The organism is Collimonas arenae (genome assembly GCF_001584165.1).
Taxonomy (GTDB): Bacteria; Pseudomonadota; Gammaproteobacteria; order Burkholderiales; family Burkholderiaceae_D; genus Collimonas; species Collimonas arenae.
On sequence record NZ_CP013233.1, the window covers coordinates 2,296,966 to 2,412,308 of the forward strand.

General features: G+C 55.9%; 98 protein-coding genes and 15 pseudogenes (2 of these 113 only partly in view). 35 read left to right on the forward strand and 78 right to left on the reverse strand.

The window, feature by feature from the left end:
- Nucleotides 1-714 carry the 3' end of an AMP-dependent synthetase/ligase gene (locus CAter10_RS10710; protein WP_164840434.1) on the forward strand. It extends 1,047 nt beyond the left edge of the window, so 714 of the gene's 1,761 nt are visible here — the last part of the coding sequence; the start codon falls outside the window, past its left edge; the stop codon is at nucleotides 712-714.
- On the opposite strand, the gene CAter10_RS10715 is transcribed toward CAter10_RS10710, so the two are convergent.
- Nucleotides 707-1,927 carry an acetate/propionate family kinase gene (locus CAter10_RS10715; RefSeq protein ID WP_061533398.1) on the reverse strand — a complete coding sequence of 407 codons (1,221 nt, stop codon included), beginning with the start codon at nucleotides 1,925-1,927 and terminating at the stop codon, nucleotides 707-709. The genes CAter10_RS10710 and CAter10_RS10715 overlap by 8 nt on opposite strands.
- Entirely contained in the window at nucleotides 1,924-3,348 is a 1,425-nt protein-coding gene (locus CAter10_RS10720) for a bifunctional enoyl-CoA hydratase/phosphate acetyltransferase (protein ID WP_061533399.1), read from the reverse strand. Before CAter10_RS10720 ends, CAter10_RS10715 begins: the two co-directional genes overlap by 4 nt.
- A 313-nt stretch (nucleotides 3,349-3,661) precedes the next feature.
- Between CAter10_RS10720 and CAter10_RS10725 the strand changes: the two genes are divergently transcribed.
- The 4 genes from CAter10_RS10725 to CAter10_RS10740 all read left to right on the forward strand — a co-directional run bounded on the left by CAter10_RS10725 (nucleotide 3,662) and on the right by CAter10_RS10740 (nucleotide 9,402).
- Nucleotides 3,662-5,032 (forward strand): oxygen-independent coproporphyrinogen III oxidase, encoded by a 1,371-nt coding sequence (locus tag CAter10_RS10725; RefSeq protein WP_164840435.1) that lies wholly within the window; start codon nucleotides 3,662-3,664, stop codon nucleotides 5,030-5,032.
- Nucleotides 5,033-5,135: 103 nt separating this feature from the next.
- The gene (adhP, locus tag CAter10_RS10730) at nucleotides 5,136-6,170 is read left to right on the forward strand and encodes an alcohol dehydrogenase AdhP (RefSeq protein WP_061533401.1); all 1,035 of its coding nucleotides are present in this window, start codon (nucleotides 5,136-5,138) and stop codon (nucleotides 6,168-6,170) included.
- Between the two features lie 59 nt (nucleotides 6,171-6,229).
- On the forward strand, nucleotides 6,230-7,795 hold the full coding sequence (locus CAter10_RS10735; protein ID WP_231879269.1) for an oleate hydratase: 1,566 nt from the start codon (nucleotides 6,230-6,232) through the stop codon (nucleotides 7,793-7,795).
- On the forward strand, nucleotides 7,792-9,402 hold the full coding sequence (locus CAter10_RS10740; protein WP_082797868.1) for a L,D-transpeptidase family protein: 1,611 nt from the start codon (nucleotides 7,792-7,794) through the stop codon (nucleotides 9,400-9,402). The genes CAter10_RS10735 and CAter10_RS10740 overlap by 4 nt, the downstream gene beginning before the upstream one ends.
- Nucleotides 9,403-9,457: 55 nt before the next feature.
- Here the strand turns inward: CAter10_RS10740 and CAter10_RS10745 are convergent, their stop codons facing one another.
- The 7 genes and pseudogenes from CAter10_RS10745 to phaP form a co-directional block, all read right to left on the reverse strand.
- The gene (locus CAter10_RS10745; protein ID WP_061533403.1) at nucleotides 9,458-10,600 is read right to left on the reverse strand and encodes an ABC transporter permease; all 1,143 of its coding nucleotides are present in this window, start codon (nucleotides 10,598-10,600) and stop codon (nucleotides 9,458-9,460) included.
- Nucleotides 10,597-12,083: pseudogene (locus CAter10_RS10750) on the reverse strand (efflux transporter outer membrane subunit). The gene CAter10_RS10745 and the pseudogene CAter10_RS10750 overlap by 4 nt, the downstream one beginning before the upstream one ends.
- Nucleotides 12,083-13,168 carry an HlyD family secretion protein gene (locus CAter10_RS10755; protein ID WP_061533404.1) on the reverse strand — a complete coding sequence of 362 codons (1,086 nt, stop codon included), beginning with the start codon at nucleotides 13,166-13,168 and terminating at the stop codon, nucleotides 12,083-12,085. Before CAter10_RS10755 ends, CAter10_RS10750 begins: the two are co-directional and overlap by 1 nt.
- On the reverse strand, nucleotides 13,165-13,881 hold the full coding sequence (locus CAter10_RS10760) for an ABC transporter ATP-binding protein (RefSeq protein ID WP_061533405.1): 717 nt from the start codon (nucleotides 13,879-13,881) through the stop codon (nucleotides 13,165-13,167). The genes CAter10_RS10755 and CAter10_RS10760 overlap by 4 nt, the downstream gene beginning before the upstream one ends.
- Before the next feature lie 62 nt (nucleotides 13,882-13,943).
- The gene (locus tag CAter10_RS10765; RefSeq protein ID WP_061533406.1) at nucleotides 13,944-14,381 is read right to left on the reverse strand and encodes a universal stress protein; all 438 of its coding nucleotides are present in this window, start codon (nucleotides 14,379-14,381) and stop codon (nucleotides 13,944-13,946) included.
- Between the two features lie 148 nt (nucleotides 14,382-14,529).
- A complete protein-coding gene (locus tag CAter10_RS10770) occupies nucleotides 14,530-14,862 on the reverse strand; it encodes an SPW repeat protein (RefSeq protein WP_061533407.1) in 333 nt (110 codons plus the stop codon).
- Nucleotides 14,863-15,015: 153 nt separating this feature from the next.
- Nucleotides 15,016-15,390: a TIGR01841 family phasin gene (gene phaP / locus CAter10_RS10775; protein WP_061533408.1), complete on the reverse strand. Its 375-nt coding sequence runs from the start codon at nucleotides 15,388-15,390 to the stop codon at nucleotides 15,016-15,018.
- 349 nt (nucleotides 15,391-15,739) lie between these two features.
- Here phaP and CAter10_RS10780 point away from each other — a divergent pair.
- The 8 genes and pseudogenes from CAter10_RS10780 to CAter10_RS22395 all read left to right on the forward strand — a co-directional run bounded on the left by CAter10_RS10780 (nucleotide 15,740) and on the right by CAter10_RS22395 (nucleotide 24,827).
- Nucleotides 15,740-16,185: pseudogene (locus tag CAter10_RS10780) on the forward strand (universal stress protein).
- 174 nt (nucleotides 16,186-16,359) lie between these two features.
- Entirely contained in the window at nucleotides 16,360-16,575 is a 216-nt protein-coding gene (locus CAter10_RS23120; RefSeq protein WP_205630300.1) for a hypothetical protein, read from the forward strand.
- Nucleotides 16,500-16,718, forward strand: a complete 219-nt coding sequence (locus CAter10_RS23125; protein ID WP_205630301.1) for a hypothetical protein — start codon at nucleotides 16,500-16,502, stop codon at nucleotides 16,716-16,718. The genes CAter10_RS23120 and CAter10_RS23125 overlap by 76 nt, the downstream gene beginning before the upstream one ends.
- Nucleotides 16,719-16,727: 9 nt before the next feature.
- The gene (locus tag CAter10_RS10790; protein ID WP_061535288.1) at nucleotides 16,728-18,038 is read left to right on the forward strand and encodes an NRAMP family divalent metal transporter; all 1,311 of its coding nucleotides are present in this window, start codon (nucleotides 16,728-16,730) and stop codon (nucleotides 18,036-18,038) included.
- A gap of 150 nt (nucleotides 18,039-18,188) precedes the next feature.
- Entirely contained in the window at nucleotides 18,189-20,579 is a 2,391-nt protein-coding gene (locus tag CAter10_RS10795; protein WP_197467219.1) for a phosphoketolase family protein, read from the forward strand.
- Nucleotides 20,580-20,835: 256 nt separating this feature from the next.
- Nucleotides 20,836-22,197: a type II toxin-antitoxin system HipA family toxin YjjJ gene (gene yjjJ, locus CAter10_RS10800; RefSeq protein WP_061533409.1), complete on the forward strand. Its 1,362-nt coding sequence runs from the start codon at nucleotides 20,836-20,838 to the stop codon at nucleotides 22,195-22,197.
- 377 nt (nucleotides 22,198-22,574) lie between these two features.
- Complete coding sequence (locus CAter10_RS10805) at nucleotides 22,575-24,428, forward strand: hypothetical protein (protein WP_061537198.1); 1,854 nt, start codon at nucleotides 22,575-22,577, stop codon at nucleotides 24,426-24,428.
- A gap of 9 nt (nucleotides 24,429-24,437) precedes the next feature.
- Nucleotides 24,438-24,827: a hypothetical protein gene (locus CAter10_RS22395; protein WP_128083037.1), complete on the forward strand. Its 390-nt coding sequence runs from the start codon at nucleotides 24,438-24,440 to the stop codon at nucleotides 24,825-24,827.
- On the opposite strand, the gene CAter10_RS22400 is transcribed toward CAter10_RS22395, so the two are convergent.
- Both CAter10_RS22400 and CAter10_RS23130 read right to left on the reverse strand, forming a co-directional pair.
- Nucleotides 24,824-25,396 (reverse strand): hypothetical protein, encoded by a 573-nt coding sequence (locus CAter10_RS22400; protein WP_128083038.1) that lies wholly within the window; start codon nucleotides 25,394-25,396, stop codon nucleotides 24,824-24,826. The two genes, CAter10_RS22395 and CAter10_RS22400, sit on opposite strands and share 4 nt — an antisense overlap.
- Nucleotides 25,397-25,603: 207 nt before the next feature.
- Nucleotides 25,604-25,819 (reverse strand): helix-turn-helix domain-containing protein, encoded by a 216-nt coding sequence (locus CAter10_RS23130; protein ID WP_061537199.1) that lies wholly within the window; start codon nucleotides 25,817-25,819, stop codon nucleotides 25,604-25,606.
- A gap of 240 nt (nucleotides 25,820-26,059) precedes the next feature.
- Here CAter10_RS23130 and CAter10_RS10810 point away from each other — a divergent pair, with 240 nt between their 5' ends.
- A complete protein-coding gene (locus CAter10_RS10810) occupies nucleotides 26,060-26,404 on the forward strand; it encodes a hypothetical protein (RefSeq protein WP_061533411.1) in 345 nt (114 codons plus the stop codon).
- Here CAter10_RS10810 and CAter10_RS10815 read toward each other — a convergent pair.
- The 24 genes from CAter10_RS10815 to CAter10_RS22410 all read right to left on the reverse strand — a co-directional run bounded on the left by CAter10_RS10815 (nucleotide 26,401) and on the right by CAter10_RS22410 (nucleotide 37,547).
- Nucleotides 26,401-26,769, reverse strand: coding sequence for a DUF6232 family protein (locus CAter10_RS10815; RefSeq protein WP_061533412.1), 369 nt, complete (start codon nucleotides 26,767-26,769; stop codon nucleotides 26,401-26,403). The two genes, CAter10_RS10810 and CAter10_RS10815, sit on opposite strands and share 4 nt — an antisense overlap.
- Before the next feature lie 51 nt (nucleotides 26,770-26,820).
- Nucleotides 26,821-27,345, reverse strand: coding sequence for a hypothetical protein (locus tag CAter10_RS10820; protein ID WP_061533413.1), 525 nt, complete (start codon nucleotides 27,343-27,345; stop codon nucleotides 26,821-26,823).
- A gap of 67 nt (nucleotides 27,346-27,412) precedes the next feature.
- On the reverse strand, nucleotides 27,413-27,547 hold the full coding sequence (locus CAter10_RS24035; protein WP_257722428.1) for a hypothetical protein: 135 nt from the start codon (nucleotides 27,545-27,547) through the stop codon (nucleotides 27,413-27,415).
- On the reverse strand, nucleotides 27,544-27,963 hold the full coding sequence (locus CAter10_RS10825; RefSeq protein WP_061533414.1) for a 3TM-type holin: 420 nt from the start codon (nucleotides 27,961-27,963) through the stop codon (nucleotides 27,544-27,546). Before CAter10_RS10825 ends, CAter10_RS24035 begins: the two co-directional genes overlap by 4 nt.
- Nucleotides 27,963-28,343, reverse strand: a complete 381-nt coding sequence (locus CAter10_RS10830) for a hypothetical protein (RefSeq protein ID WP_061533415.1) — start codon at nucleotides 28,341-28,343, stop codon at nucleotides 27,963-27,965. Before CAter10_RS10830 ends, CAter10_RS10825 begins: the two co-directional genes overlap by 1 nt.
- Nucleotides 28,344-28,346: 3 nt before the next feature.
- A complete protein-coding gene (locus tag CAter10_RS10835; RefSeq protein ID WP_061533416.1) occupies nucleotides 28,347-28,748 on the reverse strand; it encodes a hypothetical protein in 402 nt (133 codons plus the stop codon).
- Nucleotides 28,745-29,401 (reverse strand): glycoside hydrolase family 24 protein, encoded by a 657-nt coding sequence (locus CAter10_RS10840; RefSeq protein ID WP_236905530.1) that lies wholly within the window; start codon nucleotides 29,399-29,401, stop codon nucleotides 28,745-28,747. The genes CAter10_RS10835 and CAter10_RS10840 overlap by 4 nt, the downstream gene beginning before the upstream one ends.
- A 13-nt stretch (nucleotides 29,402-29,414) precedes the next feature.
- Complete coding sequence (locus CAter10_RS10845) at nucleotides 29,415-29,870, reverse strand: hypothetical protein (RefSeq protein ID WP_061533417.1); 456 nt, start codon at nucleotides 29,868-29,870, stop codon at nucleotides 29,415-29,417.
- Between the two features lie 14 nt (nucleotides 29,871-29,884).
- On the reverse strand, nucleotides 29,885-30,163 hold the full coding sequence (locus tag CAter10_RS10850) for a hypothetical protein (protein ID WP_061533418.1): 279 nt from the start codon (nucleotides 30,161-30,163) through the stop codon (nucleotides 29,885-29,887).
- Between the two features lie 3 nt (nucleotides 30,164-30,166).
- Nucleotides 30,167-30,733, reverse strand: a complete 567-nt coding sequence (locus tag CAter10_RS10855) for a hypothetical protein (protein ID WP_061533419.1) — start codon at nucleotides 30,731-30,733, stop codon at nucleotides 30,167-30,169.
- Nucleotides 30,730-31,077 (reverse strand): hypothetical protein, encoded by a 348-nt coding sequence (locus CAter10_RS10860; protein WP_128083039.1) that lies wholly within the window; start codon nucleotides 31,075-31,077, stop codon nucleotides 30,730-30,732. Before CAter10_RS10860 ends, CAter10_RS10855 begins: the two co-directional genes overlap by 4 nt.
- A 38-nt stretch (nucleotides 31,078-31,115) precedes the next feature.
- Nucleotides 31,116-31,412 carry a hypothetical protein gene (locus CAter10_RS10865; RefSeq protein WP_061533421.1) on the reverse strand — a complete coding sequence of 99 codons (297 nt, stop codon included), beginning with the start codon at nucleotides 31,410-31,412 and terminating at the stop codon, nucleotides 31,116-31,118.
- A complete protein-coding gene (locus CAter10_RS10870) occupies nucleotides 31,412-31,666 on the reverse strand; it encodes a hypothetical protein (protein ID WP_061533422.1) in 255 nt (84 codons plus the stop codon). The genes CAter10_RS10865 and CAter10_RS10870 overlap by 1 nt, the downstream gene beginning before the upstream one ends.
- A gap of 9 nt (nucleotides 31,667-31,675) precedes the next feature.
- On the reverse strand, nucleotides 31,676-32,524 hold the full coding sequence (locus CAter10_RS10875) for a major capsid protein P2 (protein WP_061533423.1): 849 nt from the start codon (nucleotides 32,522-32,524) through the stop codon (nucleotides 31,676-31,678).
- A 174-nt stretch (nucleotides 32,525-32,698) separates the two neighbouring features.
- The gene (locus CAter10_RS22805) at nucleotides 32,699-32,839 is read right to left on the reverse strand and encodes a hypothetical protein (RefSeq protein WP_164840436.1); all 141 of its coding nucleotides are present in this window, start codon (nucleotides 32,837-32,839) and stop codon (nucleotides 32,699-32,701) included.
- A gap of 9 nt (nucleotides 32,840-32,848) precedes the next feature.
- Nucleotides 32,849-33,547, reverse strand: a complete 699-nt coding sequence (locus CAter10_RS10880) for a DEAD/DEAH box helicase family protein (protein WP_061533424.1) — start codon at nucleotides 33,545-33,547, stop codon at nucleotides 32,849-32,851.
- Nucleotides 33,534-33,992, reverse strand: coding sequence for a hypothetical protein (locus tag CAter10_RS10885; RefSeq protein ID WP_061533425.1), 459 nt, complete (start codon nucleotides 33,990-33,992; stop codon nucleotides 33,534-33,536). Before CAter10_RS10885 ends, CAter10_RS10880 begins: the two co-directional genes overlap by 14 nt.
- A 390-nt stretch (nucleotides 33,993-34,382) precedes the next feature.
- Nucleotides 34,383-34,685: a hypothetical protein gene (locus CAter10_RS10895; protein WP_061533427.1), complete on the reverse strand. Its 303-nt coding sequence runs from the start codon at nucleotides 34,683-34,685 to the stop codon at nucleotides 34,383-34,385.
- Nucleotides 34,682-34,819 (reverse strand): hypothetical protein, encoded by a 138-nt coding sequence (locus CAter10_RS22810; protein ID WP_164840437.1) that lies wholly within the window; start codon nucleotides 34,817-34,819, stop codon nucleotides 34,682-34,684. Before CAter10_RS22810 ends, CAter10_RS10895 begins: the two co-directional genes overlap by 4 nt.
- Nucleotides 34,819-34,962 (reverse strand): hypothetical protein, encoded by a 144-nt coding sequence (locus CAter10_RS22815; RefSeq protein ID WP_164840438.1) that lies wholly within the window; start codon nucleotides 34,960-34,962, stop codon nucleotides 34,819-34,821. Before CAter10_RS22815 ends, CAter10_RS22810 begins: the two co-directional genes overlap by 1 nt.
- On the reverse strand, nucleotides 34,959-36,740 hold the full coding sequence (locus CAter10_RS10900; protein WP_061533428.1) for a replication endonuclease: 1,782 nt from the start codon (nucleotides 36,738-36,740) through the stop codon (nucleotides 34,959-34,961). Before CAter10_RS10900 ends, CAter10_RS22815 begins: the two co-directional genes overlap by 4 nt.
- Nucleotides 36,722-37,048, reverse strand: coding sequence for a hypothetical protein (locus CAter10_RS10905; RefSeq protein ID WP_061533429.1), 327 nt, complete (start codon nucleotides 37,046-37,048; stop codon nucleotides 36,722-36,724). Before CAter10_RS10905 ends, CAter10_RS10900 begins: the two co-directional genes overlap by 19 nt.
- 98 nt (nucleotides 37,049-37,146) lie before the next feature.
- Entirely contained in the window at nucleotides 37,147-37,371 is a 225-nt protein-coding gene (locus CAter10_RS10910) for a hypothetical protein (protein ID WP_061533430.1), read from the reverse strand.
- Complete coding sequence (locus tag CAter10_RS22410; RefSeq protein WP_128083040.1) at nucleotides 37,368-37,547, reverse strand: hypothetical protein; 180 nt, start codon at nucleotides 37,545-37,547, stop codon at nucleotides 37,368-37,370. Before CAter10_RS22410 ends, CAter10_RS10910 begins: the two co-directional genes overlap by 4 nt.
- A 228-nt stretch (nucleotides 37,548-37,775) precedes the next feature.
- Here CAter10_RS22410 and CAter10_RS10915 point away from each other — a divergent pair, with 228 nt between their 5' ends.
- Both CAter10_RS10915 and mqo read left to right on the forward strand, forming a co-directional pair.
- Nucleotides 37,776-38,093, forward strand: a complete 318-nt coding sequence (locus CAter10_RS10915; RefSeq protein WP_061533431.1) for a transcriptional regulator — start codon at nucleotides 37,776-37,778, stop codon at nucleotides 38,091-38,093.
- 534 nt (nucleotides 38,094-38,627) lie between these two features.
- On the forward strand, nucleotides 38,628-40,346 hold the full coding sequence (gene mqo / locus CAter10_RS10920; RefSeq protein WP_061533432.1) for a malate dehydrogenase (quinone): 1,719 nt from the start codon (nucleotides 38,628-38,630) through the stop codon (nucleotides 40,344-40,346).
- 176 nt (nucleotides 40,347-40,522) lie between these two features.
- Here the strand turns inward: mqo and CAter10_RS10925 are convergent, their stop codons facing one another.
- From CAter10_RS10925 to CAter10_RS10955, 7 genes are all read right to left on the reverse strand, one after another.
- Nucleotides 40,523-41,707 carry a M20 aminoacylase family protein gene (locus CAter10_RS10925; RefSeq protein ID WP_061533433.1) on the reverse strand — a complete coding sequence of 395 codons (1,185 nt, stop codon included), beginning with the start codon at nucleotides 41,705-41,707 and terminating at the stop codon, nucleotides 40,523-40,525.
- 71 nt (nucleotides 41,708-41,778) lie between these two features.
- On the reverse strand, nucleotides 41,779-43,182 hold the full coding sequence (locus tag CAter10_RS10930) for a M20 family metallopeptidase (protein ID WP_061535291.1): 1,404 nt from the start codon (nucleotides 43,180-43,182) through the stop codon (nucleotides 41,779-41,781).
- An 89-nt stretch (nucleotides 43,183-43,271) separates the two neighbouring features.
- Nucleotides 43,272-44,150 carry an ATP-binding cassette domain-containing protein gene (locus CAter10_RS10935; RefSeq protein ID WP_061533434.1) on the reverse strand — a complete coding sequence of 293 codons (879 nt, stop codon included), beginning with the start codon at nucleotides 44,148-44,150 and terminating at the stop codon, nucleotides 43,272-43,274.
- Nucleotides 44,147-45,136, reverse strand: coding sequence for an ABC transporter ATP-binding protein (locus CAter10_RS10940; protein WP_061533435.1), 990 nt, complete (start codon nucleotides 45,134-45,136; stop codon nucleotides 44,147-44,149). Before CAter10_RS10940 ends, CAter10_RS10935 begins: the two co-directional genes overlap by 4 nt.
- A gap of 50 nt (nucleotides 45,137-45,186) precedes the next feature.
- A complete protein-coding gene (locus tag CAter10_RS10945) occupies nucleotides 45,187-46,083 on the reverse strand; it encodes an ABC transporter permease (protein WP_231879271.1) in 897 nt (298 codons plus the stop codon).
- Between the two features lie 48 nt (nucleotides 46,084-46,131).
- Nucleotides 46,132-47,049, reverse strand: a complete 918-nt coding sequence (locus CAter10_RS10950; RefSeq protein WP_061533437.1) for an ABC transporter permease — start codon at nucleotides 47,047-47,049, stop codon at nucleotides 46,132-46,134.
- Between the two features lie 92 nt (nucleotides 47,050-47,141).
- Nucleotides 47,142-48,647, reverse strand: coding sequence for an ABC transporter substrate-binding protein (locus CAter10_RS10955; RefSeq protein ID WP_231879298.1), 1,506 nt, complete (start codon nucleotides 48,645-48,647; stop codon nucleotides 47,142-47,144).
- Between the two features lie 189 nt (nucleotides 48,648-48,836).
- On the opposite strand from CAter10_RS10955, the gene CAter10_RS10960 reads away from it, so the two are divergent.
- Nucleotides 48,837-49,745, forward strand: coding sequence for a LysR family transcriptional regulator (locus tag CAter10_RS10960; protein ID WP_061533439.1), 909 nt, complete (start codon nucleotides 48,837-48,839; stop codon nucleotides 49,743-49,745).
- A 36-nt stretch (nucleotides 49,746-49,781) separates the two neighbouring features.
- On the opposite strand, the gene CAter10_RS10965 is transcribed toward CAter10_RS10960, so the two are convergent.
- Nucleotides 49,782-50,291 (reverse strand): Lrp/AsnC family transcriptional regulator, encoded by a 510-nt coding sequence (locus CAter10_RS10965; RefSeq protein WP_061533440.1) that lies wholly within the window; start codon nucleotides 50,289-50,291, stop codon nucleotides 49,782-49,784.
- Between the two features lie 213 nt (nucleotides 50,292-50,504).
- Here CAter10_RS10965 and CAter10_RS10970 point away from each other — a divergent pair, with 213 nt between their 5' ends.
- Entirely contained in the window at nucleotides 50,505-51,521 is a 1,017-nt protein-coding gene (locus CAter10_RS10970) for a 1-aminocyclopropane-1-carboxylate deaminase (protein WP_061533441.1), read from the forward strand.
- 304 nt (nucleotides 51,522-51,825) lie between these two features.
- A pseudogene (gene mdeB, locus CAter10_RS10975) lies at nucleotides 51,826-54,509 on the forward strand (alpha-ketoglutarate dehydrogenase).
- 149 nt (nucleotides 54,510-54,658) lie between these two features.
- Here mdeB and CAter10_RS10980 read toward each other — a convergent pair.
- The 3 genes from CAter10_RS10980 to CAter10_RS22420 form a co-directional block, all read right to left on the reverse strand.
- A complete protein-coding gene (locus CAter10_RS10980; RefSeq protein WP_231879272.1) occupies nucleotides 54,659-58,099 on the reverse strand; it encodes an autotransporter outer membrane beta-barrel domain-containing protein in 3,441 nt (1,146 codons plus the stop codon).
- Between the two features lie 365 nt (nucleotides 58,100-58,464).
- Complete coding sequence (locus CAter10_RS10985; protein WP_236905531.1) at nucleotides 58,465-60,501, reverse strand: LamG-like jellyroll fold domain-containing protein; 2,037 nt, start codon at nucleotides 60,499-60,501, stop codon at nucleotides 58,465-58,467.
- 329 nt (nucleotides 60,502-60,830) lie between these two features.
- A complete protein-coding gene (locus CAter10_RS22420; RefSeq protein ID WP_128083041.1) occupies nucleotides 60,831-61,370 on the reverse strand; it encodes a hypothetical protein in 540 nt (179 codons plus the stop codon).
- 369 nt (nucleotides 61,371-61,739) lie between these two features.
- Between CAter10_RS22420 and CAter10_RS11000 the strand changes: the two genes are divergently transcribed.
- The 4 genes from CAter10_RS11000 to CAter10_RS11015 all read left to right on the forward strand — a co-directional run bounded on the left by CAter10_RS11000 (nucleotide 61,740) and on the right by CAter10_RS11015 (nucleotide 63,824).
- The gene (locus CAter10_RS11000) at nucleotides 61,740-62,435 is read left to right on the forward strand and encodes a hypothetical protein (protein ID WP_061533446.1); all 696 of its coding nucleotides are present in this window, start codon (nucleotides 61,740-61,742) and stop codon (nucleotides 62,433-62,435) included.
- 79 nt (nucleotides 62,436-62,514) lie between these two features.
- Nucleotides 62,515-62,958: a GTPase gene (locus CAter10_RS11005; RefSeq protein WP_236905532.1), complete on the forward strand. Its 444-nt coding sequence runs from the start codon at nucleotides 62,515-62,517 to the stop codon at nucleotides 62,956-62,958.
- A gap of 15 nt (nucleotides 62,959-62,973) precedes the next feature.
- Nucleotides 62,974-63,375, forward strand: a complete 402-nt coding sequence (locus CAter10_RS11010; RefSeq protein ID WP_061533447.1) for a roadblock/LC7 domain-containing protein — start codon at nucleotides 62,974-62,976, stop codon at nucleotides 63,373-63,375.
- Nucleotides 63,376-63,464: 89 nt separating this feature from the next.
- Nucleotides 63,465-63,824, forward strand: a complete 360-nt coding sequence (locus CAter10_RS11015; RefSeq protein WP_061533448.1) for a hypothetical protein — start codon at nucleotides 63,465-63,467, stop codon at nucleotides 63,822-63,824.
- A 110-nt stretch (nucleotides 63,825-63,934) separates the two neighbouring features.
- Here the strand turns inward: CAter10_RS11015 and CAter10_RS11020 are convergent, their stop codons facing one another.
- Entirely contained in the window at nucleotides 63,935-64,846 is a 912-nt protein-coding gene (locus tag CAter10_RS11020) for an amino acid ABC transporter substrate-binding protein (protein ID WP_061533449.1), read from the reverse strand.
- A gap of 361 nt (nucleotides 64,847-65,207) precedes the next feature.
- Here CAter10_RS11020 and CAter10_RS11025 point away from each other — a divergent pair, with 361 nt between their 5' ends.
- Complete coding sequence (locus tag CAter10_RS11025; RefSeq protein ID WP_061535292.1) at nucleotides 65,208-65,840, forward strand: response regulator; 633 nt, start codon at nucleotides 65,208-65,210, stop codon at nucleotides 65,838-65,840.
- 134 nt (nucleotides 65,841-65,974) lie between these two features.
- Here the strand turns inward: CAter10_RS11025 and CAter10_RS23565 are convergent, their stop codons facing one another.
- From CAter10_RS23565 to CAter10_RS11065, 8 genes and pseudogenes are all read right to left on the reverse strand, one after another.
- Nucleotides 65,975-67,672 (reverse strand): sensor histidine kinase, encoded by a 1,698-nt coding sequence (locus tag CAter10_RS23565; RefSeq protein WP_335340217.1) that lies wholly within the window; start codon nucleotides 67,670-67,672, stop codon nucleotides 65,975-65,977.
- A 278-nt stretch (nucleotides 67,673-67,950) separates the two neighbouring features.
- A complete protein-coding gene (locus tag CAter10_RS23570; protein ID WP_236905302.1) occupies nucleotides 67,951-68,853 on the reverse strand; it encodes a ligand-binding sensor domain-containing protein in 903 nt (300 codons plus the stop codon).
- A 186-nt stretch (nucleotides 68,854-69,039) separates the two neighbouring features.
- Nucleotides 69,040-69,261, reverse strand: a pseudogene (locus CAter10_RS11040) (hypothetical protein); the annotation flags it as partial.
- Between the two features lie 351 nt (nucleotides 69,262-69,612).
- Complete coding sequence (locus CAter10_RS11045; protein WP_236905304.1) at nucleotides 69,613-70,878, reverse strand: hypothetical protein; 1,266 nt, start codon at nucleotides 70,876-70,878, stop codon at nucleotides 69,613-69,615.
- 387 nt (nucleotides 70,879-71,265) lie between these two features.
- Nucleotides 71,266-72,063: a hypothetical protein gene (locus CAter10_RS11050; RefSeq protein ID WP_061533453.1), complete on the reverse strand. Its 798-nt coding sequence runs from the start codon at nucleotides 72,061-72,063 to the stop codon at nucleotides 71,266-71,268.
- A gap of 33 nt (nucleotides 72,064-72,096) precedes the next feature.
- Nucleotides 72,097-74,333: pseudogene (locus CAter10_RS11055) on the reverse strand (LamG-like jellyroll fold domain-containing protein).
- Nucleotides 74,334-74,610: 277 nt separating this feature from the next.
- Nucleotides 74,611-75,423: a WD40/YVTN/BNR-like repeat-containing protein gene (locus tag CAter10_RS11060; protein WP_061533454.1), complete on the reverse strand. Its 813-nt coding sequence runs from the start codon at nucleotides 75,421-75,423 to the stop codon at nucleotides 74,611-74,613.
- Nucleotides 75,387-76,787, reverse strand: a complete 1,401-nt coding sequence (locus CAter10_RS11065; RefSeq protein ID WP_061533455.1) for a beta propeller repeat protein — start codon at nucleotides 76,785-76,787, stop codon at nucleotides 75,387-75,389. The genes CAter10_RS11060 and CAter10_RS11065 overlap by 37 nt, the downstream gene beginning before the upstream one ends.
- 184 nt (nucleotides 76,788-76,971) lie before the next feature.
- On the opposite strand from CAter10_RS11065, the gene CAter10_RS22425 reads away from it, so the two are divergent.
- Entirely contained in the window at nucleotides 76,972-77,244 is a 273-nt protein-coding gene (locus tag CAter10_RS22425; protein WP_128083042.1) for a hypothetical protein, read from the forward strand.
- Between the two features lie 187 nt (nucleotides 77,245-77,431).
- Here the strand turns inward: CAter10_RS22425 and CAter10_RS22820 are convergent, their stop codons facing one another.
- Complete coding sequence (locus CAter10_RS22820; protein WP_156477097.1) at nucleotides 77,432-77,581, reverse strand: hypothetical protein; 150 nt, start codon at nucleotides 77,579-77,581, stop codon at nucleotides 77,432-77,434.
- 353 nt (nucleotides 77,582-77,934) lie between these two features.
- Here CAter10_RS22820 and CAter10_RS11070 point away from each other — a divergent pair, with 353 nt between their 5' ends.
- Complete coding sequence (locus CAter10_RS11070; protein WP_231878936.1) at nucleotides 77,935-80,304, forward strand: discoidin domain-containing protein; 2,370 nt, start codon at nucleotides 77,935-77,937, stop codon at nucleotides 80,302-80,304.
- 312 nt (nucleotides 80,305-80,616) lie between these two features.
- Here CAter10_RS11070 and CAter10_RS11075 read toward each other — a convergent pair whose 3' ends face one another.
- Entirely contained in the window at nucleotides 80,617-81,390 is a 774-nt protein-coding gene (locus tag CAter10_RS11075) for a substrate-binding domain-containing protein (RefSeq protein ID WP_061535294.1), read from the reverse strand.
- A 286-nt stretch (nucleotides 81,391-81,676) separates the two neighbouring features.
- Nucleotides 81,677-82,585 (reverse strand): LysR family transcriptional regulator, encoded by a 909-nt coding sequence (locus CAter10_RS11080; protein ID WP_061533456.1) that lies wholly within the window; start codon nucleotides 82,583-82,585, stop codon nucleotides 81,677-81,679.
- 381 nt (nucleotides 82,586-82,966) lie between these two features.
- Between CAter10_RS11080 and CAter10_RS11085 the strand changes: the two genes are divergently transcribed.
- A complete protein-coding gene (locus tag CAter10_RS11085; RefSeq protein WP_061533457.1) occupies nucleotides 82,967-84,940 on the forward strand; it encodes an acid phosphatase in 1,974 nt (657 codons plus the stop codon).
- A 316-nt stretch (nucleotides 84,941-85,256) separates the two neighbouring features.
- On the opposite strand, the gene CAter10_RS11090 is transcribed toward CAter10_RS11085, so the two are convergent.
- The 3 genes and pseudogenes from CAter10_RS11090 to CAter10_RS11100 all read right to left on the reverse strand — a co-directional run bounded on the left by CAter10_RS11090 (nucleotide 85,257) and on the right by CAter10_RS11100 (nucleotide 89,396).
- On the reverse strand, nucleotides 85,257-87,476 hold the full coding sequence (locus CAter10_RS11090) for an FkbM family methyltransferase (protein ID WP_164840439.1): 2,220 nt from the start codon (nucleotides 87,474-87,476) through the stop codon (nucleotides 85,257-85,259).
- A 61-nt stretch (nucleotides 87,477-87,537) separates the two neighbouring features.
- Nucleotides 87,538-88,677 (reverse strand): DUF2827 domain-containing protein, encoded by a 1,140-nt coding sequence (locus tag CAter10_RS11095; protein WP_061533459.1) that lies wholly within the window; start codon nucleotides 88,675-88,677, stop codon nucleotides 87,538-87,540.
- Nucleotides 88,678-88,716: 39 nt separating this feature from the next.
- Nucleotides 88,717-89,396: pseudogene (locus tag CAter10_RS11100) on the reverse strand (Crp/Fnr family transcriptional regulator).
- Between the two features lie 121 nt (nucleotides 89,397-89,517).
- Between CAter10_RS11100 and CAter10_RS23575 the strand changes: the two are divergent.
- The 3 genes and pseudogenes from CAter10_RS23575 (at nucleotide 89,518) to CAter10_RS23585 (ending at nucleotide 91,154) form a co-directional block, all read left to right on the forward strand.
- The gene (locus CAter10_RS23575; protein WP_236905308.1) at nucleotides 89,518-89,739 is read left to right on the forward strand and encodes a hypothetical protein; all 222 of its coding nucleotides are present in this window, start codon (nucleotides 89,518-89,520) and stop codon (nucleotides 89,737-89,739) included.
- Nucleotides 89,739-90,308, forward strand: coding sequence for an AMP-binding protein (locus CAter10_RS23580; protein WP_236905545.1), 570 nt, complete (start codon nucleotides 89,739-89,741; stop codon nucleotides 90,306-90,308). Before CAter10_RS23575 ends, CAter10_RS23580 begins: the two co-directional genes overlap by 1 nt.
- 196 nt (nucleotides 90,309-90,504) lie before the next feature.
- Nucleotides 90,505-91,154: pseudogene (locus CAter10_RS23585) on the forward strand (AMP-binding enzyme).
- Between the two features lie 103 nt (nucleotides 91,155-91,257).
- Here CAter10_RS23585 and eutC read toward each other — a convergent pair.
- The 3 genes and pseudogenes from eutC to CAter10_RS11120 all read right to left on the reverse strand — a co-directional run bounded on the left by eutC (nucleotide 91,258) and on the right by CAter10_RS11120 (nucleotide 94,714).
- A pseudogene (gene eutC / locus CAter10_RS11110) lies at nucleotides 91,258-92,065 on the reverse strand (ethanolamine ammonia-lyase subunit EutC).
- 13 nt (nucleotides 92,066-92,078) lie between these two features.
- Nucleotides 92,079-93,488 (reverse strand): annotated as a pseudogene (locus CAter10_RS11115) (ethanolamine ammonia-lyase subunit EutB).
- Between the two features lie 257 nt (nucleotides 93,489-93,745).
- Entirely contained in the window at nucleotides 93,746-94,714 is a 969-nt protein-coding gene (locus tag CAter10_RS11120; protein WP_061533460.1) for a LysR family transcriptional regulator, read from the reverse strand.
- A gap of 122 nt (nucleotides 94,715-94,836) precedes the next feature.
- On the opposite strand from CAter10_RS11120, the gene CAter10_RS11125 reads away from it, so the two are divergent.
- Both CAter10_RS11125 and CAter10_RS11130 read left to right on the forward strand, forming a co-directional pair.
- A complete protein-coding gene (locus CAter10_RS11125) occupies nucleotides 94,837-95,433 on the forward strand; it encodes an NADPH-dependent F420 reductase (RefSeq protein WP_061533461.1) in 597 nt (198 codons plus the stop codon).
- A 259-nt stretch (nucleotides 95,434-95,692) separates the two neighbouring features.
- Nucleotides 95,693-96,187, forward strand: a complete 495-nt coding sequence (locus CAter10_RS11130) for a GFA family protein (RefSeq protein ID WP_061533462.1) — start codon at nucleotides 95,693-95,695, stop codon at nucleotides 96,185-96,187.
- A 67-nt stretch (nucleotides 96,188-96,254) separates the two neighbouring features.
- Here the strand turns inward: CAter10_RS11130 and CAter10_RS11135 are convergent, their stop codons facing one another.
- Entirely contained in the window at nucleotides 96,255-97,616 is a 1,362-nt protein-coding gene (locus tag CAter10_RS11135) for an O-linked N-acetylglucosamine transferase, SPINDLY family protein (protein ID WP_061533463.1), read from the reverse strand.
- Nucleotides 97,617-97,804: 188 nt separating this feature from the next.
- On the opposite strand from CAter10_RS11135, the gene CAter10_RS11140 reads away from it, so the two are divergent.
- Entirely contained in the window at nucleotides 97,805-98,149 is a 345-nt protein-coding gene (locus CAter10_RS11140; protein ID WP_231878938.1) for a cation:proton antiporter domain-containing protein, read from the forward strand.
- Between the two features lie 140 nt (nucleotides 98,150-98,289).
- On the opposite strand, the gene scpB is transcribed toward CAter10_RS11140, so the two are convergent.
- The 3 genes and pseudogenes from scpB to CAter10_RS11155 all read right to left on the reverse strand — a co-directional run bounded on the left by scpB (nucleotide 98,290) and on the right by CAter10_RS11155 (nucleotide 101,690).
- Entirely contained in the window at nucleotides 98,290-99,093 is an 804-nt protein-coding gene (gene scpB, locus CAter10_RS11145) for a methylmalonyl-CoA decarboxylase (RefSeq protein ID WP_061533465.1), read from the reverse strand.
- Nucleotides 99,090-100,342, reverse strand: a pseudogene (locus tag CAter10_RS11150) (CaiB/BaiF CoA transferase family protein). Before CAter10_RS11150 ends, scpB begins: the two are co-directional and overlap by 4 nt.
- A 32-nt stretch (nucleotides 100,343-100,374) precedes the next feature.
- A pseudogene (locus tag CAter10_RS11155) lies at nucleotides 100,375-101,690 on the reverse strand (MFS transporter).
- A gap of 174 nt (nucleotides 101,691-101,864) precedes the next feature.
- Here CAter10_RS11155 and CAter10_RS11160 point away from each other — a divergent pair.
- Both CAter10_RS11160 and CAter10_RS11165 read left to right on the forward strand, forming a co-directional pair.
- Nucleotides 101,865-102,803, forward strand: coding sequence for a LysR substrate-binding domain-containing protein (locus CAter10_RS11160; RefSeq protein ID WP_061533466.1), 939 nt, complete (start codon nucleotides 101,865-101,867; stop codon nucleotides 102,801-102,803).
- Between the two features lie 75 nt (nucleotides 102,804-102,878).
- Nucleotides 102,879-105,082: pseudogene (locus CAter10_RS11165) on the forward strand (OsmC domain/YcaO domain-containing protein).
- 166 nt (nucleotides 105,083-105,248) lie between these two features.
- Here the strand turns inward: CAter10_RS11165 and CAter10_RS11170 are convergent.
- The 10 genes and pseudogenes from CAter10_RS11170 to CAter10_RS11215 all read right to left on the reverse strand — a co-directional run.
- Complete coding sequence (locus tag CAter10_RS11170; RefSeq protein ID WP_061533467.1) at nucleotides 105,249-105,851, reverse strand: peroxidase-related enzyme; 603 nt, start codon at nucleotides 105,849-105,851, stop codon at nucleotides 105,249-105,251.
- Nucleotides 105,848-106,396, reverse strand: coding sequence for a CMD domain-containing protein (locus CAter10_RS11175; RefSeq protein WP_061533468.1), 549 nt, complete (start codon nucleotides 106,394-106,396; stop codon nucleotides 105,848-105,850). Before CAter10_RS11175 ends, CAter10_RS11170 begins: the two co-directional genes overlap by 4 nt.
- A complete protein-coding gene (locus CAter10_RS11180) occupies nucleotides 106,393-107,703 on the reverse strand; it encodes an acyl-CoA thioester hydrolase/BAAT C-terminal domain-containing protein (RefSeq protein WP_061533469.1) in 1,311 nt (436 codons plus the stop codon). Before CAter10_RS11180 ends, CAter10_RS11175 begins: the two co-directional genes overlap by 4 nt.
- A 41-nt stretch (nucleotides 107,704-107,744) precedes the next feature.
- A complete protein-coding gene (locus tag CAter10_RS11185; protein WP_061535295.1) occupies nucleotides 107,745-109,325 on the reverse strand; it encodes an ABC transporter substrate-binding protein in 1,581 nt (526 codons plus the stop codon).
- Nucleotides 109,326-109,374: 49 nt separating this feature from the next.
- Nucleotides 109,375-110,378, reverse strand: a pseudogene (locus tag CAter10_RS11190) (ABC transporter ATP-binding protein).
- Nucleotides 110,371-111,389 (reverse strand): annotated as a pseudogene (locus tag CAter10_RS11195) (ABC transporter ATP-binding protein). Before CAter10_RS11195 ends, CAter10_RS11190 begins: the two co-directional pseudogenes overlap by 8 nt.
- A pseudogene (locus CAter10_RS11200) lies at nucleotides 111,386-112,332 on the reverse strand (ABC transporter permease). The pseudogenes CAter10_RS11195 and CAter10_RS11200 overlap by 4 nt, the downstream one beginning before the upstream one ends.
- A complete protein-coding gene (locus tag CAter10_RS11205) occupies nucleotides 112,329-113,303 on the reverse strand; it encodes an ABC transporter permease (protein ID WP_061533470.1) in 975 nt (324 codons plus the stop codon). Before CAter10_RS11205 ends, CAter10_RS11200 begins: the two are co-directional and overlap by 4 nt.
- Complete coding sequence (locus tag CAter10_RS11210) at nucleotides 113,300-114,760, reverse strand: flavin-containing monooxygenase (protein WP_061533471.1); 1,461 nt, start codon at nucleotides 114,758-114,760, stop codon at nucleotides 113,300-113,302. The genes CAter10_RS11205 and CAter10_RS11210 overlap by 4 nt, the downstream gene beginning before the upstream one ends.
- A gap of 118 nt (nucleotides 114,761-114,878) precedes the next feature.
- Nucleotides 114,879-115,343, reverse strand: the 3' end of a protein-coding gene (locus tag CAter10_RS11215; protein WP_061533472.1) for a LysR family transcriptional regulator. The gene runs 465 nt beyond the window's last position; only the last 465 of its 930 coding nucleotides appear in the window; the start codon falls outside the window, past its right edge; the stop codon is at nucleotides 114,879-114,881.

Genomic DNA, 115,343 nt, shown 5'->3' on the forward strand with positions numbered 1-115,343 from the left:
ATGACCGAAACGTCGCCGGTGGTTGCCTGCAACACGCCGACTGACAATTGGCCAGCCACTGTCGGCAGGCCGTTGGCCGGCGTTGCGGTGCGCATCGGCGAGAACCAGGAGTTGCAGGTGCGTGGCAGCAGCGTCATGATTGGTTATTGGAAGCGTCCGGAAGAAAGCGCCAAGGCAATGACGGAGGATGGCTGGCTGCATACCGGAGATCAGGCGGCAATGGAGGGCGGACGCATCCGCATTATCGGCAGGATCAAGGAAATTATCGTTACCTCGACCGGCGAGAAAGTTTCTCCCGCGGACCTGGAATTGTCGATCACAGCAGACCCGCTCTTTGAACAAGCGTTCGTAATCGGGGATAACAGGCCGTTCATCGCTGCCTTTGTCGTCCTGAACCAGGCGGGATTGGCGGAGCTGTCGCGTCAGTTACAGCTTGATGCAAATCAAAGCGCTGCCATCAATTCGCCGTCGCTGCAAGATGCTGTCCTGCGTAAAGTCCAGCAAGCCAGCATGCATTTCCCGGCCTACGCCGTGCCACGTATCGTCCGCATTGCGACTGAGCCGTGGACTTTGCAAAATGGGTTGATGACGCCGACATTGAAACTCAAGCGCAATGCCTTACTGGCGCATTTTCATACTGACATCGAGAATCTCTACGGGCAACGCACTTCCGCTCAGGTGATGGAAGATGCTGTGGAAAGCATTGTCAGCTAGACCGGAGGATAGCTAACGTATGCCGGGCTGCGATCCATTCTTCGTTGGTGGGTTCGACAGCGACTGTGACCCGACTGTCAACAAGGGAGATGAATGGCGCATTGCGTTGATTGCTCTCCTGATCCAGGCCCACCCCCAGGAACGCCAGGTCCCGACATACGCGGCTGCGGATCTCGGCGCTGTGTTCGCCGATGCCAGCGGTAAATACCAGCAAATCGAGGCCGCCCAATACGGCGGCAAGTGCACCGATCTCACGGACGATGCGCCGCACGTACAAATCAAGCGCAGCGCGCACACGATCGCCGACGGCATCCTGTCGCTGCTCCTGTGCAAATAGGACGGGAGGATCCGAGGAGAAGCCGGAAACGCCGAGCAAACCTGATTCGTGGTACAGCAGGTGCGCCACCTGTTCCAGGCTCAATTTCTCGATTTCCATCAGATAGAGCACAGCACCCGGATCGAGTGCGCCACAACGGGTGCCCATCATCAGCCCGTCCAACGCCGAAAATCCCATAGTCGTGCCGACGCTGCGCAACGCTCTCATCGCACACAGACTGGCACCGCTGCCCAAGTGGGCCGCGATCACGCGACCGTGAGATGCCGCGCCAAAGCGCTCCTCCAACACTACCGACATGTATTCATATGAAAGACCATGAAATCCGTAGCGCCGCAAGCCGCGCTCCCATAAGGCATGGGGCAATGGCAACATTTGCTCGACATGGGGAAGGGTGTGATGGAAGGCCGTGTCAAAACAGGCAACCTGCAGCAATCCAGGTTGACTGGACAGCAATACCTCGATGGCTTCCAGCGCAAACGGCTGATGCAGGGGCGCCAGCGGAATGTAATTCTTCAGGTCCGCCAGCACTTCCGCGTCAATCCTGGTCGGCGCGGAATACTTGCTGCCGCCATGCACCACGCGATGGGCAACCGCACACAGGCGACGAGCGCCAAGGTGAAGGGCTACCCGCTCGCGGATATGCATCAGCGCGTCGTGATAAGGCTGCACCGTGCCCAGCGCCAGCGGCGCCGATTCCGTACCGGATTCGATATAGCTTGGCTTGCCGCCTATGCCGTCGACTTTGCCTTTCCAGTCGGCCTGCCGCGCCAGCACCGCTGGGCTAGTGTCGAACAGAGCGAACTTGATGCTGGACGAGCCGCAATTGAGCACCAGGATGAATCCGGAACCGGCCGGTTGGAGTGGTGGCATATTCATTGTGGATGGCTACGGTAATGGTGGGCCAGCATCAAGGCGATGGCACAAGACGCAAGGCGGGTTTCGCGCGAATCGGCGCGACTGGTCAGGATGACCGGCACCTTGGCGCCGAGCACAATGCCGGCGCTGGCGGCATCGCCCAGATATTCGAGTTGCTTGGCCAGCATGTTGCCGCTTTCCAGGTCTGGCACCACCAGAATATCGGCACGACCGGCGACTTCCGAGACAATGCCCTTGATTTTGGCGGCGGCAACAGAGATCGCGTTATCGAAAGCTAAAGGACCGTCCAGCAGGGCGCCGGTAATCTGACCGCGCTCGGCCATCTTGCAGAGTATGGCTGCATCCAGTGTCGCCGGCATGTGCGGATTGACTGTTTCCACCGCCGCCAGGATCGCCACGCGGGGACAAGCTACGCCAATCACATGTGCCAGATCAATGGCGTTGCGCACGATATCCGCTTTTTCATCCAGTGTCGGGGAAATGTTAATGGCGGCGTCCGTGATGATGAACGGCCGCGGGTAAGCGGCCGTTTGCATCAGATAGCAATGGCTGATGCGGCGCTTGGTGCGCAGGCCGGCAGCTGTGGCCACGACGGCTTCCATCATTTCGTCGGTATGCAGGCTGCCTTTCATGATCGCTTCGACTTCGCCTTTACTGGCCATTTCTGCGGCGCGTGCGGCGGCGGCATGGCTGTGCGGCACATCTTCGATGGTGATACCTGCCAAGTCCAGCCCGGCGTCGCTTGCCACCGCTTCAAGCTTTGCCCGCGGCGCTACCAACAGCGGTTCGATCAGACCAGCCTGATGCGCATCCAGCGCCGCCGACAGACTCAGTTCATCGCATGGATGGACTACCGCCACACGAATCGCACTTAAAGGTTTCACATGCTCCAGCAGGCGCTGCACCTTGTCGCCGGAGCTGACGCGGACTTCCGGCAAGGTCATCCTGGTGTAGGTGATTTTTTCGCTCGGTGCAATCACCTCGGCGTTGCCTTCAATGGCGATCTTGCCATCCTGGTTGACGCATGAACACTGGAGACTCAACTGCTTTTTCTCAGGATCACGTGCAGTGACCGTGACACTGATGGTTAGCGTATCTCCCACCCGAACAGGATGGAGGAATCGCAAAGTCTGCCCCAAATACACAGTGCCAGGCCCTGGCAGGCGCGTGCCCAGCACCGCTGAAATCAGCGAGGCTCCCCACATGCCATGGGCGATCACGCCATGGAATCGGCTGGCAGCGGCGAATTCCGGATCAAGATGCTGGGGATTGACGTCCCCGGACATGACAGCGAACAGCTGAATGTCTTCGGTGGTCAGGCGCCGCTCCATGCTGGCGCTGTCGCCGACAGCGATCTCATCGAAGGTCAGATTGTGGAGTACGCGTAATTCGTGGAAAGAGGCGTCAGAGGTATCGGTCATGTTAGTCAAGAGTAGATTGAAGCAGAGTCCGGCCGCTAAAGGTACGTGCCGGACGCCGAGGCATATCCAAAGGATAACAATAGAGATACAAAAAAATTTGATGCAAATCAACTATACAGGACAGCGCAGAAGCAAACCGGAATCCGGCAAGCGCCGGTGTTTTCTGTTTTACATGTCTGTATTTGATGCATGTCAAGGTGAGCGGTAGTCAGGTGGCATACGGTGACTATGCCGAGGTGTCGTCCATCCAGGACAACCGGCCACGAGAACTTAGATGCCACATTTAGATGAATCCAGTATCGCGCCGCTGCAGTTGAACAAATCGATATTGTCGAGCATGGAAGAATATGGCACGGGTTACGTCATGTACCCCGCAATGAAGTGTTTTTCGACACGCTTTGGCGTCGATGATTTTCTTGAAGCAGCTACGCATCGCCGCAATATAGGGCCACGGTATGGGCTCTCGCTGTCTCTGCACATGCCTCCAGCAGCCAGCAATTTTCAGCCCTGTCCCGGCTTTGCCAGTCAGTATCGCGATTGCCTGGATATTTATCTTGCTTATCTGAAGCGCGAGATCGGCATGCTATCGGCATTGTTTAGCGATATGGACCCGATTGAACAACTGTGTGTCACAGTTCCCGCGTCAACCTGCCTAAGCATGGATCAGTGCGAAGGTCTGATGCGGCAGTTGCGCGACTCCTTCAATCTCGCGGCCGGCGTCAGCCGCGAATATGTGTTCAAGATCGGTGTACACGCCGTTTCAGTCGCACACGTTCACGCACTGCATGTGCAGGGTTTCAACCGGCTACACCTGATCGCAGAAGATTGTACGCTAGACACAGCAGCCGAGATGTTGCATGACAAAAAGCGGATTCAACCGGCTGCGAAGACGGTTGAACTGATCAAGGCTGCGCAGGTGGCGGGTTTTCGCTCTGTCGGCGTCGATTTCATTTATGGCTGTCCAGGTCAGAACATCATGTCCGTTGCGCGCAATTTGTCCGCTGTCATCGCTGCCGCGCCAGACAGCGTGGTGCTGCATGGCCATATCTACCTTCCACTCGCTTCAGGCGACATGCAACTGTCCGATATGGACAGCAGGCTGGCCATGTTTCATCGATGTGTTCGGCAACTGAATGCAGCAGGCTATGCGTACATAGGCATGAACCATTTCGCCAAGCCCGAGGATGAAATTGCGGTGGCCCAGCGGCAGGGGCGCTTGTATCGCAATTTACAGGGCTTCTCTATACACCCTGAGTCGGATGCGATTGGCTGCGGCGTGGCGGCCATTGCCGCCATAGGCAATTCCTATAGCCAAAACCAAACGAATCTGAGCGCCTATTACGCGAATATTGACGCCGGCTTGTTGCCCGTTGGGTGCGGCACGCACTTGACGATGGATGATCTGCTGCGCCGCTTCATCATCGAGCGGCTGGCCTGCAATTTCGAGCTGTCGCTCGATTTCATGGAAATCGCCTACCCAATCATTGTATTCAAAGAATATTTTTCCGAAGAACTGGCAATTCTTCGACACATGGAGACTGACGGCCTGATCAGGATTGATTCGGAAAGGATTACCGTCCCTCCCAGAGGCCGTCTATTGATACATGTCATCTGCAAGGTATTTGACCGTTATCAAGGGGCGCTATCAGATTGGCAATCACATCCCAGAAACAGCCTAGCGTGACAGAAATACCCGTATTGCCAGGAAAATTTGATTCACATCAATAACACCATAGACGGGCGCGGTTACGCTGGCGCCAATCATTTACCCAAAAGAAGGATGCGCCATGACTAACAGAATGCAAGCCGCCGTTGTCGAGCAATTCGGCAAGCCATTAGTGATTCAGGAATGCGACATTCCTGTCGCCGGACCCGGCCAGATACTGGTCAAGACCGAAGCCTGCGGCGTATGCCACACCGATCTGCATGCCGCCCATGGCGATTGGCCGCTAAAACCTGGATTGCCGTTCATTCCTGGACATGAAGGCATCGGCCTGGTTGTCGCCGTAGGAGCTGGCGTGACCACCGTAAAGGAGGGTGATCGGGTCGGCGTGCCTTGGCTCTATTCAGCCTGCGGCCATTGCGAGTATTGTCTTTCGGCGCATGAAACGGTATGCCCGGAAGCGCAGTTTGGCGGCTACACGAAGAATGGCGGCTTTGCCGAGTACATCCTGGCAGATGCCAACTATGTTGCCCATATCCCTGCGGGTTTAGCCGCGGTAGATGCGGCGCCGATTATCTGTGCCGGGGTAACTTCATATAAAGGCATCAAGGAAACCGACGTCAAGCCTGGTGACTGGATCGCAATTTCCGGAATCGGCGGTTTGGGAAACCTGGCCATCCAGTACGCGAAAGTGATGGGCTTGCACGTCTGCGCGATCGATATCGACGATGGCAAGCTGGCCTTGGCCAAAGCCCTGGGCGCCGATCTGACCATTAACGCGCGGGCCGGCGACGCAATAGCCGCCATGAGAGAGGCGACGGGTGGCGGCGCGCACGGTGTCCTGATCACGGCGCCCTCGCTTAGCGCGTTCCAGCAAGGAGTGGCCATGACGCGCAAATGCGGGACCTGCGTCCTGGTTGGGTTGCCGCCGGGTGAGTTTCCCTTTCCTTTGTTTGATGTAGTGGCGAATTGCATCACGGTGCGCGGTTCGTTCGTGGGCACGCGCCAGGACATGGCTGAAGCACTCGCCTTTGCAGCCGAAGGAAAAGTCAAGGCGCAAATCGAATTGCTGCCGTTGTCCGCCATCAATCGTGTTTTCGAACGACTGGAGCATGGCGACGTCGCTTCCCGCGTGGTGATTGATTTTCGCAAGCACTGAGGAAAACGGATCGAACAGGATCACGAATACGGCATGAATTCTCAAGGAAAACAATGATAATGAACAAGAAGGCATATCTGGTGGGAGGCGGCATCGGCTCCATGGCAGCGGCAGCATTCATGATCCGCGACGGCAAGATGAACGGAAGCGATATCACCATCCTGGAGGCAGCTAGCGTTCCGGGCGGCAGCCTGGACGGATGCGGCGATCCGGAGCAGGGCTATTCCATGCGCGGCGGCCGCATGCTGACCTTTGACAACTATGAATGCACCTGGGATCTGTTCAAGTCGATTCCGTCGCTGACGGCGAAGAACAAGTCCGTTTTTGAGGAAACAATAGCATTCAACGAATCGCACAAGTCGAACTCGAAAGCGCGGCTGGTTGATCGATGGCGCGCAAAAATTCCGGTGACGTCAATGGGCTTTTCGATAAAGGACCGTGCCGAACTGCTGCAACTCAGCAATGCAGACGAAGGCACGTTGGGCAACAGCACAATCACCGATTGGCTGTCGCCGTCGTTCTTTGAGACCGAATTCTGGTACATGTGGTCAACCACGTTCGCTTTCCAGCCTTGGCACAGCGCGGTCGAATTCAAACGGTATCTGCATCGCTTCATGCTGGAATTCACGCGCATCGAAACGCTGGGCGGTGTCAAACGGACCATCTTCAATCAATACGATTCCCTGGTCCGCCCGCTGCGGAGCTGGCTGGAAACGGAAGGCGTTCATTTCGTCATGGATTGCACGGTGACCGATTTCGAGCACAGAATAGTCGACGACATGTTCGTGGTCAGCGCGATCCATTGTCGACGACAGGGTCTGGACGAGATGATCGAAGTCGGGCAAAACGACCTGGTTTTCTTTCAAAATGGCTCGATGACTGACGCCTCGAGCTTGGGGTCCATGACGACCGCACCGTCTTCGTTATCGAAGCGTGACAGCGGCGGCTGGGCACTGTGGGAAAAACTGGCGCGGGGCAGGCCGGAATTCGGGAATCCGGCGGTCTTCAATAGCTGTATCGCTCAGTCGTCATGGGAATCGTTCACGGTGACCTCAAAAAGCCTGGCGTTCTTCAATAGCATGCAGGAATTTACCGGCAACGAGGCGGGTACCGGCGGCCTGGTGACATTCAAGGATTCCAATTGGCTGATGTCGGTGGTGCTTCCGCATCAGCCGCATTTTCCTGGCCAGCCTGAAGGGGTAGGGGTATTCTGGGGTTATGCCCTGTTTCCGGACCGTGTGGGAAATTTTGTCGCCAAACCAATGGCAGAATGCAACGGCGAGGAAATCCTGCGCGAGCTGTGCGGGCATCTGCGCTTTGATCGCGACTCACTTGCCCAGGCAATCTGCATCCCATGCCGCATGCCATATATCACCAGCATGTTCATGCCGCGCGCGCGTGGCGACCGGCCATTGCCAGTCCCACAGAAATCAAGAAACCTGGCTTTCATCAGCCAGTTCGTTGAAATCGAAGATGATGTCGTTTTCACAGTCGAATATTCGGTACGCGCCGCACAAACGGCGGTCTACCAATTGCTCTGCGTCGATCGCCAGGTTCCCGCAATCAAGCAGCATGACAAATCGCTTGCTGTCCAATTCGAGACGTTGATCAAAGCGCTGCGATGACCTGGTTTGGCAAGAGGACGAGTGCCGCGGATCGTCGTGAATGGCGCCCAAGAATTGGCATCTTATGGATTGTTGTCCTGTTGTCCGGGCATGGCTGGAATGCATTTGCCGATGAGCGCCTGCCCTGGTTTGAGAATGGCCGTCCAACGATCGATGCAATCCAGGCCGTCCAGATACTGCAGTCCGCGGACCAGGACGGACTCGATCCGGACGACTATCAGGCGAGCGCTCTGGCGCGTATCGTCGATGATGCCAGGCGCGGAACGCGCCAGTCCAGTGAAAGCGAGAGCGAACATTCGGCATTAATGACGCAGGCAATGGAGCAATTTATCTCTGACCTGCATTTCGGCCGCTTGGATCCGCGCGACCTCTATCCCTCCTTCAAGGTGCCTCCGAAGCAGCTGGATCCCGCTGCCTATCTGCGCCAAGCCCTGGCCGGCCATGCCTTGGCGCCGGCCATTCGCAACGTTGCGCCACAGCTGCCGCTCTATGCCAATTTGCGGCAAACCCTGGCGAATTATCGCGAGCTGGCCAAACTCCCGGCTATGCAGCAACGATTACCGCAACTCCCCGCAAACAAGCTAGCTCCCGGCCAATCGTATGCGGGTGTCGATCTGCTTGCGCAAAAACTGTTGGCATTGGGGGACATGGCTATTGCAGAGACGGCCGGCGCCGACTATAAGGGGGCCGTGGTCGATGGAGTCAAGGCGTTTCAAATCCGGCATGGCTTAGGTGGGGACGGCATAATCGGCAAGGGCACTTTTACGGAACTGAATACGCCACTTGCGGAGCGCATACACCAAATTGAGTTGACTCTAGAGCGCCTGCGATGGACGCCGCTTCTGATGAGTGATCGCATGATCGTGGTGAACATCCCGGAGTTTGTCTTGCGCGCCTACGGAACCAAGGATGGCGCCCCTGGAATCAGCATGAATGTCATTGTTGGACAGGCCCTGAACCGCCAGACGCCGCTGATCGTCGAAAACCTGCGATATATTGAATTTAGTCCGTACTGGAATATCCCGACGTCAATCGCCAAGGCAGAAGTGCTGCCGCGCCTGCACCGCGATCCTGCCTATTTCAATCAGCAGGGCCTTGAGTTCGTCGGCAAAGAGGGGCAAGTCGTCACCGAGCTGTCGTCGGCAAATCTCGATGCGGTGATGCGAGGAACAATGCGGATTCGTCAACGGCCCGGCCCCGCCAATGCGCTGGGTGATATCAAGTTCATCTTCCCCAACAATGATGACATTTACCTGCATCACACTCCCGCGGTAGCGCTGTTCGCCCGCCAACGGCGTGATTTCAGCCATGGTTGCATTCGTGTGGAAGATCCGGTGGCGCTGGCAAAATTTGTCCTGCAAGACCAGCCGGAATGGACCGAACAGCGCATACGCAGCGCCATGGACCGCGGGAAATCGGCGACCCTGCGCCTGAAAGAGCCGCTGCCGGTAGTCATCGCCTATGCGACCGTGATTGTGAAGAAAGACCACAAGGTCTATTTTTTTAACGATATTTACGGCAACGATAAAATTCTTGATGCAGCGCTCAGGAAACAGGGGTCGTCAAGGCGCAGTGCGCGCCAAAAAGCATTGTCCTTGCCGAATTGAATACCTTGCCAAAACGTGGATTTTCTCAGTCGGCATCGGCATCAATGGCTGGATCCTATCCCCTGAAAATATCGAAGGGCTCGATCCTCAGGACTTTGCGCACACCGAAATAGCTGGAAATACCGGCGATCAGCAGCACCATCCCGAACGCCAGTTCGAGATTCCAGAAAGTGATCATTGCGGCATAGTTCGGAATCCTGCTGCGCGCGATCGAAATCACCACGGTCACCAGGCCAATGCCCAATCCGTAGCCAGTCAATGAGGTAAAAGTGGCCATGAAAAGTATCATGTAGACCAGCTCCCGTCCTTTTGCACCGATCGCCTTCAAGGCACCGAATTTATCGACATTCTCCAGCACGAAGGTATAAAACGTCTGGCCCGAGATCGACAACCCGACAATAAAGCTGATCGCCGTCATCAGCAGGATATTGGTGCCAATACCGGTCTGATAGGTGTAATAGTCGGATATCCGTTTGTTGAACTCGTTCTTGGTCAGGGCGACATAACCCAGTTTCGCCACTTGCTGCTTGATGCCGGGAATCGCCGCATCATTCTTCGCCTGTGCCAGCACGTAGGAGATAGTGAAGCGTGTGGAAGGGATGTATTGTTTGGCGCGATTATAGGTTGTGTACAGTGTCGGTACGCCATTCAAGCCATTCGCATTGACCTTGGCAATCCCGACGATCACACCGCGATAGTCATTCAGTTCAAACGACGTGCCGATTTTCGGATTTTCGAGTTTGGGAAATTCAACATCATCGACAACGATGAAAGAATTATCCGCGTAGATATCCAGGATGTTGCCTTTCTCCAGCGCCGGGCGACCAAACAGGCTCGTGTCGTCCAAGCCGACGATGGTGACCGATTGATTAGTGCCGCTGCCAAGCCTAAGCTGGGCGCCGCCGATAAACAGCGGCACGGCATAGCTCACGCCATTCATGCTACGCACCGCATCCAGCAGATAATCCGGCATGGGGACGGAGCCGGTCGGCGTATTGACGGCCGGGTCCATGATCCAGATATCCGCACCGATATTGGTGACGGTCGAATAGGCGCGGTTCAAAATCCCAGAAAACATCGCGGTCATCTGCACCATCAGGAACACGGCGAAGGTGATGCCGATCAGCAATGCGGAGAATTTGGCCTTGTCGTTGACCAACAACTTGAAGCCGATCCGTAAAATTCCGCTGTGCTTCATGGCGCTTTTCCTTCCACGATGGTGTCGGGCCGGTTGCGCCAGCCGCCGCCAAGGGCGACGAATAACGCCACAGTGTCTTGCTGGCGCAGGGCGATTGCCTGCAGATAGCCGATGGTGGCTTGCTGATATTGGATATCCGCCGCCAACACGTCCAGATAAGCGGCAAGCCCGGTGCGATAGTTGATTTGCAATAGATGCAATGCGTCCCTGCGGCACGCTGCGATTCAGCCTGTGCCTGCAACGCCTCGGCGTCGTGTTGCAACGCTTTGAGGGAATCGGCAACCTGCGCAAATGCCGACAGAACAACTTGGCGATAAGTGGCGAGCGAGGCCTGGTAAGCGTCAATGGCCGCCTTGCGACCGAACCACAGACTGCCGCCTTTAAACAGCGGAATCGACAGCGACGGCCCGATGCTCCAGAAAAGCCCGCTGGCCGCCGACAAATTGCCGAAACTGCTGCCGGCCACACCGTAACTGCCGGTCAGGCTAAAACTCGGAAACATCGCTGCGGTGGCAATGCCAACGTTGGCGCTCGCGACGTGCAATTGCGCTTCCGCCTGCAGGATATCGGGCCGCTGCCTTACCAGGTCAGACGGCAAACTCAACGGTAAGTCAGACGGCAGCGAGAGCTGGCCCAAGTCGATGTCTGGCAAACTGGCCTGGGACGGCATACTGCCTTGCAGCGTCGCCAGCAGATGGTCGGCCTGGTCGATCCTTTGTCTCAAGGGGGCGAGGGTAGCGCGATTGGCCGCAATCAGACTTTGCACGCTCAAGACATTCGAATAGGCAGAAGTGCCGGCGCTAAACTGCGCCTTGGTGGCATCCAGTTGCTCAGTCTCCATGCCGATCAGCTGCTCCATGGCACGCACCTGCGCCGCATAGGCGGCACGGGCGATAGCCGTATTGACGACATTGGCAGACAAGGTCAGGTATGCTGCCTGGCTGGTATAGCGCTGATTATCCGATTGCGCGCGCAAGCCTTCCACCGTGCGGCGCTGGCCGCCAAATAAGTCCAGCGCATAGCTGATGCTGCCGCTCAGGGTGACCACATTGTAGATCGACCCCGATGACGTCATCCCGTCCACCACCGGCGCGTTGCGCTCATGTACACCGCTAAAACCGGCATTGATCTGCGGGAAAAACACGCCATAGCCAGCGCGCAGATTGTCCTGGCTCTGCCGCAAAGTTGCCTGAGATGCTTCCAGGGTCGGATTGTTGGCAATGGCCTGTTTGACCATGGCGTCCAGCTGCGCCGAATTGAACATCCGCCACCAGTCGAACGGGACTTCGGCGCCTGGAATCAAGCGCTGTGCATTGCCGTCGGCCGTCATGACTGCAGGCATCGGATCCTGCGTATAGCGATCTACATCTGGTGGAGCAGGGCGGACAAAGTCCGGACCCACCATGCATCCTCCTAGCATCAGTGCGGCCAGCAGACCGGCGCATGCGCGCAGCCGAGCCTGGGAGTGTAGGTGAGCACACATCATTTTTTTCCAATATAGACATCCACCTGCTGTCCGGGATAGACCATGTCGAGGCCTTTTTTCGGGAAGCGGAAAATGACCGGCAAGACGCGCAGGTCGACTTTTTCCTGGCGCTGATTGGACAGTTCGATTTTCGGCGATACATAAGGCTGGATACGTACGAATTCCAGCGGCACCTTGAGATCAGTGCCACGAATCGACATTTGCGCCTGTATCTGTGCGGGAGCAGGCAAACGCGAAACCAGGATTTCGTCGATGTAGCAGCGTACCGCAAGATAGTCTTGCGGTGTCCCCATGGTGATCAGCGGATCATTGCCCTGGGTATAGCTGTCATAGCTTCCTAGCGCCGAGACATAGCTGCCGGGCGAGGCGTTGACGGTAAGAATGACACCATCGGCCTGTGCCTTGATGACATATTTTTGCAACAGGGCGTTTGCCGCCAGGTACGCCTGGTTCGCCGCCTCATACTGTTTCTGCTGGTTGGCGATGTCATAGATCCAGCTGCCAGCCTTGGTCAACGCGTACTGCCGGTTCGCCACTTCAAGGCTGGTTGCAGCCTGGCTGACTGCATCCATGGCGGTATCGACGACATCCTTGCTAACCGATTTCGCATCGATCTCGTAGGAAGCGTGGCGTTTGTCATATTGGTCGCGTGCTGCTTTGAGGTTGGCCTCGGCCTGGTCTACCTGCGCTTTGGCAATCGCCAGCGTTTCCTTGCGCGGTTGCGCTTTCAATTCTTGCAGCAGGCTCAGAGTCGCTTCCGACTGCAGGCGCAGCTGTTCGGTGGTCGCTTTCTGTACGGTATCGTCAATTGTCACCAGCGGCGTGCCAGCAGAAACCTGTTGCCCTTCGTGCACCAGCACCTTGCTGACCGCTCCAGCAACCTCCGGAAAGATATTGATGTTCTGGCCGGCGATCTGGCTGCTCTCAATGATGCCATTAGAATAGATGGCAGTCTCATAAGGGCTGCTGACCGGCTTGAACACGGGCGTCTGGGCGGGATGCTGAATGCCCAGGATATACGCGCACACAAGGCCGATAATGATGCCGCCTATCGCCAATCCGAAGATGATCTTGTTTCTCATTCCGTCCCCTTGTCCAGGCCGGTGATACGACCGTCTTCCATGTGGATGATGCGGTCGGCGTATTCGTTGATGCGGGCATCGTGCGTAACGATGACGATGCAGCGATTCTGATTAAGGATTTTTTCCTTGATGAAGGAAATGATCATCTTGCCGGTGTCGCCGTCCAGCGAGGCGGTAGGCTCATCCAGGATCAGTATTTCGGGAGCGCCGATGATTGCCCGCGCGATTGCTACGCGTTGCTGCTCCCCACCGGACAGTTTGACTGGAAGTATTTCGCTGCGCCCGGTCAGACCCACAATGTCGACGTACTTCCTTGCCTCGGCAATCGATTCATTCCAGTTGCGCTGTCTCAGGATCAGCGGAATGGCAATATTCTCCGCGGTTGTCAATCGCGGAAACAGGTGATAGTCCTGGAATACGAAACCGACCTTGGTGAGGCGAAAATCCGCCAGACGGTCTTTGTCGAACTCCCAAATATTGGCACCATCAACCGTCACTGTGCCGGCGTTGGGACGCAGGATGCCCGAAATAATGCTCAGCAGCGTGGTCTTGCCGCTGCCAGAAGGTCCCACGATGAACAGAATTTCGCCGAAGTGGGCAACAAAATTCACATTGTTGACCGCTGTCATCTTGGTGTCACCTTCACCAAACCATTTGGTCAGGCCGGTAGCGACGATCGCTTCCTTTTGCGTTCTGAGGCTCTGGGCATCCATTTTTATTCTCTGGCATGTCTGTCGCAAATCTGTCGCTGCAAAATGCGCGACATTCCCGGTGTCTACCGAAGCACCAATACCGGTATACGGGAATGCGTCAACACTTTCTGCGTCTCGCTTCCCAGCATGAGCGCGCGTACCCCAGTTCTGCCGTGCGATGCCATGACGATCAGATCGCACTCCTTGTCTGCGGCCAGCTTGATGATGGCTTCGTGGGGATGCGCGCTGACTACATACTCGGTATCGCATATGACGCCGGCTTGCCTGGCCTCTCGTTCTATCACTGCAAGGAACTCAAGAGTGAGGGCTGTGCTTTCAATGTCGAACTGCTCCTTGGTACAAGCGGCCATTGCGAATTGGTCGGCGATCACGTGGTATTCAGGAATCACATATACGCCAGTCACCCTGGCATTGATTTCCTTTGCAAAGGGCATGGCGAAGTGAATCGCTATTTCGGATGCCAGCGAGCCATCCGTCGGTAATAGAAGATGCTTGAACATGTCGTCCCTGATTTGAGTTGAATTGATCAATACAGCCACGTGCGATCGAATGACCTGTCTGTAGTGTATGGACGCAATTCCTGGATCGGTTGATCCAGATCAAGACCAGCTGTTTCAGCAGAAAAAAGCTGTAAGCTCAGGCCTGAGCTTACTTGACGGCATCGCGTATTTGCCAGATGGCCAGTATGACAACTGCGCTCCCCAATATGAGCGCGTTGAGGGTCACATATTTTTCAGCGCCGAAATTGAGAGCAAAGGGGGAGAGAATCAACCAGAGTCCAATCAGGATGTTGACTATTTCCTGGCCGCTATCGACTATCCGGCGCGCGGAAATCAGGTTGAAGATCACCAACGCCACGCCGATTGCGCAAGCATTGCTGGCGGCGGCGCTGTCTAGCCAGTAGTCCATTTGCCAAGGAGAGATGGCCAGCCAGCATCCAAGGCCAACGCTTAGCCAGTCTTGCCATCGCACAGTGGTCATTGACGTTCTCCCGATTCATTCGCGCATCAGACGTCTGTATCTTTAGCCGGCATTTCACGCATTGCCGATGATGACTTTCAACGCATGTCCCTTTTCCGCATTGGCGAAGACATCGTAAGCATGCAGGAACCTCCACTCTGCCGACATCTCTTGCTATTTGGCGCCAGTCGACAAGGCGTGCATTTTGTCGACGGTCTTTGCCGCATGCGTTGCGGCGCCTCTCAGCATCTCGGCCTGGGTACAAGACACGATGTCGGCCATATGATGGCCATAGTGGCAAGCTTGCTCAGCGGCTGGCCGCATTTGAGCGGATCTCAGCAATAGCCATTCTTGAGGGGTGGTCGCGGACATCATTTGCTGCGAGGCATTCGCCGACGCCGTCATTGATGCCTTCATCGCATCCAGGTTCAGGTTGGTTGCCTTCACCATGCCATCCAGCGCGGCCTCAGTCAGTTCGGCCATTGCCGCAAATTGAGCTTCGCATGCGGTCTTCATCATGGTCGAAATGGGTTCCAAAAGCGGAAACATGGTATCTCCTTGTCAAAATGGAAATGATCTAATGCGCCAGGCCAGCACATGCCATATCTGCCGTTATTGTGTGCTTTAGTCGCCGGACGCAATTGATGCATATCAAATTTGCGGCACAAAACTGCTGGCTTACGGAACCGCGCGATCGGGCGGACCAGGAAATGCCTGTCTCTCACTGGCGAATCGTCTTCGATTTGATGTAGGTCAAGTGATGTATTGGCCGACCCTATAGGATTCAATGCGTCACGCCGCTGCTTGCCATCCAGACAGCTGATGCACTGAAAACAACGGCATCGCAAGGATCAAGCGGCACGGTTGGCCTTTTCATCTGACATTCAGGACACCTACCATGTACACCAAAATATTAGTTCCGATCGACGGCAGCCCGACTTCCGACTGCGCGGTGGCGGAGGCCGCAAAGCTTGCTGCAATTTGCTCTGCGCGCGTGCGCCTGCTTCATGTGATTGATATGGCCATCTACACCAGCGGTTTTGAGCAGGCGGAAGTCTATATCAATCAAATTCGGCCACTCGAGTTGCAAGCATCCAAGGAGTTGCTCGCCCGCGGGCAAGCCGTCCTGGAAGCCGCCAACATCCCGGTCGATACCGAACTCAGGGAAAGCGTTGGCGGGCGCGTCGCCACCATCATCGTTGAACGCGCTGCGGCGTGGGCGCCGACGTCATCGTAATGGGAACGCATGGCCGGCGCGGCATGGGACGCTTGCTAATGGGTAGCGATGCCGAACTGGTGGTGCGGACATCGCCTGTGCCTGTGCTGTTGGTCAAATCCGTATAGTTTTTTCAGTCCACGATCCTTCAGGAGCAGTTCATGAAAACCTCGCATTCGCCAGTCTATGTATTCAGTACCCACGAGGCCGCCGAACAGGCGATCCGTTCTTTGAGCCAGACCGGCTTCGACGTTAGAAAATTGTCTCTCGTTGGCAGGGGATACCATAGTGAGGAGCATCCAGTGGGATTTCGCACCGTGGGAGAAAGAATCCGCTCCTGGGGTGGGGTAGGGGCGTTGTTCGGCGGCGTGTGGGGCTTGCTGCTGGCGCCGACCGTCTTCTTCTTTTTGCCCGGATTGGGGTTGATGGCGACAGCCGGCCTTTGGTATCTGCACTGGTCGGCGCGTTCGAAGGTGCGCTGTTCGTCGGTGGTGCCTCGGCCTTGGGCGCTGCATTGACTGAGGTCGGCGTGGCCGAAGATCAGGTAATCAAGTACGAAACGGCCCTGAAGGTCGACAAATATCTGTTGATCGTCCATGGCAGCGCCGAGGAGCTGCTGAAGGCCGATTCGGTCCTGGCCGACATCGCCGCAACTGCCTGACGCATGAAAATGCCCAACGCGGACTCTGGCGCCCCGGTTCCAGCCAACGGTCTGCGTATCTTGTGGGATCGTCTGAAAGAACATCCTTTGGCCCGCGTCGGGCCCGGATTGATCACCGGCGTTGCCGATGACGATCCCAGCGGCATCGCCACCTATTCGCAGGCAGGCGCCCAATTCGGACTCAATATGCTGTGGACCATGCCGCTGGCGTTTCCATTAATGTCGGCAATCCAGTCCATGTGCGGGTGCATCGGCCGGGTCACCGGTAAAGGATTGGCCGCCAACATCAAGGATTCGTTTCCCCCAGTTGTGTTGCTGACGGTTGTGTCGTTGCTCCTGGTCGCCAATATTCTCAATATCGCAGCAGATGTCGCCGCCATGGGAGAGGTAGCCGAGCTGGTTACAGGATTCAACCGTCATCTGATGACAGCGTTTTTTGTATTTGCCACGTTACTGCTGCAAGTATTCATCCCCTATCATCGCTACGTATCCTTCCTGAAATGGCTGACGCTCTCCCTGCTGGCCTACGCCGCAGTCCTGTTCACAGTTCATGTCCCCTGGGGAGAAGTGGCGCTGCGTACTGTCTGGCCGAAATTCGCATTTAATTCCACGACTGCCGCCGTGATCGTCGGCGTCTTTGGCACCACCATCAGTCCCTATCTTTTTTTCTGGCAGGCGTCGGAAGAAGTTGAAGATATGCAGGCAAAACCCGGCGCTGTCGCGCTGGCTAGTGACGGCAAGGACCCCGATCAGGAACTGCGACGCATCCAATGGGATACATGGAGCGGCATGTTTTATTCCGACATCACCGCGTTCTTCATTATCCTGGCGACGGCGGTCACGCTCCACGTTGCCGGCATCACAGACATCGACACCGCCGCCCAGGCCGCCAGCGCACTCAGGCCTCTTGCTGGAGATTTCGCCTATATCCTGTTCGCCCTTGGCATTCTAGGCGTCGGCATGATCGGGGTGCCTGTACTGGCCGGCTCTGCCGGTTATGCGCTGTCGGAGGCAATGGGTTGGCGGTCCGGGTTGGAACGCAAGGCCAGTGATGCAATCGGGTTTTATAGCGTGATCGCCATCAGCGTGCTGGCGGGGCTCGCCATCCAGTATTCGCCGATCAGCCCGATGAAGGCGTTGTTCTGGAGTGCGGTCATCAATGGCGTCGTCGCTGTGCCTTTAATGATCGTGATCATCCTGTTGGTTTCAAAAAAATCCGTGATGGGAAAGTTTACTGCTGGCCGATTGACAACAGTGCTCGGATGGATTGCTACCGCGGTGATGGGAGCGGCGGCGATACGGATGTTTGTTCCAGGTTAGGTCTGCAGAATCCGATCGGAATCGCAATTCTTCGCCGCGCGCTCAGTCTGTTCGCCAGCGAACTAACAGAACGATGGCTTCGGCCCACAATACATGGCTCGCGTTGCGGCAACATGTGCCTTAAACCAGCAACACTAAAAGGATGCTCCTGTGATAACGGACCAACCCACGCTCTCGGATCGGCCGCTGGTGCCAGAACTGCTGCGCAAGATGCATGCCTATTGGCGGGCGGCCAACTACTTGTCAGTCGGGCAGATTTATCTCTACGACAATCCACTGCTGAAAGAGCCGTTGCAACTCGCGCACATCAAGCCACGCTTGCTGGGCCATTGGGGTACCACGCCAGGGTTGAATTTCGTCTATATACACCTGAACCGTATCATCAAACGGCAGGACCTCAACGTCATCTACATCGCCGGTCCAGGTCATGGTGGTCCTGGCCTGGTCGCGAATACCTATCTGGAAGGCTGTTACAGCGAGACATATCCCGATATTTCACAAGACGAGGAGGGCATGAAAAAACTGTTCAAACAGTTTTCCTTCCCCGGCGGGATCCCCAGCCATGTGGCGCCGGAAACACCGGGTTCAATCCACGAGGGAGGGGAGTTGGGTTATTCGCTGTCGCATGCTTTCGGCGCGGCGTTTGACAACCCCGATTTGCTGGTTGCATGCGTCGTGGGAGACGGCGAAGCGGAAACCGGGCCACTGGCAACCAGCTGGCATTCGAACAAATTTCTCAACCCCGTGTGTGATGGCGCGGTGCTACCGATCCTGCACTTGAACGGCTACAAGATCGCCGGCCCAACCGTACTGGCCCGCATTCCGCACGACGAACTTGAATCATTGTTTCGCGGCTACGGCTATACACCTTATTTTGTAGAGGGCGATGATCCGGTCGAGATGCATCAATTGATGGCAGCGACACTGGATAAGGTGGTTACCCGGATTCACGATATCCAGCGCGATGCCCGCACCAATGGTTTCAAGCAGCGGCCAAGCTGGCCGATGATTATCCTGCGTTCGCCCAAAGGTTGGACAGGCCCCAAGATAGTCGACGACAAACCGGTCGAAGGGACGTTCCGGGCGCATCAAGTACCCATCGCCGATATGCAACGTCCCGGACACGTGGCATTGCTTGAACAATGGATGAAGAGCTACCACGCAGAAGAACTGTTCGACAAGAAAGGACGTTTGAACGCCGAGCTGGCCGAGCTGGCGCCCTTGGGTAGTCGTCGCATGGGGGCAAATCCACATGCAAATGGCGGTGCTCTCCTGCATGATTTGCGACTGCCAGATTTCCGTCACTATGCTGTTGATGTGCCGGCCCCTGGCGCAACGACAGCAGAAGCAACCAGGGTGCAAGGAGAATTCATCCGCGATATCGTCAGGCTGAATCCTCACACCTTCCGCGTCTTCAGTCCCGATGAAACCGCCTCGAACCGTTGGGGCGATGTATTTGAGGTCAGCAACCGCTGTTCAACTGCTGAAATCATCGACATTGACGATCATGTGGCCGCCGATGGCCGGGTGATGGAGATGCTGAGTGAAAATCAATGCGAAGGTTGGCTGGAAGGTTATCTGCTGACCGGCCGCCACGGTTTTTTTTCGTGCTACGAAGCATTCATCCATATTGTCGATTCGATGTTCAATCAGCACGCCAAGTGGCTCAAGGCCGCGAATCATATTCCCTGGCGGCGTCCCATCGCGTCGTTGAACTACCTGCTGTCGTCGCACGTCTGGCGGCAGGATCACAACGGTGCCAGTCATCAGGATCCCGGTTTCATCGATCATGTGATCAACAAGAAAGCCGAGGTCATCCGGGTTTATCTGCCGCCCGACGCCAACACGCTCTTGTCGGTGACCGATCATTGCCTGCGTAGCCGCAACTACATCAACGTCATTGTTGCCGGCAAACAGCCGGAGATGCAATGGCTGGACATGACTGCAGCACTCCAGCATTGCGCTGCCGGCATCGGCATCTGGGAATGGGCCAGCAATGACAAAGGCGGTGAGCCGGACGTGGTCATGGCTTGCGCAGGCGACGTACCCACTCTTGAAACTCTGGCCGCAGTTGCTTTGCTGCGCAAACATTTCCCTGAACTCAAGGTGCGCGTCATTAATGTTGTCGATCTAATGAGATTGCAACCGAAAAGCGCCCATCCGCACGGTTTGGACGACCGCGATTTCGACGAGCTGTTCACCGTCGACAAGCCAGTTATCTTTGCCTACCATGGCTACCCGGCCCTGATCCATCGCCTCACATACCGGCGTACAAACCATAAAAACCTGCATGTTCATGGCTACAAGGAGGAGGGCACGACGACCACGCCGTTCGACATGGTGGTGCTCAACGAACTGGACCGGTTCCATCTTTTTGCCGACGTCGTTGACCGTCTGCCGCAATTGGCGGCGCAAGCGACATATGCCAAACAGTTCGTGCGCGACAGATTGTTTGCACACAGGAACTACATTGAACAATATGGCGAAGATATGCCGGAGATACGAAACTGGAAGTGGGTGAATGATAGTGACAAGGGGTGATCAACGTCGAGCGCGCTCAGTCCGTAACGACCAGACCGGACAGATACTGCCCGTCGCTCACATGCTCCATCCATTCGACGTTCTTGCCGGCATCTCGGTGATGGCACTTTATGATCCCCTTGTCGCACCACCCTTTAATTTCCAAAGAGAAACTCTTGATTCTCAAAAAACGTTACATAAATCGTTACATATATTCCACATTAATTTTCTGTTTTGTGTATCATAGATTCATGAAAAATGAGTAAAAAATCGTTACATGACAATTTCTCAAACAGTTCTCGAAACACTCCGTACGTGGGGGCGGCAGCAAGCTGGAGAGCTTTTGCGGCGCCTTGGGGTAAGTCGTCCGTCTTTGATGCGGGCGATTGCTGAGCTGGATGGGCAGGTTGTCTCGCGTGGTCGCGCGCGTCGGACTGCGTATGCCGCACGTCGATCGATTCGCGGAAGTTTGACACCATTGGTTCTTTACCGTATTGACGAGTCGGGACGGGCGCATGAGGCCGGAATGCTTGAGCCCGTTTATCGGGAAGGATGCGCGATGAGTTTCGCGGAAACTTCCCCTTGGCCGCTCGACGATGAAATGGCGGATGGCTGGTTTCGTGGGCTGCCTTATCCGTTGGGAGACATGCGGCCGCAAGGTTTCCTGGGACGTAACTTTGCACACCAGTTTGCAGCAATCCTTCAAGTAGACGAGGACGTAAAACGCTGGAGTGAAGACGATGTGCTGCATGCCTTAGCCGTGCTTGGCTGGGACCTGCCCGGCAATTACATTGTGGGTGAGCGTGCTCTGCGCCGCTTTCTGGAGGAGCAGCAAAGCGCTAGCTATTTCCTTGCTGATGATGCGATCGACACGGAATATCCGTCGCGCGCACTGCAGGCCCTGAATTTCGGAGTCGCGGATTCCTCGGCAGCCGGTGAGTTTCCTAAATTCACTGCACGTCGATTGTTAAATGAGCAACCGACTCACGTCATCGTCAAGTTTTCGGGGGGCGACGGTTCTCCGCAGGAGCAACGGTGGTCTGACTTACTGGTGTGCGAGCACCTAGCCTTGATCACTATTGCCGATACACTTCAGCTGAGCGCAGCCCAAAGCCGCATTTATCAACTGGCCGGCCGCACCTTCTACGAAGTCGACCGTTTCGACCGGCATGGTAAATTCGGTCGCTCGGGTGTATGTACTTGGCACGAGTTGAATGCCGCCTTATTTGGATTGACCGGCCCATGGTCTGAAGGCGCGGAGGCTTTGCTCAAAGAGGCGTATATTTCGGCGGAGACTGCCCGTCAGATAAACCTCTTGGAACATTTCGGTCGACTGATTGCAAACACGGATATGCACGACGGCAATCTTGCGTTCCTGCCTGGACTTACTCTGACACCTGCGTATGACATGCTACCTATGTTGTATGCTCCGCAGCGAGGCGTCGAGCTGGTCGAGCGCAAATTCGCGCCGGCCTTGCCTGTGCCGAGAGAACGTGGCGCCTGGCTCCAAGCAGCGGAAGCCGCCTTAGTGTTCTGGCGTCGGGCGGAGCGAGATGAGCGCATTAGTGAGGGATTTCGATCTATCTGCAAAGCGAATGCTGACCACATAGAACATCTGCTTGTCGTGCAACGCGACTGATTCAAAGTCACAATCGATTTGAACCGTTTGTCGGTTTACGCCGCTGCCAATGAGTAGAGTAGCTGTTTGAGTGAAATACCTTGTGCGTAGCGATTCATTGCTTGCGGGTTGCTGCACCTCAAATTTGGATACTTCATGTTGTTTTTCCCTCTAGAAAATGAAAAATACCCATGATGCTCACAATCTCATCCATTTTTTCCCAATTTCGTAAGCTTAGCATCTGTAATTACTGGTTAAGTAAGATATCAGAAATTTGAAAGCGTCAACCTAAAATTGAGAAATAGTAAATGTAATATAGTAGGGATATTAGCGCGTGGTTCATTGAGGGAAAGTAACGGTGTTCCGCCACCGCGAACAATAAAAAGAGTGAGAGAACTATGAACTTTCTTGATACAACCCTAGGACAAATGCATGTCAAATGGGCCCAATGGGCGCTAACGACTTTTTTTCTGCGCTTTCCAAAAACAAGACCCGTTCTCTATCTTGACTCATCAGCTCTATATATCTGCATAGATGATGTTGATAGCGACATTCAAAATTTGGCCTCAATTTTTGACAATGAGATACGTCCTCTGACCGCGAATATTCGACTAGTTACAATGGTTCCTTCGGGGGCTACCGAAATTACGAATCACCTGACTTTGGAGGAGGAATCTTGGCTTGCTGGTCAAGCAATAACGACTTTCAATTTGCAAAAAATTATGTCGATGTCGGTCCCCGACTTTCCGATTGGCTCTATCGATTTCGACAATACAAAGGACAAATGGATATTTAGCTCCCCATCAGATCTAAATGCAGAAGAGCGCGACCTAGTTATTAAAGCAAAAGAGAAGTTAGGTCTCCCTGGGGATTTAATCTTTTCCCAGATTGCTATTCCTCCTGAAGGAGTTCCGTTAGGAGCAAAGATTGCCTCCCTACCGCGAGAATCGCCGTTGATTCTTATTTCAGCTAGAGAAATGCGGCAATTTCCCGTTGCCATTAAAAAGATGGTTGAAAAAGATGAGGACGAATGGAGATATAGCGTTAGTAGGCGTATAGATTTAGCAAGCAAGGTGGGCGCTGGGGCAGACACATCGCACTCTTCATGCCTATTTAGTCCAGAATATGGCGGCGAATTAAAATTGTCGGAGCTACTCTCTCTTTACGATGTGATTTACTTGATGCCTTCGAAAGAGGGGAGTGATTGGATACAGGAGAACCATCTAACACTCGCAGACATGCGCATGCTATTGGAGATGGAGCGAATACGGTTAGTCTTTCCATATTCAATCGAACACTACCCATATTTATTTAGCTTGCTAGAAGATATATCTAGTGACTCAATCATCCTATCCCGATGTTTAGCGGGGAAGGTTGTCGAAAAAGTCGCACCGAAAGATCCGGTGCTATATGCGCCGCTAAGTAATTCGCAAAGAAGCCAATTGCTTAGCGCTCTTCACGGAATAGGCGACCCTTTTTCAAATGCACTTGTAAATAGCTATTCCAGGCATTTCCAAGGACAAAATGCGGCGCTTCTTCATATGGGAGCAACCGCAAGTCTTGGCTATGGGGTTGGCGCTCATATAGGTGATTTAATTCATTCACGCACTGGCAAGGATGCGCGGCTTGAGTTGAGCACTGCAGGGGCAGGCGTCGAATGGGCCATAGGGCTAGGTGCAGCATATATTCCGCGAAGCTATGGTCATGGATACGACGAAACGCATAATAGCTTGATCGTAGCAAGCTATATGTCGCGTACCAAAATGGTTCCTGCAGACCCTGTCGCGAGCCGCCTTCATACTGTTGCCGATGGCCTCTTATCTCTATCTGGAATTCCTCCTTTAGAAATAGCCAAAAATTTCAACAGCAGCGCTGCAGCACAGTTCCGACGTTATTCTGCTCGATTAGCCAACGCAACGGCAGATGTTAATGAACTGCGCGCCATTGTGACTGCTATCAACGAAGATACTTTGAAGTTTGAGAGACGATCTGATCGAATTTCACGGCTAAAAATTGACGCTCTTTTAGTGGGGATTGCTGCCAAACCATTGGGCGATCTAATTGATAACCAGATGCTGTTTGGGTCAGTAGCGGCCGCATGGATATATGAGCTTATGAAAGATAAAATTCCAAGTGCCTTCAGTGACAAACTTTCAGAGATTAGCCAAATAATTCTTAGTATTCTAACTTCTAGCTCTCCTGATGCGGTTATTGTTAGTAGAGCTCGGCAGGCGATGCATAAAAAGCTCTAAGCAATATCTATGATGACTACCTCTCAGCTACCAAAACAAGAATTACTTGCTTGGCTCTACTCCAATTCATTCCCTTGGCAAAATACCAAAATCTTGAACTGGTGTGACGTTCTCCCAGGAGGAGAGTCTGTCGAAAGATCTCCGTTTACTCTATCTCGAAAATCCGACTTGGGGCCGATAGACATGCGGTTAATTGTTGGTCAATGGGAGCACTATGCAGGACAAACATGGTTTGATGCACCAACCAATCCTCAGTACAAAGAATACAAAGTGAGGCATACGATCAAACGGTTCGATTCTGAAAGAGAGTACTACTTCAGCCAAGCAAGAAAAGATATTTACGTCGATTCAGTAGATGGGAAGTATTGGAATTCAACTGGATTGATCTGTTGTTTCTAGCAGCCTAAGCGGTACATGCGATTTCTAACGTCTAATCGTCGTGCGCGAAGTTGATCTTGCGACCAGCTAGATTGCTTTATGTTTGATGCGGAATCGATGGATTTTATTTCTTCTGCGAGATAGTAGCATTGTCCTTGGGTATTGCTGGTAAGTGCTGGTGTTGATTCGCCAGCCATTGCAACGAATCCAGGTTGTTTAATTTCGGCTTGAATGCGCGCGCGAGTGTCGGCTATAGTGTTTTTGTCCGGGCTGACGAATCCGCCGCTTGTGTCATGCATCGTCACTTGTTCAGTGTGACTTGATGTTGGGCATGGTGCGTCGGTGTAGATGGTTTTTCCTCCAGATTCGCATTTCACAATTTTCCAGGGCTGCATAGCTGTGCCGGTTGCTCGTTTTTCTGAGGCTGTTGCATAGCTCTCGTCTGAATGCGCGGACGTTTCCGGTTTCATTTCTGCGGGGGCGCGCTTGGTCGGTATCTCGTAGGTCGAGTTTGACATTAGAAAGATTCCGCCTCCTACGATGGCTGTAGCTAATGTTGCTGAGACTGCCATGCTGACTAGGTTCTTCATGATCGATCCTCAATATTGACATTGCCACTTTACAATATTATTAGTGATTATGTTGATAAGTATGCATGGCAGTGCGTAGGGCTATCCGACTCGCGTTTCTAGTAATATTTCTTTCTCGTCATTTTTGTGTGTCGTTGGATTTTCCTGTAGGGGCATCAGGAATATTTGGCCGGTGTCCTGTACCACGCCAAGTTTCTTGCGTAATGGCTAGATTCCCATCTGATGGATGATGTGGTCGTGTTCCATTCGCTGTAGGCGTAAAAGCTCCGGTACCCAAAATGGTACTTTCTTTGTGCCTTTCAGCCAGTCAGATACGGCGCGTTCGCTTCGGCGTAATCTGTGCGCTAGCTGTTTGAGTGGAATGCCTTGTGCGTAGTGGTTCATTGCTTGCGGGTTGCCGTACCTTAAATTTGGATACTTCATGTTGTTTTTCCCTCTAGAAAATGAAAAAGCCTGTTCCTTGGTAGAAACAGGCTTTTCATTATTATCTAGCCAACTAGAATTTCGTATAATTTGTATTATGTCAAATTGATGCTGCCCTGAAAAATCCCTTTATTTACATTCACTTATACAACAGTCTTAAAGAATTACATTAAGACTGCTTGCCTTTCTAGTCGTTCCCTGCATAAATTATCCTCCGAGCAACCAAGGGAGAAAAATAAGATGATTACCGCACCCCGCTATATCGGCGGCGCGCATGACTTCGATGTCATGTGCGGCCAGCTGGGCATGCAATGTGTAACGACTCTGCTTGAAGTATCACCCGCCACGGTCAGACGATGGCGCCAGGAAAACGCCAAGGTGCCACGTGCCGCCGTCCTGGCGCTGTTTTGGGAGACTCACTGGGGCCGCGCTATTGTCGACTCCCACAACGCCTACGAGCGCCAGCTGCTGCACCGACAGATTATCGGTCTCAAAAAGGAAAACGCCCGATTACGGGCGCTTTCTGAAAAACTGATGTATACGGGAGATTTCGGCGCCGCCAACGAGCCGATATTGCGCTTCTAACCTCTGTCGACAATCGCCTGATTGATCGAGTCCACAACCCCACGAACGAACTGCGAATTTTTGCTTTGCAGCGCCCGGTGTTCACCCGAGGCGCTGCTAAGAAGAATCGAATACTGCGTTTTCTGCAGCGCCAACCAAATCAGCCACGGCGCTATAAGCACCAAGTACATCCACAGCGTCGCTGTCGGCTGCGACTTGGCTATAAAAAAACCGACTATTGCCAGTATCACAGGCGCTAGTCGGTTCGGCTTTACAGTCTTCAAATTTACTGATGTTATTCCTGCCATCGCATAGGTTTGAGACTCAATAACGATCCGCGAATTTGTGACGGTCACCTTGCCGTTTGTGTAGTAAGTTTTTTCCATATTTCCCCCTGTCAAGAGATTGCATCTTAACAAAGAAAAATAGCAGTTTCGCTAAGGATTTAAAATTTCTACGCTGAACCGTTCCAGCTGGCAGCTATCCGTGCCCACCGCCAGCTGGCACGTAATCAACAACGGCTGATCTTTCGACGTATCGACCGCCGCCGTCACCACAGCTGACGCTGACACACCAAACGAATTTGCGCCGACCGGCTGCGACACCTGGCTGTTAGTCACGCCACGATTAGCCGTGTACATTTCCAGATTCAACGTTGCCGACGTTGTGTCCACGATCGTATTCAGGATGGCGCCGCCCAGCTTGACCTTGATGGTCTTGTTGTTCGCGTTGTTGGTGTGCGACTCCAACACATGCACCCTGATGGCGCCATGCGGCCCGATCGAGTTACCAGGGATAACTAGATTGGCTTGCGTGGTTTCAGCCGTGGTGCCTGTCACGTTGACCGGCACCGCCGACTGTTCCACCAGTTTGACGGTGTTGTTGCCGTAGATATTTGCCGTCACCGCGTGGGCGCTGAGAGCGGCCAGCGATACGGCAAAAGCGAGAAGCAATTTTTTCATTATTTGCTCTTCTTCCGGCGCCGGAACTGCCCGTTCGCCTTGCGTGGTGGTGTGCGCTTCTTCTTGGTCATGCTGTTTTCTCCTTTGAGGTTACGATGAAATCCATTTTTGTTTCCAGCCTGGTCAGCCGGTTTTCTGTGCGCATGAAATAGCCGAGCAATGCCACCAAATTTGCACCGCCGAGTATCAGTTCGATCGTCATTGCGCGCCCTTCACTTTCTCGATAGTGCGCAGCGTCCCCAGGCCGAGCAGGCCCAGGACCACCGGCATCATTTGCGACAGGTCGGCCAGCGGCAAATGCACCGGGTGACCGGCGGCGGCCAGCGCCCAGGTCAGCGCCGGCCCGGCCACGAAATTCCAGGCGAACGCCCCGCCGCATGTCCATCCCATGAATGGGCGCCATCCGGACTTAAACAGGCTTTCGCTTTGCGCTTCCGTGTTGTCGACGGCGATCTGCGCCAGGCGCGTTTTAAGGTCGGCATCCAGATAGGCCAGGTCGCCGTTTTGCTGCAGCGTCTGGAATGCCAGCTGCGCCTGCGCTTGTTGCGCTGGATCAGGCCAAAGCCGTTTGAACACTTCGCTGATGGCCGGAGCCAGGATTGCGGTAATTGGGTTCATTACATTTGCATGTAGTCAAAGTTGAGGCCGGTAGCGGCGTCTGACTGCGACGCCCCCGCCGGTGCCGGTACAAATTGCGCAGGACTGGCCGCGATCGACGGCGACGGCTGGCTGCTGGTCAGGTAGCTCAGGAAATCGCCAGCCGGACACGAAAACGAGGCATCCCAGGTTTTGCCGGCAGCGATATCCTGCTGGCATTGCGTCTGATTCGTGCGCGGTACGCCGAGCGCGTCACCCACGCCCAGGACGGTGCCGGTAGCCACCTGGCCCGCCGCATTAACAGCCCCCGCAGCCACACTCGCAATTGCGTTTTTTTTTAGCAGCAGGTAAGCCACGGCAGCAGCCGCGATCAGCAGATAGGCTTTGTTGATGCCGTCCATGGGTTAGAAGCCCAAAGATGTCAACGGACCAGCGCCCAGGAAGCCGAGGTCGTTATTGCCGGCGCCGGTCATGGTCAGGTCGCCGGTGCCGAGGAAGCCAGGTGTCGGAATCGCCGGCACTGCGTCGCCTACCGCGCCGGCGTTCATGTAGCCGGTAATGGCCGACGCGATCGGATCGTTTGTCATGCCGCTGGCCGTCTCCGACACGCCGGAACTGCTGCTACCCATGAAGCGCAAGGCGTTGCCGAGCAAGCCGCCCAGGAACTGGTTTGTTCCGGTGCCGGCGCTGCCTGGCATGCTGCCGGTGCCGGCTGGCCGCGCTGCTGCCTGAACCTTGTTGCTGCGCGAGTACATGAACGCGCCGCCCAGGAGCAAAACGACCATCATCAAGGAATCATCTTTCATGCGAGAGCGCCTCCTGCGCTGGTATAAGCATTTTGAAGTGTTGCGAGTGAGTTTTCGCCCTGACCGTAGCCGGCGCCTGGCAGCGATGCCCAAATGCGGCGTACCTTGCTGACGGCATCGGCAAAGCGCCCGGCCTGCACATCCGACAGCGCGCCCTTTTGCCGGATCAGTTCGGCGGCGGCGGCATCCTGCGACGCCGGCGTGAAGTCTGGCAGGCTGATGGATTGCCGCAGCTTGTTCCATGTGGTTTTTGTGATCTGGTAGGCGCCCGCCGCCGTCGACACGCAGCCCGGCCCCATGCCGGCGCCGGCGCACATCGAATCCGACAGCTTGACGCCGCCCCATCCCAGGTTTCCGGGATGGTCTGAAAAATCGGTGATCGTGAAGGCATACGCGTACACGGTCGCGTAAGGGTTGCCGGTCTTGGCGGTGCCCTCGCTGGTCTGGATCGTCTGCAAGAACGCCGCCTGGTTGGCGTCGCCTTGAGACTGGCTTACTGGGTTCATTGCATCGCTTGTCATGTTGCTGATGTCCGTAAAATTGGGTATCTGGTCTAAAACGCTGCCTGTTTGGTCATCTAAATAACTGCTGGTGTCGCCGCTCTTGTTGACGATGACATAGGCGAGAACCGCCGCAGCCAGCACAATAAGCATGTCCCGGTCCATATCAAACCGGCTCTTCGTACCATTCGAACGAGCCGGAAATATCGGTCGCCAACACGGTTTGAATCATGTTCAATCCCCAGCCTGGTGGCAACACAATCGGCTCGTAGGGACGGTAGGTAATCGGCGTGTTGGCGCTCAGATTCACCCCTAAAATCGTTGCCCCGCCAAGAGTTCCGGCATTTGCTTGTACATTGACTACGCCAACAGCAACGGCGCCGCCCCCTTTTTTTGATTGCCCGGGGCCGGCCAGCGTGGTCAACGCGGCGTTGTACAGCTTGAGCAGAATTCCACCATTTGCGCCCGATGAATAGGTCAAGGCGTCAAGGACCAGATTTTTGCCAGAGCCTGCTGGGTTCCATAGTTGCACGTGCGCGTTTTGCCCTGCTACTGGAGGACCGGAACCAAACATCATGAACGTGATGCCGCCTAAGGTACGCGCCTTGCCGCCATCGATCACCGATACGGTGCCTATTACGCGGTGGTCGAAAAACTACCGTCAGCAATTACCAGCTGGCCGACAATGGTTCCGAGGCCCAGGTTGTTCGAAATAGTCAGCCGGTCGTAGTCGATATCGAGCTTGAAGCCCTGGCCGACTTGCAAGATGACCTCGCCGCCCTTGGCGCCCGAAATCACTACCTTGATGCTGGTATCCATGCCGCCGGCGCTGGCCGATTCGTAATACAAAAACGAGCCGCGAGTTTCTACGATCGTAGAGGCATTCGGCGCCAGGTTGATAGGGTATTTTGTCATCGCTTAGCCCTTGTGCATCATCATTGCAACCGCCGCTACGCCGATGACGCCCATGCCGACCAACAGCAACGTTCGGTTTCCGGTGCTTGAGTCGGAGGCGTTTTTATAAGCGTCTGCCGCAAGTTGCGCGGTGCTGGTCGCTAGGCCCATTGTTTGCGCTGCACTGGTCAGCGAATTTGCCCCGGTCTGCTTCGCCAGGTCGAACACATCCTGAATCGTTTGCTGATTGTTTTGCGCCACGGCCTTGACCGTATCGATGGCGCCGCCGACCGAGAACTGGCCCAGGTCAATCGCCTTTGAACCAAGCGTTGTTATGCCGTCCAGCGCAGCCTTGACGCTGCCGCCGTCGGTCATGTTGATGGTGGTTGTATCGTTGCGCACCGCCAGGCTGTTGTTGCCGCTGATCGCTTGCGCGTTCTCGCTGGCGACGTTGCGCCGGTCTTGGCTTGTGACGTTGGTGGTGGTGGTCGTGACCGGGCTGGTCGTCTGCGAACTGCTGGAATCGCCGCCAAGACGCAAAGGCATCCAGGCGAAGCAACACGCGGCCTTCCAGAATTTCAAGATGCTCATAAAGTTTTTCTCATTTGGGTGAACCCGTTGTTCTCGCCAGTCACTCGATATCCGAGCGCCTGGGCTTTTTTTATCAATCCTGGCCGCTGAGTCTGGAAACCAATTTCGTCAAACTCCCGCCCTTGCTGGTCCAGCAGCGCCGCCATGACCTTAGTCAAATCGAGGCTTGCCCTCCCAGCTGCCGCCCTCACCCACAACACCGACCCTTCCGCATGCAGCACATAGGCGCCTACGATCTGGCCGGCATCGTCTTCCATCTTGATGCACACCGCGCCGGCCAGGACGCTATCGATATCGATCTGCCCTGCCCTGTCCGTCTTGGGCGTGAGCGCCGCCAGTAACACGGCCCTCACATCATCAGGCTGGCAAGGCGCGGCGTGTATCACCCGTGATGTCGCAATACCAGCAGCGCAATACCGGCCATCAGCAACAACGGCATCATGTTGCCGCCGGTGCCGAGCAATCCGCTTAACCCGCCGCCGGCGGCGGTAGGTGTTTGCGTGGACTGGTTTGCATCCTTGTTGCCGGTCGCCGATAGCGTCGAATTCGGCGAGTTTTTATTGACGATCCATCCGCTATCGTCAAAGTTGAAAGCGATGTCCAGCGGGTTCGATACCCCGCTGATGCCGTTCGCGCCGGATGGCCCGCCGCCGCCAGCGCTAGCGCTGATCGGCATCATTATTTTTTCTCCAGTACGAAGAACGCCACCAGGCCAGCAATCACCAGAAATACGAACTGGTTATGCTGCTGCACCTGTACTGCTTGCTGCGCCGTGATCGACGCGCCGCTGCCGACATTCAAGGCATTGACGGCAGCGCCGGCAATACCGTTCAGCAGAACGTCTGTGAAATTGCTTGCGCCGGAGTTGAGAGCGTCAGGCGGCAAGGTGCCCGCTGACGTATCCAACCCGAGCGCATCAGTTTGATAGCTCATAGCCCCGCCTTACAGGTTGGTGGCAGAGTCCAGCACCTCAGCAATGACGTTGACGGTCGCGCCGCCTGCATCTGTCAGATAGGCGTTGAATTCGAACGAGTCGTACACCATGCCTTGATTGGTGTTGCGGATCGTCTTGATGTGTGCGTCGTGATTGTTATCGACCAAGAAGTCACCCACGAACAAGCGCGATTGCGGGACTTTTTTGAACTGCGATTGATCGAAACGGTTGTCGATATCGAATTGATCGAAGAACACCAGGCCGTTTTTCTTGCACTCCAGACGCGACAGGTTGCCGTTCGTGGTCGCCGTGAAGTCGGTGCCGGTGTAGAACAGCCAAATACGCTTGAGCAGCGCGCCGCGCAGGGACAGCGGCAGCGTGAATTTGCCCGCGGCTGATTGCGTGAACGAGAACGGCATGTACTTCAACACCCAAGGGTTGTTTTGGGCAGTTTCCATATACACCTGGGCCGAAATCACCGGCGCCACCGCAGCGGCGTTGATGTAGATTTCGATGTATACCTCGCCGACTGGCAGCAGCGCCATCAGGTCCAGGCCACCCACTTCCTTGACTGGAAAAATAGCTTGGTCGCGCTCAGTGAAGTCCAGCAACAGATACTGCGCGTTGTCGGCGCCGTTTTTGTAGTTGTTGACCTGATTGAGCTGGGGTTCGAGCAAATCCCAGATGACACGCGGACCGACCTTGACGCGGATGCGGTCAATTTTGGTCTTGTCGAAGGTAGTACCCGACAATTTCAGCTTGACGCCGACCAGAGTAAATTCCTCTGCCGGAATGCGGAGTGTGGCGATTGCGCCTGGCGCGACGCCGACCACTTGCGATGCTGGTTTATTAAACATGATGCCCTTTTCGTTGTTCAGTTGTGAGTTGTGCGGCCAGCCCGGGGGCTGTTATTTCGGCAGGTAAGCGCCGATAACCGGAACGTTCACAGCGTTGTTGATCACCTTGGCGATGGCATACACGGCCAGGACGAATGCGGCTTGTTTCAGATGTTCTTTCACGATATTTCCTTGTTAGTTGGGTAGGTCGTAATTTTTCACCAGCGCTTTAAGCGTCGGCGAGTGCGCCACGACAAAGGCAAACAGGATCAGCGCTAGCCCGGTGGCGATCGCTTCCTGTGTGACCATTTGCAGTGATGGGAGATATTTGTTCATACGCACTCTTTATAACGACTGCCGCCCAGCTTTTGAAGGCTTGCCGCTGCCGCTAGCACTATCCCTACCCTGCCTAGGGGTAGGGGCGCTTGCGTAGGGGTTTTTTACAACACCCGGCGTTACCGTACGTGCCTTGCGGTCGAAATGCAGGTAAGACAGGTCGGGCAAATCCTCGATCTGCTTTGCCGTGATGTTCATTTTTTCGGCCATGATTTTCCGGTGCCCGAGTTCGCCCAGGTAGCCGCAATGAATCACGGTGGCGTTGCCGAGGAAGGCCTTGTCGATCTGCGCGGGGAACTGGGAGGCGGCGATCAGGTGCAGACCATCATGCCGGCCATCGTTGCAGCAATCAGCCCAGGCCGGCGGCGCGTAGCTGGGCGTGGTGTAGCGGCCCAGTTCCTCGACCACGAAAACGCAGTTCTTGGCCGCCGACACCATCCGGCATATCTCTTCAAATTCTGCCTGCCGCTCTTTTTTGGTCTTTCCCTTGGGGACGTAACGCACCTTGAACGCCGGCTTGAAGGTCGCCAGCGCCAGGTCGCGCAAGGTGTGCACCTGTTGGGCAAAGTCGCCGTTTTCGTCCTTGGTGTCGAGGATGATTAGGCGCTTTGGTTTCAGCTTGCGAAGCTGCTGCTTCATCCACAAGCCCTTGCCGCAGCCGGTCGAGCCAATGACGGCCCAAATGATGGCCTGGTTAGATGTCCCCATGGTGCCCCGGCGCCGCGATGGTTTCAGGGTTCGGCTTGTTGGCGTTTTTCTCGCGTATGGCCGCGATGTATTCGACGCCCAGCAGGTAGGCTTTGATCGTCGGCGGCAGCGCCACCAGCGCCAGCGTCAACTCGGGAGACATGAATTTGCCCACGTCCCAGCCGCGCTTAATTTCTACCGCCGTAAATGCGGCCGCAATTCCTTCCACCACGTCCGGCGTGTAGCACTCTTTGAGGAATGGTGCCGCCGGCGTGAGCATCATCAAGCCCATGTTCAGCATGTCTCGATTGCGCTCAAACGGGCTTACTTCGATGACTTCCGGCTTGTCGGCTATCGGGTTTCCCTGTTCGTCATGCGTGATGACCGGAGCGACGGCGTTGTCGACGGCGGCGGCGCCGGACAGCAAAGCGGCCTGTTCAGGCGTGAGTTTTTCCGTCGTGGTCATACCGGCACTCTTACGCCGAAGCGCATCTTATATTTTTGCTCCGGTGCCGGCACTTTTGCCGGCTCTGTTTTTTCCTCCGGTGCCGGTGCTGGCGCCGGCGTGGGCGCGACTTTTCCGACTTCGGGCGCACCATCGTGCGCAGATTGTCGCCTTGCAGCTTATTGCGTGGGAAATATTGCGCGCCGCATTCCGGGCAATGCCGGTATGGGTTCGCGCCCTCTTTGTCAAGTTTGATTTTGACATGCGCCGATTGAAAACCACATTCTGGGCAGACGCACCGCCCAAGCATTTCGCTTGCCATATGAAACCCCTTTTACGGGAGCCGGTAAGCCCCCGCCAGTTGGAGAGTGACGGCGCCTTGTGAGCGCCGCCCTTCTTTGAAAAACGTTGTTACAGCGCCGGGTTGCTGGCGCCAGGAACAGGCACAGCCGGTGCAAATGGTGCCGGCGCCGTATTCGAAATCAACTTTGCCACCGCATCTTGCAGGCTTGCCACCGATGCCGCAATTGCGTCCAGCTTGCCATCGGCCACTACGGTTTGCACCACAGTTGCCGGCGCCGTATCGGGCGCATCGATCAGCTTTTGCAGTTCCACTTTTTGCATGCGGAAATTGACCAGCCCTTCGTCGCGGACTTGGTAGTTGTCTTCGATGCTGTTCAACGCCAGCAATACGCCGGCAAGAATATCTTTCATTTTTGTTTCTCCTTTAGTTCATCAAGTGTTTTGCACATGTCGAGGATCAACTCGATAAATGCGATGGGTAAAAACGTTTTGACCATGCCGGTCAGGTTTGCTACGACCTTGAGGCCGCGTTCGTGAAAACTCATTATTTCTCTCTATGGAGTTGGCGCAATTTCCCCCAGGTGCCGCCGAGGAAATCTTGCATTGGATTGGTCGGCCAGATCGATTCGATCAGCTGCACGATGATTTTTTTGCGTGGGTACGCCACGCCGTTCTGGTGCCGGATCATTCTTTGCCTTTCAGGTATCGGAGGTGCGCGCCAGGGTCTGGTTTTCTGTGCCGCTGGAATTTTTCGATGTCTTCCGCTGGCATTTTTAGCGGAGTCTCTGCCGTCTTCCACTCTGCCGACCATTCGGCAGAAAAAATTTTTGAATTTTTGAGATTTTCGCGGGCCTCTTTTGACACTGGCTCGAATTCATCCGCACACTTATTTACACGAGTCCAAGGAACGGCAACGGCAACCCCGCCGCCCTCTTTGACGGTCCACTGGTAGCGCACGGACTCATAGACGGCGAACGGCTGCGCCGCGAAGTACACGCCGCACGGCTTTTCCGCGTTTGTGGCTCCATAACGGCCATCAATTGCCGTATCCCTAGTCGCAATCCTGATCGCGGCGCCACGGCCCACCAGCGGCCCGCCCTGCGCTCTCACGTATTCGGCGTAATCTGCCCGCTTCGCTATCATCGGATCGTCCGACTTGATCGTCTGGCAGGCCAGCCACGCGGCCTTGATCGGCGCCGGCGCTTTCCTGATGGTTTCCTCTTGGACGCGGCGCATTTCGCGCCACACGCCGACCGGCGCGCCGCCGATCTGCTGAAATTGCCGGATGTTCCAGACCTGCGACCAGTACGTGACGCGCTGACTGGGCGTCAGCTCGAGATTGCCGAATACATCGGGCACCAGCGTGTAGGTGCGCCCGTTCTCGAATGTCTTGTGATCGCCTACGCCGTGGCCGTCAATGTTTTTGCATACGTACTTGACGATGTAGCCCGCCGCCGTGCCGATGGCCGTATCGATCTGCACCAGCTTGACCCGGTTTTCCTGGGCGCCCTTTTCGTCGCCATCCTCAGCCAGCGCATATTTCGTGATGATGGCCGTCATGCGCGCCTCTTGGCGCGGCTCAACGAATAGCAGCATGTGCCAATGCGGGCAACCGTCGCTATGTGGTTCGGCAATGCGGAAGCCGTAAGGCCGTATGCCGGCCTGCTTGAGCGCGTAGCGGATCAGCGACCACACCCTAACGAGATAGGCTTGCGCGTCGCGTGGCGTGGCGCCGTTGTAGTTTTTGTTCTCGCCGCCGACCGAGTGAAATTTCGAGGGGCAAGTGATCGTCCAGAACAGTGCAACGTGGCCGAGGTCGCCGGCGATTTCTTCATAGCCGCGCATGCGCAACATCAGTTCGCCGCGGCGAATCGCCTTGTTGGCCGGCCCGAGGTCAGCCAACTCAGCAACCGAGTATTCATCGGTGCCATTGGTCAGCGTGATTTTTTCTAGGAGTTTTTGAATCGCCCGGTTGTGCTGGGCCTGGCGTATCGCCGACTCGCGGCTGATGTACGGGTCGCACTTCAAGCCGGTCAGGCCCAGCTGAATCGAGACATGCTCGAAGCGCCGCGCATGCTCAATGCGCAGCTTGCGAATCCACCACGAACGATCTACCGCCCTGGCGATGATTTCCCTCGAGGTCTGCCCACATGGCAGCGGAACGCGCATGCGGTGGCACAGCAAGGCGATTCCGTCCACGATCATCCCGGTGAACTTGTAGCGTTCGACGTAGCCGAAGCATTCACGCGCCGCCCGGTCGCCGGCATTGATGAGCGCCGCTTTCAGCTGTTCGCCCTCGATATCGAGCGGTATGCTGTCGTAGTCGGTTTGCAGCTGATGAATGAGGCGGTGTTTCTTTTCCTCGCCGACGTAGCCGTCGCGGGCGAATCGCGCCGACAGCGCGGCGCCCATGCGATACGGCAAGCCGTTGACGTAAGTCTGCTGAATCACTGCACCGAACCCCATGCTTTCGGCATGTCGCCGCCCTGGGCGCAGCGCATCAGCACTTCCATATCGCGGATCAGGCGCGCCGCCGCCCGGTTGACCTTGCCGCGTTCCAACGCGTCCATGTTGCGCAGTGAGCCGGCGCCCTTGTCGGCGCCGATGCCCGCCATGTGGCAAATCATCTTGCGGGTGCGCTCATCCAACCGATTCCAGTGCGCCGCCCTCACCGCCTCTTTGTCGGTCTTGAGCAGCGCCAGCGCCTGGTCTATCGCCGCGTTGCCGGAAGCCTGCGACAACGCGCCATTTTCGGAATTCGAGACGATAGCCATGGATTACCCCTTGATGACGCCAGCAACGGAGAGGAGCGGCCCCGACATCATCAGGGTGCAGCCGAGTGCCACTACGGCCAGGTCGATGAGGAATTTTTTCATACCGTCACCAGGCCCATTTCTTCTGCCGCTTCCACCAGTGCGACGGAGAGCTGATACGCCTGTTGTGGCGTCATGCTGAATTGAAAAACCATCGAGCCGCACCGCTGGACTATCAGGACTCGCTCAGCGAAATGCTCCCCGCTTCCACCCACAAATGCCTCCATCGGGTGGACCTCTACCGCGTCGTTATTGATGCCTTTGATGGTTTGGGTAGTTTTCACTTGGCACCTCGCACGGCTGACAGCGCGTTGATGGTGTGGAAAAATTCGTCACGCACCTGGCTTGCGGTGCTGCGGCTGCTGATGAGGTCGGAAAGAAACGCAATACGTAAAATCAGCGCCTCTTCAACGCAGGCAACTTGTCCCGGCGTTAGAGATATTGTCTTTCTATCATTCATTGTGTCCCCCTAGGACTTGCGCAACCTAGGCAGAAAATCAACCGGGAGGGCTTGAGGGCCGCAGTGCCTAGGGAGCAATGAGAGAATTCCCGGTTGATGGAACGCAATATAGTCCATGCATTAGGGACTAGTCAAGGAGTTAGGAACGTTGCGAGTCTAGGGACTATGGACTATCCTACGCGTACGGATGCCTATGCCTAGGCATCACTAGCCCTAGGAGAGCTATCAATGAATACCCCTGAATACCTAGACGCGGTAAGGAAAAAACTTGGCCTGCCGTCTGATTACGCACTGCAAAAGCCGCTTGGATTGTCGAAATCTCAGTTGAGCCGCTACCGCAGCGGACTAGACACGCTCAGCGATGTTGTAGCTGTTCAAGTCGCTGAAATTTTAGATATCCCGGTCGGGAAAGTGTTGCTCGATTGCCATATCGAGCGGTCGAAAGTCCCTGCCGTTAAAGCGGCCTGGACCAGCATGATGAACACGCTTAACCATTCTTTTGAATCCCTCATCGCGTATGTTGCCCCGCGCCCTACCGCCTTTTAGGACGTGATGCGATGAGGTAAAGGGCAGCATCAAGAGTGACGGTATTTGTATTATGTAAAATCAATGCCTAAGTTAGAGATGTTCATTTCGGCCGTCGTTGGCTTGCATAAAACTGTTCCCGTTCGTTGTATAAATTTGTTCCTACCTGCCAGCGTTTGATTATTCCTAGTAATGACACGTCGATCACTTCGATCGGAGATATCAGATTTCCTTCATTGATATAGATTTACATCGTATTTGATGAGTTAAGGAGAACACACTGCACATCACTGTCACGATCGACGATGCCCTCTCCGAAACTGCACTGAAAATGGCCGATTCTTGTATGGACAAATCGGACATCTCTCTTCATTGCTGGCACGGCCAAGTTCACATCCGATCAATGTGATTGAAATTGTTTGTTTTGTGATGAGCTCGCAAATCAAGCATAATTGAGCCCCTGTTCCTCGATTGAAAGAGTTTTTTCGACATTCGGCACCGTTTTTGATTGGGGGTGCCTATCTCTTTCAATGTTACTTACGATGAAAAATTTCCATGAGTCAAGAAAATAACAAAAATACAGTAGCAAACGCTAAACGCAAGCGCTTCTCCCGACGTAAATTTATTGGAGCTGCCGTTGGCGCCGCAGCCGTATGGGGCGGCTACTCCGCCCTGTTCGGTGGCCAATTCCGTGCCGCCAAGGCGGATCGCACGGTGGACGTGCTGCTGATCGGCGGCGGCATCATGAGTGCGACGCTCGGTGTCTATCTGTCCGAGCTGGAGCCTGGCTGGACCTATGAAGTGTTCGAGCGCCTGGACAAAGTGGCGGAAGAAAGTTCTAATGGCTGGAACAACGCGGGCACCGGCCACTCGGCGCTCTGCGAACTGAATTACACCCCGATGGACGACAAGGGCGAAGTGCATATTACCCAGGCGATCGGCATCAACGAGAACTTCCAGATCTCGCGCCAATTCTGGTCGCATCAGGTGCGCAAAGGCGTTCTGGGCAATCCGCGCGAATTCATCAATTCGACACCGCACATGAATTTGGTCTTTGGGCCAGAGAACCGTGAATTCATTCGCAAGCGCGTCGCGGCCTTGAAGGCATCGCCGCTGTTCGCTGGCATGGAAATGACGACGGATCCAGCCAAGATTGCTGAATGGATTCCGATCATGATGGAGGGCCGCAAGCCGGACGAAATGGTCACCGCCACCCGTTCGCCGCTCGGCACGGATGTCAACCTAGGCTCGATTACCCGCCAGTTCTACAAGCATCTCAGCGCCAATGCGGGCGGCAAGATTACCACCGGATATGAGGTACGCTCGATCACTCGCAATGAGGATGGCTCCTGGCGTGTATCGGCTTTCGATATCAAGGATAGTTCCAAGGTTCAAACCGTTGATGCGCGCCACATCTTCATCGGCGCCGGTGGCGCCGCATTGCCGCTGCTGCAGTTGTCGGGCGTTCCTGAAGCGAAGCAATATGGCGGTTTCCCGGTAGGCGGCGAATTCCTGGTCACGGATAATCCCGCGATTACCTCGCGCCATCTGGCCAAAGTCTACGGCCTGGCGGACACGGGTTCGCCACCGATGTCGGTGCCGCATCTGGATACCCGCGTGCTGGATGGTAAAACCGTGCTGCTGTTCGGGCCGTTCGCCACCTGGTCCACCAAATTCCTCAAGAATGGATCGTATTTCGATATCGCGAAGGCAACCACGCCCTCCAATATCATCCCGCAACTTCAAGTCGGCGCCCATGAGTTTGCACTCGTCAAATATCTCGCGCAGCAATTGGAGCTGTCCAGGGAAGACAAGATGGCGGCGCTGCGCCGCTACATGCCTGATGCAAAGGACGAGGACTGGCGTTTGTGGCAAGCCGGCCAGCGTGTGCAGATCATCAAGAACATCCCCGACAAGGGCGGCGTATTGAAGCTGGGTACCGAGGTCGTGGTTTCCGAAGATCGTTCCGTGTCTGCATTGCTGGGCGCGTCACCTGGTGGCTCTACCTCGCCAGCGATCATGCTGTCACTGCTGGAGAAGGTTTTCCCCGATCGGATGAAGACACTTGCCTGGCAGAAAAAAATTCGCGAGATTGTTCCCACTTATGGACAAAAGCTCAATGAGAACCCGCAGCTGCTGGCGACGACATGGGCAAGCACCGCTGAAACGTTGCAATTGACTATCGCATCGCCAAGTTTGGAGGGCTTCGTTCAAGGGACCGCTCCCATCGAGCACCCTGGACAAGTGAAAAAAGTGCCAGATATCGCGCTATAGTGCTGCGAAGCTCAGTGTAAGCGACATCCACTTACTCCCTATCTGGTTGGCAATGGAGACGGGCGCGCACGAAGACGCCCATCTTCGGGCGCGCAGTATCAATCGCTTCGAGAGTAGGATATGGGGCGAGATCGATAGCGAAATGCCGAACATTGAAAAATGGCGGCATTTCGCAGCTAAAGGCACAAAAACCGTTCAACCAGTCTGCTCCAGTAAGCTGCGCCGACGGTGACATTTTCGTCGTTGAAATCGTAGCCAGCGTTATGCAGCATCGGTTTACCCAATCCATTCCCTAGCCGGACGAAGCAGCCGGGACGCTGTTGCAGAAAGTACGCAAAATCCTCGCTGCCGGCGATTGCTGGAAACGGCGATATCACATTTTCCGGGCCGACCAGCTCCTCAGCGACTTGCATCGCGAATGCTGTTTCCGCGTCGGAATTGACCAGCACCGGATAGCCGTGAATATACTCAATCTCGGCTTGCGCGCCGTATCCTTCGGCATGGGTCTCGATCAATGCCCGGATTCTCTGCTCTAGCAGGCTGCGTACTTGAGGTGTGAATGAACGCACGCTCATCTCCAGGGTCGCCTGCTCGGGAATCACGTTGGCGGCATGCCCGGCGTGCAACGTCCCTACGGTGACCACGGCCATCTCAGCCGGATCGACGTTGCGCGCAACAATAGTCTGCAAAGCCATCACCAGGCTGCTGGCGACTACCACAGGATCAATCGACAGATGCGGTCGGGCGGCGTGCCCTCCCCGGCCTGTGATGCAAACCTTTACCGTGTCGCAGGCGGCCATGAAAGGGCCTGAGCGAAACATGAAGGTACCGGTTGGAAAGCCGGGATGATTGTGCATGCCGAAAATCGCATCGCAGGGAAATCGTTCGAACAAGCCGTCACGCAGCATTTGCTCGGCGCCGCTGTTCGACCCGGCTTCTTCGGCCGGCTGGAAGATCAAGTTGACGATGCCATGGAAATTGCGTGTGCGGGCCAGATGTCGGGCGGCACCCAGTAGCATCGTGGTGTGCCCGTCGTGTCCGCATGCGTGCATTTTGCCATCGTGGCAACTGGCGTAGGGCAAGCCGGTTTTTTCATGGATAGGCAGGGCATCCATGTCGGCGCGGACGCCGATGCTGCGCTTGCTGTCACCGACGCTGAGCGTACCCACCAGGCCGGTGCCGCCTATGTTGCGCGTGACCGCATACCCCCATGCTTGCAACTTGGCGGCGACCAGGTCCGAGGTGTTGAATTCTTCATACGACAGTTCTGGATGCCGGTGGATATGGCGTCGAATCTCGATCAACTCGTCCTTTGCGTCGTTCAAATCCGCCAATTCACAATATTGAACTTCCTGTTTCATCGCTTGCCTCGATATTCGGTGATAGACGCAAAACCGTAAGAACGCATTGTAAACTTTCGGGCTGTGTGTCCTTATGCCCTTTGCGCATGGACTTGTCCGCCCTCTTCGGCCAGATCCCAGAACATGCCGGCCATGATCTGCAACGATTCGCGCGATACGCTGGCCAGGATATGCTCGTTGGGCGCATGTTGCGAGCATGCCGGATAGGAGTGCGGCACCCAGAGTGTTGGCAAGCCCAACACGTCGGCAAAGACATCGTTTGGCAGCGATCCGCCCAGATTCGGCAGCAATGTCGGCGCCGCACCGGTGGTGCGTTGCATCGAGGCCAGGCCCCAGCGCACCCAGGCATCGTCCGGATCCAGGCGGGTGGCCTCAAATTGGATACCGGATGGCAGCACCTCGACATCATCGTAACCATGCGCATCGAGATGATTGCGGATGTGTGTCAGGAAATTGTTACTGTCGCTGCCAACCACGTAGCGGATCTGGCAATGCGCGAAAGCATGACCGGGAATCGCATTCACTGGCGCTTCCGGATTGCCGGTCTTCATCGCCAGCACCTCCAGCGTATTCCAGCCGAATACACGTTCCGCCGGCGACAGGCCCGGCTCGCCCCAATTGCTGTCGACCTCCGGATCGCCCGCAGAACCGCCGACCTCGACACCGTCGAGCGCATCGCGCACGCTCTGAGGCAAGCTGTCCGGCAGCAGCTGAGGGACGCGGATGCATCCTTTTTCATCGATCAGGCTGGCGATCGCATTGGCCAGCCGCACGCCCGGATTGCGCAACAGGCCACCCCAGTTGCCGGAGTGATGCGCACCATCGCGCAGCTTGACGCGCAGATCGAAATTGCAACCGCCGCGCGAGCCTAGGAACATTGTCGGTTTGGCGGCAGCGACCCGTGGACCGTCAGATGCAATGAACACATCGGCCGCCAGGCGTTCGGCGTGCAGCGCACAGATTTCCTTCAGGCCGGGGGAGCCGATCTCCTCCCCCATCTCCAGGATCACTTTGACGTTGTAGCCGAGTTTTCCGTGGCGGACCGCCAGCACTTGCGCCAGCGCGGCGAAGTTGATCGTGTGCTGTGCCTTGTTGTCGGCGGCGCCGCGACCGTACCAGCGATCACCCTCGACGATGATTTCCCAGGGATTCAGGCCGCTGCGCCACTGACTGTCGTAACCACGCACGACGTCGCCGTGACCGTAGGTAAGAACGGTGAATGCCGCGCCCTGCTCAATCCGCTCGGCCAGCAGGAATGGGCTGCTTTCAGCCAGCGGATTGCCGACAATCTGGCAGCTAAAGCCCAGGGCGGTCAGTTCAGGCACGATCTGTTCTTCCAGATACGCCCGCAGGATGGGCGCGCTACCGGCTTCCTGGCTCTCGGTGCGGACCGCGACGCGGCGCGCCAGGGTTGCCTGGAATCGCCCATCGTCGAAATAGGCACTGGCCTTGGCGATCGCTTCTGTTCTGCTCATATTGTTTTCCTCGAATGACGGCAGCATCGGCGTTCAACCGATGCCGGGGTTAGATGTTTTTTGTATTCCTGTGGCACGTAGTTGTGGGTCTATTGCATCACATACGCCGGCGATTCCTGCAAGACGATGTCCGGAATGCCGAGTCCAGGTTCCGGCGATAATGCCGATGCCAGCAACATTTGCGTATAGGGATGCTGCGCCTGCGAAAATATCTTTTCGCGGGTCTCCAATTCGACGATGCTGCCCTGATGCATCACTGCGACGCGATCCACCAAATGTTCGACCACGCCTAGATCGTGACTGATGAAGAGATAGGTCAGGCCGAATTCCCGCTTCAGATCGAGCAGCAGGTTCAATATCTGCGCTTGCACCGATACATCGAGCGCCGACGTCGGCTCGTCGCAGATAAGAATGTCGGGCCGCAGAATCAACGCGCGAGCGATCGCCACGCGCTGACGCTGTCCGCCAGATAATTGATTCGGGTATTGATGATGGGTACGTTCCGGCATGCCGACCAGATCCAGCATTTCGCGCAGTTTGCTGCGTTGCTCGGCGGCGTTGCCAATGCCATGCAACTTGAGCGGGAGGCCGACGATTTGCGATACAGTTTTGCGTGGATTCAGCGACGAATACGGGTCCTGGAATATCGGCTGGATGTGGCGCGCCGCGGCCATCCGTTGTGTCGGATCGATTTCCTTGCCATTGACCAGCACATTCCCGGAACTCGGTTCCAGCAGACCCAGCAACATTTTAGCCAGCGTACTCTTGCCGCAGCCGGATTCACCAACTAGTCCCAGCGTCTCGCCGCGATACAGGCGCAGCGAGACATTGTTGACGGCTTTGATTTCACCCTCAGCCTGAAAAAAACCGCGCTTGAGTTTGAACGTCCGGCTTAGCGCACACAATTCCAGCGCAATGTCGTTGCTACCTTGTTCTTCAGCGATCCGATCTTCAGCAATCTTATTCATGCCGCCACCTCCGCACCATGCAGATGAACATTGTTGCAACGCGCATAGTGCCCTCCATCGATGACGACATTCGGCGGTATCTCCTCACAGGCATCGTGGGCCTGCGGACAACGATTGCGAAACGCGCATCCCTGCACTTGCCCGACCAGGCTCGGCACCACGCCGGGTATCGCCGCGAGGCGACTACCCGGTGGCGTCTTGCCGCGCACCGGAATACAGTTGAGCAAGCCACGCGTGTAAGGATGGCTGGGATGGGCGAACAATTGCACCACCGGCGCCGTTTCGACTATCTCGCCGGCATACATGACCGCAACCCGATCGGCGATACGCGCCACCACGCCCAGATCATGTGTGATGAAAACCACCGCGCTGCCGAATTCCTGTTGCAATTCTCTTATCATCCGCAGGATCTGCGCCTGTATCGTGACATCCAGCGCGGTAGTCGGTTCGTCGGCAATGATCAGATCCGGTTCGCACATCAGCGCCATCGCAATCATCACCCGTTGGCGTAAGCCGCCTGACAACTGATGCGGATACTGCCGCATACGGTCTTCGGCATTCTTGATTCCGGTGCGATGTAACAGGTAGATCGCCCGATCACGGGCTTCCGTGTAAGAGACGTGACGATGCTGAAGCAAGGCTTCACACAATTGATTGCCCAGCGTATAAGAAGGATTGAGCGAAGTCATCGGATCCTGGAAAATCATGGCCATGCGCTGGCCACGCAGATCCGCCATCTTGCGTTCCGGCAACTGCTGCAAATCAATGCCGTCGAAGCGGATATGAGCGGCGCTGCGTTGCGCCCTGCGCGGCAACAAGCCCATCAACGCCAGCGATGTCATCGATTTACCGCATCCCGACTCGCCGACCAGGCACAGCATCTCGCCGCGCCTGACCTGGAAATCGATACCGCGCACCGCATGCAACAAGCCATGCTCAGTCGGTAAATCCACCCGTAAGTCTTTTACATCAAGCAATATATCCATACCGGACTCCTTGTCGCGATCACGTTCTCATGTTCATTAAGGATGCCGATTCAATTGCGGCCATCGGGCGCGTTCATGTCGCGCAGGCCATCGCCGACCAGGTTGATTGCCAATACCAGCAATATCAGCGCGATGCCCGGGATCAGGATTACCCAGGGCTGGAAAAACATGTAAGCCTTGCCCTCAGCCACCATCAGGCCCCATGAAGGAGTCGGTGGCTGCACGCCAAGGCCGAGAAACGACAGCGTCGCTTCCAGCAGGATCGCGTGCGCCATTTCCAGCGTCGCCACCACGATCAGCGCGCTCATGATGTTGGGCAGTATCTCGCGCAGCAGGATGTAAGGCGTCGATGCGCCCAGCACCTGAGCCGACGCGATAAATTCGGCATTGCGCAATTGCTGGGTGGCGGAACGGGTGACCACCGCGAAGCGGTCCCACAGCAGCAGGCCCAACAGTACGATAACCACTTTGAGCGAACCGCCGACCAGCGACGCCATCGCTAGCGCCACCAGCACCACCGGCATGGCCAGCCGGGTCGTGATGATATAGCTGATCACGGCATCGACCCGGCCGCCAAAATAACCGGCTAGCACGCCTAGCGTGGTTCCTATCAAGCCCGAAATCAGCGCTGCCGAAAAGCCGATCAACAGCGACACCCGGGCGCCGAATATCAAGCGGCTCAGGTAATCGCGCCCTAGCTTGTCAGTCCCGAGCGCATGCGCCCAGCTGCCATTGGCATGCCACACCGGCGGAATCAGGCGTTGCGTGACGTCCTGGCTATAAGGATCGTGCGGCGCTATCCAGGGCGCAAACAGCGCTATCAACACGATCAGGACAAGCACCGTCGCACCCAGCGTCAAGCCATGGTGTCCAAGGATTCTGCGCAATTTACGACGCCACATCAGGGTCGGTGCCCGCGTGGTCTGCAAAGCGACAGAGGATGGCATTGCAGCCGCGGTCAATGAAGACAATAACGGAGACGACATAAGATTCCCTTAGCGAGTGCGGATGCGTGGATCGAGCATGGCGTTGATGACGTCGGCCAGGAAAGTCAGTGCGATATAGAACACCGCGATGATCAGCACCACAGCTTGCACCACGGGATAATCGTTGCGGGAGATCGCATCCCAAGCCAGTTGGCCCAGGCCTTGCAACGAGTACACCGATTCGATCACCACCGAGCCTCCCAACATGAAGCCCATTTCCACCGCCGCCAGGGCCACCACTGGAATCACCGCATTGCGCAGCGCATGCTTGAGAATCACGCGGGTCTTGCTCAGACCTTTGGCCCTGGCGGTGCGTATGTAATCCGACTCCAGCACGTCGAGCATGCCGGCGCGCGTCAGCCGCATCATCGCCGGCGTCGCGTAATACCCCAGCGCGACAGCAGGCAACACGAAATGCTGCCAGGTGGTATTGCCCGCCACCGGCAGCCAATGCAAGCCGACCGCAAAGATCACGATCAAGGTCAGGCCGAACCAGAAACTGGGCATGGCCTGGCCGATCACCGCAATCAGCAACGCCAACCGATCCAGCCAGGTATCGCGAAAAATCGCCGCCAGCACGCCCAACGGGATCGCCACGAATACCGCTAGCAGCAGCGCAATTCCGCCGAGCTTGAGGGTGACCGGCAAACGCTCCGCAACCAGATCCATCACGGAACTCTGGAAATAGTAGGACCGTCCGAAATCCAGCCGCACCGCATTCCACAGCCAGTCGGCAAATTGCCCCGTGAGCGGCCGGTCCAGGCCGTACTGCGTGCGTATCGCCTCCACCTGCGCCGCGCTGGCTTCCGGCCCGGCGATGGCGGTGGCCAGATCACCGGATAGATGCAGCAGCATGAAGCTGACCACCGAAACGGTGATGGCGACACTCAACGCGATCATTAGGCGACGAAGGATGTAGATCAACATGGTGATGGCTGCCCCTGGCTGGTGTGAGATGGCTTGAGTCGACCCCGACGTCGATCTCGATCTCAAATAAATGACTCGTATCGGACGGCGAACTATTTCCAGCTGGCCTCGTAGAAGCGCGGCAATTCATCCGGGTAACCCTGGAATTTCAGCGCCGAAGTGTAGGCATAATTGGTGGAATACGAAAACAGCGGGGCCGCCAGCGCCTGCTGTGAAATGCGTTGTAATGCTTTGCTGTAGTTTTCCTTGCGCACCGCGGCATCGAGCGAGGAATCGGCTGTTTCCAGCCAGGTTTTCACTTGCGCGTCCTTGCTTACATCGTCAGCACCGCCCTTGAACCAGACGCCGGTGAAGGCGGACGTGTCGTTCACTGAAAACGAGCCCCACGCTTGAAAGGTCATCGGCGTTTTTCCGGCGCGATATTCGGTTTGCAACGCGGCAAATTTCATGTAATGCAAGCGAGCATTGATGCCGATCTTGTGCAAATCGCCGATCAGGGCTTCCGCATATTCCCGTTCGCGATAGGCATAGATATCGGTGTCGAATCCTTTCGGATAGCCGGCTTCGGCCAGCAGTGCCTTGGCCTTCGCCGGATTGTATTCATATTTGACGACCGTCTTGGTTTCGCATCCGAATTGAGCACGGAAACAGGCTGCATACACCGGCTGGCTGCCGCCGCGCACCAGACTGCCGGCCAAGCCGTTGCGGTTGACGGCATAATTTACGGCCTGCCGTACACGGACGTCCTTGAACGGTGAGTTGGCTGCTGAGCTGCCGGTGCTGTCCATGGTCAGGAAACCGATGCGCATGGTCTCGCCACTCTGCACCGTGATATTAGGCATGCTACGCATGGCATCCGCCTGGTCGGCCGGAACCCGCCAGATCCAGTCGATGGCACCGGTCATCAGTTGCGCAACCCGGGTTTCCGGATCGGGTATCACAACGAATTTCAGAGTGCCTATCTTCGGCTGGCCGAGCGGACTGTCCTTGAAGTAAGCGCTGTTCCTCACCAGCGTGACCCCCTGCCCTGGCGTGACACTGGTAATGCGGTAAGGACCGGTGCCGATAGGCGCCTTGCTGAATCCTTCTACGCCAACCTTTTTGAAATAAGCCGCAGGATAGATCGGTGTCGGCCCGGACAAGTATTCCAGCGCAGCCGGGAATGGCTGCTTCAGGTTGATTCGCACCTTGTACTCGCCGAGCTTTTCAGCGCTCTTGATCCAGTCGGTATTCTGGCGCGTAACCACCTTGGATTCGGGAGAAGCCACGTAGTTGAAGGTGAACACCACGTCGTCAGCGGTGAATTTGTCGCCGTTATGGAATGTGACGCCCTGGCGCAAATCCAGCACCAGCGCAGTCGGTGACTCCCATTTCCAGGAAGTCGCCAGCTGCGGTTTGTACTCGTTGATTTTTGGATCGCGATATACCAATGTATCCCAGGCCAGGTGCGCAATGATGACTCCCTCGCGCAAGTTGTTGTGATAAGGGCCGATATTCTCAACCTCGCTGTCGGACGCATAGATCAGCGTATCGTTGGCCTTGCTGGCCAGTGCCGATGTAGCAACGGCAGCACCGGCGGCGAACAAGATACAGCGCATCCAGGCAGTGGAAATTTTCATCACAAACGTCCTTTTCGAGAAATTTTCTGGGAAAACCGTGGCTTGGAATTGATACTAGGTCACAATACAGTTTGCAACAACTATCAAATTTCTAACTCTGCGTTGCTGAAAACAGAACGCAGAAAACTGCCACCGAACGTAAGAAAAATTGAAGACGAGGCCATTTCCATGAAATCGCATCAATTGCAGGAAACATCATTGCGTTATTTTCTCGAAGTCGTTCGTTGCGGCTCGATCAGCGAAGCCTCGCAGCGCCTGAACGTCGCCAGCTCGGCGATCAGTCGGCAGATCACCGGCCTGGAACAGATTCTGGATACCGTGTTGTTCGAGCGCCGCCCGCGCGGCATGGTGCTCAGCGCGGGCGGCGAAGTATTGGCCGCGCATGCGCTCAAATCGGCGCTGGAAGCCGACCGGGTGGTGGCCGATCTGTTGTCGCTCAAGGGCTTGAAGAGTGGCAGGATCAGGATCGCCAGCACGGAAGGTTTCGCCATTGATTTCCTGCCGCGCCTGATCTCGGATTTCCAGAAAAAATATCCGGCGATCGTATTCCAGTTGTATGTGGGGCCGCCAGCCAGCGTCTCGCGCCAGGTGCGCGAAGGCAATGCGGATATCGGCCTCACCTTCAGCCGCATCCCCGAGCCGAATATCAAGGTCGTGCACCAGCAGCCCGCGCCGGTCATGGCGATCATGCGCAAAGACCATCCGCTGAGCCAATTCAAACAGGTGTCTTTATCGCAATTGGCTGCCTATCCGATCGCGCTGCCGGAACCAAACACCACCTTGCGCCAGCTGTTCGATCTTGCGTGTAACCGCCAGCAATTGCTGTTCGAGCCGGTGTTGACCAGTAACTATGTTGAGGCCTTGTACAATTTTGTGATGCACAGCGGCGGCGTCTCCATCTCCGGCGAAGTCTCGGTGCGGGACCGGGTCGCAGAGGGAAAAATGCTCATGCTGCCGATTCGCGATCGAGGGCTGGATGGGCGCCAGGTCGAAGTACAAACCTTGATCGGGCGCACCCTGCCGCGCGTTGTGGAAACGTTTCTGGACTATCTGTTGAATCATCTGAGGTCACAGTAAGTCGATAGCAATCGATCTGACGCGCGCAATCGTATGCTAGATCGGCAACTGGGTGGTTGAGAGAACCTGTTTGAGCACCATGAATGTGCGGATTTGCCGCACACCCGGCAAGTACAGCAACTGCTCTGCATGGAGGCGGTTGTAGCTGTCATTATCTTTGGTTCGCAGTAGCATGAAGTAATCAAACTCGCCTGTCACCACATGACATTCGAGGCAGCCAGACACTTTTTGCGCCGCCCGCTCGAAATCGGCAAACGACTCTGGTGTCGACCTGTCCAGCACCACACCGATCATCACCAAGGTGCCGGCATCCAGGGCACGTGGATCAAGCAGCGCCACTATCCCTTTGATCAGCCCCAATTCCTTGAGCCGCTCGACTCTTCGCAGACACGCCGGAGCACTCAGATTCACCTTGGCCGCCAACGCAACATTCGACACCGAGGCGTCGCGCTGCAGCGCCCTGAGAATCGCCCGATCGGTGCGATCCATGGTTTCGCCGGCGGCATCGGCGGGCAACGGCGTTGAGCGCAATTTTATTGCTTTCATGTGTGTTTATTCAAAATAAAACATGGATATATCCGGAATTCTCATATTTTAAAGCCGATTAATTGAAGAAACTTGCAACCATGTTTCTTGCGATTGATTCTAATATGGAATTGATCTCAACATCAATGAAAGCTGGATTTCAGCATGCCTGTTTTCTTCGCCAGCTTTGATGCGTGGATACCTACTCCCACCCCAACCCAAGGAGCTGTTCCCATGAACTTGAAAAAATTTCCACGTCACCAGCTTACTTTCGGACCGACACCAATCCAACCGCTGAAACGGCTAAGCGCCCATCTTGGCGGCAAGGTCGAGCTTTACGCCAAACGCGAAGACTGCAACAGCGGCCTGGCATTCGGCGGCAACAAGACCCGCAAGCTTGAGTACCTGATCCCTGAAGCGCTGGAAGGCGGCTACGACACCCTGGTTTCGATCGGTGGCATACAGTCGAATCAAACGCGTCAGGTTGCTGCAGTGGCTGCGCATCTGGGTCTCAAATGCGTATTGGTGCAGGAAAACTGGGTCAACTATTCGGATGCCGTGTACGACCGGGTCGGCAATATCGAGATGTCGCGCATCATGGGCGCCGATGTGCGGCTGGACAGCGCCGGCTTTGATATCGGCATCCGGCAAAGCTGGGAACAGGCGATGGAAGATGTGCGCAAGGCCGGCGGCAAGCCCTTCCCTATCCCCGCCGGCTGTTCCGAGCATCCACGCGGCGGCCTTGGATTCGTCGGCTTTGCTGAAGAAGTAGGGCAACAGGAAGCCGAGCTGGGCTTCAAATTCGACTACATCGTTACTTGTTCGGTAACCGGCAGCACGCAAGCCGGCATGCTGGTGGGTTTTGCCGCCGACGGCCGCGCCGACCGCGTGATCGGCATCGATGCTTCAGCCAAGCCGCAGCAGACCTTCGAACAGATTCTGCGGATCGCAAAAAACACCGCCGGGCTGGTCGAACTTGGGCGCGACATCACCGCCAAGGATGTGGTGCTCGATACCCGTTTCGGCGGCCCCGAATACGGTTTGCCGAACGACGGCACGCTGGAAGCCATCCGTCTGTGCGCCCGTACGGAAGGCATGCTGACCGATCCTGTCTACGAGGGCAAATCGATGCACGGAATGATCGAAAAAGTGCGGCTGGGTGAGTTTCCCGCAGGTTCCAAGGTACTGTATGCCCACTTGGGCGGAGTGCCCGCGCTGAACGCTTATAGCTTCCTGTTCCGCAACGGTTGATCGGGTTGAATCTTCGGTACGCCGCGCGGGTATCCGCAAAGCGTACCGTAGGCACTGCAAGACATCCTTTCAAATACCGCTCAAACAATTGCCAATTCCGACCTCGATGGTTGTTCTACCGCGCCAGCTGCGCCAAATCCTTGCAGGGCACATACCCGCCCGCATGGGTGTATCGTTACTCTGGCTTTCAGCGCTGCTGCACGAATTCCCTGCAACACCGTTACAACTGCACGGTTCGGCTTGAACGCATCTCCCAAATTAAATATTAGCAGGCCCTAAAGCCCAATCACGAGGAACGAGGACCATGGAAATGTCATCCGTCAACACTCTGAATAATCCATTCGACAGTGATGCGCAGGAAACCGAAGAGTGGCTAGCTGCGCTGCAGGCGACCATCCAGGCCTCCGGTCCTGAACGCGCGCGTTACCTGTTGTCGAGGCTTAGTGCAGCTGCCCAGACGTGGGGAGTCAAATGGCGCGATGCGCGCAATACGCCCTATGCCAACACGATTCGTGTCGAGGATGAACCGCCGTTTCCGGGTGGCGCCGACGCACTGTCGATCGAACAGCGCCTAGCCAGCCTGATGCGCTGGAACGCGCTGGCGATGGTGGTGCGCGCCAACCGCGCCTATGGTGAGCTGGGCGGCCATATCGCCAGTTACGCTTCTGCCGCCGATCTGTTCGAAGTCGGCTTCAACCATTTTTTCCGTGCGCGCACGGACTCTTTTGGCGGCGACCTGGTCTATTTCCAGGCGCATTCGGCACCCGGCATTTATGCACGCGCCTTCCTGGAAGGCACGTTGACGGAAAAGGAACTGTCGTTCTACCGACAGGAAATCGAAGCGAAAAAACATGGCGCGCGGGGCCTGTCTTCGTATCCGCACCCGTGGTTGATGGAAAATTTCTGGCAGTTCCCTACCGGCTCGATGGGACTCGGACCGATCAGCGCCATCTACCAAGCACGCTTCATGCGCTATATGGAACACCGCGGCTTGCTGGCGCCGCAGGAGCGCAAGGTCTGGGGCGTATTCGGCGACGGCGAGATGGACGAACCGGAATCGCTGGCGGCGCTCAGCCTGGCATCGCGCGAAACGCTGGACAACCTGGTGTTCGTGGTCAATTGCAATTTGCAACGGCTCGATGGCCCGGTGCGCGGCAACGGCCATATTGTCGATGAGCTGGAAACCATATTTGCCGGCTGCGGCTGGAATGTCATCAAGCTGCTTTGGGGTTCGGACTGGATCCGCTGTTCGCGCGCGACCAGTCAGGCGACCTGCTCAATGCGCTTAACCAGACGGTAGACGGCCAGTTGCAAACCTTCGCCGCCAACGATGGCGCCTTCAATCGCGCCCGCTTCTTTGGACAAAATCCTGCGTTGCAGGCAATCGGCGCGACGCTGACCGACGACGAGATCGACCGCCTGCATCGCGGCGGACACGACATGAAGAAGATCCATGCTGCATATCTCTCCGCCGCAAATCATCGCGGCCAGCCGACGGTGATACTCGCGCAAACCAAAAAAGGCTTTGGCATGGGCGCTGCCGGACAAGGCAAGATGGCCACCCACCAACAGAAAAAACTCGACGCAGGCACCTTAATTGAGTTCCGTGACCGCTTCCGCCTGCCGATTTCCGATGCGGACTGCGAAGCGCTGGCATTCTACAAGCCGGCAGATGGCAGTCCCGAGATGCGCCATCTGTTGCAACGACGTGCGTCATTGGGTGGTTTTATACCTCGACGCAGCGTATCGCAAACAAGGATTGCGGTGCCGGAGATGGCGTCTTACGCGAAATTTTCACTGGATGCCGATGGCAAGGAAATGTCGACCACGATGGCATTGGTACGCATGCTGGGCACCCTGCTGAAAGACGACGGTATCGGCAAGCACATCGTGCCGATAGTGGCCGACGAAGCCCGCACTTTCGGCATGGCAAATCTGTTCAAACAGGTCGGCATCTATTCGTCGCAAGGCCAGCTGTATGAGCCTGAAGACATAGGCTCTATTCTGTCTTACCGGGAAGCCAAGGATGGCCAGATCCTGGAAGAAGGTATCTCGGAAGCTGGCGCCATTTCTTCCTGGACCGCTGCTGCGACCAGCTATTCGGTACATGGCTTGCCGATGTTGCCTTTCTATATTTACTACTCGATGTTCGGTTTCCAGCGTATCGGCGATCTGATCTGGGCCGCAGCGGACCAGCGGGCGCGTGGCTTCCTCATCGGCGCCACCTCCGGACGCACCACCCTGGCGGGCGAAGGCTTGCAGCATCAGGATGGCTCCAGCCATCTGGTTGCAGCTACGGTGCCGAACTGCGTTTCCTATGACCCGGCCTATGCCTATGAGTTGGCGGTGATCGTACAGGACGGCATGCGCCGCATGCTCGGCAACAATGAAGATATCTTCTATTACATCACTGTAACCAATGAAAATGAGGCGCAACCTAGCATGCCGGCGGGTGTCGAAGACGGCATCAAGCGCGGCATGTACTGTCTGCTTCCACAAGATAATGCCGATGTCCGCTTACTCGCAGCCGGTCCGATCCTGAAGGAAGCGATCGGCGCGGCGGCTTTGTTGCGGGAAAAATTCGGTATCAACGCCGAAGTCTGGAGTGTCACCAGTTATACGGAACTGGCGCGCGACGGCGTCGCGGCCGAACGGCTGCAGCGCCTGTCCAGTTCGTCTCCGGACGCCTACATCACGCAGCAACTCTGGCGCAGCGACGCACCAGTCATCGCCGCCAGCGATTATGTACGCAGCATTCCCGAAAGCATCCGCGCTTACGTGCCCGCTCGCTACGTCACCCTGGGCACGGACGGCTTTGGGCGCAGCGATACGCGCGCGAACCTGCGCGACTTTTTCGAGGTCGACGCGAAATGGATTGCGTTTGCTGCATTACGTGAACTGCCCGCTGGAAAAGATGCAGCGCAATTGCCGAAATTTGCGGAGGCGCTTGGCCTGGATTTGACGAAACCATGGTCAATAAAGGAGTGACGCTACTGCGGGGCGTTCGATTGGGGCACTGCATTCGCCAGACAATGGAAGGAGCCCAAATGGAGTGGGCCAATTCAGCGCGCAAACGCCCACCGACCCCACCGATCCAATTGAGCGCGAGCGATGACTCACAAGGCATTGCCGCCAGCTTACCAACTCCACCGCATGCCTGCATCCGCCATCGCCGTGCGCTGCTGTGCTCCTCCCAGGTTGGTGGTGTAGGTTGCCGTCACGAATACACTGGTCGACTTATTGATTGTTGCGACCAGACCAGCGTTTAGCTGGCCCGCTGTCTGATGCGTACCGTTCGAGATCACTGTGGTGCCATCAAAAGTCGTGGTGTCGTGGGAGCCGGAACTGCGCAGCAGGTTCAGCCGCAGATACGGTTGCCAAACCGTCGTCGACGTTTCAAAACGACTTTGTAATCGTACTCCGAGCCGAGCGAGGAAGGTGTTGCCGTTGTTAAAGCTCACAGTCGAAACACCATCATTCAAGTCATTGAACGCTAGGTTTTGCCAGATTACCTGCGCTTGAGGCTCAATAGTCACACCCGCACCGAGTGAAATTGGCAGGCCGCCCTCGACCGATCCGAGGAGCGCGCTGCCGTGCGTGTGTGCACCTACGCCGTCATGTGAACGCGGGTCCGCAGACAGTGAACTTCCCATCAGGACCGCGTCCGTGTACCAGCCACTTGGGCCGATGTGAGTCCAGTAGCCGCCAAGACTATATGCGTCAATTGCAACATTGCCGACATCAAGATTCTGCACTGCCAACGCAAAGCCGTTGACGTTCCCGGTGGCATGCGCAAAACCGACAAACAGACCGTAATGGTTACGTTGGCCGCTAGCGCTGGTGTCCGCATAGAGGTCATGACCTACCTGCATTCCCGTCATTGACCCGTCAAACTGGGGTGAGACAGTTCCATCTTGACGTTGCTTGGTATGGCTGCCCCAGACACGCCCCCAAGCTGCCGGCAGTTCCCCGTTCTCGATCAACAACGATTGCTCACCCTGCCTATCATGGAAATTATCGAGTTGCTGGATATTAAGTTGTCGGGCGACGCTGGGAACTTCCGCATAGATAGGCACCTCGGGACGATACAACGGTGTTGTTTCGGGGCCAGTCGACGGCGTAGTTGGTGGGACGGCCGGAGGTATCTCAGCCGGAGGCTCAACTATGGGCGGAGTTGACGTTACAGTGTTTCGCAGATACCAGTTTTCAGATGTGCCGCTGGTCACGCCGCCTTTGGCAAGATAGTAGGAATACGCCCCGGCCTTAACCGGTCCTGCCAGTGCAAACGCGCTTGCGGTAGTCGTCGCGCCATTCACGGCCTGCACTACTTCAATGCCGTCGGCGACGATGGCCGCGCCAGGACCGCCGACATTCGTGATACGCAAGCTAGATGATCCGCTGGCGGTACCACCATTGATGACTAACCGGTCAGACGCCGCTCCATCGCCTGCGAGGAAGGTGTTCAGAGAGATGCTGCCATTTTGGCCGACATAGTTGCCGACAACGTTGAGTCGGTTGCCTATCCCTTGGCCGCCGATTTGCACCAGGCCAGCATTGGTCAATGGTCCGTTGATCGTAAAATTGCCCTTACCTGAACCTGCGAACTGTGGCACAGCATTGGCCACTGCAATTGTGCCATTGTTGTTCACGGAACCGGTGACGCTGCCATACCCGCCGAGCATTGCACCTGAGGCGACGATCGTATTTCCACCACCAGACAATGTTGCCGCAGCGTGCGACGCGTCGCCCACCGCAAGTATTCCGGCGGCGACGTTCGTTCCTCCAGTATATGGATTGTTCGTGTTCAGCACTGTCATACCGGCACCAGCTTGCGTAACCGAGCCGGTCCCGGAAATTGCGCCAGCGAACGTCACGTCGTCTGAACGGTTGAAGACCAGTGTACCGTTGTTGACTACATCGCCGACGATGCTGCCCGTTGTGCCAGCATTGCCAAGTTGCAGTGTACCGGCGGAAATACTGGTTCCTCCACCATAGGAGTTATTCCCGGTTAACACCGTGGCGCCGCTGCCGGCCTGATTGACCGATCCTGTGCCTGAGATCGTCCCGGGAAACAGCAACGTGTCGGAACGGTTAAAGACAAGAGAGCCGTTATTGGCAACATCGCCGACGATGCTACCAGTCGAACCACCGTTGCCCAGCTGCAGCGTGCCTGCCGAAATCGTCGTACCACCACTATAAGTATTACTCCCTGCAAGCGTCAGAGTGCCTGTTCCCGCCTTGTTGAAGCTGCCCGAACCAGTCATGCCTTGCGTCAGTGTGGATGTAAATCCTTGCGTGTCGATGGTGCCGCCGGGCGCATTGATGGTTACCGCACGCGTATTGGAGAGATCAAAACTCTGCAAAAGCTGAAGCGTCCCGCCGTTGAATGTCAGCCCACCGGTGTTAGCTCCAAGCGCGTTGTCAACGCCCACAGCAACGGTGCCGCCGGTGAGCGTGGTGCCGCCGGAATAAGTATTGCCGCCGGCAGCTGTCGGCGCTAGCACTAACGTGCCGCCCTGAGTCTTTTCGACCGCGCCGGTGCCTGAGATGAAACCAGTATAAGTCCCGTTGTCAGGCTGCACGAAACGTACCAGTCCGTTATCCACGACACTAGGTGGCAAGCTTTGCGCACGCGCTTCAAGCGTGCCTGCTGCATCGACAAGCACCTGACCTGTATATCCGCTATTGTTGCCGGTTAATGCCAACGTACCTTGCTGAACCTCAGCAAAGGTGACGCCGGTAACGGTGCCAGTCAGCGTCCAGGTCCCTGAGTCGTTCTTGATGAGCGATGAGAAATTGGTCATATTGCCGGGCAGAGAAGAACTGCCGGTACCGCTCAGGAAGATGGTGTTGTTGCCTTTGCCGCCATCAAAATTTCCAGTAATCACTGACCCGGTATAGAGCCGTAAGGTATCATTGCCGCCTGAAAAAACAAGGTTGCCGATGATTTGCCCCTTGTTGGTGAAGTCGACCGCGCCGTTCCCGGACGCACCGATCACATTGCCTGGCGCCTGAATGATCCCCGTTGCATTATTGATGATCGTATTCAGGCCACTTGTATTCTGAAACCAGATGGCAGCGGTGTTATTTGACTTGATCGTGCCATTGTTGACGATGAGATTGCCGCTGCCTTGTGGATTGACTGCTTCTGCACTGCCTTGGAAGCCGGTCGCGAGGACCTGCCCTCCCTGATTAACTGTCAATGTGCCGTTGTTGCGGAATTCGATCGTATTGGCGCCGGTGTTGTATAGCCCATTATTGTTGGCCGCAGCAGAACTCACTGTACCGCCATTCTGGACCGTCACGTTCGCGTTGTCGCGCAGACTGATAGCATTCGCATCGCCCACCGCTAGTTGGCTGCCCGTTCCAACGGTGACGGTTCGACCATCCTCGCTAGCAACATTACCGGTCCCCACTGTCGAGGTCCACGGATTGGGCGCCCCGGTATCGCAGGCTGTAATTTTCCCTGAAGTGTTGCAGGCTGCGTAGGCTGTTCCTGGCACCAGATTTAGCGCAGGTATCAGCGCAAAGGAGGATGCGGCAGAAAGAATTAGGCGGTAGTGAATGGGGTGGGTCATTTTCAATATCATTTGAAAGTTAGGCATTTCATGATTGCGGATTACATTTCAAATTAACAATTTAAGATGTTATTTAACATTTGAATTTCGAAAATCCACGGTATATATGGGCAAATCAAACTTCGAGTTAACGAATTTATTGTCTCAGGATTACATTTAAAAATAACAATACGCGACACCATGTGACAATATTTTACATTTAAGAATTGCAAATAAACAACGTGCGCTGAGATTGCACAAAAAAAAGTACGCTGAAAATGACGATCGGCGTCGGTATTGAATGACGCCGATTCATGCATGAGATTATTGGTGTGTCCTAGATGGTTAACGTCCAATGCCGCCGCAGACAGTTCATCACGACAACCTTAGTTAGCCCGCGCAGTAAGCCATTTATCCGAAGTCAACGGGACGCCAACAATACGGATTTCACCTAAGCTACCTAAGAATCCGGTAGACATACCGCCCGCCCATTGGCCGCAGCCTATCGCCATCTGATCTGCAGGTTTGACGTAGCGAATTCCGTTCATCCCTGAGTTGTTTCGGAGGACCGGTGCCCCTTCGACGTACATGGTGGTGGAATACGAGTCACTCGGATTGTTGACGATGGCGATATGAAGCCATTGCCCAGCAGAGATGCTGCCGGACCAACATGTCAAGTTTGTGTTTTGGTTGGTCGGCACGATTTCCCACTGAATCTCCATCAAATTCGACAAAGCGAACATCAGACAACAATCACCGTCGTCCGAAGCAAAACCTGCGAGTTCTGAGCGGGGGCCGAGACGATACAGGATGCCCATCCATCCATTGACATTAGCGTCGAAGCCGGGATCAATCTTGATGAATGCTTCGACTGTATATCCATTCGAGAACGGTTCGGTATTCAGCGAAGAGTTCGGATCGGTTGTGAAGTACGAAGCTCTCGTGCCCGTAGAGTTGAGGAAACGCAGGCTTCCTGGGGCTGCCGACAATGGATGGTGATCCTTCGACCAGATCAGATCTCCCGGCATGCCCAGTTCGATGTGCAGGGAAATTGGGTTGGTGCCAGCCGTTGACGCATCCTTGATTTGCTGGCCCGCTTGATATGGGAAAGCATCGCCCTCGGATGCCGCGTTGTTGAAAAATCGCCAATGCGCGAGCGTATTGGCCACCTTTGGATAATCATCGCTGCCGGTCGGCAGTACAACAGCTTTTTGCGGTGCTTGGATATAGTTGGTAAGAATCAAGGACTTCGCTATATCTGTCAACGCCTGGGTTGACGTACCAACCGGGGTGATGAAATTTTTGTTGAAAGATGAAAACCTCTTTGCAAATTGAAAATCCAGCGAAAAACTTTGATTGGAGTCCGTTAGCCACGCCACATCAAACTGATTGAGTGTGCTCGATGGCTTGACGGGAACCCATGGGGAAAATGAGCTGGCCGTTATTTTGTTATTAGTTAGATCAAAATCATACAGCCGCATCAATCCGTTTCCGCCCATATACGCCATCTGATAATCCACGACCATTAAAATGACGTCGTTGCCAAAGGCGTTCTGTTTGATTTTCGTGCACGACCCGTGATAATGCCCGCTAACGGCCATAAAAATCTGGTCGTTGTTTTTTATGAGCTTTTCCCACAAATAGTTTGAGTAGGCGGTGTCGGCCGCGGTAGTGCCATCGCTGCCAATGCCCATCAGTTGATGATTTACCAGGATAACCGGGATCGTGCTGTTGCTCGCAATTACCTGGTTTGCCCATGCGAGAGCATCGTCGGAGGCCCTCCAAGATAGGGAGAGCACGAGGAATTTGTTACCTTCTGCGGTGAAAACATGATACTCATGGAATCCGGACGAATGCCTGCCGCCGAATGTGGCTTGCTGCTTGGCTCGTTCCGTCGGGAACACTTGCAGATACGGTTGGAAGATACCGGATCGATGGTTACCTCCGTCCTGATAACCATCATCATTGTTAAAACCCGTAACGCCAATTCCCCAATCCGGCCCCCATTGCATGTCATGACCAATCGCACCAACGTCGTGATTGCCAGCGCATATCGAATAGGGGCACTCCGCCACTTCCAGGACTTGCATGGCTTGGCTTGCCAGCTCCCACTCCTTATTAATCTGGTCGCTATTCAATTGCCCATTTGCCACCAGGTTTGTACTGCTTGTCCACGGCGACGAGCCTTCTGCCGTGTAGTACCAAGACTGATCTACCACGTCTCCGAGATGAATCGTGAACGGTATTTTTAGATCAGCACCATGTGCAGCAATCCACTGCGTCTGAGTTTTAAACGGATTGTTGTAAAGCGGATTAATTGCCGTATAGAGCTTCTGATATAGCTCCCCCATTTTCTCAGACGCATACCGCGGATAAAATTGCGTATCGGGCAAAATTGGGATTGAAAAACTTGATATGGCCATGGCCGCTGGCGGCGGGGGTGTTGTTCCACCTGAGGGAGCTGTACCGCCTGGAGGCGCTGTTCCACCTGGGGCGTTGTACCGCCTGCAGGTGCTGTTCCGCTGGCGTCGGAGGAATTCATGGTTCCGCCGCCGCAGCCTTGTAAAATTGTGCCCACCCCCATTACCGACATTGCCAGCATTGATTTCAATATTTCTCGCCGCTTAATTTCGGGAACGAAAGCAAGTTGATCCAGATTTATATCTTTCATTTGAAATACTTTTCACTGAGTTTTAAAAGGACCTACCGAGGGGATTAACTACAATTAATCGAAGGTGAATCAATTCTCTGTCTAGCCGTTACCGGCCAGATATTTGCAAAGCTGTTCGTAGTGCGCTCGGACCTCATCAAGCAACTGGCCAGCTTTCTCTTGCACAGAATTTTCCAGGTCGTTATGGTTTTTCATGGCGTCGGAAATATCGGCAGAAATTCGGTTATAAAATTGCAATTGTTGCTGGTTGCCGAAAATGCTTTCCCACTCTTCACGAAAAATTTCGTCGAAAGTCAAACTCTCTATAAATCGTGCAGCGCTGGTGGTTTCGTCCAAATTGAAAGAGCGCAGCATTTGCGCCAGCAATAATGGACCGTCATCCAAAATTCTCTGTGTCATCTCATCTGCTCCGTCAATAAAAACAATTTTCCTGTTGATGGTATTTACCGCCGCAGATGCGCTTGGCAATGCCGGCGACCTGAAAAAAATCGTTCCGTCTCGAATCCTCTTGCGTGCGTTCGCGGCAGAACGAAATCCCTCCCCTGCCCTGCATCCTTTTGATTTCGTTATCAATGACCGTTTTCCCGGGTGAATGATGAGCAACGCAAAAGAAAATTCCAATCGGGAAATCCTGAATTTTGGGTAGGCATTTCCTCCAATCCTGAAAATATTCATCCGATGCCAATCGCAGCAATCGTCAGACCGGATCAAGCGCCATGTCGATCAGGTTTCCCGAGCGGCATAGGGAATTCCTTACAAGTCATTTCGCAAATCCCACACGAATATCAAGATTCCCTGATATTCCCGCCCCTACTTATTGCCTATCCTTGCCGCTAGCAAGTGCTCAAAGGCGATGTCGCACACACCAGTTATGCGGCAGATAAAGAGAGTAACGATCTGGCTCATTTTTAGGGGGGCTCATGCCGCATCCACTGTTAGTAAACTTTCTTTTGCTTGCTCTGAATTCCAGCAATCAATCCCGACTCCATCATGCGTAAGGCCACCTTCATCTCTGTCAGCCATCTCGCTGAAAAAGAGTTCTTGCGCTATGAACTCCTCATGCAGATAGCAAATGAAAAGACGGTATTCCACTGGATTCCATCCGATATCCAATATGCATCGGTGGCATTGCTTGATCATTCCATTTTCAATTCACACAAAGCGCTGCCTCCCAACTGCATTTGTATCTGGATCTCTGACTCCCAAGACCGTCCATCGGGTAAAGGCAACATAACCCTACCGCTGGATTTTCGTCTGCAGGATCTGATAAACGCACTTGACCGAGCGGCTTTACGGATACTGGACATGACGGCTGAGAGAATTGTGTCGCCCGACACGACCGATTTGGTCTCTCAAAGAACTTATCGGATCTCCAGGTGGATCGACCTGAGGGACGATTTGTCCCCTATTCGCTTTCAGAAAATCCTTGCGGTAATGACGAAGCAATCAGTCAACTGGCATTGGCTCCTTACATACGGCGCCCTGACAGAACGTGAAGCATGTGCGTTTCTTGATGAACTGAGAAAGAAAGAAATATTGATTGAAGGAGGCAAAACGCCGATCGCTCCAGAACCTGTGCGGCCGGTTTGCCTTGAACAAAAGGAGCGCGGCGTAGGATTGTTTGTCAAAAAAATCAATCAATGGTTGGGCAGGAGCCGTACACAGGAAATGGAGAACACCCAATAGTGTGCATATTACGCGTGGTACTTCTGGGGCCGATGGCATAGGAAAAACGACAGCGATTCGTTCTCTGTGCGGAGATCTGATGGTCGATTGCGACGTTCCCAATATGGATCCCAGCTCTGCTGCCAAGGAGAATACAACGGTTGGCGCCGATTTTGGGATAGTGGATTTAGACGACGGTGAGCAACTTCATATCTACGGCAGCCCGGGACAGGATCGTTTCGATTTCGTGCGTGGTTGGCTGCTCTCCATGGCGATTGGCGTGATTGTCATGGTCGACGCCAATGAAGCGAACGCGGTCCGCACGGCGGAGCAATACCTTCAAACTGTTTATTCCGTTTCCGAAGACATGCCGTGCATGCTGCTGTTGGCTCGCCCTGTCAGCGCCGATGTGAGCAACCGGTTTGCGTCGCAACTGACGACCGCACTGGGTATCGCCGTCCCAATGATTACAGCAGATGTGCGCGAACGATCACAAATGCTTGATGCACTGGATATTTTTTCATCTCTGCTGGCAGCAATATAAATTCACACACAAAAAATGAAAGCCGATCTCGCTTCCGCAGCCTTCGCTGCTCGTCATGTATTCAGCCAAATTGACTTGCCTCAAAACAGCATTTCAACAATGGTCATGACCACTTTGGACGGGCAAGAAATCGCTATCCATGACCCAGGACACAAATACAGTGCCGCCCGTCTTTCTGCAATGACCAGCTCCCTGGTCGCCATCGCACGCTCGCTGGGCAAAGAGGTTGACTTCGATGGCTGTGATCGTTTGGTGCTTGAAACCCCGAAAGGAAAAATCATTTTTCGCCCGATCGGCCATAAGTACCCTTTTTTGCTCTGCGTTGTAGTCAACCAGGACGCCATTCTAGGACACACCATATGGACGGTCGATAAAATCGTCAGCAATTTTATCCAGCAGCTAATTCTCAGCCATTGATGCAATTTAATGCATCACCGGCGTTGGTCGGCCGGCGGTGATGTATCTACTCCGTTCAACGCCACTACCTATAAAAGTCAGGGAAAAATATGAGTAACATGAAAATTATTATTGATTCACTACTGATTGTCGATGGCATGCTAGCGGCAGCAATTGTCGATAGCAACAGTGGAATGATTCTGGGTTCCGGCGGCAGCGGCGTTGATCTGGACTTGGCAGCCGCTGGTAACACCGAAGTAATGCGTGCCAAATTGAAGACCATGAAGAGCCTTGGCCTGAATGACAACATCGAAGATGTCTTGATTACTCTAGGTAAGCAGTACCACATACTGCGGCCTATAGAGAAGCACGAAGGCCTGTTTATCTACGTGGTGCTGGACAAAGGGAAATCCAATCTGGCGTTGGCCCGGCGCAAAGTACAGGATGCGGAACACGCATTGGTAATATAAGCGATCTTGCGCGGCAGGGATGCCTGCCGCCGAAATCCCGATAAGCACAGTATGCTACGGCGTCGAAATTATGTGAAACCGTGTCGGCGGCTACCGGCCGCATAGACCGCTCAATCTTCTATTTTGTCGGTAGGAAAAAGGATGGAATCCCGTAGCAAATATCCCATCGGCATATTCACACTTTTGCCTGGTGCTGGAATGGAATGCATGAACCATTTATCGTAGATCTTTCGAAAATCGCCGTCATTCTGCAAATTCGCCATTTCCCGGTCGACCAATGCTTTGAATTCGGCGTCGTCTTTAGTCAGCATGATCGCGTAGGGTTCCACCGAGAGCGCATCGCCAACTATCGCGAATTCTTCTGGACGTTTCGTGCTCGCACGAAAACCGTACAAGATAACGTCATCCATCACGAATGCCGAGGCCTGCCGCTTTTCAAGCATGCTGAACGACTCGGCATGATCGCCTCCTTCCACCAATTTCAAGGCCAGCGCCCTGACCTTGTTCCTGTCGTTCAGTAACTTGATGGTCGTCGTTCCTTTGGTCGTCACGACTTCTTTTCCACGCAAATCAATCCAGTTTTTGATGCCTGAATCCGAGCGAACCACCATTCGTACCCCAGCAAAAAAATGCGGCACGGTAAATGCCACCTGCTTACGGCGTTCGGCGTTGTTGGTAGTGGTGCCGCACTCAAGATCGGCCTGTCCGCCTGTAATCGCTGCTATGCGGCTGGAAGGCGTCACGGCCAGATAGTTAACTTTCAATTGCTGCAGCTTTAGTTCCTGCCGTATTCCTTCGACGATTTTCAAACAAAGATCGACAGTGAAGCCGACCGGCTTCTTATCCGCGTCAAGATACGAGAACGGCGCCGTCGTTTCCCGATAAGCAATCGTAATGGCCTGGGTGTCCTTGATTTTCGTTAGGGTCGGGCCGGCAATTGCTGGCGTCGAGCATAACCATGAACTCAACAGCAGCGTCCCAAGAATTGAATACCTAGGCCAAAGGAAAACATCCATGTACATAGAACCACCTTGTCATATAAAGAATATGATGCGGAATATTCAAAAGAACGCTTTGGCGACCATCGCGCCAGACCCAGGATAATGGGATTCTGGATTAGCAGATATCGGGATATCCTGATCTTGACGTAAGGATAGAAAACCTCTGTCCAGGTATGGCATTTGAAGCAAGGCTTCAGCCATCTCCCTATGCGAAGCCGCAGCACCGTCCGGTCTCGCCGCCCAGGAATTGGTCTAAAAAAAGCGGCCGATACAAACCTAAGATGCGTGATAATGACCAAAGAAAACGGCTATTCCGCCAATGCCGGATCCGGACGCAAAGATCCAGACCGGTATTTCTATCCAAAATGAATTGGGGGGATTCATGATACGAATACTGATCGCGGACGATCACGCAATCATGCGTGAGGGATTGAAACAATTATTTGCGCTTGGCACGGAGGTGATGGTGGTGGGAGAAGCTGTCAACGGCGGGCAGGTGCTCGATGCATTGTATGCCGGCGGTATCGACCTGGTGCTGCTCGACATGACCATGCCCGGCGTCAGTGGCGTCGATCTTATTCAGCGCATCCGCGCACATGAATCCTATCCGCCGATCCTGGTTCTCAGTATGCACAATGAATTGCCGATTGCACGCCGAGCGTTGGCAGCCGGCGCATCCGGCTACCTTACCAAGGACAACAAACCGGAAACATTGATGCAAGCCATCCGCAAAGTGGTTGCGGGAGGACGTTTCATCGATCCTGAATTGGCCGAACAAATGGTTTTTGAATCAAGCAGCCCGGATCAGCGCCCGCAGCATGAACTTCTTTCCGATCGGGAGTTCCATATCCTGCTCTTGCTGGTGCGCGGGAAAAGCGTCAATCAGGTTGCCGAAGAATTATCGATCAGCAACAAGACTGTCAGCACCCACAAGGCGCGATTGATGCAAAAAATGAAATTCCAGAACAATGCTGATCTAGTACGCTACGCACTTGCCTACAATCTGATCGAGTAATTTTCGCTCATGCCTTTATCTATCCAACATTGCATCTGCGATCGGGATCGATACCCTGATCGTGGTGCCGACACCAGGCACGCTGAAAATGGCAGCCTCGCCGCCGAGCATGAGCGCCCGCTCCCGGATGCTGATCAGGCCGAACGATTTCTTTTTTGCACGCTGGTATCAAATCCCCTGCCGTTGTCGCGCACCTCCAACAGGTAATACTGTTCCTTTCTATTCAGACTGATTTCTACCTGGCTCGCTTGCGCATGTCGGCTGATATTGGTCAACGATTCCTGCGCGATGCGGAAAATGGTAGTCGCCCGCGTGTCATCCAGGACGATGTTTTCTTCACGCACATCCAGGCTGCACGGAATGCCGGTATTGTCTCTGAACTCCTGAGCCAGCCACTCCAGCGCTGACACGATCCCCATGTCCAGCGCTGACGGACGCAGCGATGCGACGACATTGCGCACCACCTTGATGGTGCCATCCACCAACGTCACCATGCGTTCTATTTTTCCTTGTAACGAGGGATTCTTCGCGCCGAACTCCAGTCCCACCACCGACACCCCCATGCGCAGCGCCGACAGGTGTTGTCCCAGTTCATCGTGTATTTCACGCGTCAGGCGCTTGCGCTCTTCTTCCCGCGACGCTTCCAGCTCATAAGCGCGTTCTCGCGCCTGCAGTTCCTTGAGCCGCTGGCGGGCGACCAGCCTGCGGACCCGGTATCGATGCATCAAGTACAGCAGCATCAGTGATAACAAGCCACAAACGACGTAGAAAGTCCTGGTTGACCACCATGGCGACAGAATCACAACCTCGACTTCCGCCGTCGGCGAATAAGCCTGCATGGCAGGATTATCAGCTGCCACTTGGAAACGATAACGGCCTGGAGGCAAAGCTGCATATCGCACCTCCGGGACGCTTGTCTTCGACCAGTCAGCTTCCAGGCCTTGCATCCGGTAACGAAAATTCAGGGTCTCACGGTTCTGGTAAGACAATGCGGCCAGTTTGAAATTGAGCGGACTGGAGCTCCAAGGCAGGCGAACAGGCTGGCCGTGAGCAACGGTTTCACCATCGCGTGCGATGCTTTCCACCAGCACATCCAGCTGCAATGGCGCGAACAGCGATTCCGGCCGCAGAATATGAGACGCGCCGCCGCTGGTTGCTACCCACATCGAGCCGTCGCTATCTTCATAAAAGGAGTTCAGGTCGGTGTCGTTCCACACCAGCCCACTTTCCTGGTTGAAAAAACGCCATTGCTTGTGATTCCATACACCGATTCCGGCGTCCGTAGATACCCACAACCAGCCACGGCTGTCTTCAAACAACGCCGTCACCGACTGATCCAGTAGCAACGAAGGCGTAACATCGTTTATTTTCAGCGCCCCATCCTGTTCGTTTGCACTCCAGACAGTCCCCGTTTCATCACCTAACCACAATGTTCCATTATGGGCACAGGCAATAGCGCTGTGCTGAAAGATTTGCGTGGCCGGCTTGGGCTTCGATTTGCGCCAATGTGTGCCGTCAAAACGCAGCAATCCCTTATCGGTGACAAACCACAGAACTCCGGCCTGATCCTGACACCCCTGGTACGCATTGATATTCTCCAAAGAAAATTCCATACCGGCTACTTTTATCGGAGCCGGATTCGATTCAGGTTGCCTGACAATGTAAATGCCGACGTTGGTAGCAATCCAGAGTTGTCCGGACTGATCGAAAAACAAATTATTGATCGACGACAGCCCTGCGATCTTGACATACGCTTTGGCGCCGCGCTCACGGCGTACCAGGAGTCCCGAGAGCGAACCGGCCCAGATATTGCCTTGCGCGTCTTCAACCATATTTCTCCACTGGTGGGAGGTGCCGCCATAGGTTTCTGGAGCGACGGCAAAATATCCATTCTTCTGCAAGATGGCTGAACCGGACCGGGTACCTACATGCAGCAAATTTTGCCGGTCGCGCAAGAACGACAGCACGACATTGTTGGGCAGGCCTTGCCTGGTAGTCCAGTTCTCCCAATTCGGATAACCTATCCAATGCACCAGCCCATGTCCCAGTGATCCGAGCCAGACGCCGCCATCGCGATCAAACAGGATGGCATTGATCCCGCCACCAACTATCAGTCCGCTGGACTCGCCGAAGGATTCCCAGCGCTTGCCGTTCCAGCGGAGGATGCCTTCGTCGTGCCGGCTAAAAATCCTGCCGGCGGCGTCTGCGGCCAGAAATGGAATTCCATTCGCCTTCTGCTGCCGGTTCTGGTCTGGCGAACGGTCCTGGAAGACATGGCCGCCAGCCGGCAATACAAACACCTTGTGATCGCTACGCACCCAGAGCATGTCTTGCCGATCATGAAGAATGGAGCGCCAATTTTCGCCTGCGGGCAAACCGCTTTCCTTCCCCAGTATCGACAGCTTCCCTTGTTCGTAATGGCACAGCGTGCGCTCGCATCCCATCCACAAATCTCCGTGCGGGCCGACATGGATACTGAAAAGTGTTTGCATCTCGGGATGAAGCGATAGTTGTCCCGCCTCGAAAATTCATGCGCCTGCCAGGAATGCCCTTGATCCCTGGATTGCACCAGCCACAAGCGATCCCCGCTGATTACCAGCAGGCGGTGCGGCCCTAGGGTGGCGAAGGTCTGTCCTTGGTAGAACTTGAACTGGACATTTTGAAATTGCATGGACACGAAACGCTGTCCCTGCCATAAGTACAAACCTTCGCTGGTGCCGACCCATAGCCGGCCGCTGCCATCCACATGCAATGTACTGACAAAAGGAGTGGGCAAGCCTTGGCGCAGTTCAAAACGCTGGAACCGCGCGCCATCGTAGCGGAACAAACCGTTCTGGGTGCCAATCCACAAATAGCCGCCAGGCTCCTGCGCCAGGGCATTGACGGCCATGTTTGTCAAACCATCCGACTGGCTGTAATAACGCAATGGCAGCTGCTGGCAAATCGCGGCCGGCGGCAGGAAAATCAACCACAGCATTACGATCAGTCGACGACGCCAGCGCAAACTCATCATACAGTTTCCTATTGTCATTTAAGGACATAAACGAGGCTGTACTGAGGATACCCTGTGCGACATGATATGGTAAAAATCCATATATAGGCATCCAATTGATGCTTGCGGCTGCCCCGATCCCCCATGGCGATCGGGACCAAAATCCAGTATCGCCCGGGAACATGCCATTGCGCCTCAAAAAAAACTCTTCAGTTCTGCAATAGAAAGTTCGCTGGTTTCATGGAGGCTGATCAGGATGGATGCGCCGACCCGCAACCGGCCATGACGAATTTTGCTGATGACAGGCGGGCTCACTTTGAGGCGGCGCGACAGCGCCGCGTCATTTTTGAGTTCCAGCTTGGCGATGACGGCGTCCAGCATCTTGTTGGCATTTATGATGTACTCATCCGCGTCGTCTGCATTCTTCATTGCGTGCCTTCGGTTGTTAACATGAAATCAGATGCATTTCCAAAAATGCAATCCTTTTATATTCCCTCGATTGAAATGTTAATCAATCCAAAGGACAGAAGGCATCAGGAAATCATGATTTTTAGGTGGGCATGCGAGAAACCGCCGTCGGGAATTCCTTACGCCGTGTCAATTAGCCGACAATCGAACGGCGTACCATCCGGCATCGTCAATCTTTTTGTCGTAACTTGTTCATCAGACCGACGCTGCACGAAAACCAACCCTCGGGAACGTCTCATCCATAGTTCAACCCGGTGACCCAAGCTGTAACGCTTGGGCAACCAGGTTGTCGCCCATGGTGCACTGCCATCGCTAGCGTAGAGTGGCGCCGCCTTGCGTAAGATACTGACTCAAGAGGCGGGCAAATTGTCCGCCGTCAGAGCTGATCGAGGTCTGGAAGGTGCCTCCGGAGCTGAAGACAATGGCGAAGGTATGGCTGTCTCCGTATTCCTGCGTGTTGCGCAGCATGTAGTCGACATGGTTGTCGCGATAGTGCTGGTTGGTGCCGCCAGGCGTGGCGGACGGAACCCCCATCGGCGTCTGCCACCACAGGATCGGGAGTCCATTGCCGAGAGCGGCGCGATAGTCCGAGATCGCGCTCTGCGATTGATGGAAATTTGGCGTAGCGATATTGGCTTCGTCCCAATAGAACGAACCAGTTCGTCCTGCACATTCCGATGGCGGTGACGCAACTTCCATGCAGCCGGCGTCTCGGTCACTTGTCTGTGCGACGATAAAATCCGCCAGATTTGCTCCGGCTGCCTGCATTTCGGTGGCGATCGCCGTCGGGGAGGTGCCCCAGAACGAAGGCGGGAATCCGAGCAACGCATTGGGCGCGATCTTTCTGCCCATCTGTACCAGGCATTGACCGACGCCGGCGGCGGTATTCGGCAGCCCGCTGCATTCGGCCTGGCTGCTGACGACGGCTGGCATTTGCGCTGGATCATGCCCGGGCGCCTGCGCCCATACAAAACCCCAGAAATCCGGCTCCAGATTGATCAGAACGGGTGCATTGAGTGCGGCAATGCGTTGGTACATCAGCCGAGCCTGCCCCCAGTAGTTGTTCATGAACGTCGCATCGTTGATTCCGCTCAAATTGCCGCCGCCGTTCTGCGCCATCTGATAAAACGTGAACATCGGGGTCGCGCCGTAGGCCTGGACAGCCTGCGCGGTGTATGTGATATACGCGCCGTCAGGGCTGTTCCAAGTAGGCCACGCGCCCGCGCCGACACCCACCAGATAAGTATCGACGATATCCGGATGAATACTCTGGCTTTGCATTTGTGTCAGCGAATTGCCCGCACCAAGTCCGACCAGCACCCGAGAAGGCTTACCGAGCTTGGCCACCAAAGCGACGGAAGCTGCGGTACTTGAAGTGCCACTGCCTGAGGTGCCACTGCCTGAGGTGCCACTGCCTGAGGTGCCACTGCCTGAAGTACCACTGCCTGAAGTACCGCTGCCTGAAGTACCACTGCCTGAAGTACCGCTGCCTGAAGTACCATCGCTTCCGCCACCGCAACCGAAAAGGAGGAATGCAAGCAGTAGTGCAGCAGCGTGTCGAAGGGTAAATATAGCCATCTAAAACTCCGTAAAATTGAAGGAATGCCAGTCGGCGCACGCGCCGCTGGTTCCGAATATCTGTCGGCGATCCGCATCAAGCTTCAACTTGAAGCGCATCCCGAACAGCAGCCGAGGTAAACGTTTTGCCAGGCGGTTCGCTTGCGTCTGAAGACGCTACGTTGTATGGCCCGGCATGATCCTCATTGCCCTCCACGAATACGCACAAACCATACCTGCCTTTGAAACATAGCCAGATATCTCGCCTCGTAAAAAAATAACACACAGCGTTAATCCAGCTTCACAGTAAAAAAGTCAGTTGCCCTGTTTTGTCCAGAAATTGACGTAAAGTGCCCTTCTTCTGGACAGTTACAGATCGGGTACGTGCTCCCTGGCAGGTATCCGAATTCACTGACTGAGGCGACCCGAGGCTCCCTGCATAGAAAACTCAATAGGTAACGTCGGCGTGGAAATCAAATTGTCTAATCCCGCCCGTTCTATCGCAGAAATCATTGCTTGATAGCCTTCTTTATTGTCCGGGTACAGCAATACAACAGAAAAATCCTTATCCACCGGATCGTTCGGCCCAACGACGATAGCTTCCGCTCCGGCTGCACGGAGTTGCGAAGCAATTGTCTGTGCGCGTTGTTCGAACGCGAATATAGCGCCTACATGTCGACGCTTGGCGTTGGGTTCTTGTTGGCTGTAAGTGAATTTTTCAGATGTGGGTAGTGCCTTCGCCAGTTCTGATGTGACAAGCTCTTGAGTACGTGAAGCAGCAGCTTGATCGTTTACGGCATTTGAATGTACCGTCTCTATCCGATACTCATTGCCATCAACAAGCACCAATGTCAGCCCTCGTTCCTGAAGTGATTTTTGGAACTGGGCAAAAATCTCGTCGGGTGAAAGTGGCTCGCTTGAGCCAAGGTTAATTGTGCCTCCTACTCCTGGGGATAAATGAATCGAACGACCGGAATACTGACTGACCAGACGTGTTGCATCCGGCAATCCGATGTCTCGCCAAATGACATAAAACCGGTCACCGCAAAAGACCGCTGTCGCATGTGAAAACGATAAAAGCGCAACTAGATATATGGTGCTCTTTTTAAATATTGAAAACTGAAACATCACTCCAAACAATTTTTTTGGCGTTATCGCAGTGGCAATCTGCGGGTAAATTTCCGGCGAAAGTTTAACTGCCGGCATGTGTTTGCGAGGCACATGCCAGCAGTCGAAACATCACATCAACGCAGCGATCTGCGCCGCACTCAAGGCGCCCGATAAATGCGGAAATCATCTATCAAGCCGTTGAAGTACGGATCGGCGGCGAACTGCGACCGCCCGATCCAGTTCTGACCAGTGCCGCCCAGATGGAACGGCGCCAGGAACATTGAGGGATTACTGCCTACTGGGCTGCCGTCTAGGTACAAGGTCCCGCCGTTACCCGACAGAGTAACGGCGACATGCACCCATTGCCCGAGCGCCAATGGCGTATTGCTGTCGATCCCTAGCTCACCGCTGGGTCCATTGACCGTGATTGCAAAGCGTGGGAGTCCACTGTTGCTGCGTGCCGTCAGCATCATGTACCGGCCGGTACCAGAACCGAAATCGAAGATACGCGCCCATTTTTCGGATGAACTCCAGAACACCCATGCCGCGACGGTGATATCCGCCACGTCGCTCACAATATCGGCAGGCAGGCTGACATAGCCGTTACTGCCGTTCAGCGACACGGCTCCCCCCTTTTTGCCACTGGTCCAGCTAGCACCGTTGACCAGCGCCCCGGGATGCCCCTTACCGCTAGAATCAGCGGCTGTAATGCCACTACCGTCGTCGAACGCCAGGTAGGCCAGCATTTGCACTGCCGTGACCGCTGTCGCCTCGTTCGATGCGGCGCTGACGCCGGATGGCGTCAGCGCGGTGATTACGTAATAATAGGTGCCTGCGGCAAGTCCGCTGTCGGTATAAGTGAGCAAATCGCTGATACCGGTCGCCACGGTTTTATATGGGCCGCCAGCAACCGTGCCTCGCATGACATTGTAACTGCGGGCATAGGCGCTCCCCCACCACGACAGCCGCACCTGTCCCTGGCTCACATTCGCCGTCAGGCCGCTCGGTGCCACGCCACTTGCAATTGGATCGCGAGTGCAGGTCAGCGTGCCATAACCCAGTTGATCGTAGCCGCCGCTATTAGGGCCGTAATTACCGCCGCCGCCTTCCGGGTTAAGCTCGCTCCGGCCTGTAAATTTCTGGCAATAAGGCGCAGCCAATCCCTTGCGATTGACGTAATGGTTATAGACCAGCGCCCATCCAGGCCGCGCGAGGCCTTGGCTGCCGGTCGCAAAAGCGGTCTGGTTGACATGATCGATATTATTGTAAGTGACATAGGGCACCGTATAAAACGTATTGCCCGATTCGATCAAGTTAGCCTTGGCGACGTATTCGGCGCCAGCAAGAAAGCGGTTGTTATCGTAACCGTACAAGTCAACTCCCTGGTTCCAGGCCATCTCGCAAATCGGCCCCATCAACGCGATGCCCAACGTGTTGTGGCCTTGGTCCCGGCCGGTTTCCTGCCACTGTCCCAGGTAACCTGGATGCATGTAATAGATGGCTTGTGAAGCGGCACCGTTGCCTGCACCGTTCTTGAAATAATCAACCGCCTCATTGAACATGGCATGGTCGTCGCATAGCACCCCGATAGCCATGATCGAGGCCATATTGCACAAATCCCAGTTGGCCCAATAGTGAGTCACTTCGGTGCCGTTGTGGCGGGTAAGAAAATCATGGTTGATGGGGTAAAAGACGGTCCGCATCATGTTCTGGAATCGGGCAAGATCGGCGGTCGCCCAGCCGCTGTAAGAGCGCATGATTTCGGCCGCATTGGCGAATTCGTAGCCGTAGAGACCGGCGGCCAGGTCGACATTCGAATTACCCCCTAATAGCGTGAGCGTCGACGACCAGGCATTCAGGATTGCAACAGCTTTGTCGGCATAGGCAGTATCGCCCAAAATTTTCCAGCGCAGTGCACAAGCATAGGCAGCGGCAATGTCGTTATAGAGAAGCGAGTAATTCTCCGCATGCACGCCGTCGCTACCACGATAAATCGCTGCCTGAGGGCGAGGCGTATAGCCCAGGCTGGCATGGCTGTTCGCGATCAAGACATTCCAGCCATCGATCCATGGCGATGCCTTCGCTTTCACTTTCTGGCTCATGCGGTCAAAATCAGCTTGCGTGTGCAGCAGGCCCGGATGAACAAACGTATCGCTAACGGAAGTCGATGCGGTTTCCGTTGTCGTCGTGGCAGGTGCCTGCCCCGAGCTTGCAGGAGTGGCTGGGGCCGTTGCCGAATTGGTCGTCGGCCCCGCGGTCGCGGCAGGCGAACTGCTACCGGCTGCGGCCGCTGTATCGCTGCCGCCACTACCGCAACCAGCCAGCAACAGGATGCCGATACTGGACATGAAATTACGACGCGTCATGCCGTTGGTATCCGGTGAGTCGAAAGTGATGTCGTTTGTGTCAGGACGTGCCAGTGAAAGTTTTTCGTCGTCATCGATCCTTTGATTATTCATGCTCAAGCCTTTTCATCTAATTGAATGTCTATTTGGTCGCGATAAGCGACATGCCGAGGTTTCGCAATTTGTTTGCGGTTATATTCAGACGGCCATATGGCCACGACATCCATGTCAGGTTCAATAGAACACGCTGGAGTGCCCGCAATTCAGTTCAGCGACACTCCAGATTAACGAAACCAACTCAGTAGTTGTAGTCAATTCCCCGACCAGCCAGGAACACCCGGCCATAGACGCTGGTATCAGCCACGATCCGCGCAACACCGCCATACCGGTGATTATCGTCGTCGATACGGATCCAGGTGATACCCTGATCGTCGGACCGATAAACCGCATCCTTCCCATTGATCGTGCCAACGAGATAGACAGTCGACGAGTAGCTGGAACCCGCGGCAGGCACCCCCAGAGCGACCTTGATGGCACCATGCACATTCGTGAATTCCGCTCCCACGGTTGCCATTGCCGTCAGCTTCTTCCATGTGACCCCGGAGTCAACGGAATGCCACAGATTGTTCGCATCCGCCAGCCAGACATCGCCCTCGGTGAAAGGATTTACGGCCAGATCGGTCATGCCGTTGCCGTTAGGGTTCCAGGTTTGCGAACTGGCGGTGAAGGTGTGCCCTCCATCCTTTGAGTAGTAGAACTTCCCAGAATTTGCGGGATACCACCAGTTTCCGCCGTGTTCGTAGGCATAGACCTTGAGCGGATTTTTTCGGTCGGCGGCAATGTGATAAGCCACTGCCGGAGGCGGAAGATTAGTTGCCGTCCAGCTGTTCCCATTATTGGTGGTGTAGTAAGGAACCTGACCCGTGATCGCCCAGATCACATTGGAACCATCAGCCGTTACCACCACTTTGGATTCATCTCCAGAAGCCGATGCGGACGGAGGCAAGGTCGGGAAGTTCCTCCAGGTGATGCCGGAGTCGGTTGAATATGCTCCTTTGGACGTAGCAAAAGTACCTACGGCCGCAATGTAGGCCGGATTATTCCAGGCCATGTCGATTCCCGTCCCATTCCCGCCGCTCCAAAGGGGGATGCACCCACGTTGGGTGACCGGGTCGGCGCGGCAGTCAAGAATGTGTGGACGAAAATGCCGGTATCACCGTGACCGCTGGCCAGAATGTACGAAGCTCCCGGTGGCGGCGCCATCATGTCGAGGTTGACCATTTCCTCAATCCCGTTGACGTCAACGGTCCAATGCGGAGTCAGTGTCGAGAAGGCTTCGCTTGTCGACCAGACTCCGCCGCCGGTCACATAGGACACATGATTGGGATTGAACGGATCGATCTTCAGGTCGTCGATCCAACCCCAGTAACTCGGGCTGGCCGCGCCGTAGGTCCCGCTTGCATCGTGATAATTGTGGGAGCCATTGGAGTCACCCGACCTGCCAATTTCGGCCCAAGTCTGGCCACCGTCGGCGGAACGCATCACAATCTGTACCCAGCCAGCGTCCCCCCATGTACCAGATACGCCAAAAGCAATTTTTGTCGCCGAACCGGTACCATAAACCGAAAGACCTCCGATGCCGCCATAGTATCCAGAGCCGGAGGAGATCAGTTGCGTCCAATTCTTGCCATCGAACTTATAAAGAAACGAAGGCGCAGCGCTACCGGGACCCGAGCCTGTGGTGAAAGGTACATAGAGCATTCCATCAGCGGCGCGTGCCAGGTGCGGAATATGAACCTGGTTGCTTCCTATGGCGCTCGTAACAGCGCTGGGAGTTGCGACTGCCGCCCAAGTGGCTCCGCCATCGGTCGACTTGTAGAGGTAGGAAGACAGTCCCGAAAGGCCTTTGTAGTCAGGGGCGATGCCGACGTAGATGGTTTGGGTAGGGTTTCCCGTAGGCGTGAAACCCGTCGTTGGGACAGTCGTGTCAAAGACAACGAACTCCACGCCAACGGGGCTTCCGCCGTTGGAACTAGTGATGTCGTTAGCCGTCATCACATATGGAGACAGCGACGTGACCTGGCTCCAATTTATCCCGTAATTCGTGCTCTTCCAAAGCCCTGCCGTCCGCGATGCATAAAACAGCGTCGAAGGGAGATTGGGGTCGACCATCAAGCGTTCACCGATCGCCCGCCCCTGGTTATTCGAACCGACCGGGAACGGCAGACCCACGTAATTCCAGGTATTGCCTTGATTGGACGAATAATAGAATCGTCCGTTTCCATTCGTGACAGACATGCTCGTCGTCATGTACACCTTATTTGCATTCGTCGGGTCGAGGGCCATGCTCTCGGCGCCTTCATTGCTTCCATCCAGTCGACCAAAACCATCGGTGAGCGCAGTCCACGCAGAAATACCATTGTCCCACCGGTATACGCCGGCGACATCCGTTCGCGCGTAGCGCAGATTGGCCACAGTTGGATGGTAGATGACGCCAGGGACATATCCTCCTCCGCCCATCTTTACATTTGCCCAACCTGTGGGGGGAGCCACAGATCCCGGGGTACTAGGCGAACCGGGAGAACCGGGAGATCCGCCAGCACCGCCTGGTGAGGTGTTACCCGACCCATTGGTCGGAGTAGAGCCGGTGGCAGTTGGGATGGATACTGTACCAGTTGAAGATGAGCCGGTGCCATTTGAGGTCGAGTTGACGCCGGTTGATGAGGAGCCTGTGCCAGCATCACTTGAGCCGCCGCCGCACGCGCTGAGTATCGCGCAGGCAGAAATCGTTATAAAAAGATGTTTTCTTAAAGTAGATGTCATATTTGTCGCATGCCATAGTTGTCACGTGGCAACGTTTGTAGCACTATCCATGCCACATCAAATGGCTGACACGCAATCTAATGAATCCAGGCGAACCCGCGGGAAATGATCCGCAGTCGTGCCATTTGGACATGGACAAAATTTGACCGAAAAAATAAAAACTGACAAATTTTGTTAGCGCTAACACCAGACCACATAGCTGGGTTTAACTTGGAGAGACTCGAATAACCGCACTCAACATTCGAAACAACGAAAATCCAATTTGTCGATTGTCTGTTGAATTGACCTGCTCTGTTTCACGCACCCGCTATCTTCCGCAGCGCGATGGCCTCCGGCTCAAAGTTAAGAGCGATGGCGCGGTAGCGCGGCTGTTCAAAGTTATGACCATGGATTTCGCCAAGAGAAAATTTGTCAAATTTTTCGTCCATCGGCGAAATTTGATTCATAGCCGAGCTGCACAACTGCGGATCATTTTTTTTGGGAGAGAGCATTCCGCTGCGTGCGGGCCATTCGATGTGGCACGGATAGTGCTATCGACGTTGCCGCAAACCAACTATCGCATGCGACAAATATGACATCTGCTTTAAGAAAACATCTTTTTATAACGATTTCTGCCTGCGCGATACTCAGCGCTTGCGGCGGCGAACCGATGGGGAGTGCCCAGATGGGAGGCAGCTCTGTTGGAACTACTTTAGGCGTAAGCACCCCAGTAGGAAGCACCCCAGTAGGAAGCACCTCAGTTGGAAACACCGCAACGGAAAGCACCCCAGTAGGAAGTGTCCCAACAGGAGGCGCCCCAGTGGGAGATTCCCCAACGGTCCGCGTTTTCTCGCATCCAGGCGCTCCACTTACCCTATCGGATCTCAAGGCTCTCAAGGCGTACGTCGACCAAGGCAGGCAGCCGTGGAAGTCTGCCTACGACCTGTTGGCGAAGGATGGCAAGGCCCAGCTCACCTACGGCATGGCTGGTCCGTTCGCGAAAGTGAGTCGCGCCCCCAACGAGAATCTCTGGCCTTGGCGCAACGACATGGTCGCGATCTGGAATCTCTCGCGGATGTGGTATTTCACCCAGGACGATCGATACGCGAAGAAGGCGCGCGAGATCCTGATGGCGTGGGCCACCACCCAGACTGAGTTCTCGGGTCGCGAGTCGATGCTCGATCTGGGCGACTATGCTTATCTGTTCGTGGGCGGCGCGGACATCCTGCGCGGCACATGGTCGGGCTGGACGGAGGCCGACACGGCGACCGTTAAGAAGTACTTCAAAAATGTCCTGATACCAGCATCGAACCCCTACGGAGAAAGCCAGTTCGGCGCTGCCAACAAAGGCGCACTGGCCCTCGCCGCTCTTGGACTGATGGCGATCTACAACGACGACGCCGAGGCGCTGGACAAGGTCGTTTATCAGACCCGCACGCTCGCCCATATTGGACTGCGCAATTCCAACGACATCGGCATGCTAGGCGACTACCTCCGCGACCAAGGGCACGCCTATGGGCAGCTCAAGTCGCTGACCATGCTCGCCGAGGCGCTCTGGAAACAAGGTATCGACATCTATTCTGATCTTGACGACCGCCTGCTGGTGGCAGGCGAATATTTCGCGAGGGTGAACGAGCTCGTCCCAACGACAGCCTTACCTTTCGGCACCACCGATCGCTACTACCTCACCGACATCACCGGGCACGGCTGGAACGGTGCCAATGGCGGGAACATAGCGCTCAATCAGATTTATGGCGCCTACGTCCTCCGCAAGGGCCTCCAGGCACCCTTCATCGCGCAGAGACGCCTCTGGATGCCGGTGGACGGCGACAGCTTCATGTTCCTCAAGGACTCCGACACCTCGAAGGCGACGCCCGGGTCGAAGCTTCCCCTCCCCTCGACCACCTCGATCACCTCTGGATTCAGTAGTGCTGATATCGGAGGTGCCACCCCGGCCGGCACGGCCACTTACTCCGGCGGCAAGTGGACCGTGGAGGGAGGTGGCGCCGATATCTGGGCCGCAAACGACAGTTGCCACTTCACCTACAAGGCCATCACCGGCAACGGCGCCATCATTGCGAAAGTCGAGTCAATCCAGAACACCAGCCTGTCCGCAAAGGCTGGCGTGATGATGCGCACCAGCCTTGAGCAAGGGGCTCCCCGCGCCTGGATGGCCATCACCAACAAAAACCAGGCCGAACAGAATATGCCGAAGCTCGCGGTGTATGGTGGGACAAACTACGGGAACAAAGCCTTCGATATCGCCAGTTCCACGCCCTCGTACTGGGTGAAGCTCGAGCGCATCGGGAACATCATCACCGGCTACGTTTCTCCCGATGGCACCAACTGGGCCGCCACCGATGTCGGCCGCATCGACGCCCCCGTTCCCGACACGATCTATGTCGGTCTTGTGGTCTCCTCAGCCGCCAATGGCACCCTGAACAGCTCCACCTTCAGCAACGTCCAGATCACCGGCGGCGACGGCGGTGCACCGATCGCCACCCCCGCGGCGCCCGCCATGCTGCTCGCCTCGCCTGGCGATGGCGCCGTCCCGCTGCACTGGCAGCCTTCCTTTGGCGCCACCAGCTACACGGTCAAACGCTCCACCTTCAGCGGTGGACCATCCTCAACCATCGCGTCGGGTGTCAGCGGCAGCAGTTACACGGACAAGTCGGTGATCAACGGCACGACCTACTACTACACCGTCACGGCAACTAACTCCGCAGGCACGAGCGGTAATTCTCCCGCGGACAGCGCCACACCGGTTCGTCCGATGGTGTACGTCGCCACGGGCGGCACCGCCAACGACAGTGCGAACAACCCGACCAACGCCAGAAGCGCCTTCGACCAAAACTCGGCGACGCAATGGTTCTACTCGGGCGTCAGCGGCTGGCTGCAGTATGACCTCGGCCGCGCGGAGATCGTCCAACGCTATACAGTCATCAGCTCCAACGACAAGGTCGCGCGCGATCCAAAGAACTGGCAGTTCCAGGGCTCCAACGACGGCATTAACTGGACGACGCTCGACACGCAAAGCAACCAGGCGTTCGCCGAACGCTTCCAGCTGAAAAACTACGCGGTCGCAAGCCCGGCCTCCTATCGCTACTACCGGCTCAACATCACGGCCAATAATGGCGACAGCACATTTACGGATCTCGCAGAATTTGGGCTGTTCGCCTCCAAACCGTAGTGAACCCGATACTCGATTGACGCCAGGAGAATGCGAGTAACGGGGAGCTCGCGACCGGTTTCCTCGCAATGCCGGTCGCGAACGCCAACCTCATCACGATCATCAAGACGTTGTCTCAGAAAACGGAAAAATCGCATGCTTAGCTTGGAGTTAAGGGTGCAACGTTGGCTGTGATAAAGATATCTGGCGACTTATCACCTGAGAAGTCATTTTTTCCAGAATGCATTGGGCTGAAAATACTTGGGCGGCTCGGATGATCATCCAAAGCAAGTCAATGGCGCACGAGGCCACGTCTTTTTGCAGGAAATGTTACTACTTCGGATCCAGTCCGCTATTGCTCACATCTGCGCGCGCCTCGGGCGACGCCAGGTAGCGGATCAGTGCACGAGCGGCATCCGGATGCTTGGCGCCAACGGGAATGCCGGCTGAGAAGGTGGTGATGCTTTGCACCTGCTCTGGAATCTTGCCGACAAACTCAATGCCCTTCACTGGCAGAATTTCGCTTACCTGCTGAAAGCCCAGTTCGTATTCGCCGCTGGCCACCAGCGTTGCGACCGGGATTTTCTGAATCATGTGCGCTTTGGGCTTAACCTGCTCTTCAATGCCCAGTTTCTTGAACAGCTCGCGTTCAATGTAGACACCGCTTGCACTATCGGAGTAGGCGATCGATTTCGCATGCAGTAGGGCCGACTTCAACTCCTCCACCGTGCGAATGTCCGGCTTTGTGCTGCCAGCCTTGATCGCCACGCCGATACGGGAATCGGCCAGGTCGACGCGACTGTCGGCCATCACCTTGCCCTGCTTGATCAGATCGCCCAAGGCATAGCCGACCATGATGACGACGTCGGCCGGCTCGCCCCGCTCCAGGCGGTTGGGAATGGCTTCCGGCGCCTTGCCCATTGACGGCCCCCAAGCGGTTACCAACGTGTGACCTGTAGCCGCTTCAAATTTTGGCTGTAATGCTTTATAGGCGGCGGTAAAGCCGCCCGAATTCATCACATTGATTTCATCCGCTTGCGTCGCACCGGACCACAAGGCAAGGCTGAGCAAGCTGAGAGCGAATAGCCGGGACAGGATCTGTTTGATATGCACGATTTTTTCTCCTACTTTTCTAAATTCAATAACTAGCGAGTTTGGCGAGTTATTATCAGGAACGTAATTGCTAAAGTAAAATGCAGAATTCTTTACCTTTAATGCGCCACAAGCATCAATCGGGAATTTGGCCACTGCGTTTTGAGTGAAGCGTCCTGCAGATCATGGAGATGGTGGCAGAACAAGGTAGTGGCTGGGCGCGACGCTGAATGTTCGCGACTAACGCTGTCGCGCCGCGCGTCTAGTTGGAGGGAGAGACTTGGTACGACATACTGGTGCACTATTGTCGCGATCGTCGCGGCGAGGTTTTTTCGATCATCTGGTACAACTGGCGTGCCGAAGGCGGTAGCTCATGCCCGCGTCGGCGAATCAGCCCAACTGTCCGATCTACGCTCGGCTCCACTAACTGCACCGATGTGAGTGTGGCATGCTCGCCTTGCGGCATGGATAGCCGAGGCACGACCGCAACACCAAGTCCGGTTTCCACCATGCCCAACAAGGTCGATACATGCCTGGCCTCATAGCACCAACTCAGTCTTACATCTGTATTTGCCAGCGCCAGATCCATCAACAATCGATTGCCACTACTCTTGTCTACTGTCATAAAGTCATGTTGTCCGAGTTCCGCCCAAGTCACTTTACGTTTTTTTGCGAGCGGATGATCGCGTCGGCAAGCCGCAACGAAAGACTCTTTCAAAATCACCTGGAAATCGATCGCAGGCTCCTGTGTGCCGATAATATTTATGCCGAAATCCGCCTCGCCGCGCGCTACGCTTTCCAACACCGCGTTGGCACTGTCGTCGATGATACGCACGCGAATTTTCGGGTATTGCTCACGGTAAGCCCGTAGCACATTCGGCAAAAAATAATAGACCGCCGACGGAACGCAGGCAATAACGACTTCACCAACTTGCGATGCGGCCACTTCATGCATGCTAAGCAAAGAATTTTCAAGGTCGTCGAGCAATGTGCGTGCCTTGCGGGAAAAATCTTTACCTACTGCGGTCAAGCTGACACTGCGTGTCGTCCGTTCAAACAGCCTTACCCCCAGGGCAATTTCAAGTTTTTCCACACGTCGACTGAGTGCCGGCTGCGACAGGTGTATCGAATCTGCCGCCGCGCGAAAGCTGCCTAGTTCGGCTACAGCGACAAAGGCGCGCAAATCGCCTAAATCAAAATTCATGTTCATAACGCATCAATCACAAGAAATTTTGCAAAATACAGATCGATACGATAACGAGAAACTCTATCCATGGCAAGTCACCCTTACCGGGAGTAGCAACAAGGGCCCAGAGCTGAAATCCTGCGCAAAGCAGCGATCAATCGAGAACTGCTCACAGCTCATCGAAGTGCAAAAGAGCGGCTCTCTATTTCTTGTGCCATTCAGGGCAGCGACCTAATTCAATGTGCCTATAGGCAGTGTTGAATTAAAGTGAATTTTCGGAAGCCATTTTTCATCATCGCTAATGAGTGCGGCTGCCGTTCGGATGCAGGCAATAACGTCACGCTGTTGTAGCATTTGACCACTATCATTCCTTCGTTTTTTTCCTTATAAATGAAGGCATAGAAAATGCAACTACAACAATCCTTTCTACACCGCCCGCTGGTGCTCGCCATCGGCGCAACGTTAGCATTAGCAGCTTGCGGTGGCGGATCAGATCAATTAAGTACTCCGCAATCTACGTCATCGGCGATAGTCATTCCGCCAGCGCCGGCAGATCCTGGCTTTGTCGATACCGCGCCAGCTGCTGCATCAGTACCTGCTTTTGTCGATAATGTCGCGAGCAACCAGCGTGGAGACGCGCGTTATGCAACCCTGGAAACGAATGCCGGGGTACGTCTTTTGGCAGGCTTCAAGGCAATCTGGCAGCCACTCACCGATATTGTTGACGCCGGTGTTACTGCTCCCGCGGTTGGCAATTTCCCTGCGATTGTGCCGTCAACCTGGACCGGCATTCCGAACGATGGCACCCCTGGCGGCACGGTACTCAATGCAGCCGTGCACAGCGCGAACATCCAGTATGTAGTTACAGCGACGTCTAATCGCACTTCAGCTCAGGCAACGGCCGCTTATTTGGACGATCGACGTGGCAAGGGATATAGCGTCACCGATGGCATGGGACCACTGACGACGGCATGGCGCCAAGTAGCGCAACAGACCACAAGCATTACGACGGTCCCTGCCGACGCGACTACTGTTTTGTACAATGACAGCGGGAATAATACCGGTGTCGGCGGCAACGCCAATCCGGCATTTGGTGGAGTTGTGGATTTTATCAACACCATGGGAAACAATGGATCAACAGAACCCGCCAAACGCTTCTATAAATATGCTCGGCCATTTCGTTGGAGTAGCAGTGTAGCCGTCGTACCTGCTCTTGTTCCAGCAGAGAGCTCTACACCTGCAACCGATGGCGGTTTTACCAGCGGTCATTCGGCGGAGGCTACCCGCGACGCAGTGGCGATGGCCTATGCTGTTCCCGAGCGATTTCAAGAGATTATCAGCCGTGGCTTGGAGCTAGGAGAAAACCGGATCTTGGCCGGTATGCACTCGCCGCTGGACGTGATGAGCGGACGCGTACTTGGTCAAGCCGTGGTTGCCGCCAACCTGATCGACCCAGCCAACGCGACAGCAAAAGCTACCGCGGTGACGCAGGCTCACACGGCGCTTATGGCGCAAACCAATACAACACCCGATACCTTTAATGCTTTTGCCCACTCTGTTAGCGCTACCACAGATCGGTTTGCTGACTATGCAACCAACAAGGCAAATTATTTGCGCCGCCTGACCTACGGCTTTACGCAAATAGCCACAACTACAACGCCTGCGATCGTACCCAAAGGTGCAGAAGTGTTATTAGAGACGCGATTGCCTTACCTCAGCGATGATCAGCGTCGCGTGGTGCTGAAAACGACGTCCATTGCCTCTGGATATCCGGTGTTGGACGACCCGGAAGGCTGGGGACGCCTCAATCTTTTTGCCGCAGCTGACGGATATGCCGCCTTCAATGGAAATGTTGTGGTGTCGATGGATGCAAGCAAGGGAGGCTTTTACGCAGCTGATAATTGGCGTAACGACATATCAGGTGCAGGCAAGTTAACGAAGCAAGGAAGCGGGCTTCTCAAGTTAAGTGGGAATAACACCTGGAGCGGTGGCACGCAGCTGGAGGCAGGGACATTGGAGGGAGATTCCGTGTCAGCCTTTGGCGCGGGCGATGTGTACGTTGCCGGCGGGACGCTGGCAAGCAATGCATCTGGTGCACTGAGCATTCTCGGGAAATATACGCAACTGCCAAGCAGCACATTGGAACTGAATATAGGGAGCGGTCAGCAAGGAACAGTTGCTGTCGTAGGGAATATAACCATTGCCGGCGGCACTCTTCACATCAAATTCCAAGGTGGGTATAAACCGGCCGTTGGAGAAACGATCCACGTCATCACCGCCGCAAATTTTAAAGGGAAATTCGATACGATTTCTGTAGACGGCTTCACTGCGGTCCCGCTATACAGCAATACTGGGTTGTTATTGCGTATTACTGCTTGATGACGTTGATTCAGCGCGGCGCTCTTGAGGTTGTGGAAAGCACTCCCTGCCTACCGGAATTTTTTTACGTTGCTCTTTATCGCGGGGAGCGCAAAAGCGCGTTCATCTCCTCCATATTGATGCTGGCTCAGGAGCGTTGCGATTTAAATGACATGGATTCTGCATCGACGTGAAGGAGGCACGTTGAGCGCGTTCGCAACTGCTCTCATCCGATTTGCGACAGATCCAGTGCGGATCATCACGAAGTTACAACGGCTAACTTTGGGACGGCATTTTCCCCGGCAGCGTCGGATGATGACTAATATCTCCCGCCAGCCTACTCTGCGGCCAATTTACGTCGCGTAATACGCGCCAGGCGCCAATCCAGCGTCGCCCATTGAATCTGCCCATCCAGATACTTCACTATATCGTCGTCGACGGCCGCTCTTAACATGCCGGCCACTTCAAAGCGCTCATTCGGAACACAGACCATATCCACCGCATATCCATTCAAGACGTCCTGCTCCAGACCGCGCCAATTGTCTTGAGTGAACAGCGGCGTGATGTAATACCAACAGGAATAATCCAATTGATTGAATTTATCAACGACTGCATTGCGGATCTCACGGCTGCCGATTTCAACATACACAACAGGACGATGGCGTGCGATTGCGTTGGTTGCGCCATCAAGCAACTCCAGCTCACAGCCTTCGACGTCAACCTTAATGAAATCGAGTCGTTCGAGGCATAAGGCATCCAATGTTGTGCAGTGCACCCGTTCCGTCTTGTCTGTCCAATGCCACTTCAATGAAGCGCTGCCAAAATTCCGTTCCTGATGAGGATCCAGCAGCGGAAACGCCACCTCTCCTACCTCGGCTCCCACAGCTTTTTGCAACGTCGTCACGTTGGTGCATGCGTTAATTACCAGATTGGTACAGAGCAGATGAAAGACATGGCGTTCCGGTTCGAAAGCTATTACGGCTCCCGCACCGGTAACCTTTCTGGATAACCAAACCGTATGCGAACCAAGATTGGCTCCAGCTTCGATCACGGTATCTCCGGCACCAACAATCTGTCCGAACAATGCAATCTTTGGCTCGGACCATTCGCCATACATCTCCAGACTGCGCCCTACATGGGTATCGTGACGGTTGACGAAGAATTTCCCGTGCCGCCCTTCTGTCGGAATGAAAACGGATTGCTCGCGGGATATGCGCGCGGTAGCCGTTTTCTGCTCAATCCGCTGGACGTCGCTGCGCATCACGATCACACGGAAGCGATCGGGGTAGCCCATGTAATGCAGCATGAAAGTGTCCGCATCGTAGAGAGCCGGATGCGAGTTGAACGATACGCAATCGGAAAGCGGCATCACGGCGGCCCCGCCCGCTTCTTGCCATGCCTCAATGAAAAACCGCTGATCGCCGCCGGAAGCATAGACCCCACTTTTGTCCAGCACGGCTTCAATCAGGGATTGAACCCGCTCCAGGTACGCACGACACATAGGCGTGTTGGAAAATGCCATGAAACCGCTATTAAAAGCATGGCCTGAAATGTCGCGTGCAAACGTGACGGGATTACCCTGTACGATTGATTCGAGCGGGCGTGTCAGGTCGTGTATCAAAATGTCGGCATCAACCCACACAACCTGCTCATGTTCGTCGAAGTGGTTCAGTAACAGGGCAGCTTTGACCCAGTTGCCGGCGACGGCTTCGCGCATATCTGTCGGCAAATCCCGATAGATGTGATGCGAGTATCCGTGGTGCAAACAATACGCCGTAATGTTAGCTTCGGAAATGGCGGCGTAGCGCCGTATGTTCGGCGTGTAACTGGTTATCAATGCAACTGACTTGCCCGGGTTGATAACCTCATATGCCGATTGCGTCGTTTGGATCGAATCAATATCGTCAAACAGCTTGCCATTTCGCGCTCGAACCTGGTTGAGATAACCGATGAAAATCGCAACGAGTCTGGCGTCGTATGTGTTTTCATGGACAGTCGGGTTGAATGACAGTACGAATGCGGACAGCTCGGGCAAGTGATGGCCGAATGGCGTGAAAAGTAAAATGGCGCGATGACGTTCCCCAATAAGCTGATCGTGCGGATGTGCAGATATCCCCTCCAGCTCCGCATGCATCCATCGATTGGCCATTCTGTCGGAGATGTTGCGCATTCGATCCAAAATATCGTCAACCATGCGCAATGCCTGCGCGCCCGCCCTCAAAATAAAAAAACTGCCGTCAGGGCGATGATGAAATGCGCACTGTGCGAACCAATACTCCGCGTTGCCAATCACATCCGGAATCGACAACGGTGCGTAAACCGCTGCCGACTCGTCTGAAAAAACCAGGATGGCATCTGCTGGCGCCGAAGACAGAATCTTGCGAACCAAACTGTACTTGTAAAGCAAAAGGGTGCGACAACCGTTATCTGGACTGGCAATTACATGTGTGAGATGTCTGTAGCCATACGTCGAACAGTAGGCGCGATGGTTTTCCTGTACTTCCTTGTGATGGGCGGTGAGCAGGATGGAATGAAAATAGACAGGGCTTGAATTCACGGCTGGCATCAAAAAGTGGTCGCGGTTGTAAGGATTTGAGCGCGTTTAACAGTATTCCGGTTCATACGACGGCTTGTTGCAACACCGCATGCAACAAGCGTTCATACTCTGCCGTCACTTGGGGATTGGTCGGTGAATACCGGCCGAGAATCTGGCGCTGACGAGTCAGATATTCTTGCCAAATGCCGTCATGGCTTGTCAGTACATCGATCAATTTGCGGCTGCCGTCCAGCACATTGTTATTTTCATAAAAATACCCGAGATCACGGCACATATGTGCGTTATGCACCAGCGGATATCCCTGCCAGCACACATCGAAATAAAAATAATTCAGGGCGTTTTCGATTTGGTGGGAAATCACCACATCGGTCATCTTGCTCAGAAAATTTGGGGTGTCGTGGTAGCCGAGAAAAACCGCCTTGTGCTCACGCACGATATCCATCTGATTCATCACTGCAATGAATTCCTTGCTATCGCGCGCCAACCGCTCTGTGTTTGTTACCTGCAGGAGAGCGATGTCTTGTGGTCGCTGTCGATAAGCCTCTTCAGCAATAAAGATCGGATACAGGCAGAATTTCACAATATCGTGATTCTGCTCCATCACGGCAAGGCGCTTGGGCCCGGATCGTGGACGATATTCGCCGTGATGCTCAAGGTCCTGGCTACGCTGATTGACGAAGATCGGGTCCCAGACAAACGGCGCCACCTGTGCAGGACGGCGGCGCAAGGTTTCAAAATATGACTGACTGATGTTGGCGACCTGCGGCACCATCCAGATGGCGTCGTAGCGTTGATTGACGAACAGGTTATATCCCCATAACGGCCGGCCAAACAAAACCGATTGCATCACATGGACGTACTCAAATCCGCAGCAGTAGGATATAAGTCGGCATCCCTGCTCCTTTAAATATGCGGTCTGATGCGAGTCAATCTGGCCACCGAGTTCGATCAATATATCCAGGTTATCCTTGGCCTGGTCAAACGTTACCGTTGGCCACCGGGCTTGATCCCAAGGCAGCGCCGAGGTGATCGCGATGGCAGTGGTATTGACTAAATGGACAGATTTCACACTCGGACATTGCTTCAACGTCTCGGCCAGATAGACGGCGTTCTGCTTGATGCCATTATTCCACAGGGATTCATTTTCCTGATGTAGCCCAATGGTGATGCCGATGCGTAGACTACGAGATAAAGAATTCATGTTTGCGGTTTTAATAAATTAAAGAAAGAGAGTGCTCAGTCACAGTTCAGCCAGGCCAAAACCGCGCAAACCAGGCAAATCGACAACCCGGATCGACTGGTATGACAGATTAATCAGCTTCAGTTCGGCCAGGTGCTGCAAAGCCTGATTTACCCGTTGCCGCGAAAGTCCCGTAAGCATACCAATTTCTTCCTGAGACAATTCCAACACGGCGGACGTGCGAGGATAAAGCTTCGGATGGAACAACTGGGCAATCGCCTGCGCCACCTGGGCATTGACGGCCAGCAACCTTTCGTTCTGGATCATGGCAATGAATTGCCCCATACGTTCATTCAGCTGCGTAATCACGAAGGCAGTAAAAGGCAGGCTTTCCGCCAGCAAGGTATGGAAGATCTCGGCTGGCACCAGCATGATCTCGGAATCGCGTATGGCGATCACATCATACCTGCGCAGTTCGCGCTTGATGACGCTGCCTTCGCCGCACCAGCCCCCTCCGGCACCCCGGAAAACGTCGCGCCGCGCCCTTCAACACTGTAAACAGCCAGCTTGATCAAGCCGCTGTGTACACCTATCCAATACTGCGACAATTGACCGCGATGGGCAATGAACTCTCCTGCGCCAAAGCGCTGCACCACTATCGTTGACTGCACCAATGCCTGATGAGGGGCGGAAAGTGCGGCAAACCAGTCGTGCTGGCTGAGATGCTCAATGTTGTTCATGCGATTATCATCCTTAAGCTGTCATTGAGACGACAAACCAATCTTGCCGTAAGTGGTAGCCTAGGACAATACATCCCGAACCAAACGGGAGAAGACATATATTCCACAGGAGACACATATCATGACGGTCGATTACGATTCCGGGCTGGGCAAGAATCCTGCCAATTTTGCCGCGCTGAGCCCGATTGACTTCATTGCACGCGCCGCCGAAGTATACGGCAACCGCCTGGCGATCGTGCATGGTCCGCTACGCCAGAACTGGCGTGATACCTATCAGCGCGCCTGCAGGCTGGCCAGCGGCCTGCGCCGGCTCGGCGTCGAAAAGGGGATACGGTGGCGGTAATGCTGCCGAATACGCCGGCAATGGTGGAGGCGCATTTCGGCGTGCCGATGGCTGGCGCTGTGCTGAACGCATTGAATATCCGGCTTGACCTGCCTTCTATCGCATTCATGTTACGCCATGGAGAAGCCAAAGTGCTGCTGGCAGACAGCGAGTTTGCCGACTCCGCGCGCCAGCTGGCACAACAAATTCCCGGCCTTTGCGTGATAGCGGTGAATGACATTCTCGGCCCGGACGATCCAGCCTTTGGCAATACCGACTATGAAAGCCTGCTCGCCAGCGGCGATGCAAATTTCCAATGGCGGTTACCTGACGATGAGTGGGACGCCATTGCGCTGAACTATACATCCGGCACCACCGGCGATCCCAAGGGCGTGGTGTACCACCATCGCGGCGCAACCCTGAATGCGCTTTCCAACATCCTGGAGTGGGATTTACCCAAGCATGCCGTCTATCTATGGACGCTGCCGATGTTCCATTGCAACGGCTGGTGCTTCCGTGGACCATCGCTGCGCGCGCCGGCATCAATGTCTGTTTGCGCAAATTCGATCCAAAACTGGTGTTTGACCTGATCCGCGAACACGGTGTCACGCACTATTGCGCGGCGCCGATTGTGCATGCCGCCTTGGCTAACGCTCCCGAAAACTGGCGTCACGGCATTCAGCACACGGTGCGCGGCATGGTTGCCGGCGCCCCGCCGCCACCGGCGGTCCTGGCCAGCATGGAAGCCATGGGTTTGACCTGGTGCATGTCTATGGCCTCACCGAAGTGTACGGGCCGGCGGCAGTCTGTGCCGAGCAGGACGGATGGGACAGCTTGCCGGTGGAACTCCGTGCGGCAAAAAAATCTCACCAAGGGGTGCGCTATCATCTGCAAAGCGCGATTGCGGTGCTGGATCCCGACACCATGCAACCCGTCGCCGCCGACGGCAAAGAAATCGGCGAGATCATGTTTCGCGGGAACATCTGCATGAAAGGCTATCTAAAAAACCCGAAAGCCACGCAAGACGCCTTTGCCGGAGGCTGGTTCCATACTGGCGACCTCGGTGTCATCGGCAGCGACGGCTATATCAAGCTCAAGGATCGCAGCAAGGACATCATCATTTCCGGTGGCGAAAACATTTCCAGCGTTGAAGTTGAAGACGCGCTATACCGCCATCCCGATGTATTGGCCGCTGCAGTGGTCGCCCAACCCGATCAGAAATGGGGCGAAACGCCTGCGCCTTTGTTGAACTGAAAGAAGGCAGCAATCTCACTGCAGAAGCCTTGATCGCGTTCTGCCGGAATATCCTGCCCGGCTTCAAGACGCCGAGGTCGATTTACTTTGGCCCGCTGCCGAAAACCTCAACCGGCAAGATACAGAAATTCGAACTGCGCGAACGCATGCGGTCCAGCTCGGCGATCGACGATCAGAACTGACATCAATCCAAATGCCATGGACGGTTGCCGACGGCTTGGATAATTAAGGTGGTAGTCCAGGAAGACACTAAGTCCCATGGAAACAAGTGTCGCGCTAGCCAGCTCAATAGTCGACGATCAAAAAATTGCGTTCCTGAGCATGCAATTTTCCCATTGCAGTGCTGGTTTCATCCTTCAGATCCACGCCGGACAACTGTCGCCGGCGCGACTCTGACAGTAGATAATGCAGCTTGTGGGCGGCGTTTTCGTAGCGCAAACCGGCTGGCCGCACATTGGAGATGCAGTTACGGCTGGCGTCGGTCAGGCCAACGTGCGGCATCCAGGTCAGGTAGAGCCCATGCTGTCCGGTGAACTCAAGCCGGGACGTTCTCCGATGAGTACCACGACCATCTTGGCGCACAGCAGCTCAGCCACTTCATCGCCGATAGCGACCCTGCCTTGCTCGACGATCGCGATCGGCGCGATGGACCAACTCTGTGCCGCCAACTGAGGTAGCACCAGTTGCAGAAAAGGCAGCGCGTTCTGTGTAATCGCCAGCGCAGATAATCCATCAGCCACAACAAAGGCAATATCGAAGGGCCGCTCGCGCTGTGAACACTGCATTGCAAGCAATGTCTGGCGCGATGCGGTATCCAGCCGACGCCCCAGATCAGGGCGTTGCAAATATGTGTTGCGGTCGACAGCCGCGCTATGCAGCGCGACGCAGGACTGCCCTGCGCGGAAAGTCCGGCGCAAATGAATGGCAGGTCCAGCGCGAGATGGACTGCATCGCGCGCTTGGGCGTGCGCCAGTTGGAAGGCCAGTTGCGGCGCAGTCGGCAAGCTGACGCCAGCCCGGCCCAATGCGATGCGAGCGGCGGTGAACTGGCGCAAGGCCTGCCACGGGTTGGCGATAACGGATTTCTGCTTCATTGATCACACGCTTTCAAAGGCGCAACAAGGCCTGCCGGAACGCTGGCGGCAGCGCTTCGCTGAGTCGGAACTGCTCGTCGGCGCTGAATATCTGCATCTTCTGCAACCACGCTTCAAACTCCGGCGCCGGCCGCAAGCCCAGCGTGCGACGCACATACAATGCATCGTGGAAGGAAGTGGTCTGGTAATTCAGCATGATGTCGTCCGAACCCGGAATGCCCATCACAAAAGTACAGCCAGCCACCCCGAGCAAGGTCAGCAGCACATCCATGTCGTTCTGGTCGGCCTCGGCATGGTTGGTGTAACAAACGTCGCAGCCCATCGGCAAGCCGAGCAGTTTGGCGCAGAAATGGTCTTCCAGGCCGGCGCGAATGATCTGCTTACCGTCGTACAGATATTCGGGGCCAATGAAACCGACTACAGTATTCACCAGTAGCGGCTTGAACTGGCGCGCCACTGCGTAGGCACGCGTTTCGCACGTCTGCTGATCGACGCCGTGGTGCGCATTGGCAGACAGCGCGCTGCCTGCCCGTCTCAAAATACATGACGTTGTCGCCGACAGTGCCGCGTTTCAGCGACAACGCTGCGCTACGCGCCTCACCGAGCAGGCTTAGGTTGACGCCGAAACTGCGGTTGGTGGCCTCGGTGCCGCCGATTGACTGGAATACCAGGTCAACCGGCGCACCTCGATTGATCGCTTCGATGGTGTTGGTGACGTGAGTCAGCACGCAAGACTGAGTCGGAATATCGTATCGGGCGATGATGTCATTCATCATCGTCACCAGGTTGATCACTTGCGGCACATTGTCGGTGGCTGGATTGATGCCGAACACCGCGTCGCCGCTACCATACAACAAACCATCAAGGAGACTGGCGGCGATGCCGCTGGCATCGTCGGTAGGATGGTTCGGCTGCAGGCGGGTCGACATGCGGCCGGCAGGCCGATGGTGTTGCGAAATGCGGTCACCACGCGGCATTTCTGTGCAACCAGAATCAGATCCTGATTGCGCATGATCTTGGACACGGCGGCCGCCATTTCCGGGGTGATGCCCGGCGCCAGTGCGGCCAATACAGCACTATCCACATCATCACCCAATAGCCAGTTGCGGAAATCGCCGACGGTCAGGTGGCTGACGGTCGCAAAAGCAGCAGCATCGTGACTGTCGATGATCAGCCGCGTTATCTCGTCGTCTTCATAGGGGATCAGCGCTTCGTTAAGAAAGGTGGCAAGCGGCAACTCGGCCAGCGCCATTTGCGCCACCGCACGTTGTTCCGCACTGTGATCCGCAACGCCTGCCAGGATGTCGCCGGAACGCGCCGGCGTGGCCTTGGCCATGAGATCTTTCAGATCGCGAAAGCCGTAAGTCTTGCCTCCCACGATGTGGGTGTACTGATGTGTATGCAAGGTACTTGAATTGGTCATGATGATCGAACCCATTGGTGGTGCTTCCAAGCGCCGCTCTCTCATTTATGCATGTTTGCAAGCGAAAAGAGATGGCATTGCGACAATTTTCCTTGAATGAAATCGTTGACTCGCTTTGTGATTTGCTGCGCCATCAAATTATCGAACGCGGTCAATTCTTTCACGATTCGAGCCGCATGAACACATGCGGCACTGACCGGTCGATGCAATCGCTGGCAGACAAAGAATCCTCCCATCAGTTCATACGTCGGCGTTGTCTATAATGGCAGAGAGCCATTCTCAACGCCCGCTCGCCTCGCTTGGTTTTTGATTGACAGGATCCAGGCCAGGTTTTGCGCGCGGAACGCCTCAGTGACGAAATCGACAAAAGCCCGTGTCTTTGCGGGCAGCAGTTTCTGGCTGGCGAAGTACAGTGAAATCGGCCCGATGTCGCTATGCCAATCTGGAAGCAGCCGCTCCAGCGCCCCGCTTTCCAGATGCGGCAGCGCATGTGGCACGGCAACCAAGCCAACACCCAGCCCCAATAATGTGGCGGGAAAGATTGCGTCCGGGCCGCTGACTGTCATGACGGCTTTCTGCGCCACCGCCATTTCAGCACCTGCGCTGTTGCGCATGACATAGGTGCGCGCCCGGCCGCTCAGCGCCGAACGCATCACGATGCCGGGAAGCTCTGCCAGTTCGGCCGGATTCTCGGGGCGTCGTTTTCCTCGCATAAACGCTGGCGATGCCACGGCAATCAAATGCAATCTTCCCAGTTCACGCGCCACCACGCCTGGCGGCAGTTCGAAGCCACCGCCGATGGCGGCATCGAAACCGCCGGCGATCAGGTCCAATGGACGGTTATCGAAGTGCCAATCCGGCATCACTGCAGGGTAGCGCTCCAGAAAGCCCGGCATTAGCGGCAACAGGTAATCCATTCCAAAACCTGGCGGCGCGCTCAGCTTCAATACTCCCGCCGGCTGCCCGGCATTGACCGTGATATCGGCAATCGCACTCTGGATGCTGTCGAGACCGCCTTGCACTGTTTGCAGGAAACGCTCGCCCGCCTCAGTCAAAGTCAGGCCGCGCGTAGTGCGCTGAAACAGGCGGACGCCGAGGTTGCGCTCCAACTGCGCCACGTTGCGGCTGATCGCTGCGGGCGTCAATGCCAGCCTACGCGCCGCCGCCGAAAAGCTGCCGATCTCGGCGCTACGCACGAAAGATTCCAGATTGGCGAGGGTTTCCATGATTTATCTTTCAAGTAATACTTGAAACTGATTATATACAGCATCTACTAACGCTATAGGACATGGAAGCCTAAGATTGAGCTCAGCAAGACAATTTTTCAATCTCATCCAAAGGAAATATCATGAACATCGCAATTATTGGCTCTGGCGCCATCGGCTCCACCATCGCCCGCAAACTTGCCCGCAACGGCATCCCAGCCGTCATAGCCAACAGCCGCGGCCCGCAATCATTGCAAGCCTTGACTGACGAGCTTGGTCCGAACATCAAAGCCGTCAGCGTGAAGGAAGCGGCCGAAGCGGACCTGGTGATCATTGCCGTGAACTGGGACCGCATTCCAGTGGCGCTGAAAGACCTGGGCCCCTGGAACGGTCGCATCCTGGTCGACACCAACAATGCGGTTGAAGTGCCGTCGTTCAAGGCCGTCAACCTGGGCGGACGGGCATCAAGCGAAGCAGTTGCAGAGCTAGCCCCGGGCGCTCGCGTCGTCAAAGCCTTCAATCATCTCCCTGCGGCCGTACTGGATGCAGATCCGCAAGCCAATGGCGGCCGTCGCGTGTTGTTCCTGTCGGGACAAGATGCCGATGCGAAGAAGACGGTCAGCGATCTGATCGCACGCCTTGGTTTCGCCCCGATCGACCTGGGTGGAGTCAACGAAGGCCGTGCGGTACAGTTCCCCGAGGGCCCGTTGGCAATACAGGATCTGGTGAAATTCAACTAATTTGCTGCAGTTGGACGCCGGCAGAACCGCCACATTGCCTGACATACGGCCAGAGAAGAGTCGCCATCAGACTGGCATGTAGTTTTGGTTGATGCCGAATCAAGGCGCATACCGTCTCCTGTTCAACAGTGCTGTCTATCGCCGACAGCATGATAAGGTAGCCGGTGCGTCCTTGACGGCATTTCCCGCATGATGACTTTCTGCCGCCACGCAAACCGCCTCTGGGACATGACGCAAATTTGATGATTGCGAGAAAACCATGAAACTCAAGGGATCCTGCCATTGCGGCGCAGTTCACTTCAGCCTGGAAAGCAGTACGCCCTATCCTTATCAACGCTGCTATTGCTCGATTTGCCGCAAGACTCAGGGCGGCGGCGGATACGCCGTCAATATCGGCGGCGACGCCAGGACATTAAAGGCTACCGGGTGGGACGACATCAGCATCTACCACGCCAAACTCAAACGCAAGGGAGAGCTGCGCACTCATACGAGTACGGCGCAACGACATTTTTGCCGACGCTGTGGCAGTGCGTTGTGGCTGTATAGCCCGGAATGGCCGGAACTGGTCCATCCCTTTGCCTCAGCGATCGATACGCCGCTGCCCGTCCCGCCTGAGCATACCCACCTCTTGCTGGCCTACAAAGCACCGTGGGTAGAGGTCAAGGCAAGTCCAAAAGACAAGCAGTTTACCCAGTTCCCACAAGAATCCCTGCATGATTGGCATCAGCGGCTTGGCCTGCTCGACACGGACTGAATTGGCCTCACACGCCGTTTCGGCCCAAACCTGGTCAAGCCGTACCGTTTCAATCGTGGGAAGCCATTTACTCAAGCCACACGTGCATCAGCATCTCTTCAAAATCACGCGAGTAACTGCGGATATCGAATAACGGAAGACTCTCGCGCCGGTTGCGCAAATGCGCTCGATAAGCTTCCAGGGAGCGCCGGTCTTCAATCATGCGGCCGGCAATGGCGACATAGTCCTCGGCCGTCTTCGCGATCAGGCCCGATAACCCGACGGCATTCAGCAATGACGCAGCCACTCTCGATGCGAAGGTTTCTCCCATCAGCGTCAGGACAGGCAGACCGGCCCATAGTGCGTCGCTGCTGCCGGTGTGCCCGCCATAAGGATAAGTGTCCAGCATCAGGTCCGCGCAGGCGAGCCGCGTGATATGGCGTCCGATCGCCTCGATCGGTGAAAAAAAGAGTCGAGCCGGATCCACGCCCCTTAGCGAGGCCTCCAGGCGTAAATTCTCGGCGCCCGAGGCAGCCGGCTCCAGCAGCCATAGAACGCTGTCGGAATGGCGCCGTAATATGTCGCACCAGGCGTCGAACATCGGCGGCGTGATCTTGAAAGTCGAACCGAGATTGGCGAGCACAAACTTGTCCGGCGGCAGGCCGAATTCTTCCCGTGGACAAGGCTGGGGAAGTGGCCGTTGCAGATCGTTAGGCTGGTACGAGAATGGCAGCCTCGCTATCCGTTCAGAATAGTTGCATGCCAGTTCGGGAGGCACGACAATCGGGTCAGCAATCAGGAAATCGACCATCGGCGCACCGAAGCCGGACGGATTGTATAAATAGGCGATCTGCACGGTGGCCGGACGCAGCGCCAACACGCCGACGCGCGAATCGGTCGGATTTCTGAGGAATAGCAAGATGTCGATCGCATCGCTTTCGATCATCTCGGCGATGCTGGCGTTGTCCAGGTGTGCGACTTGATGAAAGCGGTCGAAGGCCTTGATGATGCGCTGTCGCATCGGATCGTCGGCCGTCGATCTGGTATCGTAGGCGATGTACTCGAACCGGCTGCGGTCATGCTCTTCGATCAGGCCGACCATCAGGTGCGTGGTCGCCTGATTATAAAAATCCGATCCCAGGAAGCCAACCCGCAACTTGTCACCGGAAGCGATTGCGCGCCGCGGCCTTGTTGAAGCAGGAGAATCTTGGCGAATCGAGAAATTTTTGGCGTGGCGCTGGCTGATATCCAGCAGGTCGGCGGCGCCGAAATAGGGAGATGCCAGGACCGGCTCGCCGATCAGGAATCCACCCTTGTGCCTGAAGTTGTCTCGCAAGGCACGTTGCAGATAGTCGTAACGCTGCCAATTGCAGACCCGCAGCGAAGCAACCAGCTCTTGCCCGATCGTATCGAAATCGCCGGGGAACAGTTCATTGATTCTTTGAAACATTCGCCTCGCTCTTTCTATATTTCCTTTGCTTTGGAAGGCGTTGGCGGACTGTATCAGCCGGCTTTTGTCGAAATGTCTGATCATGGAATGTGGCAATAACGGAGCGTTAAACAAAGGAATCGTACCGCTGCACAGCATGCAATGTTGCGCGCCCAAATTGTACTCTGGCCGGTCACGGCGCAGCAATTTTGTTGGGCGGCATTCTGGCGCCGACCGACCCTGTGCTGGCGTCCGACGTACAAATAAAGAATGTCGACGACCGCGATCTCATCCGCACCAGCCTGACTGGCGAAGGCGGTATCAATGACGGGACCGCCTTTCCGTTTGTCATGCTGAGCCTGGCCTTGCTCGGTGTCCCCGCAGCAGCAACCTACAGCGATGCATATGCCATATTGCACGTGGCATGGGGCGTCATTGCCGGGCTCGTTGGCGGCTGGATGATGGGCTGGCTGCTGGGGCCCGTGGTGGTAGGCTTGCGCCCGCCGGCTTCCATTCGTCGGCACTGGCCCCGCGCATCAGCTCCATGGTGCTGACCGTGATAGCAATGTCCATCGTCATGCATGGCATCCCAGCCACGCCATTAATGGAAATGTACCAGCGCCGCCGCCATCGCTGACGCCACGATTGGCCGCCGGGAACGGGGTGAATGTTCGAGTCACTTGAATGCGCCTATTTAAACGCCTCGAAACACAGGTTGTCGGCGCTCGGCGAAAGCGGCAAGTCCCTCGCTGAAATCCTCGCTGGCGCAGGCCTGCCGGCGCAGTTCGGCAATTTGCTCCAATGCCTGTACCGGCAGCGGTTGCATGTCTTCGAGAATGCGCAATTGCTCCTTTACCGCTCGCACCGCCAGCGGCGCTTTGGCCGCGATGCCAAGGGCCATATCGAGCGCCGTCGATTGCAGCAAGTCCTGCTCGACCAGGCAGTTTATTACACCGAAATGCGCGGCACGTTCAGCGTCCAACGGCTTGGCGCAGAAAAACATTTCCTTGAGCAGGTGGATCGGCAGATTGTTAAAGAAACGCAATAGTCCGCTGGTGGTGTATGGCAGCCCAATATTGGCGGGCGTCATGGCGAAGCGTGCACTGCGGTCAGCTACCACCAGATCGCAGCTCATCGCCAGGTCAACCGCGCCGCCCCATACCGATCCCGACACCATGGCGATGACCACGCCTGGATAGGCACGCACGCTACGCAATACCTTTTCCAGCGGCTTGCCATAGGCCACAGGATCACGGTCATGCGCCAGTTCGCCGAGATCATGGCCGGCGCTCCATACTTCCTGCCCCACTTTACCGCCAAGGAGAACAACCGGAATACGTTGCGCCGCCAGGTCGGCAAGACATGCGTCCAGCGCGTGCAATAAATCGACGCTCAGCGCGTTACGTCGAGGCGGATTGCTGAACACGATCTGGCCAACGCGTTGGTCGATGATGTGGGCGGTGACAGTAACCACTGTTTCGTTTTCCAGATGGCTCATCGCGTTGCCTCCATAAGCCGTTCGGCCGCTGCCGACTGCCGGACCGCTACTGCTCCCTGATACACCGCTTTCGCCGCCAGCAAGGCGTCAATCGACCCATCATCGAAGCCGATTTCACGCAGTGCTTCCAGCGTATGCTCGCCAAGACCGGGCGGCGGCCTGCGGGTAACAGTTGTCGCGCCATCCGTCCCGTAGCGCGCCACCGGCGTAACCACCTGCCGCAATGCGCCAAGCGTCGGATGCTCGATCGTTTCGACCAGGCGACAGTGTCGTACCTGCGGATCGTCAAACACTTCGGCCAAGGTATTGATCGGCCCCGCCGGCAAGCCGGCGTCGACGAACAATTCGCTCCATTCACGTTTGCTGCGGGTCTTCAGGCGTTCTTCAAGTATCGATTTCAGTACATCGCGATGCGCCACACGCATTTCGTTGCTGGCAAAGCGCGGATCGTCCGGCAGCGTCGGCAGATCGAGCAACTGGCACAACCGCAGCCACATATCGGCCGTAATCGGCGCCAGGTTGAGGGGGCCGTCGGCGGTTTCGAATACGCCGTACGGCGCGATGACTGAATGGGCGTTGCCGGTACGCTGCGGGATTTCGCCCAGGCTCAGGTAGCGCTGGCCGTGTACGCTCAGCAGGCCGACCAGGCTCGACAGCAATGAACTGCCGACATGCTGGCCGCGACCGGTGCGTTCACGTTCAAGCAGTGCGGCGAGTACTGCCATGGCCAGCCACATGCCGGAACTCATGTCGCCGATGGCAGTGCCGGTGCGGGTCGGGTCACCGTCGGCAAAACCGGTCAGGCTCATCATGCCGGAATAACCCTGGGCGATCTGATCGAAGCCGGGCCAATCGCTCAGCGGGCCGTCGGCGCCGAAGGCGTTGATGCTGCCCATCACCAGGCGCGGGTTACGGGCGCTCAGGACCTCGTAGCCAAGCCCCATGTTCTCGATTGTGCCTGGCTTGAAGTTCTCGATCACGACGTCGGCGCTGTCGATCAGCCGGTGCAAGGCGCTCATGCCTTCGGGCTTGCGCATGTCGATGCAGATGCCGCGCTTGTTACGGTTGCAGGACAGGTAATAGGTGCTGACGCCACGGTCGAACGGTCCCCATGTACGACTCATGTCGCCGCCCGGCCCCTGCTCCACCTTGATCACATCGGCGCCGAGGTCGGCCAGGGTCATCGAGCAGAAAGGCCCGATAGCGCGCGGCTGAGGTCGACAACCTTGATTCCTTTTAATGCTTGCATCTGGTTCTCCAGCTAATTGATGAGCGAAACCACTATTCGGGCAGTTTCTGGTCGCGGGTCTCAACCGCAAAAGGCAGTATCAGCAAGCCGACTCCAAAAGCCGCCGCGGTCCAGGCCACCGGCAGGCCGAGTGAACCCTGCCATTGAATCGCCGCTGCCAGCAGGAAGTTCACGCCGGCGCCCAGGAAGCGGCCGATTGAGGCGTTGAAAGCGAAGGCTGTGGCCCGTATCCGGGTCGGATATTGTTCCGGCAGCCACAGCGAGAAGATCGCGAAATTGCCGCCGAAGAAGCCGAGGAACAACAGCGACACCATGAACAGGTTGAGCCCATCCGGTTGATAGAACACCCAGCCGAAAGCAAACACAATGGATACCGCCATGCCGGCAAAGTAGATCCCGAGGGCGGCACGCCGACCTACCCGTTCGGCCAGCCAGGGCGCAGCGAGGCAACCGAGAATGGTGGCGAACGAGAGAATCGCCGCGCCAATCGAAGCCAGGTGCACCGCGCCGATGCGATCGATACCGGCGCGGGTCGCCAGCGTGACCACTGCACTAGCCTCATACACCGAACCGGCCCACAAGCCGATTACCGCCACGCCGACCAAAGTGGCACTGGTCAGCGTGCGGCGTCGGAAGGCTGGCGAGAACAATTCTTTCAGCGAACTGCTTGCACTCACGACGGCAGCCACATCCTTTGACGCCTTGTCCCACTGACCAGGCTCCTTCACCCGCAGCACCGTGAAAATGGCCAGCAACGCCGGCGCCAGGCCGCACAGGAACATGGCGCGCCAGCCATACGTCGCACCGATCGTGTAATTCAGCCAGGCGGCAATGAAAAAACCCAGGTAGTACCCGGTTTGCAGATAACCCGCGCCCATCTTGCGGCGATCCTCCGGCCAGCTTTCGGCGACATAGGTACCGGCCAGCGCCCATTCGCCGCCAACGCCGATGCCGGCAATCAGGCGAAACGCCGCCAGTTCCCAGACATTGTGCGCAAACGCGGCGGCGCCGGTAAACACGGAATAAATCAGAATGCTGGCGGCCAGGGTCTTGACGCGGCCAAAGCGGTCAGCCAATGGCCCCAGATGAACGACAGCCCCCAGCCGATCAAAAACAACGCAAACAGGATAGAGCCGTACATGCCGAGATTGCCGGGTGTTGCGGCAATGCCGGACAGCGGCAGCAATTCGGTCAGCGCCGGAATCAGCACCAGCGCGTAGATCACCGAATCCACGCCGTCCAGCACCCAGCCGGCGTAGACCGCCCAGAATCCGCCGATCTGTTCGCGGGTGAGCGTTGTGCGACGGGGTTTGACGCCCGTCGGATTGACAGCAATCGCCTTGTTCATTCTTGTCTCCTTATCAACCTATATCGGCTGTGGTGAAGCGCTTCCGGGATGGCTACCCGGGCACGCATCGATTTTTGTGAGTCAAGTATAGGGAGGCAGTAAATACTTTAAAAATATGTTATTACTCTATCTCCATAGGATTAACATATGGAATACAACACAAGGGAGGCGAGATTGGATTTGCGGCAACTGCGCTATTACGTGAAGGTAGTCGAATGCGGCAACGTTACACATGCCAGCGAACTGCTGCATATCGCCCAGCCCGCAGTCAGCCAGCAGATGCGCAACCTGGAGCGCGATCTGGGGATGCAGTTGCTGGAGCGCAGCGTACACGGCGTGGCGCCGACCGCAGCTGGACAGACGCTGTACCGGCATGCGATCGAATTGCTACGCCAGGCCGACGCTACCCGTGATCTGCTGCTTCAAGATGCCGAACGGCCGCAAGGGAAAGTATCGGTCGGCATGCCGTCCAGCACCGCTCGGGTGCTGGCGATGCCGCTGGCGCGCATGGTGCGCGACCGCTATCCGGGAATTGTGCTGGAATTGATCGAAGCGCCAAGTGCCGATCTGGGTGGGCTGATCGGTGGCGGCCGGGTGGAAATGGCGGTGGTCGCCGATGCGGTCGAGACACGCGGGGTGGCTTCGCAACGGCTGGTTACCGAGGTGCTGCACCTGATTGCATGGCCGGATTTTCCGCTGCCGACCGAGCCACTGCAACTTGCTGAACTGGCCCGTATGCCATTGATCCTTCCCAGCGCGCCGAACTCCATCCGCAGCCGCGTCGAATGGGCTTTGCGCGAAGCAGGCCTGTCATGCGACGTCCAGTTTGAAGCGAGCTCCACCGCGCTGCTGTTCGCTGCGGTCATCGCCCGGCTAGGCGTGACCATCCTGCCCTGGTCGGCAGCGCATGTTGAACTCGACGAAGGCAAGCTGAAACTGGCGCAGGTCGATCACCACCTGTTCTCACGCGATCTGTCGCTGTGCTGGCACGATACAGAACTGCTCAGCAACGCGGTTCAAAAAGTCAAGTCGATCATCCTGGAACTGTTCGATGTACTGGGGCGCCGTCCGGAATGGACCGCCGGAACGCACGGCCAGGACGGAAGCGCATGAGTTGACATCATACAGGGTACCGGCCTGGCGACGGATGACGGATAATAGCGGTTACATCATTTATAGAATTCCCCCATGGAAATTAAGGTCAACTTTCTCGATAAGCTACGTCTTGAAGCCAAGTTCGATGACTTCACGGTAGTTGCCGATCAGCCCATTCGCTACAAGGCGACGGTTCGGCGCCCGGCCCCTTCGATTATTTTCTGGCCTCATCGGCTTTGTGTGCAGCTTATTTTGTGAAGTTGTACTGCGTAACGCGCAATATTCCTACCGAAAATATCCGCCTGTCGCAGAACAATATTGTTGATCCGGAAAACCGGTACCAGCAGATTTTCAAGATTCAGGTCGAATTGCCGTCGGATATTTCCGCCAAAGACCGCCAGGGTATTTTGCGCTCCATCGAGCGTTGTACGGTAAAGAAAGTAGTGCAAGCCGGGCCCGAGTTTGTCATTGAAGAAGTGGAAAACTTGGATGCCGATGCGCAGTCGTTGCTGACGTTGAAGCCGGCCTCTGGCGTCAACACCTATATTCCGGGCAAGGATCTGCCGTTGGAGCAGACCATCGCCAACATGTCGGGCGTGTTGGCCAATCTGGGCATCAAGATTGAAATTGCTTCTTGGCGCAATCTGGTTCCTAATGTGTGGTCGCTGCATATCCGCGACGCGCACTCGCCGATGTGCTTCACCAACGGCAAGGGCGCGACCAAGGAAAGCGCGCTGGCGTCAGCGCTGGGGGAGTACATCGAGCGCCTCAATTGCAACCATTTCTATGCGGGTACATTTTGGGGCGAAGACATCGCCAACGCAGCGTTTGTACATTACCCGAACGAGCGCTGGTTTAAGCCCGGCCGCAAAGATGCGCTGCCGGCCGAAATCCTGGATGAGTACTGCCTGCAAATTTACAATCCCGACGGCGAGTTATCCGGCTCGCATCTGATCGACACCAACTCCGGCAATGTGCAGCGCGGTATCTGTTCGCTACCGTATGTGCGACAGTCGGACGGCGCGGTGGTGTATTTCCCGTCCAACCTGGTCGAAAACCTGTACGTCAGCAATGGCATGAGTGCCGGCAACACGCTGGCCGAAGCGCAGGTGCAATGCCTGTCGGAGATTTTCGAACGGGCGGTAAAGCGCGAAATTCTGGAAGGTGAAATTACATTGCCTGATGTGCCACAGGAAGTGCTGGCGAAATACCCAGGCATCCTGGCCGGCATTCAGGGATTGGAAGAACAAGGCTTTCCGGTGCTGGTGAAGGATGCATCGCTGGGAGGCGTGTACCCGGTGATGTGCGTCACCCTGATGAACCCACGGACCGGCGGCGTATTTGCCTCATTCGGCGCGCACCCAAGCCTGGAGGTGGCGCTGGAGCGCAGTCTGACGGAATTGCTGCAGGGCCGCAGTTTTGAAGGCCTGAACGAATTACCTCGGCCCACCTTTACCAGCGAAGCCGTAACGGAGCCAAATAACTTTGTTGAACACTTCATCGATTCCAGCGGCATCGTGTCATGGCGCTTTTTTAGTGCCAAAGCGGATTTCGAGTTTGTTGAGTGGGATTTTTCTGGCCACGGTGAAAACTCCAATGCGGACGAGGCCGCGACCTTGTTCGGTATTCTCAAAGAGATGGGCAAAGAGGTGTACGTTGCGACGTATGACAATTTGGGCGCCATAGCCTGCCGGATTCTGGTGCCCGGTTATTCGGAAATTTACCCGATAGAGGATTTAATCTGGGATAACACCAACAAGGCGCTGTTGTTCCGCGCCGATATTTTGAATCTGCATCGGCTGGGCGACGCCAGCCTGGAAGCGCTGCTTGAGCGGCTGGATAACAATGAGCTCGATGAACATTCCGATATCGCCACATTGATCGGTATCGAATTTGACGAGAATACGGAGTGGGGACAATTAACCGTTCTCGAGTTGAAGCTGCTGATTCATCTCGCCTTACAGCAATTTGAGGAGGCCCAAGAGTTGGTAGGAGCCTTCCTGCAGTACAACGACAACACGGTCGAGCGCGGACTGTTTTATCAAGCCTTGGATGTGGTGCTGGAGGTACTGTTGGACGACGACCTGGAACTGGACGATTACGTGGTCAATTTCCGTCGGATGTTCGGCGACGCTCGGATGGACGCGGTAATGGGGTCAGTGGACGGCAGCGTGCGTTTCTTCGGACTAACCCCAACGAGCATGAAACTGGAGGGTCTCGATAGACATCAGCGCCTGATCGACAGTTACCAAAAATTGCATAAGGCACGGGGTAATATGGCGACGACTGCCAGTTAAGGTTACTAGTCATGTAACGGAAAAAAATCCTCGCGCGCAGAAGAAAAAGCCACCGTTTAAGGTGGCTTTTTCTTTGCTCATGCCTTGAAATTCATGTGAATATTACGGGCAGAGGACAGGGTTCTAACCTGCGATACAAATCAACATACTTGATTGATTTCTTTCCTTACGCGGTTGCCGCGTCAGCGGCAGGAAACACCGGTTCCCCCAGATTCAGCATCAACCGATTCGCCCAGGCAAAGATCGCAACCGAATGAATCAGATCGAGGATTTCCAGTTCAGTCAAGCCGACTTCTTTCAATGCATCGATGCTGGCCGCATTCAGTTCGCTAGGCGCATCGGTTAGTTCGGCCGAAAACTTGGAAATTGCCTGTTCGCGTGCATTGATACCAGCCAGGTACGGATCGTCGAACACCTGCTGCACAGTGTCATTGCGCTTGGCGAGTTGCTCGAATCGTTGGGCATGGACCGACGCGCAATAGACGCAGCCGTTGATGCGCGACACCACCATCGCACCCAGTTCCCGCTCAGCGCGCGACATGCCGCCCGGCGCATACATGATGGCGTTGAAGGCAGCCGAGCGCTGGCGCAAAATATCCGGCTGATGGCCCAGGAACAGGTAATAATCCGACGTTTTGGCCTTGGGATGGCTCTCTTCCAGCACCTTGATCTGGTCTTCGGTAGCGTTGCCGATATCGATGATGTCCAGCCACGCGTCCCATTCCAGCACCTCATTGGTGAAACCGTGCGATTTGATGATGCTGCTCATGCTTGCTCCTTGTGGGACGACGGTGCGGATTGCGCGGCTAGTTTGAGCGCTTTGAGGCCGACGACCACGCGCACTTGATACGAAATGAAGGCAATCAGTTGCGACAGTGCGACCACGGCAGGTGTGCTGATGTCTGCAGCGGGCAGGCTTTGCAGAATTTCTTTATCGCCTTCGACCGGACGTTGCGTCAAGGCGCGCGCGAAACACAGCATGGCGCGCAGGCGACCGGCCGGCAGCTGCTCCGGCTGCCCTTCCGCCGCGACAGCCAACTGTTCCGCATCCACCGTCAACGAAGCCAGGCGTTCACGATAATGCGCCACCAGATCGCCTGCGCCGCTAAGCCGGCACGCATACAGCGCCACCAGCAGACGTTCATCAAGGCCGATGCCTGCCAGATCCGGATCAAACAAGGTGTCGTAACTGCCCTGCGTTGCGGCGGCAACTTTCTCACGCTGATGGCGCAGCCCGTAGGTAGTGCCGCCAGGCTGCACGCCGACCAGCTTGTCGATGACATCGTTGTCGAGATCGTATGTGTGCGTCGTCATGGGGTTTCCTTTTTAGAAATGTGTGCGGCGACCGCATGCTGCAGGAACGCCAGAGCCTGTTGCCATGAATGTCGATCGGCTTCTGCATTTGCCAGCGGCTGGCCGCCGCCGGTGCTGATGCGTCCGGATACCGGATGGGCGTAGCTGAGCTGGGTCGTCGGCACATAGGGGAACAGAATCGAATGCCCGGCATCCTGGTAATCCTGCCACTCGACCGGATACGGATGACCGGCCTCTTTGAGCTTGTCGCTGACCATTTTGGAATACAGGCTGGATGGCCAGGAACCGTCGTCGCCCGCGGAAAACAGCAACACCGGAGCCTGAATTTTCTCTACCGGGATGCGCGCCCGCGCTACCGCCGCCTCATCTTGCAAGGCAGTCAACATTGCCAGCGCATGCCGATGCGGCGGTGGTCCTTCATCGAACGGCTGCCAGCTGGCGGTACGATTGTTTTGCCACTGGTGCGGCAACGGTTGGCCGTTCAAGAGCCAGGTCGGCCCTTCCCGCCCTATTGCCGGATCGGCGGCGTTCTGGCCGCTATGCACCAGTGCGCTCGGTACGTAAGCCAGCACTGCCGATACCTGCTCCGGAAAGGTTGCGCCGAGCAGCAACACCAACTCACCACCACGCGACTGGCCGCTGATGGCGACGAAATCCGATCGCGGCTTCAGATTGCGCCGGATCCAATCCAGGCCAGACTGGAAATACTCCAGCGGCGTGTTGGAGATGTAATCCGACAAGCCCGGCGCCTTGAAATACGCCAGCGCCAGCGCCGCGTAACCGCGCGACGCATACAACGCAGCGCGCGCCTCGTTGATGCCGCCACCGGAGCCGTTGAGTATCATGACGGCAGGATGCGGACCATCGCCAGCCGGCAGGAACAGTGTGCCGACCAGACCTTGCTCGCGCAACGGACGGCGGGTGACACCTGAGACACACAGGCGCTGCACCAATTCGGCATCGGCGCTGTGCTCGCCGGCTTTCGCGGTCAAAGTGGTCACGAGCGGTTCCTGTACATCCGCATGGAATACCTCGCGCCGACCTGGCTGCTGCGGCGTTTGCGACCACAACAGTCCCATCGCCGAGACACCCGAATAATCGCCGTCCACCGCCTCGGCCAGTGTCAGGTCGACTTCCCCCTGCGCATCGGCCACAAAGCTGGCGCTGCTGTGCCACCTGCCCCCTGCGCGCAAGGTGCTGCTGGCGACCTCTACACGCTCGCCAGCCGCGGCGCCGCGAACAACAATGCGTCGCGGGACGTCGATCAGGTCGTCGGCCGGGCTGACGCTGATTTCAAGCTTCGACATCGCCGCCCTCCTTTGCCTGCCGCAACCACTGGCCGGACATCTTATTTCTTCCCATCCTGAGTCACCATCATGGCTGTGGTGCGGTCGCTGCTGACCGGCGTAACTTTCAAGCCCTTCTTCGCAGCCCAGATATTTTGATAGTGATACAGTGGGATTACGCCGGCATCGTCGGAAACGATCTTGGCAGACTGGCGCAAGATGGCTTCACGCTTGGCCACATCGAATTCGGCGGTTGAATCGGCAAGCGCCTTGTCCACTGCCGGATTACTGTAATGCCCCCAGTTCGAAGCGCCCAGACCTTTCTTCGCATCGACGGTCGCCAGCACATTCACCAGCGCGTAACTGGCTTCGCCGGTGCCATTACCCCAGGCCAGCATGCTGACCGCGAATTCATTCTTGTTGGCGCGTGTCGAATAAGAAGCCCATGGCACGACTTCCACCTGGGTCTTGACGCCGATGCGGGTCCAGAACTGCGCGATGGCTTGCGCGGTTTCCGGCGCCTGCGGATAGCGATCATTTGGCGCATGAATAGTCAGCTTGAAGCCTTGCGGGAAGCCAGCCTCAGTCAGCAGTTTCTTGGCCTGGGCAACATCGTTCGGAATATTCTTGATGTCCGGGTTGTAGCCGAAGGTATCGGCCGGCATCCATTGATTGGCTTCAGTGGCGGCGCCTTGCAGGATGCGGTCGACCAACGCCTTGCGGTTAATTGCCAGCGACAAGGCCTGTCGCACGCGCACGTCGAGCAATGGATTCTTTTCCAGCGGCTTGCCGTTGTTGTCGGTGATATAAGGGTTCGACCCCGGATGGAAGCTCGGCTGCAGCAACAACACGCGCAAGCCGTTGTACGGGAACACCTTGACGTTTGGCGACTGCTTCAACCTTGCCAGATCGGATACCGAAACCTTGTCAATTACATCCACATCGCCGGAAAGTAAGGCTGCCGTGCGTGCCGCAGCGTTATTGATGTAGCGGTAATTGACCTTTTCCCATATCGGCTTTTCGCCCCAGTAGCTGCCATTGCGCTCCATCACGACACGGTCGCCAGGCGTGTAGGCAACGAATTTGTAAGGACCGGTGCCGACCACGGCAGCGCCACTGTTGTAATTCTCGGTGGCAGATTTTTCGCCGACATGCTTGCTGACGATGTGCACCGACGCCAGGTTCAGCGGTAGATCGGGATTCGGGATGTTGGTCTTGATGATCAATGTCAGCGGATCCTTGGCGGTCACCGATTCAACCGTGCGCAGATAACCGGCAAAAGTCGCCACGCTGCCCGGCACATTGCGGGCGCGCTGATACGAGAAAATCACGTCAGCGGCGGTAAACGGCGTGCCGTCCTGCCACTTGACGTTGTTGCGCAGCTTGAACTCCCAGGTCTTGGGATCGATATTTTTCCAGCTCACGGCCAGGCCGGGTTGCAGCTTGTTGTAGTTGTTTTCAACCAGCAGATCCCAGAAATGCAGGTCGACCGAGCGGTCGCCGGCATGATTGTTCAGTTGCGGATCGAGCGACGACAATGGATCGGCGAAAGCAATATTCAGCGTCTGGGCCTGGATCTGCGCGCTGGCGGCAACACCCAGCAAAGCAACGGCCAGCAAGCTGGAAAGGAGCGTTTTTTTCATCTGCATCATCCTCGGTTAGTGTTCATTAGTGAAGTGCATCATTGCTGTATCAAACATCGTTCAGATGGCAGGCGCTGCGGTGCCCGGGGGCTATTTCTTTCAGCACCGGCACTTCTTCCCGGCAGCGCTGCATTGCATGTGGACAGCGCGGGTTGAAGTGGCAACCGGCAGGCGGATGCAATGGACTTGGAATCTCGCCCTTGATCGCCGTGAACAGCTTGTTGCGCGCCTGCAGCCGCGGTACTTCCGCCAGCAGCGCTTGCGTGTATGGATGATTGGCGCGCGCGAACAAGTCATCGACAGTCGCCGTCTCGACAATGCGGCCGAGATACATGATCACCACGCGGTCCGAGACATGCTCGACCGCCCCGAGATCGTGGCTGATGAACAGATACGTCAACCCCAATTGCTCACGCAAATCCATGAACAAATTCAATATCTGCGCCTGGATCGACACATCCAGCGCGGCAACAGCCTCATCGCACACCAGCATCTGCGGCTGCACCGCCAGAGCGCGGGCGATGCCGATGCGCTGACGCTGGCCGCCGCTGAACTGATGTGGATAACGATCGCGTAACTGTGGATCCAGACCGGCTTGCAGCAATTGCGCGCAAACGTAGTCGTCCAGCCCGGCCTTATCAACCTTGCCGTGGATCAGCGCGGCTTCGCCGACGATCTGATCAACCCGCAGCCTTGGATTCAGACTGGCATAGGGGTTCTGGAAAATCATCTGTATCTTCAAACGGGCAGCATGTTCGCCGCGCGCATTTAAATCCCGACGATCCTCTCCATCGACCAGCACCTGCCCTGCCGACGGCTGCAGCAAGCCGCTGACGATACGGCCCAAAGTCGACTTGCCGCAACCGGATTCACCGACCAGGCCGACCACTTCACCCGGCATCACCTGCAAGTCGATCGCGTCCAGCGCCTGGGTGACAGCAACCGGCTTGAGCCAGCGCGCGCCTGCAGCACACTTTCAAACGGGCGCGACTTGCGCTCGCCGAAGCGCTTGCTGACGCTACGGGTTTCTATCAGCGATGTGTTGTCATCCATAGTTCACCTCGCTTGTACCGCTCGACGCCGAAGACAGTGTCGGATGGAAGCAGCGGACAAAATGCGCGTTGACCGGCTCACTGATTTCCGGCCGTTGCAGGCAGCGCTCGCTGGCGCGTTCACAACGCGCGGCGAATGCGCAGGCATCCGGCAAATCCAGCAGATTCGGCGTCATGCCAGGAATCTGGCGCAGCCGCTGCCCGCGCCGGTTATTGCTGGGAAGGCTGCCGATCAAGCCCTGCGTGTAAGGATGCAGCGGCTGGTCGAGCACTTCGGAAACGCTGCCTTGCTCGACAATGCGGCCGGAATACATGACCGCAATCTCATCGGCCAGCCCAGCCACCACCGATAGATCGTGGGTGATCCAGATCAACGATGTGCCGTGCAGGCGCGCCAGGTTTTGCACTTCCGACAAGATCTGCGCCTGGATCGTGACGTCCAATGCGGTGGTTGGTTCGTCGGCGATGATCAGGTCCGGCTTGTGCAGCATTGCGATGGCAATCGCCACGCGCTGGCGCATGCCGCCCGACAATTGATGTGGATAGGCGCGCAACCGCTCTTCAGGGCTGGCGATGCCCATCATGCCCAAGGTCTCGCGCGCTAGTTCGCGCGCCTGCGTGCGGCTGACCTTGCTGTGCGCCAGCACCGCGTCGACCATTTGCGCCTCGACGTTCAATACCGGGTTGAGGGTCATCATCGGATCCTGGAAAATCATCGCGATGCGGTTGCCTTGCAACTGACGCAATGCGCGCTTATCCAGCGTCAGCAGATCCTGCCCTGAAACAGTATCTGGCCACCGACCACCCGCCCGGGTGGATCGAGCAGGCCAAGGATTGAGAAGCCGGTAACGGTCTTGCCCGAACCCGATTCGCCCACCAGGCCAAGAATGCGGCCGCGCTCCAGGCGCAGCGAGACATCGTCGACCGCCGGCAGGACGCCTTCGCGGGTAAAGAAATGGGTGCGCAGGTTGCGCACTTCCAGCGTTGGCGGAGTGTTCTGTGGCGCAGTCATTTCTGCCACCTCGGATTCATCACGTCACGCAGGCGGTCGCCAACCAGGTTGATGGCGACAATTACGATCAACAAAGCAATGCCTGGATAAAAACTGATCCAGTATTCGCCGGAAAGCATGTACTGATAGCCGTTGGCAATCAGCAGCCCCAGCGACGGCTGGGTAATCGGCACGCCCAGTCCGAGGAAACTGAGGGTCGCCTCCAGCATGATGGCGCGCGCAATCTGCAAGGTACCGACCACGATCAGCGGCGGCAGACAGTTCGGCAGGATATGGTGAACCATGATGCGCCAGCCCGATATATCCAGGCCACGCGCCGCTTCGACATATTCCTTCTGCCGCTCGACCAGCGCCTGGCCGCGCGCGGTGCGGGCGTAATAGGCCCACTCCAGCACCACCAGCGTCGCCATCACGTTGAAGATGCCCTTGCCGAGATAGGCCAGGATCAGCATCGACACCAATATCGATGGAAACGACAGCACCAGGTCGGCCAGCCGCATCAGCAAGGCATCAACCTTGCCGCCGGCATACGCTGCCAGCAAACCAATCAAGGTGCCGATCACACCTGCGATCAGCGCTGAACCGACGCCGATGCCGACGCTGATGCGCAAGCCGTAGAGGATGCCGGAATACAGGTCGCGGCCCTGGCCGTCGGTGCCCAGCCAATAGGTATAGGTGCCGAGGCCATTGATGGTGCCGGGCGGCAGACGGGCATCCAGCACATCCAGCTGCATCAGGTCGTAGGGTTTTGCGGCGTCAGCCACGGCGCGGCCAATGCTGCAATCATCAATGCCAACGCCACCGCAAGGCTCAGCATGGCCGATTTCGACGATAGGAAATCGCGCACGATGCGGCGCCATGGCGATTCGCGGCGTGGCGCCACAGCTTGCACCTTGATCTTGGCCAGTGCCTCCGGCAATGCCTGTTTGACTGGCGTGCTCATGCCTTGATCTCCACCCGCACGCGCGGATCCAATAGCTTGTACAGCACGTCCACCAGCAGGTTGAGCGTGACGAAGAGGCAGACGATTACCATCATGTAGGCCACGATGACCGGCCGATCGAGCGCATTGATGCTATCCAAGATCAGCTTGCCGGCGCCAGGCCAGGCGAAGATGCTCTCGGTCACGACGGCGAAGGCGATGGTCGAGCCCAGCTCCAGGCCAAGCACCGTCACCAGCGGGATCATGGTGTTGCGCAGCACGTACATCAGCACCACGCGCAGCGGCGACAAGCCTTTGGCGCGGGCGAACTTGACGAAATCCATCGGCAGCACTTCGCGCACGTTGGCGCGCGTCAGCCGGATCACCAGGGAAATCTTGAACAGCGACAGATTCAACGCCGGCAGGATCAGGTGGCGCAACCCATCGGCCGTCAGCCACGACCATTGGATGCCGAACAGCGACGCCGTTGCACCGCGCCCGCCGGATGGCAGCCAGCCCAACGATACGCTGAACGCCATGATCAGCATCAGGCCGATCCAGAAAGTCGGCAGAGAAAATCCAAGGATGCTACCAGTCATCACCAACTTGGAGAACCAATTGTCCGGGAACAGCCCTGCCAGCAAACCAAGTGGAATGCCGATCAGCACCGCCAGGATCAACGCCGCGAAAGCCAGTTCCAAGGTCGCCGGCAGGCGCTGGAAAATCAGCATGATCGCCGGTTCGTTATAGACGAAACTGTTGCCGAGATTGCCGTGCACCGCGCCGTTCAGGAAACTCAGATATTGGCGCCATATCGGCTGATCCAGGCCAAGCTGGTGGATGATGCGCACGCGGTCGACCTGATCGACATCCTGGCCGATCAGGATATCGACCGGATTGCCGATCATGTGCAAGCCAAAAAAGACGATCACCGTCATCAGCAGCACGACCATCAGCGCCTGCAATACGCTGCGCAGGATGGCGCCGCTCATCGCCGTTCCTCCGACGTCGGCTCGGCTGGCAGCCATTCGTCGCCCAGCAGTTCAGGCTCGTTGTAGTTCTGCATATTCAGGTAATGCGTGTCGATGTTTTCTCGATACAGCAATGCCGCGATGCCTTGCGCCAGCCTTTGCGCGCCATCGCTGATTGCAGGAATATCGCCGGACAGGCTGCCATGGCTAAGCGCAGCCGGATAACAGAAACAATGCACACGCTTCAGGCCAGGCAAGCCACCCGGCTGCTTTTGCTGGAATTCGAACGCCATTCCCAAATCGGGCGAGTCCGCCAACTCGGCATCTTCGTCGCCTGCTGGCGGCGTATAACGGTCGCTCCAGTTGCGGATGTGCGGTGCGATGGCGGCAAACTCGGGACGGATGGTCCAGTCGATGCGAAAGCCGGTGGAAAAAATCAGGAAATCGAGATCAAACACGCCACGTGTGGTGCTCACCCGCATGCCCTGCTCGCCGACAGCGATATCGTTGATTGCCGCGCCGAGGATGAAACGCGCATTCGGGAATTTCGATACCCGTTGCACGCTGGCGCTTGGCGGCGGCGTTTGTTGGACGTTGATGTAGTGACGGATGCGCCATTTCCATTCGTCCGGCAAATACAGATGGCCATTGGTCAGGCCCGGATTGCCAGCACCCTTGCCCTTGTTGACGCGCGGCAGTTCCTTGCGCCGGATCAGCAGATCGACCTTGGCTGCGCCCGCTTCCAGCGCCGTCGCCGCACTGTCCATCGCCGAAGCCCCGGCGCCGATGACGCCGACCCGCAGACCGGCCAAGCTGCTGTAATCCAGGTCATCAGCGGAATGCGCCCAGCGTCGGCGCGGCAAGTCCGAAGCGAACGACGGCAAATAGGCACCGCCCAGGCCATCGCGGCCGGTGGCCAGCACAACCCGCCGCGCCAAGACCGTTGTTACGCCGGCAGGTGTGGCGACGCGCAGCTCCACCACGCCGTCAGCGCGCGGCAGTATCGCTTCGACACGATGTTGGTTGCGGACATCCAACGCCAGCACGCGTCGATACCAGCGCAAATAATCCATCCATTGCAGGCGCGGGATCTTGTCCAGCGCCTCCCATGCCTCCAATCCGAACTGCGCTTCAAACCAGGCGCGGAAAGTCAGCGCGCCAAAGCCTAGCGCCGGGCCGGTAAGTTTTTTCGGCGAGCGCAGCGTTTCCATGCGCGCCGTGGTGGCCCAAGGCCCCTCGAAACCGGCTGGCGACTGATCGAAAATTACCGCGCCGATGCCGATATGATTCAGCGAGACTGCTGCAGCCATGCCGGCTTGGCCACCGCCGATGACAGCGACATCCAGCACCGGCTGGCCATCCAGCGTCAGCGGTGGCACCCAGGATTTGGCCGGCAGGTCCAGCCAGGCCAGATCCTGCTGCAGCCTGGCTTCCAATGCCGCCAGTCCGGCGACCGAAGAAAATATGGATTGACTCACTGCGACGCTCCGTTCCTGGCTGGCTTATGTAATTGGCGGGTGTATATCATTGGCATCATCGCGGTGCTCTGGATTGGCATAGGTTTATCGGGCAGGCCTCTACGGACTCTCGGCAAATTCATAGCAATTCGTCATGCTGCTCGGCATCGTGTTTGACGAAACCGTGCAGGATGTTCCTGGCGGCGCTTTCCAGCGCGGCAATCAGGGCCTGCGTCACGCCGTCGTTCGGCTTGCCGTACGGAGTGACGACACCGAAATAGAATGGAATATTTACCGCAAGCGGCTTCACTGCCAGGCCGGCGATGGGCATGCCGAGCGCGGTCATCGGCTCCACCAGGGCCACGCCAAGACCGGCATGAGCCGCCATGATGGCGTTAAACGAGGTGTTGGTTTCTATCGCCACATCCAGCGCACGGCCATTGCCAAGCGCGCTGTCGATGCGCTGGCGCAAACGATAGCGATTCGACATCGTGATGATGCGTTGACCGTGAAGCATGTCAGCTGTCACGACGCTACAGTCGGCCAAGGGGCTATCGGCACGCACAACGGCCACGCAAGGCGCTTCGCCGATCCAGTGCAGGTC

Bases quoted from the DNA above. Each gene is read 5' to 3' on its own strand.
- CAter10_RS11000 (WP_061533446.1), top strand. From the start codon at position 61,740: ATGCGTAAGGCCACCTTCATCTCTGTCAGCCATCTCGCTGAAAAAGAG.
- CAter10_RS11095 (WP_061533459.1), bottom strand. From the start codon at position 88,677: ATGAATTCTTTATCTCGTAGTCTACGCATCGGCATCACCATTGGGCTA.
- CAter10_RS10955 (WP_231879298.1), bottom strand. From the start codon at position 48,647: ATGCGCTGTATCTTGTTCGCCGCCGGTGCTGCCGTTGCTACATCGGCA.
- CAter10_RS10925 (WP_061533433.1), bottom strand. From the start codon at position 41,707: ATGAAACAGGAAGTTCAATATTGTGAATTGGCGGATTTGAACGACGCA.
- CAter10_RS22425 (WP_128083042.1), top strand. From the start codon at position 76,972: ATGGATACTGTACCAGTTGAAGATGAGCCGGTGCCATTTGAGGTCGAG.
- CAter10_RS10715 (WP_061533398.1), bottom strand. From the start codon at position 1,927: ATGAATATGCCACCACTCCAACCGGCCGGTTCCGGATTCATCCTGGTG.
- CAter10_RS10980 (WP_231879272.1), bottom strand. From the start codon at position 58,099: ATGACCCACCCCATTCACTACCGCCTAATTCTTTCTGCCGCATCCTCC.
- CAter10_RS10880 (WP_061533424.1), bottom strand. From the start codon at position 33,547: ATGGGGACATCTAACCAGGCCATCATTTGGGCCGTCATTGGCTCGACC.
- CAter10_RS10915 (WP_061533431.1), top strand. From the start codon at position 37,776: ATGAATACCCCTGAATACCTAGACGCGGTAAGGAAAAAACTTGGCCTG.
- CAter10_RS11025 (WP_061535292.1), top strand. From the start codon at position 65,208: ATGATACGAATACTGATCGCGGACGATCACGCAATCATGCGTGAGGGA.
- CAter10_RS10820 (WP_061533413.1), bottom strand. From the start codon at position 27,345: ATGAAAAAATTGCTTCTCGCTTTTGCCGTATCGCTGGCCGCTCTCAGC.
- CAter10_RS11020 (WP_061533449.1), bottom strand. From the start codon at position 64,846: ATGTACATGGATGTTTTCCTTTGGCCTAGGTATTCAATTCTTGGGACG.
- CAter10_RS22805 (WP_164840436.1), bottom strand. From the start codon at position 32,839: ATGAACAAATATCTCCCATCACTGCAAATGGTCACACAGGAAGCGATC.
- CAter10_RS10760 (WP_061533405.1), bottom strand. From the start codon at position 13,881: ATGGATGCCCAGAGCCTCAGAACGCAAAAGGAAGCGATCGTCGCTACC.
- CAter10_RS10985 (WP_236905531.1), bottom strand. From the start codon at position 60,501: ATGGCCATATCAAGTTTTTCAATCCCAATTTTGCCCGATACGCAATTT.
- CAter10_RS10755 (WP_061533404.1), bottom strand. From the start codon at position 13,168: ATGAGAAACAAGATCATCTTCGGATTGGCGATAGGCGGCATCATTATC.
- CAter10_RS11080 (WP_061533456.1), bottom strand. From the start codon at position 82,585: ATGAACATGAATTTTGATTTAGGCGATTTGCGCGCCTTTGTCGCTGTA.
- CAter10_RS10865 (WP_061533421.1), bottom strand. From the start codon at position 31,412: ATGATGCCGATCAGCGCTAGCGCTGGCGGCGGCGGGCCATCCGGCGCG.
- CAter10_RS10815 (WP_061533412.1), bottom strand. From the start codon at position 26,769: ATGGAAAAAACTTACTACACAAACGGCAAGGTGACCGTCACAAATTCG.
- CAter10_RS10770 (WP_061533407.1), bottom strand. From the start codon at position 14,862: ATGACCACTGTGCGATGGCAAGACTGGCTAAGCGTTGGCCTTGGATGC.
- scpB (WP_061533465.1), bottom strand. From the start codon at position 99,093: ATGAGCCATCTGGAAAACGAAACAGTGGTTACTGTCACCGCCCACATC.
- CAter10_RS22410 (WP_128083040.1), bottom strand. From the start codon at position 37,547: ATGAATGATAGAAAGACAATATCTCTAACGCCGGGACAAGTTGCCTGC.
- CAter10_RS22810 (WP_164840437.1), bottom strand. From the start codon at position 34,819: ATGAGTTTTCACGAACGCGGCCTCAAGGTCGTAGCAAACCTGACCGGC.
- CAter10_RS10765 (WP_061533406.1), bottom strand. From the start codon at position 14,381: ATGTTCAAGCATCTTCTATTACCGACGGATGGCTCGCTGGCATCCGAA.
- CAter10_RS11180 (WP_061533469.1), bottom strand. From the start codon at position 107,703: ATGTCGAAGCTTGAAATCAGCGTCAGCCCGGCCGACGACCTGATCGAC.
- CAter10_RS10840 (WP_236905530.1), bottom strand. From the start codon at position 29,401: ATGCTTATTGTGCTGGCTGCGGCGGTTCTCGCCTATGTCATCGTCAAC.
- CAter10_RS10805 (WP_061537198.1), top strand. From the start codon at position 22,575: ATGAACTTTCTTGATACAACCCTAGGACAAATGCATGTCAAATGGGCC.
- CAter10_RS10960 (WP_061533439.1), top strand. From the start codon at position 48,837: ATGAAATCGCATCAATTGCAGGAAACATCATTGCGTTATTTTCTCGAA.
- CAter10_RS10930 (WP_061535291.1), bottom strand. From the start codon at position 43,182: ATGAGCAGAACAGAAGCGATCGCCAAGGCCAGTGCCTATTTCGACGAT.
- CAter10_RS10895 (WP_061533427.1), bottom strand. From the start codon at position 34,685: ATGAAAGATATTCTTGCCGGCGTATTGCTGGCGTTGAACAGCATCGAA.
- CAter10_RS10835 (WP_061533416.1), bottom strand. From the start codon at position 28,748: ATGAAAGATGATTCCTTGATGATGGTCGTTTTGCTCCTGGGCGGCGCG.
- adhP (WP_061533401.1), top strand. From the start codon at position 5,136: ATGACTAACAGAATGCAAGCCGCCGTTGTCGAGCAATTCGGCAAGCCA.
- CAter10_RS11005 (WP_236905532.1), top strand. From the start codon at position 62,515: ATGGTCGATTGCGACGTTCCCAATATGGATCCCAGCTCTGCTGCCAAG.
- CAter10_RS22395 (WP_128083037.1), top strand. From the start codon at position 24,438: ATGATGACTACCTCTCAGCTACCAAAACAAGAATTACTTGCTTGGCTC.
- CAter10_RS22815 (WP_164840438.1), bottom strand. From the start codon at position 34,962: ATGATCCGGCACCAGAACGGCGTGGCGTACCCACGCAAAAAAATCATC.
- CAter10_RS10720 (WP_061533399.1), bottom strand. From the start codon at position 3,348: ATGACCGATACCTCTGACGCCTCTTTCCACGAATTACGCGTACTCCAC.
- mqo (WP_061533432.1), top strand. From the start codon at position 38,628: ATGAGTCAAGAAAATAACAAAAATACAGTAGCAAACGCTAAACGCAAG.
- CAter10_RS10855 (WP_061533419.1), bottom strand. From the start codon at position 30,733: ATGAGCATCTTGAAATTCTGGAAGGCCGCGTGTTGCTTCGCCTGGATG.
- CAter10_RS10850 (WP_061533418.1), bottom strand. From the start codon at position 30,163: ATGACAAAATACCCTATCAACCTGGCGCCGAATGCCTCTACGATCGTA.
- CAter10_RS11050 (WP_061533453.1), bottom strand. From the start codon at position 72,063: ATGCCGGCAGTTAAACTTTCGCCGGAAATTTACCCGCAGATTGCCACT.
- CAter10_RS11170 (WP_061533467.1), bottom strand. From the start codon at position 105,851: ATGAGCAGCATCATCAAATCGCACGGTTTCACCAATGAGGTGCTGGAA.
- CAter10_RS10885 (WP_061533425.1), bottom strand. From the start codon at position 33,992: ATGACCACGACGGAAAAACTCACGCCTGAACAGGCCGCTTTGCTGTCC.
- CAter10_RS11205 (WP_061533470.1), bottom strand. From the start codon at position 113,303: ATGAGCGGCGCCATCCTGCGCAGCGTATTGCAGGCGCTGATGGTCGTG.
- CAter10_RS10830 (WP_061533415.1), bottom strand. From the start codon at position 28,343: ATGGACGGCATCAACAAAGCCTATCTGCTGATCGCGGCTGCTGCCGTG.
- CAter10_RS23575 (WP_236905308.1), top strand. From the start codon at position 89,518: ATGACGGTCGATTACGATTCCGGGCTGGGCAAGAATCCTGCCAATTTT.
- CAter10_RS11045 (WP_236905304.1), bottom strand. From the start codon at position 70,878: ATGGCTATATTTACCCTTCGACACGCTGCTGCACTACTGCTTGCATTC.
- CAter10_RS10970 (WP_061533441.1), top strand. From the start codon at position 50,505: ATGAACTTGAAAAAATTTCCACGTCACCAGCTTACTTTCGGACCGACA.
- CAter10_RS11185 (WP_061535295.1), bottom strand. From the start codon at position 109,325: ATGAAAAAAACGCTCCTTTCCAGCTTGCTGGCCGTTGCTTTGCTGGGT.
- CAter10_RS10810 (WP_061533411.1), top strand. From the start codon at position 26,060: ATGATTACCGCACCCCGCTATATCGGCGGCGCGCATGACTTCGATGTC.
- CAter10_RS23580 (WP_236905545.1), top strand. From the start codon at position 89,739: ATGCTGCCGAATACGCCGGCAATGGTGGAGGCGCATTTCGGCGTGCCG.
- CAter10_RS23565 (WP_335340217.1), bottom strand. From the start codon at position 67,672: ATGGTTGAAGACGCGCAAGGCAATATCTGGGCCGGTTCGCTCTCGGGA.
- CAter10_RS10905 (WP_061533429.1), bottom strand. From the start codon at position 37,048: ATGGCTATCGTCTCGAATTCCGAAAATGGCGCGTTGTCGCAGGCTTCC.
- CAter10_RS10740 (WP_082797868.1), top strand. From the start codon at position 7,792: ATGACCTGGTTTGGCAAGAGGACGAGTGCCGCGGATCGTCGTGAATGG.
- CAter10_RS22400 (WP_128083038.1), bottom strand. From the start codon at position 25,396: ATGAAGAACCTAGTCAGCATGGCAGTCTCAGCAACATTAGCTACAGCC.
- CAter10_RS10900 (WP_061533428.1), bottom strand. From the start codon at position 36,740: ATGGGGTTCGGTGCAGTGATTCAGCAGACTTACGTCAACGGCTTGCCG.
- CAter10_RS10870 (WP_061533422.1), bottom strand. From the start codon at position 31,666: ATGAGCTATCAAACTGATGCGCTCGGGTTGGATACGTCAGCGGGCACC.
- CAter10_RS10945 (WP_231879271.1), bottom strand. From the start codon at position 46,083: ATGCCATCCTCTGTCGCTTTGCAGACCACGCGGGCACCGACCCTGATG.
- CAter10_RS11085 (WP_061533457.1), top strand. From the start codon at position 82,967: ATGCAACTACAACAATCCTTTCTACACCGCCCGCTGGTGCTCGCCATC.
- CAter10_RS10745 (WP_061533403.1), bottom strand. From the start codon at position 10,600: ATGAAGCACAGCGGAATTTTACGGATCGGCTTCAAGTTGTTGGTCAAC.
- CAter10_RS24035 (WP_257722428.1), bottom strand. From the start codon at position 27,547: ATGACGATCGAACTGATACTCGGCGGTGCAAATTTGGTGGCATTGCTC.
- CAter10_RS11010 (WP_061533447.1), top strand. From the start codon at position 62,974: ATGAAAGCCGATCTCGCTTCCGCAGCCTTCGCTGCTCGTCATGTATTC.
- CAter10_RS23130 (WP_061537199.1), bottom strand. From the start codon at position 25,819: ATGAAGTATCCAAATTTAAGGTACGGCAACCCGCAAGCAATGAACCAC.
- CAter10_RS10940 (WP_061533435.1), bottom strand. From the start codon at position 45,136: ATGGATATATTGCTTGATGTAAAAGACTTACGGGTGGATTTACCGACT.
- CAter10_RS10825 (WP_061533414.1), bottom strand. From the start codon at position 27,963: ATGAACCCAATTACCGCAATCCTGGCTCCGGCCATCAGCGAAGTGTTC.
- CAter10_RS11015 (WP_061533448.1), top strand. From the start codon at position 63,465: ATGAGTAACATGAAAATTATTATTGATTCACTACTGATTGTCGATGGC.
- yjjJ (WP_061533409.1), top strand. From the start codon at position 20,836: ATGACAATTTCTCAAACAGTTCTCGAAACACTCCGTACGTGGGGGCGG.
- CAter10_RS10935 (WP_061533434.1), bottom strand. From the start codon at position 44,150: ATGAATAAGATTGCTGAAGATCGGATCGCTGAAGAACAAGGTAGCAAC.
- CAter10_RS11120 (WP_061533460.1), bottom strand. From the start codon at position 94,714: ATGGAAACCCTCGCCAATCTGGAATCTTTCGTGCGTAGCGCCGAGATC.
- CAter10_RS11060 (WP_061533454.1), bottom strand. From the start codon at position 75,423: ATGGCCTGGAATAATCCGGCCTACATTGCGGCCGTAGGTACTTTTGCT.
- CAter10_RS11130 (WP_061533462.1), top strand. From the start codon at position 95,693: ATGAAACTCAAGGGATCCTGCCATTGCGGCGCAGTTCACTTCAGCCTG.
- CAter10_RS11175 (WP_061533468.1), bottom strand. From the start codon at position 106,396: ATGACGACGCACACATACGATCTCGACAACGATGTCATCGACAAGCTG.
- phaP (WP_061533408.1), bottom strand. From the start codon at position 15,390: ATGTTTCCGCTTTTGGAACCCATTTCGACCATGATGAAGACCGCATGC.
- CAter10_RS22820 (WP_156477097.1), bottom strand. From the start codon at position 77,581: ATGAATCAAATTTCGCCGATGGACGAAAAATTTGACAAATTTTCTCTT.
- CAter10_RS11125 (WP_061533461.1), top strand. From the start codon at position 94,837: ATGAACATCGCAATTATTGGCTCTGGCGCCATCGGCTCCACCATCGCC.
- CAter10_RS23570 (WP_236905302.1), bottom strand. From the start codon at position 68,853: ATGATGAGTTTGCGCTGGCGTCGTCGACTGATCGTAATGCTGTGGTTG.
- CAter10_RS10965 (WP_061533440.1), bottom strand. From the start codon at position 50,291: ATGAAAGCAATAAAATTGCGCTCAACGCCGTTGCCCGCCGATGCCGCC.
- CAter10_RS11135 (WP_061533463.1), bottom strand. From the start codon at position 97,616: ATGTTTCAAAGAATCAATGAACTGTTCCCCGGCGATTTCGATACGATC.
- CAter10_RS10875 (WP_061533423.1), bottom strand. From the start codon at position 32,524: ATGTTTAATAAACCAGCATCGCAAGTGGTCGGCGTCGCGCCAGGCGCA.
- CAter10_RS10735 (WP_231879269.1), top strand. From the start codon at position 6,230: ATGAACAAGAAGGCATATCTGGTGGGAGGCGGCATCGGCTCCATGGCA.
- CAter10_RS10790 (WP_061535288.1), top strand. From the start codon at position 16,728: ATGCCCAACGCGGACTCTGGCGCCCCGGTTCCAGCCAACGGTCTGCGT.
- CAter10_RS10950 (WP_061533437.1), bottom strand. From the start codon at position 47,049: ATGTTGATCTACATCCTTCGTCGCCTAATGATCGCGTTGAGTGTCGCC.